The organism is Ureibacillus acetophenoni (assembly GCF_900220965.1).
Classification (GTDB): domain Bacteria; phylum Bacillota; class Bacilli; order Bacillales_A; family Planococcaceae; genus Ureibacillus; species Ureibacillus acetophenoni.
The window spans coordinates 115,344-209,274 of record NZ_OBQC01000005.1 but is presented as its reverse complement, the minus strand read 5'-3'; the positions used below and the strand labels follow the sequence as shown (position 1 = coordinate 209,274).

Here is a 93,931-nt window from a genome sequence, read left to right as displayed (position 1 = left end):
TAAATTGTATTATCCGGTATTAGCCCCGGTTTCCCGGAGTTATCCCAAACTATAGGGCAGGTTGCCCACGTGTTACTCACCCGTCCGCCGCTAACCTTTCAAAAGCAAGCTTTTAAAAGGTTCGCTCGACTTGCATGTATTAGGCACGCCGCCAGCGTTCGTCCTGAGCCAGGATCAAACTCTCCATAAAATGGTGAATTTGAGTTAAGCTCAAAATTCAAACTGGCATCATAATTGATGTCCAAATTTTTTGTTTCTATATTGTAGAAACGTTTAATTCATTAACGTTTTGTTGTTCAGTTTTCAAGGTTCATTTGGCGTCACCTCTTGGCGACTTAATTATCATATCAACTTTCATTTTATAAGTCAATACTTTTTAAATAAAATATTTTTTATTTATTCTAGCAAAGTTATGTGTTACTAGATATATATAATAATTAGCCCAACTTACCTGCTGGGCTTTAAATATTATAATAATATTATGAGTATGTCAACAAAATATATTAATTAGTTATTATTTTTATGATATATAGATTACGATCAGTTGAAAGATCTATAATTTCACCGGTTTTAAGTAGTTTTACTAAAGGACGTGTAGGAGAATATTTATTAATAAACATTACTTCCGCACGTTCAAGGTTAGATAATTCTACTTTCATACCTATTGGTAAATCTACAACAATACTCATTAATGCTTGTACTACTCTTATATCGAATTTACCAAACTCATTTTCCTTAATCAATTCAACTACTTTAAATGGTGACTCTTTTGCACGATAACTTCTTTCACTAGTCATAGCATGGAAAGTATCAGCTACAGCAATTATTTGAGAGAATGGTGAAATATTATCGATTTTTAATCCTCGAGGATACCCACTTCCATCTAAACGTTCATGATGTTCAATAATTGCCTTCTTCATATTATCTTTCAATGCTGGTAAATCTTTTACCATCTGATAACTATACACTGGGTGCTTTCTAATTTCAGTAAATTCACTTTGAATTAATGCACCTTTTTTCTCAATAATGCGAGGCGGGATTTTTGACATACCACTATCAGCTAGTGTCCCCGCGATTGCCATTTGTAATGTAGTCCCCTTATCATAGCCAAGCTTTTGTGCAAGAACTGCACTAATTAAACCTGTAGCAATGCTATGATGATATGTATATTCAATTGGGTTTGAATATTGATTTAAGTCGAAGAGTCGCGTTCGGTCACTTAAAATCTCTTCAACTAACGGTAGAATAATACCACGAATTTTTACAATATCTACTTTAGCTAATGACTGCCAACTAGTAAATTCCTTTTTAAATTGGCTTACAGCTTCCAGATAATGGGTTTTAAATGTATCTTCAATAATATTATATGTATCGTCTACTTTGTTTAAATTTTCTTGCGTTGTTTTTTCGTTTTCAATTCTATTCTCTTTTAAAATTAAAACCTTTTGAACTTGAAAAACTTTAAGTACATGTAATAATTCCGGAGTTATTATTGAATTTTTAGTTACTATTGGTCTTCTTGTATTAGCAAAAATATCTTCAGCTACTATTTTTCCTAAATAACTTTCATCAACTTGAACATAAGATGCATCCAACAGTTAACTACCTCCTTTTTACTAGAAAGAATAATTTATTTAATAATCAAATTATACTATATTTTTTAATTCAAAAATATGTATTATTTAGTTGCAAAAAGAAGGGCTATAGATATTGAAAATATCAATAATCTATAGCCCATTTGTAAAACTATTCTTCTACGTACGAATCATCTGTATTTTGTTCATTTTCTTCACTATTAACGTCATCTGATTCTTCATCGTTTTCATCTATTTCATCTTTTTTCACTCTAGCCACTGTTGCTACGAGTTCTTCATCACCTAAACGGATCAGACGAACACCTTGCGTAGAGCGTCCAATAACAGAAATGTCATTTACGTCCATACGGATAATAATACCGTTGATCGTAATAATCATTACATCTTCTGTCCCGTCTACTGTCTTCACAGCACACATTGGTCCATTTTTCTCTGTTATTTGAATCGTTTTTATACCAACACCACCGCGGTTTTGTAGTCGATATTCAGATTCTGGTGTACGTTTACCGTAACCTTTTTCAGTTACAACTAAAATTTCATGTCCAGGTTCGATAATTTCCATACCTACTACATAGTCACCTTCACGTAACTTAATGCCGCGCACTCCTGCTGCTGTACGTCCCATAGAACGAATATCCTCTTCTTTGAAGCGAATAAGCATTCCATCTCTTGTACCGATAATAATATCTTTCGTTCCATCAGTTAATCGAACAGAAATTAATTCATCATCTTCATGTAACCCTACTGCAATTAAACCGTTTTTACGGATGTTAGCGAATTGTGAAAGCGGAGTACGTTTAGTAACCCCCATTTTAGTCGTAAAGATAAAGTAAGCATCCTCTTGATAAGATTCTGAACGAATCATTGCTGTTACTTTTTCTTCTTTTTCTAAATTTAATAAGTTTACAATTGGTAATCCTTTTGCTGTACGACTGTATTCAGGAATTTCGTATCCTTTTGTTAAATACACTTTCCCTTTTGATGTAAAGAACAAAATAGCGTCATGCGTTGAAGTGAATAGTAAATGTTCAACAAAGTCATCCTCATTTGTTCCCATTCCTTGTACACCACGGCCGCCACGTTTTTGGCTTCTGTAGGTATTAGATGCTAGTCTCTTTATGTAACCATTATGCGTTAGTGTTACTACAGAATCCTCTCGAGGGATTAAATCCTCATCTTCTAGCATTTCAAGACCGCCTGCAGTTATTTGCGTACGGCGAGTATCGTTATACTTTTCTTTAATTTCAGTTATTTCATCACGAATAATTTGAACTAACTTTTCCTCGTCAGCTAAAATTTCTTTTAACTCTCGAATTAATACTTGAAGTTCATTATATTCATTTTCAATTTTTTCACGTTCTAATCCACTTAAACGAACAAGTCGCATATCTAAAATTGCTTGTGCTTGTCGTTCACTTAAATTAAAGCGCTCCATTAAAACTGGTTTAGCCTCATCCCCTGATCTAGATGAACGAATAATGTTGATAATTTCATCAATATGATCAAGAGCAATACGCAATCCTTCTAAAATATGTGCACGATCTTCAGCTTTTCTTAAATCGAATTGTGTACGACGTGTAATAACAACTTTTTGATGTTCTAAATAATGGTACAGTACTTCTTTCAAGCTAAGTACTTTAGGTTGGCCTTCTACTAAAGCAAGCATATTGACACCGAAGTTTGATTGCATCGCTGTATGTTTATATAAGTTATTTAAAATTACATTTGCATTTGCATCTCTACGAATTTCCATAACAATTCGCATACCACGTCGGTCAGATTCATCTCTCAATGCTGTAATTCCATCAATTCGTTTATCACGTACTAATTCAGCAATCTTTTCGATTAATCTTGCTTTGTTCACTTGGTATGGGAGTTCACTAACAATAATCGTTTCTTTCCCATTGGATTGGACTTCGATCTCAACTTTCGCGCGAACAGTAATCGAACCACGACCTGTTTCGTAAGCACGACGGATACCGCTGCGTCCCATAATCACTCCACCTGTTGGGAAGTCTGGGCCAGGGATAATTTCCATTAATTCTTCTGTTGTAATATCCGGGTTTTGGGATAATGCTATAACTGCATCAATTGTTTCTCCAAGTTGGTGAGGAGGAATATTTGTCGCCATCCCAACGGCAATACCAGAAGCCCCATTTAGCAATAAATTCGGAATACGAGAAGGTAATACAACTGGTTCCTTCTCGTTACCATCATAGTTATCTTGATAATCAATCGTATCTTTATTAATATCTCGTAACATTTCCATCGTAATTTTCGACATACGAGATTCCGTATAACGCATGGCAGCAGCACCATCACCATCTATAGAACCAAAGTTACCATGTCCATCAACTAACATATAACGATAACTAAAATCTTGTGCCATACGAACCATCGCATCATAAATAGAGGAGTCACCGTGTGGGTGGTATTTCCCCATAACGTCTCCTACAATACGTGCACTCTTTTTATATGGTTTATCTGAATAGTTTCCAAGTTCATGCATTCCGTATAAAATACGACGATGTACTGGTTTTAAACCATCTCGTACATCAGGTAAAGCACGAGAAACAATTACACTCATCGCATAACTTAGGAACGATTTTTCTACTTCCTCACTAATTTTAATACCTTTAACACCACTGCGTTCATTTTCAGCCAAAATGGTAACCTCCTTTCCTTAGGTGATTAAACATCTAATTCTGCATAGACTGCATTTTCTTCGATAAAGTTTCTACGAGGTTCTACCTCATCACCCATTAATTCTTGGAAAATTTTATCTGCTTTAATTGCATCGTCTAACTGTACTTGAAGAAGTGTACGATGTTCAGGATCCATTGTCGTTTCCCACAATTGTTCTGCGTTCATCTCTCCTAAACCTTTGTATCGTTGTACAACTGGTTTTGGATTTTGTGGTAAACGATTTAAAATTTCTTGAAGTTCTTCGTTTGAATAACAGTACTCAACATGTTTACCTTGTTTTACTTGATACAAAGGTGGTTGAGCTGCGTATACATAACCAGCCTCAATTAACGGACGCATGAAACGGAAGAAGAACGTTAGCAATAAAATACGAATATGCGCACCATCGACGTCGGCATCTGTCATAATAACGATTTTATGATAACGAGCTTTTTCTAAATCAAATTCCTCACCAATACCCGTACCAAATGCAGTAATCATTGCTCGAATTTCAGCATTGGATAAAATACGATTAAGATTTGCCTTTTCTACGTTTAGTATTTTACCGCGCAACGGTAAAATTGCTTGGAACCAACGGTCACGACCAGACTTAGCGGAACCACCCGCAGAGTCACCTTCTACAATATAGATTTCAGATTCTTCAGGATTTGTTGAAGTACAGTCAGCCAATTTACCAGGTAAACTTGATACTTCTAATGCGGATTTTTTCCGTGTAAATTCACGTGCTTTTTTTGCAGCTAAACGAGCACGAGAAGCCATCATACCTTTTTCAACAATTTTACGAGCAACTGTAGGATTTTCTAATAAGTAACGTTCAAATCCATCAGAGAATAGTGAGTTTGTAATTTGACTCACTTCTGAATTTCCTAATTTTGTTTTTGTTTGACCTTCGAATTGCGGATCTGGATGTTTTACAGAAATAATTGCTGTTAATCCTTCACGAACATCTTCACCCGTTAAATTCGTATCAGAATCCTTTAATAACCCATTTTTACGCGCATAATCATTAATCACACGAGTTAATGCAGTTTTAAAGCCTGACTCGTGTGTTCCACCCTCATACGTATTAATGTTATTTGCGAAGGAATAAATGTTTGATGAATATCCTTCGTTATACTGCATTGCAATCTCGACAGTAATACCGTCTTTTTCACCCATAATATCTATAGGATCATGAGAAGGCTCTTTTCCATCGTTTAAATGTTCTACATATTCACGAATTCCGCCTTCAAAGTGGAATGATTCAGATCGAACTTCTTCTCCACGTTCATCTGAAATTGTAATGCGAATTCCACGATTTAAATATGCTAACTCACGAACACGTGTAGCTAAAATGTCGTATTCAAACTCGGTAGTTTCTTTAAAAATTTCTGCATCTGGTTTAAAACGTGTTGTTGTCCCTGTCTCATCTGCATCACCAATCACTTGTAATTGCTGAACAGTTTTACCGCGCTCAAATTTAATTGAATGAACATGACCATCACGTTTTACATACACTTCAGTAATTTCAGATAAGGCATTTACTACAGATGCACCTACACCATGGAGTCCACCGGATACTTTATATCCTCCGCCACCAAATTTACCTCCTGCGTGTAATACAGTCATAATTACTTCAACTGCAGGCATTCCCATTTTTTCTTGAATACTTACCGGAATCCCTCGACCATTATCATCTACACGAATCCAATTGTCTTTTTCAATAGCGATTTTAATTTCCGTACAAAATCCAGCTAAAGCCTCATCTATACTGTTATCTACGATTTCCCAAACTAAATGGTGTAAACCTTTAGAGCTTGTTGATCCTATATACATTCCTGGGCGTTTACGTACAGCCTCAAGACCTTCTAATACCTGTATCTGTTCAGCATCATAAGCATGTTGAACTTTTTCTTCTTCTAAAGCCACCATATTCACCTGCTCTTTCAAACTTAGTATGCTACAAATTAACAAAACTTTTTCAAAATAACTAAAATTCCCTGAATAAACAAAATATTAGTACTCTATTGTACCTTGTTTCACATGAAACATTTTTGCATGTTGAATTGTTTCATGATGAATTCCATCAATACTTGTCGTCGTAACAAACGTTTGGACTTCACCTTGAATCGTATTTAGTAAATGAGATTGTCTATGGTCATCTAATTCAGACAAAACATCATCCAAAAGTAAAATTGGTGTTTCTTTTGTTTCTTGCTTTATTAACTCAATTTCAGCAAGTTTAAGTGATAATGCTGTTGTGCGTTGTTGTCCTTGTGACCCATATGTTTGAACATCATAATCATTAACAAAAAATTGCAAATCATCCCGATGTGGACCTATTAACGTTACGCCTCGATCGAGTTCTTTTTGCTTTATCTCAAATAATTTTTTTTCCAAATATGTAGCCATTTCTTCCGCATTCCATTCGGGATTCATACCTGTAATTGGACGATATTTAATCATTAAATGTTCAAGGCCACGAGAGATCCCCGAGTGGATTTTTTCTGCCCATTCTTGCAAAAGTTCAACGAATTGAAATCTTTTACGAATAATTTGGACTGCTGATTGAATATATTGCTCAGTATAAATATCAAAAAGCATATCATTTATCGTTGACTTACCTTGATTTAGTTTCAATAAATGGTTTCTTTGTTTTAATAACTTTTGAAATGTTAAAAGGTCATGTAAATAAACAGGAGAGATTTGACCGATTTCCATGTCGATAAACCGTCTTCTTACCTGTGGGCTTCCTTTTACTACGTTCAGGTCTTCAGGAGCAAACATGACGACATTCATTTGACCAATATAGTTACTTAATTTCGGTTGTTCGAGGTGGTTTACTTTACCTTTTTTCCCTTTTTTTGAAATAGTTAATTCCATTGGGAAATTACCGTAACGATTTTGCACGTCACCTTCTATTTTACCATAGTCTGATTCCCAACGTATCAATTCTTTATCATTACTTGTGCGGTGTGATTTTGCCATTGCTAAAACATAAATGGATTCCATTACGTTTGTTTTACCTTGGGCATTTTCACCGATAAAGACATTAATTTTGGGTGAAAGGTCTAACTTTAACGATTCATAATTACGGTAATTCGTAAGTTGTAAACGTTCAATGATCATTACTTATCTCCGTTCTTGTTTACAATCACGTATCGGCCATTACCGGGTATATTAATAACGTCACCAGCATATAATTTACGACCACGTCGTTGGTCAACTTCACCATTCACATAGACGTCATATTCATGTAAAAACCATTTAGCCATTCCACCTGAACTAATTGAGTCCGTCAGTTTTAAAGCTTGACCAAGGGTGATAAATTCAGTATCAATTACAATTTCATTCAAAGCTTGTTCATCCTCCGATTTACAATACATCTATCTCTATATCATACCTAATTTTTATGCTTTACGCCAAGATTAGATTAGAAAGACACACTTCATTCTTAATTTAATCGAATTGATGAATTACTTATACACAGGGTAAAAAATTAAAATTACCAAAAAATGTATTTTGTTATTTAGAAACAAAAAAGATAGCCGAAGAAATTCGACTACCTTCAAAAAAAATATGTTAATAAGTTCTTACAGGTAAGATCAATTGTAAAATTGCATCATCATGAACAGAACGTAAAATAAATGGACGCATTGCTCCAGTGAATTGAATTACAACATCTTGTCCATCAATCGCTTTTAGTGCTTCCATCATGTATTTTGCACTAAATGAGATTTTTAAATTTTCGCCTTCAAGGGATTGTACTTGAATTTGTTCTTCTACTTTACCGATTTCTGGTGAATTAGAAGAAATTTCAACAACATTACCTTCAAGAGTTTCGAAACGTACCACATTATTTCTATCTTCACGAGCAAGTAATGAAGCACGATCAATTGCTTGTAAAAGGGATTTTCCGTTAATAGTAATATTTGTTTTAAAATCTTCCGGAATTAAACGTGATGTATCTGGGTAATTCCCTTCTAACAAACGTGAGAAGAATAAAACATTCTCAGCTTTAAATAATACTTGCTGACTTGTAATTACAATTTGGACTGGCTCAGTTGATTCACCAAGGATTTTGTTTAATTCGTTTAAACTTTTACCTGGAATGACTACTGATTTTACATCACTTGGCAATTGTTCAAGTTTTGTTTTTCTACGAGCTAAACGGTGACTATCTGTAGCAACACAAATTAACTCTTCCCCAAGAATGTTCCAGTTAACTCCTGTTAATACAGGACGGCTTTCAGAAGTCGCAACAGCAAATACAGTTTCACGAATCACTGCTTTTAATAAATCAGCAGGGATTGAAAATTGTTGGTCTGTTTCAATTTCAGGTAATAATGGATACTCGGTTGGATCTAGACCAATTAAATGGAATTCAGATTTACCAGAACGAATATGTGTTTGGAAACCATTTGATACTTCAATTTCAACATCATTTGTTGGTAACTTACGTACAATCTCGTTGAACATTCTTGCTTGTAAAACAATTGAACCTGGTTCACTAATGTTAATTAGTTGATCTCCATTTTCCTCAATAGGAATAAACGTTTGAATGGTAATATCTGCATCACTACCAGTTAAACGTAATCCTTCTTCGGTTACATCAATTTTTATGCCGGTTAAAATGGGAATTGTCGTTTTGGAGCTAACTGCCTTCATGACATCATTTAACCCATCCAACAAACGGTCTCGCATAATATCAAATTTCATTAATTATACCTCTCTTATTAATTATATTATTTAAAAGATATTAATAGATATAGTAGTAGGCCCTGTGGATTTGTGGATAAACTAAAATTTCCTATAAAACACCTACTTATTCACATGTTAACAACTTGTTCATAAGCAAGTGTACATCTTATAGAATTATCCACAACCTTATTTTCCTAATACACTACGAATTTGTTTAATATCTTGTTGTAATTGCTGATCCTCTTTTAGCATTTTGGCGATTTTTTCATGAGCGTGAATTACAGTAGTGTGATCACGACCTCCAAACTCCTCCCCTATTTTTGGTAATGAGAAGTCTGTTAATTCACGAGATAAATACATAGCTACTTGTCTTGGAAATGCAATTTGTTTTGTACGACGTTTTGCCGCAAAATCTTCTAACTTAATTTGATAATGCTCCCCAACTACTTCCTTTATATCAAGGATTGTAATTATACGCGGTTTAGAGTTTGGAATAATATCTTTTAAAGCTTGCTGTGCTAATTCTGCAGAAATATCTTGATTTACTAGAGAGGAATAAGCAACAACTCTTATCAAAGCACCTTCTAGTTCACGAATATTTGTATCAATTTGATTGGCAATATAGTGCATTACTTCGTTTGGAATATCTAGGCCATCTGCTTTTGCTTTTTTACGCAAAATAGCTATTCTCGTTTCTAAATCTGGAGGAGTAATATCAGTTATTAATCCCCATTCAAATCGAGAACGTAAACGATCTTCTAATGTTGGAATTTCTTTAGGTGGTCTGTCACTAGAGATAACAATTTGTTTAGATTCAGTGTGTAATGTGTTAAAAGTATGGAAAAATTCCTCTTGAGTTGATTCTTTTCCAGCTAGGAACTGAATATCATCTATTAACAAGACATCTACATTTCTATATTTATTACGAAAATCTACTGCCTTGTTATCACGAATAGAGTTAATAAACTCATTTGTAAACTTCTCAGATGAGAGATAAACAACTTTAGCGTTCGGATTGTGTTCTAATACATAGTGTCCTATTGCATGCATCAGATGGGTTTTACCTAAACCAACCCCTCCATAGATAAAGAATGGGTTATAAGCATTTGCGGGTGCCTCAGCTACTGCTAGTGAAGCAGCATGAGCAAATCGGTTACCGGCACCAATTACGAATGTATCGAATGTATACTTCGGATTGAGCATTCCTGCAGAACTATCGTAATGCTCTGTATCTTTTGCTTGGATAATTGGAGCAGGTAATTCAAAGTCATCACTATCCTGATCTTTTTGAACAACAAATTTAATCAACAAATCTTCACCTGTTAATTCAGCTAAAATACCCGCGATTAGATGGACATAGTGATTCTCTAGCCAATCGCGAGCAAATGAATTCGGTGCAGCAATTATTACGTTCGTTCCTTTATATGAAAGCAACTTTGTTGATTTTAACCATGTTTCAAAGCTTGGTTTTGAAATTTTTTGTTCAACTTGAGCCAGGACATTGTTCCATAATTCTTCTAAATGTTCCAAGCCTTCGTCTCCTTTACATAAATTAAATTAAAAAATTTCATTTTATATTTTCAGTTATTACACAAAATCACATACTGTGGATAACTATTACCCATATCTAGTGCAAAACTTTGTCCACAAGTTATTAACAATTGTGGATAAATGAATTTCGAATAAAATATTCCACAAGGGAAAACACAATAATCGTAACAAAAAAATATAGTCATTTCAATAGCTGATGAAACTTATCCACACAATGTATATTTATGCACTCGACAGTTTTCCACAACAGCTTAGTATGTGTAGAAGGTGTTATTAAGTGTTGTGGATAAAAAAATCTATTAAAAATTAATACACAGTATGTGTTTATAAAAATCGGTTATAATTGTGGATAAATGAAAGGTAGTTCGTATATTATTTCAATGATTGACATTGACGATAGAATTTATATATAATATTGTGGTCTGTATGTTGAATAGAGATTTAACTTCATTCAGCACATGCTTTGTTTGCACTAAAGAAAATGACAGGTGCATCCTTTTGATCTTTTATTAAAAGCTTGCGATAGATACAGAAGTCTCACGCGAGATCCGTGGTGAGATGAATGAAGTTAAATACCTCTGGCGGATCAATAGATTGTTTTGAGTTATCTCAAAAAACTTAGTATCAAATATGCCAGACGAACTTAAATAAAAACTTTCATTTGGAGGTGTTCTATATATGAAACGCACATACCAACCAAAAACACGTAAACATAGTAAAGTACATGGTTTCCGTGCACGTATGAGTACGAAAAACGGTCGTAAAGTATTAGCTGCTCGCCGTCGTAAAGGAAGAAAAGTATTATCAGCATAAGTCCACTGAGCTTCATCAGTGGTCTTTTTTTCTTTATTGTGGTTTAAATAATAGAGAAAACGTTACCATTGTACTTTTGAGGCTAGGTTAGGTGAAGAAATGAAAAAACGTCAACGTGTTAAAAAGAATGAGGATTTCCAAAAGGTATTTAAAAAGGGAAAATCCTTTGCAAATCGTCAGTTTGTAGTTTATTGCTTACAAAAAGAAGGACAAGAAGAATTTCGAATTGGCTTATCCGTTAGTAAAAAGATTGGTAAAGCGGTCACACGTGTACAAGTTAAAAGGTACATCCGACAAGCATTTTTAGAATTAAAAGATCAATTAAGACAAGATATGGATTATGTTATTATCGCCAGGAATCCGGCGGCCAATTTAGATTTTCATGAGACGAAAAAAAGCCTAGAACATGTACTTAAAATAGCAAAAGTATTAAAAAAACAGTAATTTTCATTTGGAAAATTGAAACAATAGTAGAGTGATTTTTCATCACATGGTAAAATAGCTAAAATGCAGTGAAACTATCTATCAGTGAGGGTTTTTAATTATTACTGATTGTTAGTTGTACTACTAGTGTTAGCGTCCGTCAATTTTTTTGTATAAATCTAAAATTTTTATCATTTTAAGTTAAATTTATCGGACGATACACCGGATTAAACATAATTGTAAAAATTGAATAGTGCTTTAGGAGGAAGAAGGTTGAAGAAAAATTTTTGGGTAATTCTGTCGCTCCTATCGGTAGTATTGTTACTATCAGGCTGTACAGAATTTGATCAGCCAATATCGGCAGAAAGTAAAGGATTCTGGAATGAATTCATCGTCTGGCCATTAGTTTCATTCATCAAATTTTTTGCTGATTTACTAGGCTCTTACGGTTTAGGGATTATTGCTGTAACAATTATTATTCGTTTAGTAATTCTTCCATTAACAATTAAACAAGTTAAAAGTTCTAAAAAGATGCAAGAAATCCAACCAAAAATGAAGGAATTGCAACAAAAGTATGCTTCTAAAGATGCCATTACTCAACAAAAGTACCAACAAGAAATGATGGCTCTAATGCAAACTGCTGGTGTAAATCCTCTAGCTGGATGTTTGCCAATTTTAGTTCAAATGCCGATTTTAATTGGTTTCTACCATGCAATCAGCCGTATGAATGCAACACCTGATTTATTCCCACTAGGAACATTTTTAGTATTCCCACTTGGTGAACCAAGTATTGTACTAGCAGTCTTAGCAGGTCTAATTCAATATGTTGTACTTATGACAGGCCCTGCAATGGACAACCCTCAAATGAAAATAATGATGTACATTATGCCATTAATGATTGTAGGTTTCGGTATTGTTTTACCAGCTGCATTATCATTATATTGGGTTGTCGGAAATATGGTTTCAGTAATACAAAACCTTGTAATTTATAAACCTTGGAATAGAAATAAAGAAGCTGCTACAACAGGAGGAGCGAAAAAGTGAAACAAATTACGCAATTAGGTGCAAACGTTGAGGAAGCGCTTCACTTAGCGTTACAGAAACTTGGGGTAACACGTGAACAAGTAGATGTTGAAGTTTTACAAGAAGGTAAAAAAGGATTTTTAGGTTTTGGTGCAAAACCAGCTGAAGTACGAGTAACAGTAAAAGAAGAAGAACCGAAAGAAATTGAACAAAATGAAGTTGTTCAACCAGTACAAAATGAACCGGTTGAAACTACTGAATTAATCGAGAAAAAAACAGTTGAACTTGTTGAAAGTGAAGAAGAGCAAGAAAGTAAACAAGTTGAACCAGTTGAAACTCAAAACAATGTTTCTAAAATGCAAGAGGAAGATCCAGTTGAAAAAGCAAAGCAATATATATTTAATATTGCAAAGGAAATGGATATCCACGATTTAAAAATACATTCTGAATATGAAGGCAAACGTTTATTATTTAAACTAGAAAGTGAAAAAGCAGCTTTGTTAATCGGTAAACATGGTGCTACGCTTAATGCTTTACAACAGTTAACGCAATTAGTTATTAATAATGTTGCAAAAACATTTATTTCACTCACATTAGACGTTGAAAACTACCGGGAAAGACGCCAATCTACATTAGAAAGTTTAGCAGATCGTATGGCAGATAAAGCTGTAAGAACTGGTAGAAAAGTTGCATTCGAACCGATGCCATCTTATGAAAGAAAGATCATTCATAATGCATTAGCTAATCGAATTGATATCGAAACATACTCAGAAGGAACAGAACCAAATCGTTATTTAGTAATTGAACCATTAAAATAATTGGTAAAGTAAATATTAGAAGTTAGGCAAAACTATTTAAAAATAGTTTTGCCTTTTTTCTTTGCTTAAAAATAGAAAATCCTTTGTTTTATATATACTAACAACATCTTGATCTAATTTTAAAAAGTTTAATATGCACTAATTAACGAAATTGACATACGACATAACTAGAGTTAAGTGTAATTTACACATAACTTTGAATATGTCGTATGTGATTTCCTCCAGAAAGCCAAATTTTTTATTTAAATTTGTGTAAAAAGTTGTTTAGGGACAATAAAAAAACATACATATCCACATGTGGAAATTGCTTTACTTTCGTATTTCACTAAAATATGTTACTCTAAATTGTTAGTAAATGTTGTTCGCAAAAGTTATCCTCATGTGGATAACTTTTGCCGATTAAAAAACTAAAAATTTGTTTGCAAATAGATGTGAATAAGTTTCGAAAAATAGATGAAGTACATTTTAGAAGGAGCATATACAAATGGAATTTGATACGATTGCTGCAATATCCACACCAATGGGCGAAGGAGCCATTGCCATCGTTCGATTAAGTGGGGAAGAAGCGGTTAAGATTTCCGATAAAATATTCAGGTCGCCGAGTGGAAAAAAACTTGAGGAAGAAAAATCACATACAATCCATTACGGACATTTAATAGATCCAAGTACAAATGATGTAGTAGAAGAAGTGATGGTTTCGTTAATGCGCGGGCCTAAAACTTTCACTAGAGAAGATGTTGTTGAAATCAATTGTCACGGTGGAATTGTTTCAGTAAATCGAGTACTGCAACTTGTACTAAGAAATGGAGCAAGACTTGCAGAACCTGGTGAGTTTACAAAACGAGCATTCCTAAATGGCCGTATTGACTTATCTCAGGCTGAGGCAGTAATGGATTTAATTCGTGCGAAAACAGACCGTGCCATGAATGTTGCTTTAGGACAAATGGATGGGAAATTATCAAGATTAATTGGCGACTTGCGCCAAGCATTAATTGAAACGTTAGCACAAGTTGAAGTTAATATTGATTATCCTGAATATGATGATGTAGAAGAAATGACAATCCCAGTGTTGTTAGAAAAATGTTCTTGGGTTCAATCTGAGATACAAAAATTACTACAAACATCATCACAAGGGAAAATTTTGCGTGAAGGCTTATCTACTGTTATATTAGGAAGGCCAAATGTAGGAAAGTCATCCTTATTGAATAGTTTAGTACAAGAAAATAAAGCAATTGTAACAGATATTGCTGGTACAACTCGTGATATTATAGAGGAGTATGTCAATGTAAGAGGTGTTCCTTTAAGACTTGTAGACACTGCAGGTATCCGTGAGACTGAAGATATCGTTGAAAGAATAGGGGTAGAAAGATCTCGCCAAGTTCTTAAAGAAGCGGATTTAATACTACTTGTTCTAAATGCAGCTGAAGAATTATCAGTTGAAGATGAACGATTATTTGAAACGATTCAAAATATGGATTTTATCGTAGTGGTCAATAAAACCGATTTACCACGAAAAATTGATCTTGAAAAGGTAGAGCAATTAGCTAATGGTAGAAAAGTGGTAACGACTTCATTACTTAAAGAAGAAGGAGTAATCGAGCTAGAAGAAGCTATAGCAGCACTATTCTTTGAAGGTCAAATTGAAGCAGATGATCTAACATATGTTTCAAATACACGTCACATATCATTATTACATCAAGCCCTTGAAACGATTTCAGACGCCATTGAAGGTGCTGAAGGTGGAGTACCAGTAGACATCGTTCAAATTGATGTAACGAGAACTTGGGAAATCTTAGGTGAGATTGTAGGAGATACAGTGCAAGAAAGCTTAATTAATCAGTTATTCTCCCAATTCTGTTTAGGAAAATAATCAATTAAAAACGCCTTGGCACATTTGTGACTGTATGCAAACATTCAGTACATTAAAAACATTTGCTAAGTGAAATAAAAAAATTGATTGAAACAAGATAAGTGGGAAAATTATTATATAAGTAAACATTTAGAGAGGAAGATAAGCATGACAACGACAACTTATGAAGCTGGTACGTTTGATTGTATAGTAATCGGCGCTGGTCATGCTGGTGTAGAAGCAGCATATGCGGCTAGTAAAATGGGTATAAAAACACTCATGTTAACAATCAATATAGATATGATTGCCTTTATGCCATGTAACCCTTCAATTGGAGGACCTGCAAAAGGAATTGTAGTTCGTGAAATTGACGCATTAGGCGGACTAATGGGGAAAGTAATCGATAAAACGCATATACAAATGCGTATGTTAAACACAGGAAAAGGACCTGCAGTTCGTGCGTTACGTGCACAAGCAGACAAAGTTCTTTACCAACGTGAAATGAAACGTATTATTGAAGAACAAGAAAATTTAACTGTCTATCAAGCAATGGTGGATGAACTCATCGTTGAAGATGGTGAAGTTAAAGGTGTTATAACACAAACTGGTGGTATTTACAGAGCAAAGACTGTCATTGTTACTACAGGTACTTATTTGCGCGGAGAAATAATTTTAGGGGATTTGAAATACTCAAGTGGACCAAATAACATGCGACCATCCCTTAAACTTGCAGATAACTTACTTGATTTAGGCTTTGAGATGGTACGCTTTAAAACGGGAACACCACCACGTGTGAATGGTAAAACGATTGACTATAGTAAAACAGAAATTCAACCTGGCGATGATGTTCCACGTGCCTTTAGCTTTGAAACAACTGAATTTATATTAGATCAATTACCATGTTGGTTAACATATACAAGCTTAGAAACACATGAAATTATTAATAACAATTTAGATAAAGCACCAATGTTTACTGGTTTAGTTACAGGTCCTGGACCACGTTATTGCCCATCAATTGAAACTAAAGTGGTACGTTTTAACGATAAACCTCGTCATCAAATTTTCTTAGAACCTGAAGGTCGTGAAACAGATGAAGTATATGTTCAAGGGTTATCTACAAGTTTACCTGAAGATATTCAAGTTCAAATGCTTCGAACAGTTCCAGGATTAGAAAATGCACAAATGATGCGTGCTGGCTACGCAATTGAGTATGATGCAGTTGTTCCAACTCAATTATGGCCAACACTTGAAACTAAGGGAATTAAAAATCTTTATACTGCTGGTCAAATTAATGGAACAAGTGGTTATGAAGAAGCAGCAGGTCAAGGATTAATGGCAGGTATTAATGCTGCAAGAAGAGTATTAGGTAAAGATGAAGTAATTTTAAAACGTTCAGATGCTTACATTGGAGTATTAATTGATGATTTAGTGACAAAGGGAACAAATGAACCGTATCGTTTACTAACTTCACGTGCGGAATATCGCTTATTACTACGCCATGATAATGCAGACTTACGACTAACAGAGATAGCTTACGAATTAGGTATGATCTCAGAAGAACGTTATAATAAGTATTTAACGAAGAAAGAACAAATTGATACTGAAATTGCTCGTCTTCGAGAAACGATTATTAAACCAAACGAAACAACTCAGCAAGTAATACGATCTGTTGGCGGAACAGAACTAAAAGACGGGATTCGTGCAGCAGATTTAGTAAAACGAACTGAAATGACTTATAATTTAGTGGCATCACTTACACCACCAAATGTTGAATTTAGCGATGAAGTAAAAGAACAAATTGAAATTCAACTAAAATATGAAGGATATATTCAAAAAGCTCTATCTCAAGTAGAGAAACTTCACAAAATGGAAGAGAAGAAAATACCCGAAAATATTGATTACGATGATATTTCAAGCTTAGCAACAGAGGCTCGTGAAAAGTTAAAAGAAGTACGACCATTGTCAATTGCACAAGCATCTCGAATCTCAGGAGTGAATCCTGCAGATATTTCCATTCTTCTTGTTTATATTGAGCAAGGGAAAATTGCTCGAGTAAGTAGCAAATAGATTGTTGAGCGTTCGAGTGCGAATACTCGAACGCTCACTTTTTTAATAACTAAAAAGTTAGAACTTTTTATGCTAAAGGAGATTAAAATGAACGAACAACAATTTATCGAAGCATTAAAAGAAAAGGGAATAGAACTATCAGATGTGCAAATCGCTCAATTTAAAAAATATTATGAATTACTTGTTGAATGGAACGAAAAAATGAATTTAACGGCAATTACAGACTTAGAAGGCGTTTATTTAAAACATTTTTATGATTCAATTAGTGCCAGTTTTTATTTTGATTTTACAAAAGTTACATCTGTTTGTGATGTTGGTGCTGGAGCAGGCTTCCCAAGCTTACCCATAAAAATATGTTTCCCACATTTACATGTAACTATTGTCGATTCATTAAATAAACGAATTAACTTCCTAAACCATTTAAGTGAGCAATTAAATTTAGATCATGTTGAGTTTGTACATGCTCGTGCAGAGGAATTTGGGCAAAATTTAAAATATCGCGAAAAATTTGATGTTACAACGGCTCGTGCTGTTGCAAGGTTATCAGTTTTATCGGAATTTTGTATTCCTTTAGTCAAAAAGGGTGGAAATTTTGTTGCTTTAAAGGCAGCTGCTGGACCAGAAGAATTGAAGGATGCAAAAAAGGCAATCACAACATTAGGTGCATCTTTAAAAGAAGAGTTTGCTTATCAACTACCAGTTGAAGAAAGTGAGCGTACAATCTATATATTTGATAAAATAAAAGAAACTCCTAAAAAGTACCCTAGAAAACCTGGAGTACCAAATAAAACGCCTATTCAATAAATAAATTTAATTACCATGTTTCACGTGAAACAGTAAATAACCCCAATACACTTAAATTGTTCCACGTGAAACACATTACTGGGAAAATTACCTATATTAAAATAAATTTGCTTTTATCTTCATACATATTTTATAGTAAATACAGTTTAGTAGATTACTCATTACTCTCCCATAAATTTATATGGTAGGATAATCTATGGATGTAATAGTTTATAAATCTAGTATCAGGTATACTAGACGAATTTGATTAGAAGAATACTGTACAATTACATATATTTCGTTAATAATATAGTATAGGAGCAAGAAAGTTTCAAAAAGGTGGTGCCATTGGATGAAAAGTCCTTTTTCACGTTTTTTCGGAGGCGGGGATAAGCTAGCATCTGAGGTTAAGAGTGATGTGGAAGTAATAGAAAATAAGACTACTGAAGAAGTAGTTAAAATTACAATCGATAAAATTATTCCTAATCGTTATCAACCTCGAACAGTTTTTGATGAAGAAAAAATAGAAGAATTAGCAAGAACAATCCATACGCATGGTGTCATTCAACCGATCGTTGTTAGACGCTATAATGATGACCAATATGAGATTATTGCCGGTGAACGTCGATACCGAGCAATGAAAAAGCTTAATTGGACTGAAGTTCCTGCTATCATTCGTAATTTAAGTGATAAAGAGACAGCTTCAATTGCTCTGATTGAAAATCTTCAAAGGGAAGAATTAACAGCAATTGAAGAAGCAATGGCTTATCAACAACTGATTGAACTCCATTCATTGACACAAGAAGCACTTGCCCAACGTCTAGGAAAAGGTCAGTCAACAATTGCTAATAAATTACGCTTATTAAAATTACCTCAAAATGTGCAGGAAGCTATTTTGAAAAGGGAAATTTCTGAAAGACATGCGAGAGCGTTAATTTCTATTAAAGATGAAGAGGCTCAAAGCGAATTAGTAGAATTGATTAAAGAATATGATTGGAACGTACGTCAACTTGAAGATTATATTCAACAATTACTAGCGCCAAAAGAAGAAGAAGTTAAAAAAGAAAGACCAAAAAGAAAAGCAATTAGTAAAGATATTCGTATTGCAGTAAATACTATTAGACAATCTTTATCAATGGTTACTAAGAGCGGTATTAATGTAAAAACAGAAGAAGAAGAAACTGAAGATTTTTATACTATTACAGTAAAAATACCAAAGAAAAAGAATTAATATATACAGATGGTTCCTTTATTTTTATTTAGGAACCTTTTTTTCATCGTTTTTTTAACCTAAATACTATTTTTTTGATAGAATAATAGAAGTACTAAAAAACTTTAATTTTAAATGATAATTTTATAATTTTTTTAATAGAAATTGATAGTTGAAAGTAGGTGCAATCGTCTTGGGAAGAACCATTGCTGTAACAAATCAAAAGGGTGGAGTTGGTAAAACAACGACATCTGTTAATTTAAGTGCTTGCCTAGCTTACTTAGGGAAGAAAGTGTTACTAATTGACATTGATCCACAAGGCAATGCAACAAGTGGTGTAGGGGTTAATAAGGGTGAAACACAACATTGTATATATGATGTATTAATTGATGATGAGGATATAAAAGGTGTCATAAAAGAGACGAAGGTAGAAAATTTATCTTTAGTTCCTGCTACAATTCAACTTGCAGGTGCAGAAGTAGAATTAGTTTCTACCATATCACGTGAAGTTCGATTAAAACACGCTTTAGATGATGTGAAGGATAACTATGATTACGTTATTATAGACTGTCCACCATCCCTAGGGTTACTAACAATTAATGCATTAACTGCCGCAGATGCAGTAATTATCCCAGTTCAATGTGAATTTTATGCATTAGAAGGTTTGAGTCAATTATTATCAACAGTTCGCCTTGTACAAAAACATCTAAATCAAGAACTTTATATTGATGGCGTTGTTTTAACGATGTTAGATGCGCGGACGAATTTAGGTATTCAAGTAATTGAAGAAGTGAAAAAGTACTTCCAAGAAAAAGTTTATAAATCAATTATCCCAAGAAATGTTCGTTTAAGTGAAGCACCAAGTCATGGTGAACCGATTATTATCTATGATTCAAAATCACGAGGTGCAGAACTTTATCTAGAATTAGCAAGGGAAGTGATTAAAAATGGCTAGAGGACTAGGTAAAGGTTTAGAAGCTTTGTTACCTGCGATGGAAAATGAAAATGAAATTAAAAAACTTCCATTGCAAAAATTAGTTGCAAACCCATATCAACCTCGTAAAATTTTTGAAGACGAAGCCATAGAAGAATTAGCACAATCTATACGAGAACATGGAATTATACAACCTATCGTTGTACGGAAAAAAGGATCTAAATACGAAATTGTTGTTGGTGAAAGACGCTTTAGAGCTGCTAAACTAGCAAATCTGAATGAGATTCCTGCCATCGTGAAAGAAATGTCAGAAGAACAAATGATGGAAGTTGCTATTTTAGAGAACCTTCAACGTGAAGATCTGACACCAATTGAAGAGGCCGAAGCATATCAAAGCTTAATAGAAAAGTTAAATTTCACTCAAGAAGACCTTGCTAAACGTCTAGGAAAGTCCCGTCCGCATATTACAAACCACATTCGTTTACTCCAATTACCTGATGTAGTTAGACAAATGGTAAACGATGGCCAGCTATCAATGGGCCATGGACGAACATTACTTGGCTTAAAAAACAAGAAAAGAATCCCTGAAGTTGCAAACAAAGTAATAAAACATCACTTAAATGTCCGACAATTGGAAAATTTGATTAAAGAATATAATGAGAATGTTCCACGTGAAACACCTAAAACAAAAAAGGATATTTTTGTTCAGTCAAAAGAAACTCAATTAAGAGAGTATTTCGGAACAAATGTCCAAATTAAGAAAAATAAAAATAAAGGTAAAATTGAAATAGAGTTTTATTCAGAGGAAGATTTAGAGCGAATTTTAGAAATACTAGAGTTAGAGGAATTATGATCAAATCGAGCGCCAATCATTTGGCGCTCGATTTTCACTTCATTAAATTGTGAACTGCAATTTTCAAGGTAGATTTTCACTTATTATTAAGTTCCAATTACATAATATTCAACTACTTACAATTTAAAGGAATTTGAAGATTAACAAGTATTAACGATAAATAGAATAGGATTGTATTGATTGAAGAATAGAGGCTAATTATGATTTTATTAGGAACAATTATTAATTCGGTATTAATTATTATAGGTTCAATCATCGGAAGACTGTTTCAAAATATCCCTGAAAAGATGAAAGATACAGTTTTGCAAATTATTGGATTAGCTGTGGCCGTGCTTGGAATTCAAATGGGATTTGAAACGAGTAACGTCGTTATTGTTATTGTTAGCTTAGTTATTGGTGCAGTATTAGGAGAATGGCTTGACTTAGAGCACCAAATAAACAAATTAGGAAAATGGGTTGAATCTCTTTTTAAAAATAGGGATTCAAAGGTAAATTCAAATTCAAGTATTTCAGATGCATTCGTTACAGCAACGTTATTATTTGTTATTGGATCAATGGGAATAATAGGAGCGCTCGATAGTGGTTTAAGAAATAATCATGATGTTCTAATTACGAAGGGGATTATAGATGGTTTTATAGCTATTATATTATCCTCAACGTTAGGTCTAGGTGTGTTATTGTCGGCTGTTCCAATCCTTTTATATGAAGGAGCGATTGCTCTATTAGCTGGTTTAATTAGTATTTATATACCAGAAGCAGCCTTAAACTTATATATTCAAGAGATGACTGCAACAGGTGGTATTATGATCCTTGCTATCGGGCTAAATATGACTGGTTTAACTAAAATTCGAGTAGCCAATTTGCTCCCTGGGATCGTTGTAGTCGGTATAGTTGTTGCGATTATTTTTCCCTTTCAGTGAATAACGTTGCCAAGCTAATAGTAAAGCTCTAGCTATTTTATCACTCATAGAATATGTTGTTTTAAGTCTAGTATTTTGTAAAACGAGCATTTCCATAAATCCACCAACATTAACTATTCCCTTAATGGAGATATCACCAATTGCTGGTAATTCCTTTTTTACAGCTTTGCCTGGTAAAAGTGGCCCTTCATGTACAATAATTTGTCCAATTGATTGTTCTGATCCTAGGCATGCATCGATGGCAATTACAAATGGAGTTTTACTTAATTGTTGTAATTCTTCAACTGTTGAAGGTAGATTTACTGCATGTAATGGATCTTCTAAAGTTCCAATTACTTTAAAAGGAAAAGAGTGATAGCTTGTCAGGAAGCTTCCTGTTAGTGGCCCAAGTGAATCGCCGGTAGAACGATCTGTACCTATACAACAAAATATGATTTGCTCATGGTCAAAAGGGATATAATTTAAAAATAGATCACTTAAACGCCATACAGCACCAGCTTGTTCATGATGTACAAAAGTTCTAACTGTTTCGTTTATATTCTGCATAAATCTCTCTCTTTCTTTTAAATTATTAAAAAATGACTCTCTAAACTTACACTTATTGTTATGCAGTATATTCAAAAATTTAGGTAGTTATACAAGGAGTGGAAAAATGGCTGACGAAAATGTAATTCCGGACCCAGGTGCCTTTGTTAAAATGACAGAGAGAGTATGGGATTATTTAACGAGCGAAAAATTGTGGAATTTTATTATTGAAGCTTCAATTAAAATCCTTGCAATATTAATCGTTTCGTATCTAGTAATCTTTATAGGCAAACGAATTATTAAACGTGTGTTCTCATTAAAGGTGAAAACCATTCATCATTCTGAACGACGACAAACAACAATTGTAAAATTGTTACAAAGTGTTTTATCTTATGTTGTATACTTCACAGCAATAATTACAATTCTTTCAGCACTAGGAATAGAAATCATGGGGCTATTAGCAGGGGCTGGGATTGCCGGCTTGGCTATTGGTTTTGGTGCTCAAAGTTTAGTGAAAGACATCATTACGGGGTTTTTCATAATATTAGAGGACCAGTTTGGCGTTGGAGACTATGTTAGATTAAGTACAGCAAATATAGCAGAAGGAACAGTTGTAGAAATTGGACTTAGAACAACGAAAATTTTAGGAACGACGGGAGAGCAATTTATTATTCCGAATGGTCAAATTACAGATGTTATTAACTTTTCCGTTAACAATTCAAAAGCAATCATTGATATGCAAGTAGGATTAGAAGCAGATATTGAACAGGTAGAAAAATTAGTGAGTAATTACTTGAAAAAGTTGCCGGAACAATTTGAAGAGTTAGTAGGTGTTCCATCCTTCCTAGGAGTTCAGAATGTTGTAGGAACAGAAGTGACTATCCGTATTATTGCAGAAACAAAACCTTTACAACATTATGCAATAGCAAGGGTTATTCGACGAGATGTGAAGGATATTTTAGATAAAAATGGAATCCCTATGGCATATCCTAAAATGATGCTATATGATCGAGGGAGAGGAAATTCAGAGTCAGGAGGAGAAAATGCATAATGGAAGCAAAATCTTTTGATTTAAATGATGTTGTTGAAATGAAAAAGCAACATCCATGTGGTACAAATGCATGGAAGGTTATCCGTATGGGTGCAGATATCCGTATTAAGTGTGAAGGTTGTGGTCATAGTGTACTCATTCCTCGCCGAGAATTTGAGAAAAAAATGAAGAAAGTGATAGTAAAATCTAATTCAGAACAATAACCTAACAGTATTAAATATAAACGAATTAGACTTTTGCTCTACTTATCAATATAATAGACACTGGAAAAAACGAGTATATTAAGTTACGTAATTTAGAAAGGTCGTGTCAATGTAATGTCACTTACAGCAGGGATTGTAGGGCTACCGAACGTTGGGAAGTCTACATTATTTAATGCTATAACAAAAGCAGGTGCTTTAGCTGCAAACTATCCATTCGCAACAATTGATCCTAACGTAGGAGTAGTAGAAGTTCCCGATGCACGTTTAGATAAACTAACTGAATTAGTTATTCCAAAGAAGACTGTACCAACAGGATTTGAATTTACGGATATCGCGGGAATTGTAAAAGGTGCTTCAAAAGGTGAAGGATTAGGAAATAAATTCTTGTCTCACATTCGTGAAGTAGATGCAATTTGCCAAGTTGTACGTTGTTTTGAAGACGAAAATATTACACATGTTTCTGGATCAGTTAACCCAATTGATGACATCGAAGTAATCAATTTAGAACTAATCTTAGCGGATATGGAATCCGTTGAAAAACGTCTTCAACGTGTAAGCAAAATGGCAAAGCAAAAAGATAAAGAAGCATTAGTAGAAGAACCAATTCTTATTAAGATAAAAGAAGCGTTAGAAAATGAAAAGCCAGCACGCTCTGTTGAAGTATCAGAAGATGAACTAAAAGTAATCAAAGGGCTTCATTTATTAACAATTAAGCCAATGCTATATGTAGCGAACGTTTCTGAAGACGAAGTTGCTGATGCAGAGAATAATAAATATGTGCAACAAGTTAAAGAATACGCTCAAGCAGAAGGAGCACGTGTTATTACGATTTGTGCAAAAATTGAAGAAGAAATTTCTGAATTAGACAATGATGAAAAAGCAATGTTCCTACAAGAATTAGGAATTGAAGAATCAGGTTTAGACCAACTGATTCGTGCTTCTTATGATTTATTAGGACTAGCAACATACTTTACTGCAGGTGTACAAGAGGTTCGTGCATGGACATTCCGTAAAGGAATGAAAGCTCCACAATGTGCGGGTATTATTCACACTGATTTTGAGCGCGGATTTATTCGAGCAGAAACAGTTTCTTATGATGATTTAGTAGAAGCTGGGTCTATGCAAGCTGCAAAAGAAGCTGGAAAAGTAAGACTAGAGGGTAAAGAATACGTTGTACAAGACGGAGACATTATGTTATTCCGCTTTAATGTTTAGAATAAATAGAATTCAACTGCTATCATATTGGTAGCAGTTTTTTTAATTTAAACATAAAAGGGGAATGTAGAATGTTTACGGAAGAAGAGATTAGAAAGATTAAAGAACTATCTGAAAAGATGGAAATCGCAAAAACAATTTTACCAGAAGTGCTAGAGATTATTTATGAGAAAAAATTATTTAAAGTTTTTACACCAGATGCACTGGGAGGATTAGAGCTACCTTTAGTAGATGGGTTGAAACTTTTTCAGCAGGCAGGTGCAATCGATGGAAATGTTGGATGGGCAGTCACAATAGGCTCTGGTGGAAATATGTTCATACCACTTTTTGAAACGGAAGTTTGCAAGGATCGTTTTATACATAAAGAAGCTGTGATTGCTGGAAGCGGGAAGTTTGGAGTCGCAAGTAGAGTAGATGGTGGTTATGTAATATCAGGTGAATGGAAATATTGTAGTGGGGCTGACTACGCAACTTTATTTACAATGAATTGTAAAATAGAGGAAAGCGAGGAAATTGTAACTTGTAGCGTTCCACGTGAAACAGTTGAAATTATTCCAGACTGGAACGCAATGGGATTAAAAGCTACATCTAGCCATACGATGAAAGTAGATCAAATATTAGTGAAAGATATAGATACGTTCAAGTTTGATTTATTCCGCAATGAGTACGAATTACCTGTACATCGCTTTCCATTTAATTCATTTGCAGAAGCTTCATTTTTCTCTTTATGTTTAGGATTAATGGAACAATTTATAGATGAGGCAGATGTCTCTTTAAATCGAAAAAGTGATGTACTATCTACTGAACGCTACGAGTTGGTAAAACTTAATTTGAATGAAATTCAGTCAAAACTGCAACTTATTGAAGAAAGCTTCTACAAGTTAGTCGCTAAACTTTGGGAAAGCCACGTTTCGGGGGAAGTGTTACTTGAAGAAGAATTAAATGAATTAACTTCATATTGTAAGGATCAATCTAGCGAGTTATTGTTATATGCCCATAAACTAATTCGTTATTATGGTATGGGAGCAGTTATTGAAACAACTTCTTTAAACCGCGCGTGGCGTAATTTATGTACAGCTAGCCAACATGTATTTTTAACACCTTAACATAAATAAAACTACACACTCTACAGTAACTTTTAGTAGTCACATCCAGTGTGTAGTTTTTAATTATTTGGATATATATATAATTTGGGTAACTCAGGATCGTCTTTTACTAAACTATTGTTAGGGAACTTTTTTAACTCGTTATACATATAAAAGTCACCAACTGCTCCAGCTATTAAGAATGCTCCAAGGATTACGATTAAATACGAATCTACATAAAAACCGATTATAGTAGGTAAAACACCTGTCGTCCAAAAAGGAAGCATTAATGCTTTTCTCATGATGTGATTTTCTAATGGTTTAGTCGTTGTCGCATAAGCAACACCTAGTTTGAGATTTACTCCATAATCTAGCTCTTTAATCTTCACTTTACCGAACAAAACAAAACCAATTAAATGGAAAATTTCATGTAGGGCAATTAATAATACATAACCAATTACAAACACTATAAAAGTCCAAAAGGTAATAGATAGTGAGAACCTTTGATGGATAAGATTATTAATAATGATAAAAAGAATAGTTAACCATAAAGTAGCCCAAAGATTTGCTCTAGCCATTTTCTTCATATCTAATTCAATAATATGAGGATTTGATAGCTCATTCACAACTTCCACCTCCTATTGTTTTATTATAACTAAATTTAATAGTGAATGGGATTCGATATTCTCTCTTGCAAGAAAATATGTTCTATGTTACAATTCGTAGATGTGAGTAAATAAAATTATTCACTCCTTGCTCCCTAAAATTAGGTGAGCCAAAGTCCATAAGGAGGTGCAAAATAAAGATGAGAAAGTATGAATTAATGTACATCATTCGCCCAAACATTGAAGACGAAGCTAAAAAAGCTGTTGTAGATCGCTTAACTGACGCTTTAACTTCAAATGGTGCAGAAATCATCGAAGCAAAAGAGTGGGGTAAACGCCGCTTAGCTTACGAAATCAACGACTTACGCGAAGGTTACTACCAAATCGTGAAAGTAAACGCTGGTAACGAAGCTATCGATGAGTACACTCGTATTGCTAACATTACTGAAGACGTTATTCGTCACATCGCAGTTCGTTTAGACGCTTAATAATTATTGAAATATACAAAAATGCTGAAAAAAGGAGGTTGTATAAGATGATTAACCGTGTCGTTTTAGTTGGAAGACTAACGAAAGATCCAGAGTTACGCTATACACCAAGTGGCATTCCAATGACTCGTTTTACAGTTGCTGTAAACCGAACATTTTCTAGCCAATCAGGTGAACGTGAAGCGGATTTCATTGGCTGTATCGCTTGGAGAAAACAAGCTGAAAACTTAGCAAACTTTATGAGAAAAGGAAGTTTGATTGGAGTTGAAGGGCGTATTCAGACAGGCAGTTTTGAAGGCCAAGACGGAAAACGCGTTTATACAACAGATGTAGTTGCAGACTCAGTACAGTTCTTAGAACCTCGTAGTGGAGGTGCAGGTGCACCGCAACAACAGTATGGAGCGCAGCCATCATACGGCAATCAACCTGGATATGGTACAAGCCAACCGCAATTTGGTAACCAACCACAACAGGATCCGTTTGCTTCTTATCAACAACCTCAAAACCAGCAAAATTATACAAGAATGGATGAGGATCCATTTGCTTCAAGCAAAGGACCAATTGAAGTCTCTGAAGATGACTTACCATTCTAATTCAATCACTAGTGTAGGACGAAATACGCTAGTTAAAAACTTATAAAGGAGGAGAAAGTAAATGGCACAACGTCGCGGAGGCCGCAAACGCCGTAAAGTTTGTTACTTCACTTCAAACAACATTACTACAATCGATTATAAAGATGTTGATTTACTTAAAAAGTTCATCTCTGAACGTGGAAAAATTCTTCCTCGTCGCGTAACTGGTACAAGTGCAAAATACCAACGTAAATTAACTACAGCTATTAAACGTGCTCGTATTATGGCACTTCTTCCATTCGTAGCTGAAGATAAATAAGATGTAAACAAAGCACATCAAAGTGTAAAAACTTTGGTGTGTTTTTTTTGTTGCCAAAAAATTATAAAAACCCTTTAAGTAATATTTATAGTAAAGTAGACTAATTCAACATCAATTCAATCTATTTTTTTAGTCAAAAATACCTACGTAAGTAAAGTTTCATTACTAAAACGCTCTGACTTTATCAAATTAGTACCATTGATTTAGTAAAAATGATATGTAACAATTGTTAATATTAGATAATATTTGTATACAAATTTTAAAGAAACGGAGTAGGAGTAGTGAAGAAAGGTTTTTCATTTAAAAGTATAAGGATGAAAATTCTATTTGGGTTTTCATTAGTTATATTATTAATCGTATTATACGGTGTTTATAATTATTCAGTAATCGTTAAGAGTAATGAGGAAGCGCGTAATATCGTAGAAAAAGAGCTTCCAGTTATGATTGCAAACCAGGAAATGGCTACAACAATCGCGAATCGAATTTCAACAGCCCGTGGATATGTTCTATTTGGTGGTGACTATAAAGACCGATTCAATGAATATACAGAACAGGGAAAACAACTAGAAGCAACAATTCGAGAAATAGGTGCTTCTGAAGAATTTGATGAATTAATTAAAAAGACTGTAGATTGGCGTACGTACGTCGCAAGTGATGTCTTTGAGGAGTATGAAAAGGGGAATATTGATTTAGCTAGAGAAAACTTAGCTAGTAAAGATACGGTAGTACGGGAACTTTTAGCTGGGTATGATCAATTGGCCAAGGAAAGTAGAGATTCTATAATTGCAGCTGAGGCAGCAGTCATTGAGAATGGCGAACGTACATTGTTTATATCTACGATTGTTCCTATATTGGTAATTGTAGTTAGTTTAGCTGCAGCGTATATTACTTCCAACATCATTACAAGACCTATAATAAAAGTTATGGACCGTATGAAGTTAATAGCATCAGGTGATCTAAGTAATGAGCCGTTAGAAGTTAAATCACAAGACGAAGTAGGACAACTTGTTGATGCAACGAACGACATGAATAATAGTATTCGTGAATTATTAACAGAAATAAACGTTGTTTCAGGTTCAATAACAGGTCAAAGTGAAGAATTAAGTCAATCTGCAGATGAAGTAAATTCCGGTTCGGAACAAATCGCTGCTACTATGCAGGAATTAGCTGCTGGTACAGAATCAGAAGCAAGAACTGCCAGTGAATTAGCTACCCTTATGGGTTCATTTTCAACATCCATTCAAAATGCAAATACAATGGGGGAAGCTGTTCAGGATTCTTCAAATGAGGTTATTCGAATGACTGGTGAAGGTAGTCAATTAATGAAGTCTTCGAATGAGCAGATGAATAAGATTGACCAAATCGTTCAAGAGTCCGTTCAAAAGGTACAAGGCTTAGACGTTAAAGCGCAAGAAATCACGAAATTGATTTCTGTTATTCACGAAATTGCAGATCAAACGAATCTCTTAGCTCTAAATGCTGCAATTGAAGCAGCACGAGCGGGAGAACATGGTAAAAGCTTCGCGGTAGTAGCTGATGAAGTAAGAAAACTGGCAGAACAAGTATCTAGATCTATCACAGATATTACTGAAATAGTAACTGGTATTCAAAATGAAACAAGTTTAGTTACATCGGCTTTACAAGAAGGATATAAAGAAGTTTTACTAGGAACAACTCAAATAGAAACTACAGAGAAAACATTTGCTGGCATAAACTCAAGTATCTTAGAGATGGCTAATACTATTAATACTGTTTCAGAGAATTTAGCTAGCATTACAACAGACAGTGAAAAAATGAATAGTTATATTTCAGAAATTGCTGCTATATCAGAAGAATCAGCAGCGGGCGTAGAACAAACTTCTGCATCAACTCAACAAATTAGTAGCTCAATGGATGAAATATCTAACAGCGCAAATGATCTGTCACAGTTGGCTGAAAAACTTAATGAATTAGTTCATAAATTTAAGCTGTAGTTGAAGAAAAAAAGAGATATGTATTTGTAGCTACATAAGGTAAATAAATCTATTCCGAAAAAGAAGAGACCCCAATATAGTCGAATATGCGACTATTTGGAGTCTTTTTTCATTTTAAGGTGATGCTATATATAATATTTAACATAGGGATATATAATACTTTGGTACATTTTCTCACCAAAATCCTAATGCCCGCATTTTTGTCCAATAGTAGAAAAAGTGATACAATATACGAATGAATATATATCTGAACTTAATAAAAGGAAGGTTTTAAATGCCGAATAATAAAACTAAGGGGCTTGCTCAAGGTGCAATGATGGTTGCCCTATTTGTAGTATTAATCGCAGTTGCATTATACGTGCCTCTTGTAAGCATTATTGCTACATTATTTGCACCATTGCCACTCGCTTGGTATAGCGCAAATTATGACCGAAATCAATCAATATTTGTTGCTATTATTGCTTGCTTTCTAACTTTCTTTATAGGTGGATTGCTTATACTACCTTTCTCTTTGATCTTTGCATCAATAGGGGTTGTCATAGGGATTTCATTAAAACTGAAGAAAAGCAAATTATTTATTTTAATGTCAACAGGTCTGACGGTTTTAATTACTTTTGCAATTGATTATTTAATAACTTTAAAGTTGTTTGAATTCGACTTTATTGAACAGTCTATGCAAATGATGCGTACTAGTTATGAGCAATCTTTGAAACTTACGCAAAGTATGACAGGACAATCTGCATTGACAGAAGAAACTCTAGATTTATTTTTTGTTACATTGGAAACAACAATTCCTGCATCAGTTACATTAGCTGCATTTGCATTAGCGTTTATTATCATTTCGATTAACTTACCAATTTTAAGAAGACTAGGTGTAGTCGTACCAAAATTTAGTGCATTAAAGGATTTAAGACTTCCGCGCTCTATTCTTTGGTATTACTTAATTGTATTGTCTATTAGTTTATTTTTAAAACCTGAAATTGGTACAACACTATATGTTATTTGTTTAAACCTAAATATGATTTTATGGGTATTACTAACAATTCAAGGTCTTTCATTTATCCTGTATCTATTAGATAAAAAAATCAAAGTAACTAACTTTTTAAAAGTTCTTGTTATCCTATTGGCAATTCCTTTATATAACTTTGTTATCTTAGTTGGAATAGTGGATTTAGGTTTCGACATTCGCTCGCTAGTGAAAGATAAGATTCAGAAGTAAGGAGCTGATCACATGGATACTTATAAGAAAAGACCGATACGACATCCACTTCTGTATTTATCGATCATTGGATTACTAGCAGTAATTTTATTACTCACTTGGAATATTTGGATTGGAATTATCGTCGCAATAGTTATGGCGATTGGCATTGTCTATGCATGGACAGTTGAAAAGAAAACATTTGAAAACATAGAAAAATATATTGAATCCCTATCACATCGGTTGAAAAAAGTAGGCGAAGAAGCCCTATTAGAAATGCCGATAGGGATATTACTTATTAACGATAAATATCACATTGAATGGGCAAATCCATTTATGCTAAACATTCTTAATGTAGATAGCCTGTTAGGAGAAGAAGTTTTCTCACTGTCAGATGATTTACGTCAATTACTAAAGACAGATGAAAAACACGAATTCATTGTTTCAATTGGTGAGAGAAAATATCAAGTCATCTATAAACAAACAGAAAGACTGTTATATTTCTTTGATGTTACTGAACAATTACAAATTGAAAAAAAATATTATGCAGATCGTACAGTGATCGCAATATTATTTATCGATAACTATGATGAAATTACACAAGGAATGGATGACCAAACGAGAAGTTTAACGAATACATTAGTTACTTCGATTATTAATGAATGGGCAGCTACATATGGAATATATGTTAAACGAATCTCTTCAGATCGATTTTTAGCTATTCTAAATGAATCCATCTTAAGTGAAATTGAAAAAGGGAAATTTGCTATTTTAGATGACATACGTGAAAAAACGTCACAAAAAAATCTTTCATTAACATTAAGTATTGGTGTTGGAGCAGGTTCCTCATCACTTATTAAACTAGGCGAACTAGCACAGTCAAGCTTGGATTTAGTATTAGGCCGTGGAGGAGATCAAATTGCGATTAAGCAACCTAATGGTAAATTGAAGTTCTACGGTGGAAAGACAAATCCAGTTGAGAAGCGAACTCGTGTAAGAGCAAGAGTGATTTCCCATGCCTTGCAAGATCTTATTCAGGAAAGTGACCAAGTGTTTATTATGGGGCATAAAAATCCTGATATGGATTCCATTGGTGCGAGTATGGGAGTCCGTAAGATGGTTGAAAAAAACAAAGTCAAAGGCTACATTATTGTAAATTTTGATGAGTTAAATGGTAGTGTGAGTCGCTTATTTAATGAGATTGAAAAAAGCCCCGAAGTCTATGAGAATTTTATATCACCTGAAGAAGCAAGAGCAAAAATGACTGAAAAATCGTTATTAGTCGTGGTCGATACGCATAAACCAAGTCTAGTGATTGATGAAAACCTTGTTAAAGACTGTGAAAAAGTTGTAATTATCGACCATCATCGCAGAGGGGAAGATTTTATATCAAATCCAACCCTTGTCTATATGGAACCATATGCTTCCTCAACGTGTGAACTAGTAACAGAGCTATTAGAATACCAGCCAGAAAATAATAGAATATCGAAACTTGAGGCAACTGCGCTTCTTTCTGGTATTATTGTTGATACTAAAAGCTTTACTCTTCGAACTGGAGCAAGAACATTTGAAGCTGCATCCTATTTAAGAACATATGGTGCAGATACAGTTTTAGTTCAACGTTTACTAAAAGAGGATGTAAACACATATATCGAACGATCAAAAATAATTCAAACTGTTGAATTTGTGTACCCTGGAATGGCTATAGCTCACGGTGAAGAAAGTCGATTCTATGATACAGTACTCATTGCACAAACAGCAGATATCCTACTTGCCATGAAGGATGTATCTGCATCATTTGTTATTGCACATCGTCCTGATGGTTTAATAGGGATTAGTGCAAGATCACTTGGAGAAATTAACGTTCAGCTAATAATGGAGAAACTTGGAGGCGGCGGGCATTTAACGAATGCGGCTTGCCAGATTGAAGTTGAAACGATTACTGAAGCGATTCAGTTATTGAAAAAAGCAATTATTGAGTTATATGAAGGGAGTAATGAGGAATGAAAGTAGTTTTTTTGAAGGATGTTAAAGGAAAAGGGAAAAAAGGCGAAGTAAAAAACGTGGCAGATGGTTATGCACAAAACTTCTTAATTAAAAACGGCTATGCGGTAGAAGCTTCTAAACAAGCTTTAAGCCAATTAGAAGGTCAGAAGAAATTAGAGGAAAAAAATGCTGCAGCTGAATTACAAGCAGCAAAAGATTTAAAAGAAAAATTAGAGCAGCTGACAGTGGAAATTAAAGCGAAGTCTGGTGAAGGTGGAAAATTATTTGGTTCAGTATCAACGAAGCAAATTGCAGACGCACTTCAAAAAGCACATGGTATTAAAATTGATAAACGTAAAATGGAAGGCGAAGGAATTCGCTCATTAGGTTATTCAAATATCCCAGTTAAACTTCACCAAGAAGTAAAAGCAACTTTAAAAGTACACGTAACAGAAGAAGCGTAAGGAGAGAATGGTATGACTGATACCATGATGGATCGGATTCCGCCTCACAATCATGAAGCAGAGCAGTCTGTATTAGGTGCAATCTTTTTAGATCCAACTGCATTAATTACTGCCTCTGAGATATTAATTCCGCAAGATTTTTATCGGATTAGTCATCAAATGATTTTCCAAACGATGCTTGATTTAAGCGATCAAGGAAAACCAATTGATTTAGTTACGTTAACAGAAGAATTATCTAGTAAAAAAGAGCTTGAAGATGTTGGTGGACTTTCCTATTTAGCAGAACTTGCAAATGCTGTACCAACAGCTGCAAACGTTGGTCATTATGCAAAAATCGTAGAAGAAAAGTCCATTCTACGTCGTCTAATCCGTGTTGCTACAAGTATTGTTGAAGATGGCTACACGAGAGAAGATGAAGTAGAAGCACTGCTTTCTGAAGCTGAAAAAAAGGTCATGGAAGTTGCTTCTCGTAAAAACGCGGGAGACTTCAAACATATTAAAGATGTACTCGTAAATACGTACGATAATATTGAACAGCTTCAAAATAGAAAAGGTGATGTTACAGGAATTCCTACAGGGTTTAAAGATTTAGATAAAATGACTGCTGGGTTCCAACGTAACGATTTAATTATTGTTGCTGCCCGACCATCCGTAGGGAAAACGGCATTTGCCCTTAACATTGCGCAAAATGTTGCTATAAGAGCCGGTGAAAATGTAGCTATTTTCTCACTTGAAATGGGAGCCGAACAGTTAGTTATGCGTTTACTCTGCGCGGAAGGAAATATTGATGCCCAAGCTTTACGTACAGGTGCTTTAAGCACAGAAGACTGGGGTAAGTTAACAATGGCTATGGGTAGCTTATCGAATTCAGGGATTTTTATCGATGATACGCCAGGGGTACGAGTTAGTGAATTAAGAGCAAAATGTCGACGTCTCGCACAAGAGCACGGCCTTGGGATGATATTAATTGACTACCTACAGTTAATCCAAGGAAGTGGAAAACCAGGAGAAAACCGTCAACAAGAGGTATCCGAAATTTCACGATCACTAAAAGCATTAGCCCGTGAATTGAAAGTACCTGTTATTGCTTTATCTCAGTTATCACGTGGTGTTGAACAAAGGCAAGATAAACGTCCAATGATGAGTGATATTCGTGAATCGGGAAGTATTGAGCAAGATGCGGATATCGTTGCCTTCCTTTATCGTGATGACTACTATGATAAAGAAAGTGAAAACAAAAATATGATTGAAATCATCATTGCTAAGCAACGTAACGGTCCAACAGGTACTGTTACCCTTGCATTTAAAAAAGAGTTTAATAAATTTATTAATATTGATTGGTCGCAACATCCTGGTGGCGAGCCTATGAGAGAATAATAAACAAAGTTAATAGAAACACGAACATTTCTAATTTAGTATATTAGTATGTTCGTGTTTTTTTACGTTCTTCATTGACTACGATAGTAATCATTGTTACAATGTTTGTGTTTGATAAAAGTTAATAAATGGGTTGAATAAAACGAATTATGATATTTGATATTAGGTATATATAAAGGGCGCAAATTTGCGTCTACGGAGGTGCTCATATGACATCTGTAGTAGTTGTTGGAACACAATGGGGAGACGAGGGTAAAGGAAAAATAACAGACTTCCTATCTAAAAAAGCAGACGTAATTGCACGTTTCTCAGGTGGAGATAACGCTGGCCATACGATTAAAATAGGCGGAGAAACTTATAAACTGCACTTAATTCCGTCGGGTATTTTTTATAAAGAAAAAACGTCCGTAATGGGTAACGGAATGGTCATTAATCCTAAATCCCTTATGAATGAATTAAAAGGTTTACAAGACCGTGGCATTGATACATCCAATTTACGAATCTCAAATCGAGCGCAAGTTATACTTCCATATCATATCTATCAAGATAAAGTAGATGAAGAATCTCGTGGTGACCAAAAAATTGGTACAACCATTAAAGGTATTGGTCCATGTTATCAAGATAAAATTGCGCGTATCGGTATTCGAATAGCTGATCTTTTAGAGCGTGAAGTATTTGAACAAAAACTTCGTGAGAACTTAGAAAAGAAAAACCGTCTTTTTGAAAAGTATTATGAAGTGGAAGGATTAAAATTTGAAGATATCTTCGAAGAATACTATGGTTACGGACAAGAGCTAGCAAAATACGTGACTGATACTTCAAAAGTTTTAAATGACGTATTAGATGATGGTGGACGCGTTCTATTCGAAGGTGCGCAAGGCGTAATGTTAGATGTTGACCATGGAACTTATCCATTCGTTACTTCTTCAAATCCAGTTGCAGGTGGTGTAACAACTGGTACGGGTATTGGACCTTCTCACGTTTCTCGTGTTGTTGGGGTTTGTAAAGCATATACATCTCGCGTTGGAGATGGACCATTCCCAACAGAGTTATTTGATGAAATGGGTCATCACATTCGTGAAGTAGGTCGTGAATATGGTACAACTACTGGACGTCCTCGCCGTGTTGGATGGTTTGACTCAGTTGTAGTTCGCCATTCTCGCCGTGTGAGTGGTATCACAGATTTAGCACTAAACTCTATAGACGTATTATCAGGCTTAGATACAGTTAAAATCTGTACTGCCTATGAATATAATGGAGAAATTATTACTGAATATCCGGCTAGCTTACATGTACTTGAGGCATGTAAACCAGTGTATGAAGAACTACCTGGTTGGTCAGAAGATATAACAAGCGTTCGTACTTTAGAAGAACTACCAGAAAATGCACAAAAATATGTTGAACGCATCGTTGAACTAACAGGTATTAACTTAATGACCTTCTCAGTAGGACCTGCTCGTGAGCAAACCAACGTGGTAAGTCCTATTTGGGATTAAAAATTAACTGTTTATACTTAAATATTTATAAGCAGTCTACACCTTATTCGTTCTGCACCGAAAGCTTGCGACAGGTGCAAACTAACGTGGTAAGAGAAATTTGGATATAAGCAACTTTAACTCCTTAGGAAGACTTTCTTAAGGAGTTTTTATTTTAACCACGTTAGTTCTGTGCGAAAGAGAAGCGACAGCAACAAACCAATGTGGTAAGTCCTATATGGGATTAAAAATTAACTGTTTATACTTAAATTTTTATAAGCAGTCTACACCTTATTCGTTCTGCACCGAAAGCTTGCGACAGGTGCAAACTAACGTGGTAAGAGAAATTTGGAAATAAGCAACTTTAACTCCTTAGGAAGACTTTCTTAAGGAGTTTTTATTTTAACCACGTTAGTTCTGTGCGAAAGAGAAGCGACAGCAACAAACAAATGTAGTAAAAGAGATTTGGGAATAATAGAAACTAACTACTAATGGAATTTTCCATTAGTAGTTTTTTTTCCTATCCATCTCAAATGCTTCGAATTAACAAAACAAAAAATTAGTATATTGAAAGATTATTTATGACTAGTGCTATACAGGTTAACATTAAATTTGGTAAAATATATTTACTGAATATTCTAAATATATAAGACCCCTAGAGCATACATATAAGATACACTTCGATCTAAAGTAATGCCTACCAATAAGAGCTAACTACTTTGAGGCGAAAATTTTATGTATTTATTTAACAAAGTGCCGATTCATTTATCCTAAATCTTTCATATTCATAGATAAATAGAATGAGTATTTAAAGGAGTGTATCTATTTGAGACGAGCAATAACAATCATCATTTTAGCAGCCTTATTTATCCCTATATCCGCATCGGTTTTATCTTATGCTGAAGAATATGTACCAAAAGAAAGGAATGGGTATTTAACGAGTATCGCCCATCGCGGAGCTTCAGCTTATGCACCTGAAAATACGATGCCCGCCTTTACAAAAGGGGTCGAGATGGGAGCCGATTATATTGAAATTGATGTTCAAATGTCTAAAGACAGTATTCCAATCATTATACATGATCGCACTTTGAATCGGACAACAAATGGGAAAGGGAAAGTTTCCGACTATACATTAAAAGAGTTAAAATTATTAGATGCTGGAAGTTGGTTTGGGGAAGAATTTACAGGTGAAACAATTCCTACACTTAATGAGTTTTTGGGTGAATTCGGTGGCAAAATAAATATATTAATAGAGTTAAAGTATCCCGAGCTTTATCCAGGGATTGAAGAACAAGTTGCTAATGTGTTAAAGGAACATAAATTGGTGAAACCAGACAGTATCGAAATCATTATTCAGTCTTTTAATCATGAATCCATAAAAAGGTCTAAAGAATTACTACCTGAAATACCTCACGGAGTGTTAGTTGGGAAAGATTGGAGAAGGATTTCGAGCCAGCAACTAGAAGAATTCGCTACTTATGCAGACTATTTTAATCCTAGTTTTAATATAGTTACTGCGGAGCTAGTGGAACTAGTACATCTTACAAATATGACAATGTATGCCTACACGGTTAGAGATCAATCCGAAGCAGGAAGGCTTTATAGTCTTGGAGTGGACGGAATAATTACTGACTATCCTGACTATGTAAATTTAATTGTACAAAAGTAGAGAGGGAATAAAATGGATCTGTCTTTGATCAAAATATCTATTTATGTATAGAAGTGCAGACTAGTATACGATAGTGTACAAGGTCTTGCACTTTTTAATTTTGTCTTTTTGTTCATCTAGTAGGATTTTCCTTATCTTGAGATTTAAAAGCAGTCTAGCATACCATCAAATACGACTCCTCACTAAATTATTTGCCAACAATATTACCCCTTCTATTAAATAATCCTAAACAACACTCTTATAGTCTACTTATTAACAATAGAATGTGAAGTATAGAAAAATAATAGTTTCTAATATAAGATTTCAAACTAGTATAATCCTTTAATTTTGTAACAAAAAATAAGCAAATAATACATTTACGTTACAAAAGGCTCAAACTATACAACTCTTTTTGGGATTATGGTACAGTTTAGAAGTGAGAAAATATACATGGTAGATATAACCATTTTTATATTTAGCGGACTTTGGAAGGGGCTTTATTATGAGTTCGAAGTGGAACAAAAAAAGAGACTTTGCAAAGCAACAAACAACTAGTCTTTTACAAAATCATAAGGGTTTAATAAAAACCGCAACTATAAGTGCAATTCTATTATCAAGTGTGACATTCAATTTAGCTTTTGCTAAAGGTTCAGAAGATCATGGCTCACTAGATAAGGTATATCATATTTACTTAGCAGATAATTATGTTGGAGCAGTTTCAAATGCTGATACTGTTGAAGAGATTATCGAGGAAAAAGAAAAAGAAGCGAAATCAAAATATACTGAATTCTCTGTGGATGCAAAATCTAGTATTTCTATCATTCCAGAGCAAGTATTTTCATATAAGACGAACGATGAAGAAGTAATATCAGCTGTAAAAGAACATTTAGTAGCAAAAGCTGAAGCGTATGCTTTAAGTGTTGATGGTAAACCTGTTGTTTATTTAAAAGATAAAGAGGATTATGAAAAAACAATCCAGTTACTTAAACTTCAATTTGTTACAGAAGAACAACTGAAACAGTTAGAAGCTAACAAACAATCAGGTGAACAATTACCAGCTTTACAAGTTGGCCAAACTAGAGTACTAGATATTAAAATGGAAGCAGTTTCAGGAACTGAAGCAGAAGTAGTACCAAGCAAAATATTAACACCTGAAAAAGCTGTTCAATTTTTACAAACTGGTACATTAGAAAAAGAATTATATTCTGTTCAAGCAGGAGATGTTCTTGGTGGCATTGCGGTGAAGCATAATTTAAAAACTGCTGAATTGTTAGCGTTAAATCCCGGTTTGACGGAAGATTCACTTTTACAAATCGGTCAACAAATTAATGTGACGGTTGAAAAACCATTAGTTAATGTTCAAGTTGTTCAAGAAAAATTACTAAATGAAAAAATAGACTATGAGAAAATCATTGAAGAAGACAAGACAATGTATAAAGGTGAAAAAGTAGTTAAACAGGAAGGTGTTCCAGGTGAAAAACAATCTGCCTATTTAATTACTGAAGTAAACGGTAAAGTAACAGAAAAAACAGTGACAAATGAAGTCATTATTAAAGAACCTGTTAATAACATTGTTAAAGTCGGAACGAAGGTAATGTCATCTCGTGGAACAGGTGATTTTTCTTGGCCAGCTGCTGGAGGCTACGTTTCTAGTAATATGGGCTCTCGCTGGGGTGCATATCATAGAGGAATTGATATAGCTGGACCTTCAAACTACAACATAAAAGCATCTGATAATGGTGTTGTTACTGCTGCAGGTTGGGACGGTTCATACGGATATCGTATTATCATTAACCATAATAATGGCTATAAAACTTTATATGCACATCTATCAAGAATTGATGTAAAAGTAGGGCAAATTGTACCTAAAGGTTCTGTTATTGGAATTATGGGTTCAACTGGTAACTCAACAGGTACTCACTTACATTTTGAAGTTCATAAAAACGGATCAATTGTTAACCCACTATCATATTTTTAATAACTTTGAAGTTCATGGACAGTTCGTATTATTAGAACTGTCTTTTATTTATATAAGGGTCAATATTATTGAAATCACATGAGTTATTTCGTTTCGTGAAATGTTATTGTGACATATTTCATTGCGTTAGGGATAATATTTCCCAAATGTATTTTGCTGATGATAAGATATGGTTAAAGTATAAACTTACTATTTAGATGGATTATTTCCCAGAAAATAATTATATATTGTCTGATATAATAATATGAGAAGTTTTTTAACTTCATGCATCGTACATTTCTATATTTGCTAACTCATTGCAATAGAATGTAAAATTTAGTTTATTAAAAATGCTATAGTTTGATTGGGCAGGTAGAAGATCACAAGTCCACAATTTAACTAAGGCTAATTTATTAATGTTTTAATGAAAAATAAGGAATTTGAATATATAGATAAAAAGAATACAAAGGAGAATGAATATGACGAAAACAATTTTAGTTGTAGATGATGAAAAGCCGATTGCAGATATATTACAGTTTAATCTTATTAAAGAAGGTTATCAGGTAATATGTGCTTATGATGGCGATGAGGCGTTACAGAAAGTAGAAGAGTCTCAACCAGATTTAATGTTATTAGATATAATGCTTCCTAAAAGGGATGGAATGGAAGTATGTCGTGAAATTCGTAAAAAGTATAACTTTCCTATTATTATGCTGACGGCTAAGGGATCAGAGATAGATAAGGTTTTAGGTCTTGAAATGGGCGCAGATGATTATGTTACTAAGCCATTTAGTACTCGTGAATTAATTGCACGTGTGAAAGCGAATATGCGCCGTCTTCAAGTAAACACAACAGCACAAGATGTAAAAGAAGAGTCAAATGAAATTGAAGTAGGCTCATTAGTCATTCAACCGGATGCATATTTAGTATTAAAACGTGGGGAAGCAATTGAACTTACTCATCGTGAATTTGAACTGATTCACTATTTAGCAAAACATATCGGACAAGTAATGACGCGTGAACATTTACTACAAACAGTATGGGGCTATGATTATTTTGGTGATGTTCGAACTGTAGACGTTACTGTCCGCAGATTACGTGAAAAAATTGAGGATAATCCAAGTCATCCAAACTGGATTGTTACGCGTCGAGGTGTAGGTTATTATTTGCGAAATCCTGAGCAGGAGTAATATAAATGCAAAAAGTAAGCTTCTTTAAATCAATTCATGTAAAGCTCGTACTAATATATGTACTTTTAATTATTATCGCTTTACAAATCATTGGTCTTTATTTTTCGCAAAAATTGGAGGAAAACTTAAAAGATAATTTTCGTGACTCTATTATTCAACGAATCGATCTTGTTCAATATAGTATTCGCAAAGAAATGTTAAAAAAGGATAGGGATCCTGAAGTTTCTCCTACAATTCAGCAAAGTCTATATCCTATTATCCGTGAATTTGCAACAGGGGATATTAATGAGATCCGTGTCATCGATGATCGGAATAAAGTTTTAGCAACTTCTGATATTAGCAACCAGTCAATTGTAGGGCAACGGGGAAATCATGAAATTGTTAACCAATCCATAGCGGCAAAGACTGAAATTGATAAAATTGCACTCGATGCAGAAACAAAAAAGCGAGTATGGATATTAGCTACACCAATATTTGATTCGGTTGGGCCAAATGGTAAAATTATTGGAACAATTTATATTGAGTCAAATATAGAAAATGTCTTTGACCAAGTAAATGATATTAACCGTATTTTTGCAGTTGGGACAGCAATTTCTTTAGTCATAACAATCATTCTAGGAATTCTAATTGCTAGAACAATAACTGGACCAATTTCAGATATGAGAAAACAAGCTCAAGCAATGTCTAGAGGGAACTTTTCAAGAAAAGTTCGAGTATATGGTGATGATGAAATTGGCCAATTAGCTATTGCATTTAACCATTTAACAAACCGTCTTCAAGAAGCTCAATCTACTACGGAAGCTGAAAGAAGAAAACTTGCTTCTGTACTAACGAATATGACGGATGGGGTAATCGCTACCGATAGAAAAGGAAGAGTCATTTTAATTAATGATCCTGCTTTAAGTTTTTTAAAAATCTCCAGGGATACAACATTGAATCGCCCAATCGCTTCAGTCCTTGGTTTAGAAAAAGAATATAGCTTTGAAGATCTAATAAATACAAAGGAATCAGTCAATTTAGATATCAGTACGTTTGAGCATCGTCTAATTTTACGTGCAAACTTCTCTGTAATTCAAAAAGAAACAGGGTTTGTAAACGGACTGATTACCGTATTACATGATATAACAGAGCAAGAAAAGATCGAAATGGAAAGACGTGAGTTTGTATCAAATGTTTCTCACGAATTACGTACGCCACTTACTACTATGCGAAGTTATTTAGAAGCTTTAGCTGATGGTGCTTGGAAAGATGAACAAATTGCACCTACATTCTTAAATGTTACTCAAACAGAAACAGAACGAATGATCAGACTTGTAAATGATTTATTGCAATTATCGAAAATGGATAGCCGAGAATACACATTAAACAAGGAATTTGTTGAATTTAATAAATTCTTTAATCGTATAATTGACCGTTTTGAAATGTCTAAATCACAAAAGGTAGAATTTAAGAGGTACTTACCTGAAGAATCCTATTTTGTAGAAATAGATACAGATAAATTAACGCAAGTAATTGACAACATTATTTCGAATGCCATGAAGTATTCCCCAGATGGTGGAAATATTCGATTTGGTGTTACTGTACAAGAAAACCTATTAAAAGTAATGATCTCAGATGATGGAATGGGTATACCTAAAGAAAATGTGGGAAGAATTTTCGACCGATTCTATCGAGTTGATCGTGCAAGAGCTCGGTCAATGGGTGGAACAGGATTAGGATTAGCAATTGCGAAAGAAATGATCGAAGCTCACGGAGGAAACATTTGGGCAGAAAGTGAGGAAGGTGTTGGTACTACTATTTTCTTCACATTGCCGTATGAATTAGATGAGGCGGGTGAATGGGATTGAAACTTGTTGAACTAGTAAAATCAATTGTTTTAACATTCTTAGTCCTATTAAGCCTAGTTTTAACTTTTTCAATTTGGAATTACACTCCGAATTTACAAACAATCGATGAAACGAGTGTTAATCAGATAAGTATTGGATCAGAAAAGGCCATGTCCGATGTCATCAAACCATTTCGAATTCTATATAAAGATAATGGAGAGTTCCGAGGTACTATAAATTCTTTAAGAATTGAACAAGTTTTATCAAATCTAACGGGTTGGAAATTATCTGAAGTAAGATTTATACAAGGGAATTTAACTGAGCAAAAAGTGAATAGCTTAACGAATGAAGATCAACGAATTACTCTTTTTTATGATGCCGAGATTCCGATTAGGATTATGAATTCAGTTCTGTTCCATACACAGCATGAACTTCCTGAAGCTACTTTTAACCGCCTAATTATTGATTGGAGCTCGTTACAATTAGAAAACAAACTTACAATTGATTTTGTTAATAGCAAAAATGGAACTCATTATAGTACAACTATATCGGTAGATTCTAATCATTTCCTTGATACATTTATTAATCCAGCAACAAGTTTAGGAGTGTATCATGAAATTGGACGTGGAAATTCGCTATCCTTGTATGTACCGGAAGATCCTACTGAAATAAAAAACTTAACTTATACAATTGGTGAAGTTTCACCTAATACCTTTAAAGATATATTGTTTATTGAACCTAGTATTGTCCAAAGAAGCATAGACAGTACTTCGACTGAAAAGTATCTAGATGGTATGGCCTTCATGACGATTGATACGAATAGCAAAGTTTTAAACTATGTGAATCCATCTTCTGAAAGTGTTGGTGAAATACCTAACACTAAACTACTTCTAGATAGCTTTGAGTTTATTAATGACCATGGTGGATTTACAGGAAACTATCGATTTAAAAGTATGAATAATACAAGACATATTGCTGAGTACCAGCTTTACTTACAAGGTCTCCCGGTTTTTAGTAGTATTACTTCTACTAAAATCTCCACTACATGGGGGGATGACCAAATATTCCGATACCGAAGACCGTATTACTTTTTAGATACGAATATTCCTTCAGAGAAAAATATCGTTATACTTCCTTCAGGGCTTGAAATGATCGAAAAAATAAAGCGATCTAAAAATTTAAAGTTGGAAAGTATTGATGAGTTATATATAGGCTATTACTTCTCTCAACTAAATGAAAGTGGATATACCCTTGAACCAAGATGGTTTGCAATCATTAACGAAAACTGGATTGGTTTAACATCGGAAATATTAGGAGGGGATGAATATGGATTGGAGTAAATCAAAGTCAATATTCATCATAGTCTTCCTTATATTGGACATATTCCTATATTCACTTTACTTAAACCGATATACTGAAGCGCAAAAAGTAGAGGTATTAGGTGAAAAAACAATTGAAGCAAGATTAAAAGATGATAATATTACTTATGCAGAATTACCAAATATAGAAACAGCACCTTATTTGTATGGTAGTGTAAAGCACTTTACAGAAGAAGATTTGCAAATTCTTAATAATAATGAAGTAACGATTGAAAATGATACAAAAATTATTGTAAATTTAAAGGATCCTATAGCAATAGAAGATATTAATAATCCTTCAAACTATGTTGAATTTTTACAAACAAATATTATCGATAGTCCTTCTTATATGTTATGGGATGTAGATGAGGTAAATCAAACAGTTACATTTTTTCAACGGACCAATAATCGAACGATTTATTACAATAATCATGGTATGGTCAAACTCTATTTGAATACTGGCAATGAGATATTTAAATATGAACAAACCTTATTTATTGATTTAGTAGAGAATGAAGAGCTAGAGGAATTATGGTCACCAATTCAGGTAATCCAATTACTTTATTCTAAAAACTTGTTAAAACAAGATTCATCCATTACACAAGTAAAGCTAGGATATTCAACACTTGTACAATATACTCAAACTCAAGTTTTAGTACCAACTTGGGAAATCCGCGTAAAAACAAAAAATGACAAGGAAGAGGAGTATTTCGTCAATGCCGTTGAAGGAAAAGTAATTGAACTACAATTAGATCAAACAAAAGTAGAAGATGATGAAGAATAGGGAGTAATAGTATGCGTTTTAGTGTTTTAGCAAGTGGCAGTTCTGGAAATGCAATCTATGTAGAAAATGATGAACATGCATTTCTAGTAGATGTAGGCTTAAGCGGCAAAAAAATGGAGCAACTATTTGCTAAAATTGATCGAGATATGAAAAAATTGTCTGGAATCCTAGTTACTCATGAGCATAGTGATCACATTAAGGGGCTCGGCGTAGTTGCCCGTAAATATCAAGTTCCTATTTATGCAAATGAAAAAACATGGCTAGCAATGGAAGATCATATTGGCAAAATTCCTGACGATCAAAAATTCATATTTAATATGGAATCTGTGCAATCATTTGGTTCGTTAAGTATTGAATCATTTGCAGTTTCACACGATGCGATTGATCCAATGTTTTATGTATTTCATGAAAATGACCGTAAATTAGTGGTTATTACTGATACAGGTTATGTCAGTGATCGAATGAAAGGTATTATTCGTGGTGCTGATTCATTTGTGTTTGAAAGTAACCATGATATAGGAATGCTTCAAATGGGCCGTTATCCTTGGTCTATTAAACGTCGAATCTTAAGCGATGTTGGACATGTTTCCAACGAAGATGCAGCGATAGCGATGAGTGAAGTTGTATTTGAAAAGCCGACACAAATATATCTATCGCATTTAAGTAGAGATAATAATATGAAAGATTTAGCTCGAATGAGTGTTACGCAAACACTACAATCATGTGGCATTATCACAGGGGAATACGTACATTTACACGATACTGATGCTGAGGAACCTACATTGTTAGTAACTGTATAGTTGTATTACCTAGGGTTCTGAATACAGCCATTAAAGGTAATGATATATAGATAATTAAATTAATAAGCTAGTAAGAACTTTGTGGTCTGCAAAGTTCTTTTTATTTTGGCGGATAAGTTAATATAAGTTCTAAGGTAATCCGCATAAGAAAAGACATCACCTCAGGCCAACACGATGTTGGTCACAGCTCTTTTACTGCATCGAAAGAGAAGCGACAGATGCAAAGCCGTTGCCACAGGACGTGGCGCTCTTAGGCTTTGTTCATTAAATTTGGGTCGAGGTGTGTTTTTCTAAGTTTTATTTTATTTTCATGTAATTTTAATGTTCAATTTGTATCATAATGACAGAAGAAAGGAAAGGATGAATGGATATGAGTTATAACAACGAAAATGAAAATAAAAACAATAATGAACGAGATTTCTCAAATGATCAATTCAATCAAAATAATTCATTTAATTCGACGAACTCCTATAGCAGTAACATACAATATTCTTCAAGTCCAGAATTATCTCCCTTACAAGAACGGTTAAGAAGGGAAGAAGAAGAAAGTAAAAGAAGAGAGAATAGAAAAGGAACAAAAAAGGGTGGATATTTTATCAGTGGATTAGCAGGGGTTATCGTTGGCGCATTAATAATGTGGTTATTACTACCTTCCATGGTTGGCCAACTACCTAATGGATCGTCGAATGCTAATAACGAACCAATCACGCCTATTGAACAAACAGCAACTGAAGTAACAACGGATATTACATCTGCTGTTGAAAAGGTTTCGGATGCAGTCGTTGGAATTACTAATATTCAAGAAATTACAGACTTCTGGAATCAACGCTCTATGGAACGAGAAGCGGGAAGTGGTTCAGGAGTTATCTATAAAGTGGATGGAGATAAGGCTTTTATCATTACAAACTATCACGTTGTAGAAAAAGCAAAACAATTGGAAGTCACATTGGCTGATGGTATGAAAGAAGAGGCAACACTTGTTGGTAGCGACATTTGGACAGACTTAGCGGTTGTATCAATTAGTAGCGAAAATGTCGATACAGTTGCTGAGTTTGGTGACTCTGATGTATTAAAACAGGGTGAAACAGTCATTGCGATTGGAAATCCACTTGGATTAGATTTCTATGGTTCTGTAACAACAGGAGTAGTTTCTGGTAAAGATCGCGCGGTACCTGTGGATTTAAATGCAGATGGTGTGCAAGATTGGGAGACAGAAGTTTTACAAACAGATGCAGCGATCAATCCAGGGAATAGTGGAGGAGCATTGATTAATATTGCCGGTGATTTAATTGGTATTAACTCTATGAAAATTGCCGAATCTACAGTTGAAGGATTAGGTTTTGCTATTCCAATTAACTCAGTAATCCCTATTATCCAAGAGCTTGAGGTAAATGGTGAAGTTAGAAGACCAACAATGGGTATTGGACTTTTAGATTTAACAGAAGTACCAGCCTTTTATCAACAACAAACATTAAAACTACCAGAAGAAGTGACTACAGGTGTTGTTGTTTCTGAAGTTGTTAAAGGCTCACCTGCAGATAAAGCAGGAGTTCAACAATATGATGTTATTGTTGAAATGGATGGAGAAAAAATTGAGAACTCTATCGATTTAAGACAACACTTATATAACGAAACTGATATTGGTGATACATTAATGTTAAAGGTGTATCGTCAAGGGAAAATAGTAGAGTTAGAATTAAAACTAACTGAAGGTACAAGTGTATAAGTAATGTCTGTGGGATATCAACAATATGGTAACAACTTGTGAATAACTTATAAACATGTGAATAATTTTTTACACAACGGGTAGTGAAAGAAAAGCCTTCTCTTTCCTACTCGTTTTTTGTCTGTTACAATAGTTTGTGGATAATTTGATGCGAATGTGAATAACTCTGTGGAAATCCTATATGTGGAAGGAGGTTTTTCAACATGGAGAAGTATAGCTGCGAAAACCACATTAATCAGGCTTTAGACATGTTTGTTGCGGAAACAGGAGAGTTTCCTATAATGGATAAAGTGAATAATGAAGAAAACTTATCCCCAAAATGTTCATATTGTGAAGAACTAGCGATATATCTTGTATCAAGAAAATAACTTTACACAATATATAGAAACGAGTTGTGTATAGTGTGGATAACTTTGTGGATAAAATGTTTGTAAATAAATTGTAAATGTTAATAAACTGTGTACTGCTAAATTTGCAATTTTTAAACTCAATAAGAATACAGTAGTACTCTGGGTCCAAGTGTTTTGATAAATTGGACCCTTTTTATTATGATAGTGTGGCTAAGTTTAGAAGAACAAAAAAGGTGGATAAAGTGTGAATATCACAATTATTTCAGTTGGAAAGTTAAAAGAGAAATATTTAAAAATGGGCATCGATGAATACGTAAAGCGTCTTGGAGGCTATGCGAAAGTAGAATTAGTTGAGGTACCAGACGAAAAAGCACCTGAGCAGTTAAGCGAAGCGGAAATGGAAATTGTAAAGAAAAAAGAAGGCGAAAGAATCCTATCAAAAATCAGTGATGGTGTGCATGTCATAGCTCTTGCAATTGAAGGGAAAATGAAAACGTCTGAAGAGATGGCTGCTGATATCGAATCATTAATGACGTATGGTAAAAGTAAAATTGCCTTTGTTATTGGTGGGTCACTTGGCTTACATGAAGATGTTATGAAACGTGCGGATGAAAAGCTCAGCTTCGGAAAAATGACCCTTCCTCATCAGCTTATGAAACTAGTATTGGTAGAGCAGATTTATCGGAGCTTCAGGATTATTAAAGGGGAACCGTATCATAAATAAGTGTGGATTAAAACAAGCCATTCAGCTATAAGGCTGAACGGCTTGTTTAAACTAAGGGTAATTAACTTACCAGATTACTTGAAAGACCCATCAAATAAAAGCAGGAAATCCAAATGGATTCCCTGCTTTTTAATATGAAGTTCCTTGTGTCTAATGGTTGTGTTAAAAGAAAGAAACGCTAACAAAGATATTATTTATCTAATTCAATTCCAATAGCAGAGCCATTTCTGTTGTCATCCGCTACTCCTTTAAAAATACCTTTCTCATGATCGATGGAGATACTTTGAACATTACCAATGGATGTAGGAGCATCACCGAATGAATGACCCATCTCATTTAGTTTCTTAATTACATCTGCTGAAATACCCTCTTCATAACGATAAGAATTTATATTATTTGTATAGATGCGCGGCTCTAATACTGCATCTTCTAGGCTCATGTCGTACTCAATGTAATTAATAATTGTTTGTAATACAGATGTGATGATTGTTGGACCACCAGGTGATCCTACTGTTAGGACTGGCTTATCTTCGTCAAATACAATTGTAGGGGTCATACTACTTAATGGACGTTTATTTGGTTGTACCTCGTTAGCCCCACCAGGAATTGCATCAAAATCCGTTAATTCATTATTAAGCATTAATCCATAGCCAGGTACCATAATACCTGAACCAAAAACTTGCTCAATCGTTGTTGTATAAGAAACAACATTTCCGTATTTGTCTGCTACGGTAAAGTGTGTTGTTTGTCCAGGTTCTTTGTCGTCTGGTTGATCAGTAACTTCATAGTTTGCAGTGCTATTCTCATACTTCCATGGATCCCCAGCTACTGGGTTTTCATTCACTTTGTTTAGGTCAATTAATTTACTTCTTTCAGCAAGGTAATCTTCGTTTAGCAATCCGCTTACAGGTACTTTCACAAATTCTGGGTCTCCCGCGTAAGCTGCACGATCGGCATATGCTAGATGCATTGTTTCAGCTAGTAGATGATATTTTTCCCAAGAGCTTATGTCATATTGAGAAAGGTCGAAACTATCTAATATGCCTAGCATTTGTAATAGGAAAACACCACCTGAACTTGGAGGAGGCATACTCGCAATGTCATAGCCTTGGTATTTACCCCAAATAGGCTCATCAATCGTAGCATTATAGTTAGCTAAATCTTCTGATGTCATCGAGCCACCAAACTCTTGTACTGTTTTAGCCAAAGCCTCTCCAATTTCTCCGTAATAGAAGACATCAGCGCCTTTTTCACCAATTAATGTTAATGTTTTTGCTAAATCCTTTTGAACAAGAAGTTCACCTTCTTGAAGGGGGTTGCCATTTTGGAAAAATACATCCTTTGCAGCAGTACGCAACAGTTTGTCCTTGCTATTTGCAATCTGCGATGCTAGATAGTCATCTACAGGGAAGCCATCTTGTGCAAGGGTAATGGCAGGATTAATTAGCTCCTGCATTGATTTTGAGCCCCATAAATTATGAGCAAGATCTAAACCTTGTAGTGTACCAGGCACACCAACTGATGTTCCTTGCTGTACACGCTCAGCAAATGGAATTGGTTCACCATTCTCATCTAAAAACATATCAGGTGTTGCGCCAGCTGGAGCACGCTCACGACTATTAATGATGGTTGTGTCCTTTGTTTTACCATCATAAACCATCATGAAACCACCACCACCTATACCGGACATCATAGGCTCTACCACATTTAAGGCGAATTGTATAGCGATGGCAGCATCAATAGCATTTCCACCTTCTTCAAGTACATTTACTCCAATCTGTGTAGCTAATCCATGGGAGGTAGATACCATTCCACCATTTGCAGTTGCCACAAGATTATAATTGTCGTAATCAGTGTTGTAATTTGCTGCAAATCCTTTTACAGGTAAAAGTCCAACAACTAGAAATGTGGCTACGAGAACAACTGTAAAGTTCTTTAGTAACTTTTTAATTTTCCTCTCCTCCTTTTTTAACTTATGAGACGAATTTATTACGCCCATAATTTGACATTAGAATGTCTACTAAAATATATATTCTTTTAGTTCTTAAAAGATTCCATTTAAGTGGAAATAAGTATTTATTTGGGAGAGTGTTTGGTTTTGATGTAATAGGTTAAATAGATTTCTACAAAAAGTAATAGAAGATGTAAGGTTACATGAGAATCGAGACTAGCTAGAGTGAAATCGTAAAATTAAATATCTTGTTTAATAGTAAACATACTCTGTATTAAAAGCATTGCTGGACACAAATAACGAACAGAAAAAACCCACCTCAAAAAAGGTGGGTTACTAAAATCTTATTTCGTATAGTTATCGAAGTAGCCTTGGATATAGACCATTGGAGTACCTTTGTCTCCACTACCAGAAGTTAAATCGGATAATGATCCAATTAGGTCCGTAAGTCGACGAGGTGTAGTACCTTGTGATTCCATTGCACCTACTAGGTCTTCTTCTTTGTTTTGAATAAATTCAGAGATAGCTTGTTTTAACTCTTCTCCACGAAGATGAGAGAAGTTGTTATCTGCCAAATATTTCAATTTCACTTCGTTTGGAGTACCGTCAAGCCCTTTCGTATAACCAGGTGAGACAACAGGATCTGCAAGTTCCCAAATCTTACCGACTGGATCTTTAAATGCTCCATCTCCATAAACCATTACTTCAACAGTTTTACCTGTTGCTTCTTTTAGTTTTGTTTGAATGCCTTCAACGATTGGTTGACAGTTGTTTGGAAATAGTTTTACGCTGTCTTCTGTTGCTTTATTTGATCCAAGTAGACCGTAATCTTCATTAAATCCACTACCATTAATTGATTGGGATAAAATATTATCAAGGCCATAAACTTTTTCAGCACCGTTATTTGTTAAAATACGTTTTGTTCTAATACGTGAGTGAATGTCGCATGTTAAAACGCTCTTTGTATAGTCAAGAATCGTTTTAGGATTATTTGAGAAGATCACTTCACATGTTGCGCCTTCAGCTTCAACTAGAGATTTATAGTAGTCGATGTAATCAACACCAGTGAAAGTATGTTTGTTATAACCGAAATGTTCACGGAATTGAGTTTCAGTTAATACGTCTGTCCACGGGTTGACACCTTTAACATCTAGCTCATCTATATCTACTAAATGATTTCCTACTTCATCAGATGGGTAGCTTAACATTAAAACGATTTTTTTAGCACCTCTAGCAATCCCACGTAAGCAGTTAGCAAATCGGTTACGACTAAGAATTGGGAAAATAACACCTACAGTATCGTCACCAAATTTAGCTTTTACATCTGTTGCTATATCATCAATTGTTGCATAGTTTCCTTGTGCACGAGCGACAATAGATTCAGTGATTGTTACAATATCTCTATCTTCAATAGAAAATTCTTCAATTTTTGCTGCATTTAATACCGTATCAACTACGATTTGTTGGATATCATCACCATTATTGATGATAGGACCACGAAGCCCACGAACTACTGTACCAACTGCTCTTGTCAATTTAATCTCTCCTCTAAGTGAGTATAACTTATGTAGAATTTTTTACTCATGATTATCTATTATAAGTTTACCTTCAAGTAAGATATAAGTAAAATTAATATAAATAATATGTGGTATAAGGAGTACTTATATGATTGGAAACTTAGATTTATATAGAATATTTAACGTCGTAAGTAGAAATAAAAGCTTTTCCAAAGCAGCACAGGAATTATATATGACACAATCTGCAGTAAGTCAGGCTATTATGAAGCTTGAGAATGAGTTAAAAATTCAACTTTTCTATCGAACATCTAAGGGAATAGTGTTAACAAATGAAGGGAAATTATTATATGAATATATTAATTCGGCTTTAGGAATGATTAACGTTGCAGAAGAAAAGATATTAGAGATCAATAAATTAAATACTGGACAGTTACGTATCGCGGTTGGAGATACGATCTCTCGATACTTTTTATTACCTTATTTGGAGGATTTCCATGCAAGATACCCGGGAATTAAATTAAATATATTAAATGGAACTACATCAGAAATTTGTGATTTTATAAAATCCGGAAAGGCCGATGTGGGGATATGTAATTTACCAATCGATGACGAAAATATTCAAATCATCCCTTGTAAGGAGGTTCAAGATATTTTTGTGTGTGGGGAAAAATTTAAAAAAATCGCGGAAAAGCGAGTTAGTTTAGAATTTTTAATGAAGATGCCACTAATATTTTTAGAAAGAAAGTCGAACTCACGAATGTATGTAGAGAATTTCTTCAAAAAGAGAGGTTATCAAATTTCACCTGCATTTGAACTTGGCTCACATGATTTAGTTTTAGAATTTACACGGATAAATCTAGGTATTTCTTGTGTCGTAAAAGAGTTTTCAAGTGCTTATTTAGAAAGCGGAGAGTTACACGAAATAAAGCTAGAAGAGGAGATTCCAAGAAGAAGTATAGGAATTTGCTATTTAAAAAATGTTCCGTTATCCCGTGCTGCTGGAAAGTTTGTTGAAAGGATACATAAAGTCTAAGGGTATTAAATGTGCTAAGAAAATTAGGCAACTAGATAATAAAAGGGGCTATTCAAAAATGAACAGCCCCATAACACATTATTTAGGTTGTAATGTCACTTCAACAATATCTCCATAGTGAATAATGGTATAGTAATTTTCTTCTTTTGTTACCTTTAAATCTTCTCCAATAATGTCTAATTCAATAGGAGAATATATTTTTATCTCTTGCATACCTTTAGTTCCTAATGTTAGGTTAATTGAATTATCTTTAGTTTCAATAGAAACTGGACTATTAGTTTTTACGATATGAATCGTATCAAAAATTGTAGTTTCATCAACAAATTCAACATTAATCGGTTGTTCAACTCCAAGATAATAGCTTTCATTTCCTTCATAATAGAACATGCTTGATGTATTTATTTTTTGATCTTTAAATTTTTCACCGGGCTCAAGCTTTATTCCAAGAGTATGTTTATATTCGTTAACATGTTCAGGTACATTTGAGTAGTCAGGAACTACAGTAATCTGACTATCTGTGACTTGTACATCAACCTTTGTATAAAACGTATTTAACATTGCGCGGGCCATTTGTTCCTCAGTCATAAAGGTATATGAATATTGACCTCTAAAATTATTCATAAATGTAATCTCATCTAATACCTTTTGGTAAACTTCTGTCCCTGGATCCATACTATGCTCAACATGTTCAAAATACGTAAGTGGAACATCATATTTAGCCAACCCCTCCCAAGCTTGTGGGAAATTTAGGCCATTTGGTGCTGGTGAGAACAACATAAATTCCTGGAAAGCTTGATTATTGGTACTATCAGGGAGCATAAAAGGAATAACCATTAAAAATTCCTTTCCATCCCGTGGAGCAGTTTTTACGTTAGGTGGGTTAAAACCAAAGTTCCACCAAATTCCCATTTCTTTTTGATTATTGAATGATTGCAATGCATTTTTATTAATACGCCAAGTATGATGATTAACCCCTGTATCTGTATCCCAAGGAATTCCAAGATCATTAAATGCCTTCTTATGAAGTTCCATTTCACGTTTTTCTGCTTCATCCGACATATATTCATTTAAATACATATGTGGGATAAGTGGGATATGTTTGTTTTGTACATATTGAATATTTTTTTGGAACTCCTCTTTATAAGGGAATAGTGGGTCGTCAATTGCATATGGACTACCATATTCTAAATGCCCGGTAATTAAATCCTTCTTACCGTCATTATTCCAATCAATAACAGCTGGTACTGCAAAATGTCCAACCTTTACAGTATTAGTACCAAAGAAGTTTTTTGTATTTCCAGTAATCGGTCCCTCATTCACTAAATTACCTTGGCTATCGCGAAGGACAAGTGAAATTTCACCATTTCCATCTCCGACTAGTAAATCTTTCTTGCCATCTTCATTCCAATCAATAGCAAAAGGAGCAGCGTACTCATTAACTTGTAAAACACCATCTGTTGTTTTAATAGCAATTGGTGCTTCAAGTTCAGTGCTTCCTTCTTTTAAATTTTCATAGAAATAAAGTTGACCATTTGGAAGTCCGACTAATAAGTCAGCAATGCCATCCTCATTCCAATCTGTTACAAATGGTGATATTGCACCACCTAGGTTAAGTAGATTTCCATCTACTTGGAATGAAACAGCAGCCTCAAAAGTTTGGTTACCTTTATTTGCAAATAAGAACACGTTGCCATTTCCGTCACCTACGAGTAAATCATCATGTCCGTCATTATTCCAATCATATACATGTGGAGCTGCATTTTGATTTACATGTATACCTTCTAGCATTTGTGGTTCCTTAAATGTTAAATCCGTCGCTTTACCCGTATTCTCTAGGTAGTAAACATTTCCATTGTATGAACCAATGAATAGATCTTGCTTAGAATCTTGGTTCCAATCATTTATTGAAATATAAGCACGATATGGTTCTGTAATAGGTGATAAAAGAGAGTTGTAACCTGGGTAACTTTCAAATTTCAAAATATCGCTTTCCGTTTTTATAGCTTTTCCAGCAGAAAAGAATGAGTTTTCTTCAACATTTACAAACTTAGGATCTGAATTACTTCCTATATTTTCGATAAATCGAAGGGATTCATACCATCGTCCACCACGATAACTTCCTCTTACAACGGAAAATGTTGGAATTTGATTATGAACTTCAAGCAAATCAGTAAATCTAATCATATCTTCTAGAACAAAGGAATAGAGCGATTCATAATGGGCTTGCCATGCAAGTCCTGGTCTACCATATGGGCCGTAAGTTTTTTGAATTGCGAACCCATGTTTTTCCTTTGATACAAATTTTAATAATTCGTTTCTAAACAAGTAATTTGCACTGGCATATCCAAAGTGGAAATATTCCTGGTCATTTTCAGGCACTAGGTCAAAGCGTGTAATAAACTGTTCATTTGGTAAGAAATTGTTAGCCCAGATTACGTGACCATTTCCTGTATCATTTACAGTAAGTAACGATAAGTCACCTTTTTTCACCAGTGGTGTAGCTGTGTTTACAACTGCAGCCTCTTTAAAATTTATATGAAGTTCTGGGTCAAGTCCCTCGTACTGATCATAAACATCACTAAAGGACTTCCAAACAGTTTGTAGACCTTGTAAGTTTAAACGAACTTCTGGGTAAGTAAATGTTAATTGATTATCAGTTACTTCTTTGAGTTGTTCAATTCCGGTAAAATTTGAAGGAAACTCTTGTGCGTATTCATGAGATAAAAATAAAGTTCCTCCATTTTCTACGTATTCGATAAGTTGCTCTTTAATAGGAGAGCTCTCAAGATTTAAATTTCTATCTAAATAAACTAAATCGTATGAGTCACTTGTGGAAAATTCATCTAGTGATTTTACCTCAACATTGACATCTGCAACTAATGTTTGTTGGAAGTGATGTAAAATACTTTTAGAGTTAAATTCCTCTCCGTTAAACAAAATCAATAATTGAACTAAATTATTCGAAGGGTCAGAAGGGGTGTTTTTAATATTTTCTTCTGGATTTTTTACGAAGTTATTAATTTCTTCATTATTCTGTGTACAGCTAGCTAATATAGTAGCAAAGATTAACAAGATTATTGCTGCAAATTTTATTTTCATTTGTAGAACTCCTTTATAAATTAAAAAACAGATAAGAGGAAAGAGGATAATAATGAAATGTATGACATGACTTATATGTCTTTCCAAACTTTCGTTTTCCCATTCAATTGTAAAGTTAAGATACTAAAAAATCTAATTTATTATTTAGATTAGATTTATATATGGAAATGCCATTTTATAAATTTGCTCCTAAGGTGACACAAAATGGTTTTAAACTTAACCCACTTTAAGATCTTCTTCACTTGTTGTAATAAGAAAATGGAATTGACAAGTTGAGGAATTCTATTAAACTAAAAATAAGTTTTATCCTCAGTCTTTTTCTTATATGCTCCTTTGCAAATCTTCTTTTGCCTTTTAATATCTCCATATTAAATTAGATTAAACTCACTTTTATTACCCGAATTACTCATTAATATTTTTCTAGTGAAGAAATAAGTAATGGAGATGTGTTAAGTAACGATTAATATTTGTAATTTAGTAACGGTGTAAATTCCCGTAGTTATATATTAGCAAATGACCATTAGATAGGAGGATAGATACTATGGGGTTTGAAGAAGTATATCAAACTTTTATGAATGACCATTTACAGGCAAGAACTGGTGAACGACTGCGACGATTACAAGAAGGTCATAATCATGCTGAAATGTTGTTTTTAAAACAGGTGTGGTGGCCATTATTTAACCATTTCCGGTTTCTACATCCAGAATATGAAGTTAATGATTACAAAGATGGAAAAAGATATTTGGATTTTGCCTATATTCGTCCTGCCATCCGTATTTGCTTTGAAATAGATGGTTATGGTCCTCACTTAAGGAACATAAGCAGATGGCAATTTTCCGACAGCTTAGAACGGCAAAATCAATTGGTAATTGATGGATGGACGGTGATTCGCTTTTCTTACGACCAAGTAAAAGAGCAGCCTCGTCGATGCCAACAAATTGTACAGCAAGTGATTGGCAGATGGTTAGGGGATGAGATGGATCAGACCACACTGACCATAGTGGAGAAGGAAGTACTTCGGCTAGCGATCCGAAAAGGAGAAAACATAACACCTAAAGAAGTCGAGAAGTATTTGAACCTAAGTACGAAGACAGTAAGAAATATACTTTCTAATCTCGTAGATAAAAAGATGCTTGTTCCCGCATCGGGGACTGTGAGAATTCGTTCTTATCGTTTGGGTGATCAAATTAAAAGCCCAATCTAGTAAATAGGGGTAAAATTTACCCCTATTTAGTAAACAACCCTAAAAATAGTTAAAATAGGGGGAGAATTTACTCTTATTGACTTTAAAAAGGTGAAAAAGGGCGATATTTTAATACTTAACGGTAAAATTTCCCCTTATTCGCTCCGAAATAATCCACATTTTGAAAATAACGGTAGAATTTACGCTTATTCTAATATTAAAATGCAAATCTATGCTTGCCAAACAGATTATTTAGTGAAAATCCCTATATTTTTATGAACCGTAACACCCCCCACTCGTTAACTGAGTGGGGGGTGTTGATTTCATTACGTTCTTAATTTTCTTCCCTGAGGGCATCTAGGAATAGTTGTCCAAGATTACCTTTTCCTTCGAAACCTAAATCACGTAGGCCATTGTCAATCACCGTTAATACAGATAGAACCTTATCAGTGAAGGCATTTTCGCCCATATGGCCAATACGCAAAATCACATCTTCATATTGTGCTAAAGAAGTAGCGATGTATAAGTTGTAAGTTTCTTGGATGTGGTTTTGTAGTCGTAATGCGCCTATTTCTGATGGAATGATGACTGCCGTTACCGTATTAGAGGCTCCTGATTCTACAAATAAAGATAGTCCATAGTCTTGAACAGATTTTCGCACGGCTTGTGCAATTTTTGCATGTCGATCATAAACCGCTTTTTGCCCTTCATTTAAAATATTGTCTAATGCAACTTCTAATGCTTCAACAGTGCTTGCAGGCATTGTATAAGGTAATGTACCTTTTTCGATATATCCATTGAAAATTTGTAGGTTTGCATAATATGAAGCAATCGGTGTTTTACGGTTATTCATCGATTTTTTAGCGTCATCACTAATGGAAACAATCGCTAATCCTACAGGTGCTGAGATGGCTTTTTGAGTTCCACCGCAGCAAATATCGATTTGATTTTTGTCAACATCAATTGGTTCCCCAACCATTCCAGCAACAGAATCAACTACTGTTAGAATTCCATATTCTTTTAATAAGGGTGAGAGTTGACTAACATCATTTAAAATAGCCGTTGGTGTATCACAATGAACAAATGTTGCATATTTGAAGTCATGATCTTTTTCTAAAAAATCACGAACTTCTTCAACTGGAATGGATTTTTGATAGTCAAAGCTTAATACAACAGGCTCTCCACCATACATTCTGACAAAATCCTTAAACCCTTCTCCGTATATACCGTTATCAAGTACAAGGACACGGTCACCAGGCTCAGTTAAGCTTGCACAAGCAGCTTCTAAAGCGAGGATCCCTTCTCCAGCTAGTAACAGTACTTCATTTGTAGTGCCCATAACCTTGCCCATCTTTTGGCATACTTCATGATAATATTGTATAAATTCTTTATCAAAATCAGTGTTATTTGTCTTTTTAGCTAAAGCTAAGCGAACATTCTCTCGTACATCTGTTGGTCCTGGTGCATAGCTCGGTTTAAATCTCATTTATATCGACCCTTTTCAATCAGTATATTTATGGGATTAGGTTAACAAATTGTTGATATCTTTAAAAGTATCAGATTATTCGAAAGTTTAGGTGTCACATTATAAAAGTGTTATTTATTATTTGAAAAGTTAGGTGGATTATTCTCAATTGAAAACTACAGAATTTATTAAAACTTAGCCTTTGGAAACTGGTAATAGTGAACAAAGAAAAGCCACGGGTAGGTTACTTTACTCTTAAGTAAGGTATACCTGACCACGTGACCCTATAATGGTTAGACTTTATTAAAAATATTTTTCTTTATAACTAAGTAATTCTTAATGGCAAAATTTAAATAATATAGATTAGCTCTAATTTCAAACTCTTCCCTCGACTTAGGCAACTCTGTTTCACGTATGGATTCTTCATACTTATCTAAATGTTGTAATGCAATAGTTGTATCTCCCGAATCTACATGTTGACTAATGTTCAAAAAGATATTAGCAAGCATTCCTCTTTGTTTAACATTTAACTCTGATGTAGAAACAATGCTTATAATAGGAGCCATCTGATTTAGTATCTCCAATTGGTCTTCCCGCATTTCAAGATAGAAATAATCTTTATTTTCTTTTCTTAAAAGATGATTTTCTACATCTTGAATGACAATGTTTTTAGCTTGGTTAAGAATATTTTCTACTTCAAGTAATTCTTTTCCATCCCAGTTTCGTTCACTATTCTTTAAAAATGCTGAGAATTCGTAGAGTATAACACTAAACTTTTTTTCAATTTCAGTTTTATATTTTTCAATTTCTTTTTTAAAGCTTGGCATAATACTGTTTACAAGTAAGGCAATACCAATACCGATGAAAATAATATAGAGTTCATTTAATAAGTTTTCTAGGTTGGCTTCCTTTACTACATATATATGTAAAACAATTACGATACTCGTAATTAATCCTTCCTGAATACGGAGTTTTACAAGAATTGGAACAAAAAATAAAATAAATAAAGTTAAAACGATTGGATTGTATCCTAATAGTTCAAAAAATATAGAGCCAAGAAGTAAAGATAAAAGAGAAGCGAAAAACTTTTTCTGAATGGAATGTAATGTCTTTTTCTTTGTTGTTTCAATACACATAATAACGATGATCGCTGCGAATGATGCAAATTCCAATTCAAGCAATGTCGCAATCCAAATTGCCAATCCTGCTCCTATTGCAGTCTTAATCGTCCGATAACCCATTCCAACCATAAGCACCATCCTGTTGTTCTTTTGTATTTGTTAGACTTGAAGATATTAATTATAGAGAAATATTGGGACTTAAAAGTTTCAGGACAGTGAATATTAATGCAAAAGTATATGTATCCTTGTCCATTTTTCTGTATACATTTATTATACAATTTGTGATGGAGAGTTTGTAAAATTACCTCTTTTTAACGTGTTTCCCATAAGAAGATGGAGACGGTTCATATTATTATGAACGTCTCCTAAACTGATTATATGGACAAACTACTAAAGGACCCCCAATTTTCTTGAACAATAAACTGTGGGTAAGTGGATATGAAGTTAACGATAATCATAGCATTATCAAGGTTAGGGTATTTGCCAAATAATAAATTATCACCGTATCGAATTGCAGTTAGTGCAAGTGGTAACTCACGTCTAAAGATTTCTGTTCGTTTTGCAGAAGTTTTATAATCAAATTCTCCTTGGTCTATATATAAATAAACATAGAAATATAGAAAGCCTTCATAAAATAACCACTCACCTATGACTTCATCTCTCATTTTGCGATTTACTTCATCCCATGCATATTCGTTTCCTATCGTTAAAAATAAATTTCCGGTATTATCAGAGTGGGTAAGGGTGTAGCGTCTTGGAACGATAGGATGTGAGGCAGTTATGCCATCCTTAAATTTAACAGAGAGTTTTTCTGGATTGAACTTACTCGAAGTTAATCACTCCAATCTATTTTTGTAACAATATGCGGATGTATGCTAATTAAATAGTCAAAAGTCATGAGTGAAGGAAATTTGATTAATACTAATAAAGAATTCAACTATTTTTCTTTTAAAACACATCAATGTAATAATAGTAATGGGGATTTAACGTCTAATAAGAATAACTAAAGATGAATTTCTAGGAGCAACATGAGGAGGCAAATTGGTGAAAAAACTAGGATTATTATTACTGTTTATAGGTATCATATTAATTGCAATTTTTATGTTTACGGATATACAAATGTCTTTTAATTTCTGGCTAATTGGATTTTTGGTCGGTATGCTAGTTTCAGCTGCAGGTATGGTACTGTTAATTATTGATTTAGCAAAAGCTATTAAGGCAGAAAAATTAGCAAAGAAGAATAATTAAGTTTTAAATTTTTTTTCATAGAAAACAGTCTAATTCGTATCATTAGACTGTTTTTTATTTTGGATTAAATTGAAAGAAACCCCTTACAAAGATATGTGACACAATTATGACACAAAATGTATACTTTTTTAGAACTGAAATGATATATAATAGGGACATTAATTTTCGTAAATTGATATAAAAATACCTGAAATAAATATATATATCTTATATTTTTACTTTAAATACGAATTATAATTGAAAAAAATAATATATTGTTCGTTATTTAATGTTTTGGGTTAAAAGATTAGGAGTGTTTATTAAATGAGTAAATTTAACAATAAGTGGCTTCGTGCTGTAATTCCAGCATTGCTAATTCACTGTAGTATTGGCACAGTTTACTGTTGGTCTTTGTTCAAGGGGGATATTGCCTCTTACATGGGAAATACTGTCGGTGAAGTGGAATGGGCATTTAGTTTAGCAATTTTTGTCCTTGGTATGTCTGCAGCTTTTGGTGGAAAGTTCGTAGAAAAAGATATACATAAGTCATCATTATTAGCAGCACTATTTTTTGTAGTAGGGATGGCTGGAACAGGGTTCTTTATTTATCAAAAATCATTAATTGGTGTTTATATTTCATACGGAATTATTATGGGAATTGGGCTAGGAATTGGCTATTTAACTCCTGTAAAAACTTTAATGCTATGGTTTGAGAAGCAAAAAGGATTAGCGACAGGACTTGCTGTTGCAGGTTTTGGTTTAGCAAAGGTAATTGCAAGTCCATTAATGGAAGCATTACTTGGAGAAAGAAACAGCGATGGGATTTTAGTAAATCCTACAAATATTTATACGATGTTTTATATTTTAGCAGGGTTATATTTAGTGATGATGTTTATAGGACATTTACTTTTAAAGAAACCAGATGGATATGAGGAAGAAAGTATCCAAAGTACGAGATTTAGTTATAGAAAAGTATTGAAGAATAAAACATTTATCGGAATTTGGCTTATGTTTTACATTAATATTACTTGTGGATTAGCTTTAATTTCTCAAGAAAAAGGTATGTTAGTGTACATAGGATTTGGGGCAATTGGCTTAGTTAGTTCGTTAACAGCAGTTTTCAATGCGGGTGGACGAATTGCTTTCTCTTCATGGGGTGACCGTTTAAAAGATCGTAACTCAATCTATAAAGTTATTTTTATCTCTTCTATTATAACTATTCTACTAACGATTATGTTTAACGGTATTAACCCTACTATTTCGGCGTTCCTAGTTATTACTTTACTTTGTATCGTAAATGCAGGTTACGGAGGGGGATTCTCATCATTACCACCATTACTATCTGATCGTTTTGGTATTGATAGCATTTCAACTGTGCATGGATTAGCTTTATCTGCTTGGGCCTTTGCAGGGTTAAGTGGTAATCAGTTAAGTGCTTTTGTTCTAGAAAAAACACAATCCTATGACATATTGTTATTTGTTATTATGGCTCTTTTTGCTATCGCAACTTTAATTAGTATATTCGTTGTAAAACCTGAAAAAGTGTTTTTTGACAGTAAAGAACAATTAAATAGAAAAGAAGAAGTAGTAGCAAATTAATTAATGTAAAAAGGGATGTCTTGATATAAGGCATTCCTTTTTCATTTCTTACAAAAGTTTGTCCTTTAGGGAAATTGACCATTTCATAAATCATACATGTTATGATAGAAACATTATGCTTTTTAAGGAGAGACCAAAAACTATGAATATACCAATATTATTTGAGGATAATCATCTGCTTTTGGTGGAAAAACCAATTAATGTCCCAGTTCAGGAAGATCGTAGTGGAGATCCTGATTTGTTAACGATATTAAAAGATGACTTGAAAGTTCGATACCAAAAACCAGGCAATGTCTACTTGGGACTTGTCCATCGACTGGATCGCCCGGTGGGTGGTGTTATGGTGTTTGCGAAAACTTCAAAAGCAGCTTCAAGACTATCGGACCTGCTACGGAAAAATGTAATTGAACGAAATTATATAACAGTTGTTTATGGAACACCAAAGAAGAAAAGGGGTCAACTAGTACATTATCTTCTAAAAGATAGTCGGAAAAATAAAGTGTCTGTTGTTTCACCTAATCATCCAGAAGGGAAAAAAGCTGTGCTAGATTTTGAAGTTTTAGAATCAAAAAAAGGTTTCAGCTTACTTTCTGTTAATCTTCATACGGGGAGACCTCATCAAATTCGAGTTCAATTGTCTAGTATGGGCAACCCTATATACGGTGATCAAAAATATGGAGAACGTTTTAGTAAAGTTGGGCAACAACTTGCACTTTGGGCTCATAAAATTCAGTTTGAACACCCGGTAAAAAAGGAACCTATAAAAGTAGAATCAATACCACCTAGTAAGAATCCATGGAATTTATGGGAGAAAGTTAAAATTAGAAAGCCAGAGAAGGGTACCGAAGTTTCACATGAAACAGTTGATGAGAGGCAGTTAATCTTCAAGTAACTATCATTGGAAAAAGATGACGTACTAATGCAAAAAGAATGTGTTTTCCAAACTTGTCTGGAGCACATTCTTTTATTCATTCTATTAATGTTTAAAATGTATACCGAGAAACTTGTTCATCCCCAATAATAAGCCCTTCTACCTCACTAAATCCCATTTTTTCATAAACAAGTTTTGCATGAACATTCGTTGGCTCATAAGAAAGTGTAATTGTTTGATGACGATCTTCTTTCATATTCTTAATATCTTCTATTACTAATTTTACTGCTTCTTTTCCATATCCTTTCCCTTGATATTTCTCATCAATCATCATACGGTATATCCAGTATTCATGGTCATCTTCGTCAATACCATAAAGTGCGAAGCCCACCATTTCTTCGTCGTTATAGATTCCTTTTGCATGGAAATTTTCAAGAAAATTTAACTGTGCCAACGATACTGCATTTGTCGCAACAAAATTTCGTTGATCTTCTCTTACTTTTAGTGAAATAGCCTTAATCCAGTTATCCTGTGTGATCGGTTTTAAATGTAACATCCCTTTTCCCCTTTATTATTCAATTGTTTAATAATTAAAATTTCAAAATTTTTTAATTATAGAAAAGTTTTAACAGTTAGTAAACTATTAGTCAATAAGATTTTTACCTAATCCGAATTATTAAACAACGTCTACTGCGACTTATAAATTTATTGCTTTTATTTCCTACCAATCACTAACAAATAGTATACTTGTAGTAATAAATCTCCTAAAGGAGGGGCAGTATGAGACACTTCTACATAAAGCAAAAGGTGTTTAGTCTAAAAGGCAAATTTACCGTAAAAGACCAAGAAGAAAATGATGTCTATTATGTTGAGGGAAGTTTTATGCGAATTCCTAAAACTTACTCCATTATGAATACTAGACAAGAGGAAGTAGCCCTTATTACAAAAAAAACGTTTAGCTTTTTGCCAAAGTTTTATGTTGAGGTAAATGGTCGAGATATATTAACCATTAAGAAAGAGTTTTCGTTTTTAAAAGCACGTTATACGATTGATGCGGCGGGAATTGATGTGCAAGGTAACTGGTGGGACATGGAATTTGAGGTGTACCAACATGGTGAATTAGTTGCTCAAGTAAGTAAAGAATGGTTCACTTGGGGAGACAGTTATAAAGTTCAAGTAATAAATGAGGAAATGGAAACAATCATCATAGCGCTTGTTGTTGCAATTGATTGTGTAAAAGCTGATCAAGCAGCAGCATCATCATCAGCATCCTTTTAAAAATGAAGAGGGTTCGTATTAATTTATAAAACAGTGAAGAAATCATCATACTGTTTGAGGATGATTTAGAGAGTTTGAAGGAGCGATTAAAATGACACAATCATTAAATGGAAAAGTTGCATTTATAACGGGTGCAGCAAGAGGAATTGGTAAGGCAACTGCACTTCATTTAGCCAAAGAAGGCGTAAATATTGGTTTACTAGCAAGAACAGAGGCTACGTTAAAAGATGTGGCAACAGAGATCGAAGGCTTAGGAGTAAAAGTTGCTTATGCAGTAGCAGATGTTTCATCAAAGGACCAAGTAGAATCAGCGATTGCATCCTTAACAAATGATTTAGGTCCGGCTGATATTCTAATAAACAATGCAGGTATTGCGAAATTTGGTTCGGTGTTAGAAATGGATCCAGAAGAGTGGAAAAAAATGATTGATGTTAACATAATGGGTACGTATTATGTTACACATGCAGTATTACCTCAATTAATTGAAAAAAATGGTGGCGACATCATCAACATTTCATCAACGAGTGGACTAAATGGAGCAGCCACTTCAAGTGCCTACAGTGCCTCAAAATTTGGTGTAATTGGTTTTACTGAATCATTGGCGCAAGAAGTACGCCGAAACAATATTCGTGTTTCTGCTTTAACTCCGAGTACAGTGGCTACAGATTTAGCTAAGGATTTAAGTTTAATTAAAGAAAACGATGAATCAAAAATAATGCAACCAGAAGACATTGCAGAATTCATTGTTAACCAATTAAAACTTAATCCACGTATCTATGTAAAAACGGCAAGCTTCATCGCGACAAATCCATTTTAGCACTCAATTAAAATAAGAGCCCCTACTTATAAAGGTAGGGGTCATAATTATTTATACTTCAACTTCACTCATTAATGCATGTATATTGTCCTCGGTGTCTTTAAAAAATGCCATCCAAATCTCTGTATTTCCCATTTTCCCTACAACATGTGGTTCATCAATAAAAGTTACTTCTTTATTCAATAGTTGTTGAAACGATTCTTTAATATCACTAACTTGAAAATAGATGACGGAACTCGGATGATTGAACTCCTCAGTTTCCGGAAGAGATAACAATATCCTCAAACCATCGCAATTAAAGAATGCTAAACGGTCCGTGTTAAATAAAAGTGAAAGACCTAATTTGTCTTTATAAAATTCTAGTGCCCTATTTAAGTCTTTAACAGGTACTCCTATTTGTCCAACTTTTTGAATTAATTTAGCCTCCACACAAAGATCCCCTTTATTATCGTAATCAATATAAAACATTTTACCAAATAATAGAAGATGTATAAACAATAGAATCACTTAAAAAAATAGGGAAATACTACATACTTGCTTATTTAATTGTAGCAGTGATATTAATAGTAATAGTTAAAAGACCAACTTAAGCAACGAACAATTCTCGATGAAAATAAAGGAGGAGTTAAACAGTGTTTGTACGAAGAAAAACAGTATATTTTGCATTGACTTTAATGCTGTTCATATTGGTTTTAGCAGCATGTGGTACATCAAATGAAGAAACACAACCTGCAGAAACGAAGGAAAATAATTCAACAACTGAATCTGCTGACAAAGGAAATTATCCTTCAGAAGTAACAGAGAACCCTATTGTGACAATTACAATGGATAATGATGAAAAAATTGTCCTTGAATTAGAGCCGAAAGTAGCTCCAAATACAGTTGCTAATTTTATCTTCCTAGCTGAGGACGGCTATTATGATGGCCTTACTTTTCACCGAGTAATTCCAGGATTTATGATTCAAGGGGGAGATCCCTTAGGAAATGGAACAGGTGGACCTGATTACTCCATTGATGGAGAATTTTCTAGCAATGGCTTTGAAAATAACTTGAAGCATGAACGTGGAGTAATTTCCATGGCGCGGTCTCAAGACCCAAACTCTGCAGGTTCACAATTCTTCATAATGGTAGAAGCAGCACCGCATCTTGATGGTGACTACGCTGCGTTTGGGAAAGTGATTGAAGGTATGGAAGTTGCAGATAAAATCGTATCAGTAGAACGAGGTAAAGCAGATAAGCCACTAGAAGATCAAGTGATGAAAAAGGTGGAAGTTGATACAAAAGGCTATGATTATCCTGAGCCAACAACTCGACATTAGCAATTTCTCAGAAATACGAGGTAATAGAATTTTACGAGGGCCGCTTCAATTACAGGAGCGGCTTTTATTTTTTACAAATATTTTCATCGAGCTTTCTTATAACCTAATTAAATCAAGTTACTATCAATATGATACGATAGAATAAATAAAAGTGATTAAAACGAGGTGATATCCATGTTCATAGATAAGGTGAAGAACCAACTCATACAAAATCAGCCCTTATTTATAGGTGAAGAGTCCGCATTCCGATCAGCTATTTTAATACCCTTAGTGCAAGTTGATGGAAAATGGCATATTCTATTTGAGGTTCGTTCATTTACTATGAGAAAACAGCCAGGAGATATAAGCTTTCCAGGGGGACGAATCGATAAAGAAGATTTAACTCCTATGGACGCAGCCATTAGAGAAACAACAGAAGAACTAGGTGTTACGCCAGATACGATAAAAATTATTGGACAGCTAAGTCCCTATATTGCCTCATCTTCATTTGTTATTTATCCATTTGTTGGTACTGTTGATTACAATGAAATAATCCACTCATATAACAAAGCTGAAGTTGAAGAAGTATTTACAGTACCAATCGAATGGTTATTAGAAAATGAACCTTATATGCATAAAGTGGCAGTACAACCCATCCCTTCGGAGGATTTTCCATTTGATAAAATAATGAATGGTTCAAATTATCAATGGAGAACAAGGGCAATGGAAGAATGGTTTTATGATTATGGAACTTATACGATCTGGGGTTTAACAGCTCGAATTTTAAAGTACTTTATAGAAAAAATAAAATCAGCTAGCTGATGTAGTTTCTATTGAAATCATCAGCTTTAATCATTATTCGATTATAATGAATTTTAAACTCCAAGCTATAACCTTCAAGCAGTATCTTCCACCTATCATTCAAACCGTATTTTAAAAATAGAACCATATATTCATTTTTATATTGCATAATATTGGTTATATATGTAATTTTGTTTGATTTAAATCATAGATTGAAAGTGATATAATGAAGTGGCAAGACAAGTAGATAAAAAAAGAGTTCTTATTAGCGTATATTTTTTTCTTCATTTCTGAAGCGCTTTCATTATTATATAATAGTAGATTTAAAATTTTTATAAAGAATGTTATACTGTAATATGGTTTTAATAGATATACAGAAAAGGTGCTATCTTAGGTCGCACCCTGCTTATTACACCTAAGTGAAGGCCTACATCTTTTTTGCAAATATAGGGGAGATAAGGAAGGTTATTATGAGTAACAGAGTTGAAAAAACAGATGTTGTTTTAATTGGTGCGGGAATTATGAGTGCAACTTTAGGAACACTTCTAAAAGAATTAGCACCTGAATGGGATATTAAAGTCTATGAATCTCTTGATAAACCAGGTGAAGAAAGTTCAAATGAGTGGAACAATGCAGGAACAGGGCACTCTGCACTTTGCGAGCTAAACTATACACCTGAGCAAAAAGACGGCTCAATCGATATTAAAAAAGCGATTAATATTAACCAACAATTCCAAGTATCAAGACAGTTCTGGTCTTATCTAGTAAAAAATAACTTAATTACAAATCCAGAAGAATTCATCATGCCACTACCTCATATGAGCTATGTATATGGTGAAAAAGATGTAAACTTCTTGAAAAAACGTTTTGAGGCACTAACAAAAAGTCCATTGTTTGAAGGAATGGAATATACAGAAGATCCAAAAACATTACAAGAATGGCTTCCATTAATGATGGAAGACCGTAAGTTCAATGAACCAATTGCGGCGACAAAAATTGATTCAGGTACGGATGTGAACTTCGGTGCATTAACGCGTATGTTAATGGGTCATTTAAATAATCAAAACGTTGAGATTAATTATAAACATAGAGTTGAAGGTATCAAACGTACAAGTGACGGTCGTTGGGAAATTAAAGTACATGACCTTGACGGATGCAAAATGCATTATATCCATACTAAATTCGTATTCATTGGTGCAGGTGGCGCAAGCTTACACTTATTACAAGATACTGGTATCCCTGAATCTAAACACATTGGTGGGTTCCCAGTAAGCGGATTATTTATGGTTTGTAACAATCCAGAAATAGTAGAACAACACAATGCTAAAGTGTACGGTAAAGCAAAAGTTGGTGCTCCACCAATGTCGGTACCACACTTAGATACAAGATATATTGATGGTAAAAAATCATTATTATTCGGACCATTTGCAGGATTCTCGCCTAAGTTCTTAAAAACAGGTTCTTATATGGATTTATTTGCATCCATTCGTCCTAATAATATACTTACATTATTAGCAGCTGGTGCAAAAGAAATGCCATTAACAAAATACTTAATTCAACAAGTATTATTATCTAAAGAGCAACGTATGGAAGAGCTACGTGAATTTATTCCAAATGCGAAGAGCGATGATTGGGAAATTATCGTTGCGGGTCAACGTGTACAAGTAATTAAAGACACTGATAAAGGAAAAGGAACACTTCAATTCGGTACAGAAGTTATTACTGCTGAAGATGGTTCTGTAGCAGCGTTATTAGGTGCATCACCAGGTGCTTCTACCGCTGTACAAGTTATGCTTGAAGTAATTAAAAAATGTTTCCCACAAGAGCACAAATCTTGGGAACCAAAAATTAAAGAAATGATTCCTTCATATGGAATCTCTCTTGCAGAACAACCAGACTTATTCAGAAAATTACTTGCAGAAACTGCTGAAGTATTAGGTTTAAGTGAAGTTAAAGAAGAAACAAGAGAATTAGAAGAAGTGAAGTAATTTTCTTCTCGTAAGTGTAAAGAAAGTACAATCCAAGGAAATGGATTGTACTTTCTTTTGTTATTCAAATTAAGCTAAACTCTCCACACGCAATAACTCATTTGACCAGTTAAGAGCTTCTGTATAAAGGGAACAAACCACTTCCTCATCAATACCGAGCGAGTGGCTCAGGCTACTTGCTTTAGCCCACTCACCCTTTTCTATTGAAAGATTAAAGTCGAGTGCTCGTTTATAATCATTAGATATCCCTCTTAAGGCATTTGAAATTTGATCATCCAACGGTAATTTAGCTAAAATTTCATCTATCGGCACACCTAAAAGTGCATCAATTAACGAAAACATACCGGTCATAAAGAAACCAGACGGTGGTAGTGAAGGATTGATGTACACTCCCAATGATTCACACATTTTAGCCCGAACTAAACTAATTCGGATAATTTCATTTGAAAGTCCGCTTTTCTGATTTTGGTAATCTCGAACAGAAAGTACGTAGATCCATTTCTGAAATTCTTGCAGTCCAAGCAATACGATTGCTTGTTTAATGGATGAAATTTTAGCAGTTCTTCGAAAAACACTTGTATTTATTAACTTTAATAACTTATAAGATAACGATATATCCCTTTCAACGAATTGCGCAATGGTGTCTATTCTCGGTTCAGTTGAAGTTAATTGGTTCAATATCTCGATGTAAGAATAAAAATATAATGGAATATCATGAGTTGAAACGATAACAGGTTTAGAGAAAAAATAACCTTGAAAATAGGAATACCCTCTATTAGTGTAATCTTTAAAATCACGACTAGTCTCAACTTTTTCTGCTAACAGTTGAATGTTATAAAGATTAGCAATCTCTTCAATTTCACTAAACATCTTTAGAGGAGTATTTTGAATATCTACTTTAATAATATCTACATATTCTAGTACACGATAAAGGAATGGATTACTTTTATGAAAAATAAAATCATCTAACGCTATTTTGTAGCCGAGTTCTTTTAATTCTTTACAGATTTCTAATAACTTTTCATTAGGTACAACGGTTTCAAGTATTTCTACTACTATTACTTTGGGTGAGAAATAAGTGGGTAACCTCATTTCTAATAGATTTTCAGTAAAGTTGATAAAACAGGGCTTACCATCTGCAACTTCTTCGATTCCAATATTGATGAAGCTATTAATAATAACATCAGTGGTTGCCTGATCTCCGTCTATCATTGGAAACGAATTCATTTCACTATTGCGATACAATAGTTCGTAAGCGATTACATTTCCAGCAGCATTAAAAATTGGTTGCCTTGCTACAAAGACTCTCAAGTTGAATGATCCCCCAATATCTCTTATTCTTTGAACAGTTTCCCTATATATTCCTATAAATGTAAACACGTATAATAATTATAGAATAAAAGTAACTTTTGGTTAAGAGGAATTTTCTGAAAAATAGGATTCTTTACTTATATTTAAAGTAAAATATCTCATTTTTCACAATTCTCCTATGTAAATAGTCGCTATGAAACTGCGTCATTAAGTATTATTGACTCATTTTTAAAGGAGTATTTTGTATTTTGGTAAATTTATTTATATATGTTTTTATCTCAATAATCGGAGGGATTTTGGATGAGAAAGTTGTTTAAGTTATTAGTTGGACTAGCATTAGTTATAAGTTTTCTACCTTTTACATTAACAGCAGAAGCTAGTGAACAGGAAGGCTATTATTCAGTATTATTTAGTAAAAACAGTATACCTCAAAACTTTGAAACTGAAATAGAAAGCTTAGGCGGGGAAGTTGTTTATTCTGTACCTGAAATCGGTTTTGTACAAATCAAGGCACCAACAACTGCTTTTGGTACTGTAAAAAGTTTAAATGGAGTTAGTGCTGCTAACCCATCAATCTCTTGGGATTTACCACAAACTGAAAAAATTAGTGAAGATGTTGTTAATCCTGCAGATGCAGCACTTTGGGGTCTACAATGGGATATACAACGAATTACAAATAACGGTGAGAGTTATAAACTTGGGACTGGTTCCCATGATGTAGTAGTTGGTATTATTGATACAGGTATTGACCGTGATCACCCAGATTTAGTAGGAAACTTATTACCTGGTTCTAAAAATTTCGTACCAGCAGGTGGATTCCAAGGAACTGAACCTGAAGAAACTGGTAACCCAAATGCATTTGATGATGTTAATGGACACGGAAGTCATGTTGCAGGGTCAATTGCAGCAAACGGAGCAATGTTAGGTGTTGCACCTGATACTGGAATTAGAGCATATCGCGTTTTTGGGAAAAGTTCAGCAGAATCTGGTTGGATTTTTGCAGCAATGATTGCAGCTGCTAACGATGATGTAGATGTAATCTCAATGAGCCTGGGTGGATTTGATATTCTTGGTCAAGCGTTTTATGTTGACCCAGTTACAGGGGAAAAAATAAACCTTGGAAACGATGTAGCGGACTTTAAAGCCTACAAACGTGCAGTAGACTATGCATTAAGCAAAGGGTCACTAGTAGTAGCTGCATCTGGGAATGACGGAATTGATATTTCAAACAAGAGTGAAGTAATGGACTTCTTAAATGCCGAGTATGGAGGGAATGGACTTTCCTTCACTGGTGCTGGTTTTACAGTTCCAGCTACTTTACCAGGAGTTATCACTGTTTCAGCAACTGGACCAAATGATCAGTTTGCAAGTTATGCAAACTATGGTTCTGGTGTAATTGACATAACTACATCTGGTGGTGATTCACAGTTATATGTAGAATATCTGATTTCAGGTAAATTTGATGAATATTTGGAGCAACGTTTATTTGAAACAGAGTTTAACTTAAGTACAAGTAATGATGGTGGTTGGTATTGGTCTACAGGAACTTCAATGGCGACACCAAAAGTATCAGCGGTAGCTGCCTTATTAATTGATAAGTACGGTAAGATGTCACCAGCACAACTTGAACAACTTTTATACAGAGTAGCTGTCGATCCTGTTAAAGGAAATGATAAAGCCTATTTTGGTAATGGATTCTTAAATGCATATAAAGCATTGCAATAAATAAAGCAAAAAAGCACCAGTGATTTGGTGCTTTTTTACTTTTAGGTATTATGTTTTATTTAAAAATTGGCAATTTTCTAAGAACTATACAAACAGGTAAAGCTATAATAATGCCTAATGCATTTTGAGTAAGGTCACCAGGGATTGAAAGAAGTGGTTGAATCCAGTTTCCATAAAGAATCCCCTCACCAACGTAGTAAACGGCAATCATAAATGGGATAGAAATAATTGTTGCTAACAAATTAAAACCAATACTATTTCCATTACGTCCGTTCATCCAGGAAATTTTCCCTACGATATAGCCTTGTAATCCTCTTGCAACAATTGTGATGGGCGCCCAAATAGCCCAACCACCAAGAATATCAAATAACCCCATTCCAGCAGCACCTGCTATTGCCCCTTTTTTAGGACCAAAAAGAATAGAAGCAATAAAGAGCATTGCAGTACCTAAATGAACTAACCCTCCATGACCAAATGGAAGTTTAATGTTAATAAATACTGTTGAAACAAATACGAGCGCGATTAAAAATGCAGTAATAATTACATCTAATGTTTTTGCTCGTGTAGTTGAAATTGAATAACTTTCTGTTTTTTGCATGTTCAATTCTCCTTGCTAAAGTAATTTAAAATAACATTAGCAAAGGACTGATATTAATAAAAGTATCACTTTATTTAAATTATTTAAGGTCAGTTTGAAGATTTAAATATTTTAAGTACTTGGCACGAATATTATTTTCTTATATTTTATATTTCTCTGCCAATTTGGAAAAACTAATAGAAAGGAGGCTTTAAAATGAAAAAATACTTTTTATTGTTCTTTTTATCATTTTCCACCCTGCTAGTTGGATGCGGAGATGATGAAATGCCAGAAGAAGGCGAAAAAATAGAAGAAATTGAAGAAGAAGATGAAATTGGTGATGGTGAAATTGACGACGAATAAATTTAAGTTGTTAAATAGAGTATTTCGCAAAAAGATAAGTTTATGTAACTCAAATTAAACGAAAAAATTCTACTCATTTGGACAAACTATCCTTGAAGAGTATAGAGGTCTAGTATTAGGATTTCTATATTGTTCAACTAATCCAATGAGGAGGATGGCAATGTCAAATGTAAACATGAACAATACTGGAGTGAATTGTGAAAACACAGTAAATGGTAAGGCATGTAAATTAGATAATGCTCAAGTAAATCGCAATCTAAATGCTACTTCCAAATACAACAACGTTGAATTTGGTGCTGAATTTAACCCTAATCGACAAATTGGTAGCCAAAATCAATCTGCACCATTTTCCAGTAATGAGTTCGAACCTAATAGACAACAAAAACCTGTAAGTGAACGTACAGCGTGGAATTAGGTTCTGTTTGACTGCTATTTGAATCATTGTAAACTTTGGGCTAAAAGGGAATAATCCCTTTTAGTCCTTACAGTTGTCTAATTTTGCATCACATAAATACATTTTTTTTGAAAAAAATAAAGTAGTCACACAAAACGAAGTTACACTTGTGGGACAAAAATAAAAGGAGGTGGACAAATGAACACAATATATAGAATTGCATTATTTTTAGTTATTGTGGGTGCCATTAACTGGGGACTTATTGGATTATTTGACTTTAATCTAGTGGATGCCTTATTTGGTGTAGACACGTTTTTATCCAACTTAATTTACTCAATTGTTGGACTTGCAGGGCTTCTATCTTTACCAATTCTTGCGAAACGTTTCGCAGAAGAACGTATGGATGGACCAGCAGTCTTCACAGAGCCAAGACCCCAAATGGAGGCTGGCGATGAGTTCGAATTTCCTGAAACGGATCGAAGAAAAGCGAATCGAGCTAACGATGACGATACCATTGTTTAGTTAATAATAAATCCCTCCAAGTTGAAGTTTTTCAGCATGGAGGGATTTTCCTTTTTAGATAAAGAATGACCTTATGATAGCGTGTAAAATGCACACAATACATATGAAGATTAGATTTTGTCTATTCTTCATTAACTCTCAAGTGAGGAGGATATCTGAATGCCAAATGTAGAAGTGCGATGTTCTGTTTCGAACTGTGTTTTCCACAAAGAGGGTAATTTATGTGGAGCAGAAAAAATCGAAGTAGATATGGACTACCATTCGAATGATCGTATGCAAGAGTTTGCTTCTGATTTTGACTTCGACAATGTAAAAGAAGAAGCAAGTAGTTCTCGGGATACTTGTTGTAAAACATTTGAACCTAAGGATCACGAGAAATAAATTAAGCAACTTCTCTTAATGAAGTCAATAAGATTTTGGCAGTTGGGTAATACACTTTGAGACCAAGTAAGGGACAGAGGAATTTCCTCATCCCTTACTATACATACGTTAACCAGAAAATATGCATTATAGATATACCCGTATACATCACACTTATTATTACTAAGGAGAATAAGAAAGGTCTTTGAAACCGCTCATTACTTTTGTAGTATACGGCGAAAGAAATCAGTATGATGAAAATCGAAGTCAAAAATTTAAAACTCAAAAAGAGAGTTGGACTAATTGTTAATAAGTAATCCATTAACGGATTTAATTCGATAATTAGGTTATATACGTAACCATAGTTAGTGGCAAAGCCGTCAAATAAATTTAATAGTGAAACAAATATCCCTAAAGCCAAGATTAGGCCTTTATTTCTCAATATATCCGTCCTTTACTTTAAAGGTAGAGAGCTATATCCATTATTTACCCAATCCCATGTGAATATACAGAACTTGACCAATAACAATTTTAATCGACAATGTTAAAACAAATTAATGACTTATTAATAATTTCCATGTTCGATTTTTACAAAAATAAAACCCACGAGATAATATCCCGTGGGAAAACATTAATGGATTAAGTATTCCTCTTTCAATTCTGTAATATCGACTTCAGATCGTTCTTCTAACGATTTCCGTAAATGAACAGTTGCTGTTTTTTGGTCTTCATGAAGTTTATCAATCCAAACGGAGACTCCGTTGTAGGTTACTTCATATTCTTTTGGCGAAGCAACAATTTCTTGCGCTCGTTGATAGTCCATGAAGCTACCTCCTATTTATTATTTTTTGTATTGTTCTTTGCTTTTCTTACTAATTCACCAAGCTCATCTAACTCTTGGGAAAACTCCTCATTCACTTTGTTAGGTGAAATTTTTAAATTTTTTGGCGTTTGTGGCAAAGATCTTGTATTATTACTTTTACCTTGGCTATCATCTCTACCCATATTAAGTCTCCTTTCAAATATAAAATCACTCTTAATATGGCTTAAACGAGGTTTATTTAATCACGAGTTGAAAGTATTTAAACAACATGTAAAAGGCAGACCATCAAATAAAAGGTCTGCCAATAATTATTATTAAAAACTAACTCCGGTTTGAACGGAAAGAATCTGAACTTGCGCCTGCCATTCAGTAATTAAGCTACTAGCTTCAGACAATCCTTGGTTTGCCATTTCAACTAAATCCCTACTTTGTTCTTCTAACGCTGTGATCATCACTGTAAATGCACCTAATTGGATTGTTGCTGCTTCCACATAGATAGCGTGTAAGTCATTAATGATTTCATTGTCTGAACTAATTCCTTCCAGTGCTATTACAAATTCGTTATAGGATGGTACAACATTATAATATAGTTCATCATACATAATGGAGTCATTCACATAGTTATTACCTGATACACTGCCATATGCTTCAATAATACGAATCTCTTCTGGAGCGAGCAGCATAATTTCATCAATATAGGCTTGGAATGCTAAAGCTAAATCGTCATTTTCTGTAGTTGTATTGTCTTTGTTTTGGTTGTCTGTAGTATTATTAGTTGTATCTTTTTCATCTTCAACCTCTTCCTCTTCTACTACTACTTCTTCTTTGTCTATATTTGTTTCTTCATTCGTTTGGTCTTTACTTTTTTGAGTATCTTCCTGTTTTTCAGGCTCTTTTACTTGGGGCGTTGGTAAGCTATTACAAGCAGTTAAAGCACTAGCTAACGTCAGTACGAAAAGGTATATAAGTAATTTTTTCATATGTCTCCATTCCCCCGAAATTCTCGGGAAATTTTTATAAGTACATACGAATATAGTATTCAACGACCTGACGAAAGATGACATATATTGTCGAATAGCTCATAAAAAAACATCTCATATTGAAGTAGTCAAAATGAGATGAAAATAGAGTTGTATTTACATATACAGTGCTGCTAGGAAAATACCTAATGTTTCTTCATAAATTTCGTCAAACTGGCTTAATGGTAGTGGATTAACCCCTGTTCCTAATTCAACAGTAAAGCCAGGACGACGCCAATCTTGAATAAACCAATCTTTGTAACCTGCGTAGCTTTCGATTGATTTCACAGGAGTATACCCGCTTACTCTAGCAAACTCATTTACAAGTATTTCAGCTTCAGGTGGCTCCATGTTCTCATAGCCCCAGTAAATTACTTGACCTTGTGTATGGAACGCAAGCACTCTTGCAAAATCACGTCTTCTTGTTAACTCAGCCATAGCAATAGCTTCAGGTTCTGTTAGAGGAGCTTCACCACCATAATCTCTAGGACCAGGTGTTTTTGGATTGCGTTCTCTTTCAGCTTCCCAGTTTGCAGGGAACTGATCATTTAAATCTACCCCATTAAAGTTCGCTTTCCAACCAGAAAAATCCATACTTCCATTATTCCATTCAATAACTCTGCTTCGGTAAGGTTCAGCTTCCGATGGCCCGTTAATTACTAAATTTACACCGTCAGGGTTAACCATTGGTACAATTGATAGCGAAGATTGTTGGTAAAGTGGAAATGTATTTAAGCCACGGATAGGCGTTTGATTTGTTAGAGATATTAAATAATCATTTAAAAAAGTCATAATGACGGGTGTTGTAATCCATTCGTTCGCATGGAAAGAACCGTTGTAATGGACACGTTTTGGTCCATTCCCAACTAATACCTCAGGAATCGTTCGACCAAGTACACTGTTTCCAATAGAAGCTGATTGAATGAAAGGATAGATTGTTGCCAAATTTTGGAGATCATTAAGCATGATGTTATATTCATAATTTTGTCGCCCATTTACGACTCGCCATGTTACTCTTTGTGGTATTAAAATAATTTCGCCTATTTGTAATCGGTTCGGGTCAAACGTAGGGTTAACAAGAAATAAAGAATCAAGGGGAACATTTCGTCTTCTTGCAATGGACCATAAAGAATCACCTGGTTGTATTTGATAATTTACTGCAACATATCCTGGAATTCGAACTCTTTGACCAACTGTAAAAGTTTGTGGATTAACATCCCAGTTTGAATCAATGATTAATTGAAGAGGTAATTTGAAAAGCTGGCTATAATACCAAAATGTATCTCCTCTTCTCGCATAAACGTCCACCGTATACCTCCCTTAGTCGATTCATAATTTTCGTATGGTGAAATTATCATTAAGTAAAGCCCAATTTTGCGGATATGGATATCCTAACGCCCAATAACTAATTCCCCTTAGATTATATTGTTTTGCCATATCAAATTTTGCTTGCGCACTACGAGCATCTTCAAACCATACTTCATGACCTTGGCCACTTTCATCTGTATATCGGAAGAATGGTGACTGTGCAACTTCATCGTATTGAATTACAGCACTATATTGTGTTGCTCTTCGAACTGCTTCTTGTGCGCTAAAGGTTTCAGCTACATCTCCTTGTTTGTGAGGAATCTTCCAATCCCTAGCGTAAATTTGAAACCCTAAGAATATCTTATTGGCAGGCATGACGGATAGTGCATATTCAACAACTCTTCTCATTTGATTTATAGGCGAAATTGCTTGTGGTGAAGCACCTCTCCAACCCCATTCATAGGTCATTAATACAACAAAATCCGCAATTCGTCCGTGAGCTTCGTAATCATGCGCGGTATACAATAAACCTGTTTGTGTTCCACTCGTTTTAGGTGCTACTGCTGTTGAAACGAAGTATCCACGTTCATGTAAACGATCTACGGCTAACTGTAAAAATTGATTATAATTTTCACGGTCTTCTGGTGGCACATATTCAAAATCGATATTTACTCCTTTATACCCCTTTTCATCCATTATCCGAAGAATATTCGTTATGAGTGTTTCTCTTATTTGTGGATTAGATAAAACAGCGTGAGCTAGATTTGTACCTGTACTTGTTGCAGATAGATTTGTAATAGCTAACATGGGCACTGCATTTTTTGATATAGCAGCTTGTAGCATTAAATCATCATCAAATGGCTCTAAAGTACCATCTTCTTTAATCATATAAGCAAATGGGCTGAAATAAGTTAATAAGTGACCAATTTGTTGGAGGGTATTAGCGGCATCTTGATCTTTTTGGTATGAATAGGCATTAACTTCAATGACAGGTTTACTTCTTGGAATAACTAGTTGGCTTCCAACATAGATAAGATTGGGATTAGTAATTTGGTTTTCCCTTATAATTGCGTCTACAGTTGTACCGTATAGCCTAGCTATTTGGGATAAATTTTGTCCTGATTGAACGATGTGGATTAATGGTGGAATATAAAGAGTACTACCTGGTAAAAGAGAATTTGGATTAACTGTTTGATTAGCTTGTAGAATTGCATTCACTGAAATACCATACTGACTTGCAATTGACCAGAAAGTATCACCAGGTTTAATTGTGTGAAAGGTCCCGGCTACTGGTATGACAATTGATTGACCTAGTAATAAGCGATTGGGGTTTGGTAATTCGTTTATACGTTGAATGGAATCGATCGTTACATTGTAAAGTCTCGCAAGCTGCCAAAGCGTATCGCCCCTTTTCACGACGTGAATTAACAATACATAGCCTCCTCTAACCAATGATGAACAGTGTAATATATGTCTGTGAGCTTGAGAAAATTAAAGATGGAAAACGGGACTTTAGGAATATCCTAAAAATTTCCTATATAAACTTACCTAATAATATATTAAACTTTTACTTAAGTGTAAATTTTTGTTTACTATAGACTTATTACACTAATTTGGAAATACAGCTATGATTAAATAGGCAACTGTTTAATGGAGCAGTGAGGTAAAGAAATTAAGGAGGATTAAGATTGAACGAAGATAATCAGTTTCCAAACCAGGGTGGAAATCCAAATCAGGGGCAAAATCCAGGTCAAGATGGAAACGCAAACCAAAACTACGGTAATGCAAATCAGAACCAATTTGGACAGAATCCAAACCAACAAAATGTTGACCCAAATCAGAATCAATACATGAACCAAAACTCAGGTCAATATACAGAACAGGACAAATATTGGAATCCAAACCAAAATCAATACCAAGGTCAGAACCAACAATTTAACAATCAACAGCAATACCAAGGTCAAAACCAGTTTGGAAATCAAAATCAATACGGTAACCAACAAAACCAGCATGGATATCAAAACCAATATGGAAATCAAAATTCAAATCCGAAAAAACCAAAATCTAAAAAATTTGCAGTAACAATTATTAGTGCAATTTTTGCTTTATTATTAATTGGTGGCGGTGCATTTGCATTCTTCAATATGCAAAAGTCTACAAAAGACCAACTACTACTTGCTGAATTAAACTCATGGAAACAACTAAAGAGCGCATTCGAAAATCGTTACCAACCAGAAGTTGAATGGGCTAAAAAAGCAGAAACAACACCAGCAGAATATACATATACAATTGGAGCAGACATCAACGGCGATTTTTATAGTTATGAAGAAGAGATGGCTGTTGAAATAATAAATAACTCAACTCTTTCTTTAGAAGTTCAATTAGACCCGAACAAACAATTATTAAAAGCTGATTTGGGTGCAGATGTTAATGGAGTGAAGATTGAAGACATATCTGCTTATGTTACAACAAAAGAATTAATGTTCGGATTCCCATTCACTGATGATATTCTTCAAATTAAAGACGAAGATTTCGGTAATTTTATGAGAACATTAGATCCTTATTATGAAGGCACAGAGACATTAGGATTAAATGATTGGATGGGCAAAAATGTCTTTTCAAAAGAAAATCAGGAGTATTTAGTAAAAGAATATTTATTATTCTTCTATAACTCAATTCCAGAAGATGCGTTTAAAGAAGAAGCTGAAGATATTGATGTATTTGGCGATAACTTAAAAGCGAATAAGATTTCATTAGAATTAAGTGGCGACCAAATTAAAGACATTTTAGTAAAAGTACTTGAAAAGGCTAAAGATGACCCGAAATTTGAAGATATTATTCTTGAAACAGTGAAAAACGCTACAGGTACAGCAGGATCTTTTGATGATGAGTTTGATATTGATATTAACGAGGGATTAGACTCAGCTATTAAGGAGTTAAAAGACACTGATATCCCAACTGGCATTAGTTACACAGTTTGGATTAGTAATGATACAGTAGTTCAAAGTGATTTAGAAATTGGTGAGTTTAAAGCAGAAGGTACTCGTCTATTTACTAATGAAAAACAACAATGGGATTATACATTTGAAGTGGAGGGCGAAAAGCTATCCTTCGTTGGTGATTTAACTTATAAAAATGGCGAAATTGAAGATGAAGTTACATTGTTAGATGATTACGGTACTGGTTTTACTTATGAAGGTTCAGAAGAACTTAATGGTGGAGAACGTTCATTCTATCGTACATTGTATTTCCAAGATGACTATGATGAAATTGAACTGTTCTGGGAAGGTGACTCTTCTTACAAAGGCGACTCAATGGAAGGTGAACATCGATTCGGTATTGAATCGTACGAATTCGATATTGCTATATTAGTAGATGAAACTGGTTCATTTATTAAAAATGTAGATATTCCAACGGATAATCTAGTGAATCTTGGAGCAATGGATTCAGACGAAATTGAAACGTATATGATGGAAGACTTCCTTACAAAAGCACAAAGCTGGGCAATGGAGCTATACTTTGAGCTTGGACTTTTTTAATGAATGGGTGATTACCCCGTGAGAAATATTAAAAATATATTATTCTTCATTCATCAATATGTAAAACAGTTACAGAAGAAGTGGAAATCACTTCTTCTGCTTTTTGTATTTCCAATACTTATCATTTCAATCGTTTCTTTTATGGTAATATCGTTGATTGATTCACCATCCGATTCAAAAATTGCCATGGCATTAGTGGACGAGGATCAGACAGAAGAAACGAAAATGATTAGTAGCTTCTTGAAAACAAGCTTTAGTCAAGATGGATCGGTTGAATTAACAATAATGAGTGAAGAAGAAGCAATAATACAAATCGAAGAAAATGAAATTAGTGCATATATTGTTTTGCCTAAACAGTTTACTGAAAGTATGTATAATGGTAATTCATTAACTATTCCTATTGTTGGAAATGCGAATCAGAAGACAGATAGTTTTATAGTGAAAGAATTAGTTGAAAGTTTTACAAGATACATAGAAACTGCACAAGCAAATATTTTAACGGTTTATGATTATGCGAGAAAAACAGACATGTCTAACGATACATACCAAAACTATCGATACGAACTGTTTATAGAATTCACACTCTTTACGTTAGCTAAAGATCAATTAGTAAAAGAAAAAACCATTACCAATATTGCGACATCATCACCAACACATTTCTTTACCCTTTCTGGGTGGTTTCTAGCCTTCACTATATGGTTATTTGGTTTATATACAATATTGCGTAAAGATGAGTCTCCATCCTTAATAATCCGACTAAAATTATTAGGCTTAACAATTTGGCAAAATGTACTTTCTAGAATAATTGTTTCATTTGCATGTGGTCTATTTTTAGCTTGGGTTGGGTTTTTAGTTATAGCGAACTATTTTTCATTAAACTTATATGTGGTTGATTATTTAAGATTAATGCACTATACAACTTTATACGGGCTCCTAATACTATTGGGGATTTCAATCATTGATGTATGGATTAAATCGGTGAAAATGGCGATGCTCATCCAAATTTTATTTTTATTTTTTATCATCATTACAAGTGGTTCAATTATTCCTTCAATTTACTTGCCACTATCTTTACAGGATGTTTTACCTTACATCTTTTCGAATGAAATATTCAATTGGATAACTGATATTGCTCTTGAGGATAGAAATTATGCGGAATTTACTCGACTAACTATTACTACAATCACCGGCTTTGTGTTGCTATGGCTATCAACGACCGTTAAAGAGAGGTGGGGAAGTTGAAAGGAATTTTATATGCGAGAGTTTTAAGAGTAAGAAAAGATTGGAAAAGTCTCGTCTTCTGGATGCTTTTCCCCCTGCTCTTAACATTCTTAACGTCCAAAATAGTTGGTTTTTGGGGCGAGGATTCAAAAATCCCTATTGGTATCGTTGTTGAAGAAGAATCACTGTTATCCAACGGCTTAATTGAAAAATTAGAAGAGGTCTCATATATAGATGTAAAGTTACTAAATGAACGTGAAGCGATAAATCAATTAGAAAAACATGAGTTAGATAGTGTGTTTGTACTTCACAACCGATATGAGGAAATGATTCTGGATGGGAAAAGAAATCAATTAATTGATGCTTATTCATCTAATCGTTCCTACGCTTACTTTGCGGTAAAAGAGCTAATGACTTCATTTGTACAAGAAGATGTATCCCGAATGAGGGCTGCATATGAAGTAAAGGATTTGTTTAAGGAATACGGATCGGATGAAGAGTGGAATTGGGAGGAAATTGTACAGGTCAGTGTAGAAAAGCAAGAAACACAGCAGCTATTACAAACAAACTTTTCTTACCAAAATCAAACAATAGAGATAGAGGAAGATGAAGTATTACCAGTCTTTAATATCTGGGGGATCTGGGCATTCTTTAGTTTGATTTCGACCTTTTTTATTTTTGATTGGGTTATTAAAGAAAAACGAGATGAATTACATATAAGATGGCTATTTACATCTATAAGCTTTAAATACTACGCAATAATAAGTTTTGCCCTTTATACAGTTATTATTGTACTAGTAGATTTACTCTCTCTGTTTATATTAAACCAGGTTCTAATGCAGCCAAATTCAAGTGCATTTTGGATTTCGTTCTTATTCTATAAGTTTGTCATTAGTTTACTAGCCTTTTTAGTTGTGAATGTATTTAAACAATCATTAATGTACTATGTAAGTACATTTGGTTTTGCTTTAATTTTGACATTGTTGAGTGGAGCGATTATTCCAATTGATGGGCTAACAACTCAATGGAGTTGGATAAAATACTTGAGTCCAATAACGAGTTTAATAGCCGAGCAAATTCCATTTGTGTGGTTAGTCATTCTTTTAGGTTGGTTCTGTATTTGGTATATGAAGGGAGACAAGTTACATGCTTAAGGTAATAGATTTAGAGAAGAGCTATGGAAAGAAGAAAATTTTACACCAAGTCTCCTTTCAACTAAATAGAGGAGAAGTGGTTGGATTAGTTGGAGAAAATGGTGCTGGGAAATCCACCATGTTAAATATTCTAGCTACTATAACTAAAGCCTCTAAAGGCACAGTACAATTGGGCGATTTATTATATGGACGAAAAATTGAAGAAATTCGTAAAATTGTAGGTTATGTTCCACAAGAAATCTCCCTATGGGAAGAATTCACCGTTGAACAGAATATGTTATTTTTTTCGAAGCTTTCCTGGAAGAAGAGAACAAAAGAAGAATGTCGACAGCTCTGTCTTGATATGCAGCTAGAGCAGTGGAAAGAGCCTGTGAAATCTTTGTCAGGCGGCATGAAACGCAAGTTAAACATAGCCATTAGTTTGCTACACGATCCATTGTTAATCTTACTAGATGAACCAACAGTTGGTATCGATATGAAGTCAAAAAACGAAATTGGTAAGTACTTAGTTAAATTAGCGAAAGAGCAAGGTAAAATCATTTTATATACGTCTCATGATATGAATGAAATTACGACGTTTTGTGATCGAGTGTATGCGATTGGGAAGGATCCGTTTTATATAAATCTGTTAACGAACAATGGTGTTCAGGTTGAGAAGTTATAGAAATATGAGGGTTATAAAAATAGTTTTAAGGACATAACGTATTATTAGTCAAATATGTTATGTCCTTTACTTTGTTAATTTCTTTGCAGTCCCGAAATCGGTGTATTTAGTAGCTAATCTTATTGAAAGTTTTTCCACTCTGATAAAGTGTACCTGCTAATGCTATAATAAAGCATCTTCTAACGTATTTGCCTATTTTAATTAATCTCCTATTATTATTTAATAATTTGGACCTTTCTAATAGCGCTATTTTCAATTTGTAGAATTTTAAAGGTTAGATTGTTTAATTCTATTACTTCTCCCTCTTTTGGCAATTCTTTAAACTCATTTAAAAGGTATCCCGCAAGAGTATCCTCATCTTCTGGAATTTCAGTATTAAAAATAGAATTTAAGCGATAAAGAGTTATTTTACCATCACAAATAATTTCAGTTTCCAATAGCTTTTCAACAAGCGGCTCGCCTTCTAAATCTGATTCATCTTCAATTTCCAAACCAAGCATAGCCTCTATGATATCTTCATGGGTTAGAACACCTTCTATACCACCATACTCTTCCAATACAATTGCCATATGTTTTTTTTCTTTTGTCATTTTGTTTAAAACTGATTCAATTGAGTGGAATTCGAAGACAAATAGTGGATTAGTATCACTAAATGCTTCTAATGGTTTTTCGGGCTCTGCTGACCACGATATTAATTGTTTAGTATGAAAGATAGCAATAATATTATCGATATTCTCATTATAAACTGGATAACGGGTGAAAGGACTTTGTATTACGACGTCCCTTACTTCTTGAAAAGTAGCCGTACTTGGAAAGGCGATTATGTCTACTCTTGGTGTTTTTAATGCATCTTTTACATTTAGGTTATAAAAATCTAATACGTTCTTTATTCGATTAGATTCTGCTTGATTAAATGTTCCTTCTGAATCTGCTATATCAACCATTGTTCGTAATTCTTCTTTTGATATTGATACATCATTTGTCTGACCCTTTGAAAGTGCTTTTGTAATAAAACCTGTAAGCTGATTAAGTACGAATGTGATTGGTTTAAAAATAATTACAAAGAATCGAATGAATGGATACACAAGAAATGCAATACGATCTGGAAATGCAGCAGCAACTGATTTGGGAATGACTTCCGAAAAAACGATGATAACAACAGTTAAAATAGCCGAAGCTATTCCTACATTAAATCCATATTGTATAGCAAGCGTTGTGACTAAGGTTGGCAGCAATATATTCGCAATATTGTTGCCTATTAGAATCGTCGTTATAAATAAGCTCGGTTTAGATACTAAATCTAATAGCCTTTTAGCTTTTTTATCATTATTATTGGCCCTAGTCTGTAGTCTCATCTTATTGGTAGCTGTCAGTGCCGTTTCACTTCCTGAGAAGAAGAACGATACAAATAATAGGAATATAATTGCAATGATCAAAAAGGTTCCTCCCTTATAAATATACATTCTATTATACTTATTGAAATATGCGTTGCAAAATTAAATATCTTTTCAGTATAAAAAAGGGGATATCTTTTGAACATGATATCCCCTTACTAATTTCACTTTTTTATAGATACACCTTAATGTGCTTTCCTATTTTTTCATGATAAAACCTAAATGTCTTCCGCTTTTCTTATCTTGTCTGTAAGAGAAACCTTCATCACTGATAAATGTACAAGTAGTATCAATCGTTATATTTTCAGCAGGAACTCCTGCAAGTTCCAATTGTTTCATTACGGTTTTTTGATTATCAATGTGAAATTTATTAGTGTCTTCTTTGTAATACATAAATTCATCTGCATAGCCTAAATCTCTAAATCGTAAATAGACATCTTCATCCACTTCAAATTTCTCTTGGCTTAACGCAGGTCCTAAGATGACTTGGAATCCTTTAGGATCACAGCCTTCTTCTTGAACTAAATGGTTGAACAATTTTAATGTAATTTCTTTTACGGTCCCTTGCCAACCCGAGTGAATTACTCCAACAAGCCCATTATCTTCATGATGGAAAATAACAGGTACACAGTCTGCTGTGAAGGTACTTAAAAGAATGTTTGGCTCATACGTATAAAGTGCGTCTGTGTCGGGAATAGCAGTTGTTTGTTTTGTTGCACCACGGCCTTTATCATATAAAGTCACTTTATGAAAATTGGCACTATGTGTCTGGTTTGCACAAACAAAATCTTCAATATTACATTGAAGTAAATTCGCCAGTTGCATCCGATTATGAAGAATATCTTCCTCATTTTCACATACGTGTAGCGCCATATTATTAAATTCAAGTTCTACTGGATTCTTTAACGTAATCCCTGCGAGTAAATTCTCATTGTTAATATACATTTTTGTATTCATGGTCATCACCTAACTTTACTATATACAAGAACGTGGCAGATGTCCTTCATTTAGTAATAATAATCATTTAACACACTTTGAATTTGTTGGTTAAGCGCGTTTACGTCAACACTTTCTACTTGGTTGTCCTTCAATTGGTATTTTTCTTTTAGTTGAATAATTCTAATGACACTTTCATTAATTCGTTCTTCAGAAATTTCTCCATTAACAACAGCTGCGTGAATTGTATCAAAAACTTTAACGACCTTGTTGTAATCATGGGCGACCATTATAATATCACTGCCTGCTTTAACTGATTGAACAGAAGCAACACCAATATCGTAATGATCTGTAATAGCCTGCATGGTCATATCGTCTGTAATAACCACACCATCATAGTTTAATTGGTTACGTAATAGATCAGTAATGATAACCTCTGACATCGAAGACGGATTTACCGAATCCAATTGAGGAAGTAAAATGTGCGCGATCATCACAACATCTGCACCTTCTTGAATTGCTTGTTTGAATGGTAAAAGCTCCAGCTCTTCCAGTTCTTTAAGGGACTTGTTCACTCGAGGTAACTCAAGATGAGAGTCCGTAGATGTGTCTCCGTGGCCAGGGAAATGTTTGACGACTGCAATAACGTTTTCCGATTGAATCCCTTTCATTGTTTGGATTCCAAGACGGCTAACAATATCGGCGGAATTTCCAAAAGAGCGATCACCGATTACTGGATTATTAGGATTACTATTTATATCTAGAACAGGTGCAAAGTTCATATTAAATCCAAATGATCTAACTTCTGTTCCTAGTAGCTCTCCAATTGCATATGAAAAATCTGAACTACCAACATTTCCGATATTTAAACTCGTCGGAATAGGTGTTAGGTTGCCAGGGAGTTTTGCTACGCGACCTCCTTCTTGGTCAACTCCTAAGAAAATAGATAATGGATTTGCTGTATTTTCTAATTTGATTTTATTCACAAATTGAATTGTTTGGTCTGCTGAAAGGAAATTCTTCTTATTAAAAATAATTCCACCAACGTGGTACTGATGAATGAGATCTTCAGCTGTTTGATCGTAATTTGCTCCATCAACACCTGCAAAGATCATCTGACCAATTTTCTCTTCTAGAGACATGCTCTGGAGTATTGTCAGCACCCCCTCGGAAATTGGTGGATCAGTAAATACAGAAATATGGTGTACAACTGGGTCCGGTTCTTTTTCACTCGGGTTAGGTAGAATCCATTTTAACTGATAATCTGAGTTCACTTGATATACTAATATGATTTGATCAACATTTTCATCTTTGTTATATCTTGTTTCATCTGGTTCGCCTTGCACTTTCTTTACATCAGATAAGTGAATTTGTTGTAATGTTTCGTTATACGAGCGTAAGTCATAGGCAAGTGATTTTTGAAATCCGACAGTTACGCCATTTTTATATGTTGCGTATTCTCCAAGAGTTGTTTTTTCAAAAGTAGTAGGCTCTCCAAAGGCATCGTTGAATTCTTCAATTTGAGATGTACCTACTTGGAAAGGACCATCTTGGATTTTGCCTTCAGTGGCTAAAGTTACGATACGGGAAACAATACTATCTACTGAAGCAACATCTTCATCAATCGTATCATCTGGAACGGATGGATTGTTACTTGTTTGTTCATTTGTTGAGTTTATATTTATATTTATATATATATAGATACCTGCACTGATAATTACAAGAACAATCAGCAGATATACGGCTTTTTTCAAAATAACCAAGCCTCCTATGTCGTGTAGGATTAGACGAGTTGGGCCAGTAATTATTACAGAATATTTATTTAGTGCCTACTAAACCTTTGAATAGTTCAACTGCGATTTCGATATTTTCATCACGGAAGTCATATTCGTACGTATGAATAGGAGCATAATTTTCTCCATTTCCTATATAGCAAAAAGTGCCTTTTGTTTTCTTTAAATAATATCCATAGTCTTCAGATGCGCGGTACGCTTTTGGCAGCTCATAGATAGGTAGTCCGATATCTTGGCACACTTGGCGAACCTTATCAGAGCTTTCTTTATGGTTTGCAGTTTCAGGAAAAATATCATTATATTTAAAAGTTATTTCTATTCCTTGTTCAGTACATAGTTTTGTCGCAAGTTCTTCGATATTCTTTTGAAGTCGGTCTAACTCTGCTTCTTTTTCCGCACGGATTGTCATTCTTAGTGCTCCTGTATGAGCTTGAATCCCGTAATTCTCAGAACCAACATCAATTTGAATAATTGTACAGAGAACTAGCCCCTCATTATTTTCAGATGATGTAAACTGTGGAATGGCATCAATAATTTTAGCAATTGCAAATGATGGGTTTTTACCATTCTCTGGTTCACTAGCATGAGACGGTGAACCAACCATTTCAATGGACATTCCTCGAGAAGCGCAGTGGGCAGTGCCATCAATCACACCTACCATCCCTGCTGGGAATCCTGACATATTATGATATCCAAAAATTTCATCGATTTTTTCATCATCAATCATTTCTTGAGCTTCAATGGCACCTTGACCAGTTTCCTCCGCATGTTGGAATAAGAAAAACACATTATGCTTAGATCCCTTTTGGTCTACTTCTAAAGCGAATCCAGCTAGTGATGCGGAATGCCCGTCATGCCCACATTTATGGGAAACTCCGGGAATTTTTGATCCATATGGTAAATCGATTGTTTCAGGTATTGGAAGTGCATCAAAATCTGCACGGAAGGCTACATTTCGTTTTCCTTCACCAGCTCGGTAGACAGCATAAAAATATTTCCCTTTATCAACGATATCTAGGTTAGTCGTATGTTCTTTTAAGAAATTCATTAAATGTTGTTTTGTCCACACCTCTTGATAGGAAAGTTCAGGATGTGCATGTAGTTCATGACGTAATTTTATAGCTAATTCTAAATTTTTCTTTTCCATTGAAATCGCTCCTATACTTGTATTCTGAATCTTTCTGCAATTAGTATTGTATCACTATCAAATATAGGAGGGAGAACTAAATTCATAGAAATAAAAAAGCCTCCATTAGTTTGAAAACCAATGGAAGCTATATCGTAATTTAATTATTCATCGTACTGTGATTTTTACCATACATAAAGTAAAGTGCGAGACCGATTAAAAACCATATTCCACATGCAATCCAAGTACTAATCGCCAATTGTAAAATTAAGAAAACACATGCTCCAAACGATAGAATTGGAATGATAGGGAATAGAGGCACTTTAAAACCGCCAGATGGCATATTTTTATTTTTTCTTAAGAAAATTACACCAACCGATACGATGATAAATGCAATTAATGTCCCCATATTTACAAGTTCAGCTAAAGTACCTAATGGAATAAAACCTGCGCAGAATGCAATTAGTATTGCAAATATCCATGTATTCTTAACAGGTGTCTTATGTTTACGATCTAAATCAGACATTATTTTAGGTAAAAGTCCATCTCGGCCAAGGGCATAAAGAAGTCTTGTCCCACCGAAGATCATTACTAGTATAACAGTCATCATTCCAGTGACTGCACCAACAGAAATGATACCTGAAATCCAATCTTGGTTCACCATTTGTAAAGCAAAGCTTACTGAGTCTGTTACATTTAATTGTGTATAAGAAACAATACCTGTTAAAACAAGTGATACAGACACATAAAGGAGTGTACAAATAAATAATGAACCGATAATTCCTATAGGCATATTTCTTTGTGGATTTTTAACTTCTTCAGCGGCTGAAGATACTGCATCAAAACCAAGAAAAGCAAAGAATACTAAGGCGGCACCGCTCAGAATACCTTCAATACCAAACGGCATAAAAGGTTGCCAATTCTCAGGTTTTACGTAAAACATACCTACTAATACGAAAAGAAGGATTACCCCAACTTTTACGAAGACCATAATTTTATTGATTTTAGTAGACTCTTGGATACCACGGGTTAATAAAAAGGCAATGGCAAGCACTATAATTACTGCAGGTAGATTAATGTAAGTACCGTTTGCAGGATCAAAGGGGCCAGTAAACATTTCTGGAATGTGTATGTTCAATCCTTCGAGAATATTAACAAAATACGCTGACCAACCCGTTGCAACAGATGCAGAGGCAAGCCCATATTCGAGAACTAACGCCCAGCCAACTAGCCATGCAATGACTTCGCCAAAAATAATATAACCATATGTGTAAGCACTACCGGTTACAGGGATGGTAGATGAGAACTCTGAATAACACATCGCTGCAAGGGCACAAACAATAGCGGCAATGATAAATGAAATTACAATGGCAGGTCCTGAATGAGTAGCAGCAACTGTTCCAGGTAGAATGAAAATCCCTGTACCAACAATTGCACCTACACCTAGCATTACTAGATCAAATCCGCCTAAGGTTTGTGGCAGTCTTTCAGTATTGCCATTTAATAATTGTGAAACGTCCTTTTTTCTAAATATATTGCTCAATATAAAACACCTATTCTTTTTAAATATGTAACGAAACGATTTTATACTTTAAAGCACTGAAGGTCAAATATTTATTAGAATACTATTTTAATTTTCTATAATTTATTGGAAATTTAGCGAATTACTCAGTTCTTTTTATTCAAGATAAGATTGACAAATTGTAAAATTCTGATAATAAGAAAATTTAAAAAATATTTGTTAGTTCACTGTTATTAATGCCCTCATTTTTATCTTTTTACTCTGTACATATTTGAAGAAAACAAAAAAATAGCGCCGAGTGATCATTCACTCAAGCACTATTCATCATTAAGCTAAAGTTTTATCTTTCTTCGCTTGAACTAACAAGCCGCCGCCTTCTTTTAAGTATTTGATCATGCCTTCGGTAGCGCGGTATGTGAGGGCACCTGCTGTTGTCGTTGGATTTGAGACACCAAAATGAGGAAAGGCGCTTGCACCACAAACAAACAGATTATCCATATCCCACATTTGAAGATAACTGTTAACAGCACTAGTTTCAGGGTCTGCACCCATAATCGCTCCACCTCCATTATGTTGACCATTTAAAAAGCCACTGAAATGGTCTGGTAAAGGATGCGGTATAATATGGGATGCGCCCATTTCTTTTAAAATTTCAATATGTTTTTCTTGGATAAATTCAGTCAGAGCACGCTCGTTTTCTGAATAATCCCATGTGATACGAATTAATGGGTCGCCATTTACATCTTTATAATTTGGGTCTAAATCAATGTAGTAATCCTTATATGGTAAAGCAGCTTTTTGACTAAAAATTGATAAATCACGATTGGAATAAAACAGTGAATTCTTTTTAAATTCTCTTCCCCACATTTGAGTACCTGGTGGTGTCGGATTATTTCCAATTGGAGCACTACCAAAGTGACGAAATTCTATTTGTGCACCATGTAAGAAGTTTAAATTACTATGATCAAATAAATCACCTGTAAAATCTGTTATTGTCATTCCATGTGCACCGGTATATGCATAGTTATTAAATTTTTTATCATCAAATAAACCAATAGTAGTCGGATAACCATGGTGATCAGTAAAGTTTTTACCAATGACACCTGTGCCAGTTACCGGGTCGTATGGTTTTCCGATATTTGATAAAAGTAATAAACGAACATTATTAAATACATAACTTGATAATACGACAAGATCTGCTGGCTGCTCGAATTCTTCACCTGATCTTGTATCTTGATATAAAACCCCTGTTGCTTTTTTGCCATCATGTAAAACACGAATTACTTTTGCATGTGATCGAAGTTCAAATTTTCCAGTTTTTTGAGCAGTCGGGATCACAGTTACAAGAGGATCAGCTTTTGCACCATATTCACAATAATTACCGCTACAAAAACCACAGTATTGACAAGCATTTAATGTTTCACCATCAGGATTTGTATATGTTTGTGAAACAGTGGCAGCTGGCGTAACAAAAGGTTTATATCCTAATTGTTTGGCTACTTTTTCAAACATTTTCATTCCTTCACTCTTTTTAAGTGGAGGATTGGGATATGGATTTGAACGTTGTGGGTAATTAGGGTCAGGTTCTCCTGAAGCACCTACCATCTTTTCGAATTTATCATAATATGGATCCATTTCATCATAAGTAATTCCCCAATCTTGAATTGTCATGTTTTCAGGAATTTTACCTTCTCCGTATTTTTCAATTGTTTTTGTACGAATTTCGAAATCATATGGATAGTAACGGTGTGTTTGCGCTGCCCAATGGCTTCCACCACCACCAATACCATTTCCAATTACTATAGATG

83 protein-coding genes, 1 rRNA gene and 1 pseudogene (1 of these 85 running past the window's edge) are annotated in these 93,931 nt (G+C 34.3%); 53 read left to right on the top strand and 32 right to left on the bottom strand.

Annotated features, from left to right (window positions below):
- From CRO45_RS09385 to dnaA, 8 genes are all read right to left on the bottom strand, one after another.
- A 16S ribosomal RNA gene (locus CRO45_RS09385) occupies positions 1–190 on the bottom strand; the annotation flags it as partial.
- 313 nt (positions 191–503) lie between these two features.
- Positions 504–1,595 (bottom strand): HD-GYP domain-containing protein, encoded by a 1,092-nt coding sequence (locus tag CRO45_RS09380; RefSeq protein ID WP_097149398.1) that lies wholly within the window; start codon positions 1,593–1,595, stop codon positions 504–506.
- 151 nt (positions 1,596–1,746) lie between these two features.
- On the bottom strand, positions 1,747–4,260 hold the full coding sequence (gene gyrA / locus CRO45_RS09375) for a DNA gyrase subunit A (RefSeq protein ID WP_097149397.1): 2,514 nt from the start codon (positions 4,258–4,260) through the stop codon (positions 1,747–1,749).
- Positions 4,261–4,286: 26 nt separating this feature from the next.
- On the bottom strand, positions 4,287–6,212 hold the full coding sequence (gene gyrB, locus CRO45_RS09370; protein ID WP_097149396.1) for a DNA topoisomerase (ATP-hydrolyzing) subunit B: 1,926 nt from the start codon (positions 6,210–6,212) through the stop codon (positions 4,287–4,289).
- 84 nt (positions 6,213–6,296) lie between these two features.
- Positions 6,297–7,409 (bottom strand): DNA replication/repair protein RecF, encoded by a 1,113-nt coding sequence (gene recF / locus CRO45_RS09365; RefSeq protein ID WP_097149395.1) that lies wholly within the window; start codon positions 7,407–7,409, stop codon positions 6,297–6,299.
- A complete protein-coding gene (yaaA, locus tag CRO45_RS09360) occupies positions 7,409–7,636 on the bottom strand; it encodes a S4 domain-containing protein YaaA (protein WP_097149394.1) in 228 nt (75 codons plus the stop codon). The genes recF and yaaA overlap by 1 nt, the downstream gene beginning before the upstream one ends.
- Positions 7,637–7,862: 226 nt before the next feature.
- A complete protein-coding gene (gene dnaN, locus CRO45_RS09355) occupies positions 7,863–8,999 on the bottom strand; it encodes a DNA polymerase III subunit beta (protein WP_097149393.1) in 1,137 nt (378 codons plus the stop codon).
- A 168-nt stretch (positions 9,000–9,167) separates the two neighbouring features.
- The gene (gene dnaA, locus CRO45_RS09350; RefSeq protein WP_097149392.1) at positions 9,168–10,511 is read right to left on the bottom strand and encodes a chromosomal replication initiator protein DnaA; all 1,344 of its coding nucleotides are present in this window, start codon (positions 10,509–10,511) and stop codon (positions 9,168–9,170) included.
- A 699-nt stretch (positions 10,512–11,210) separates the two neighbouring features.
- Here dnaA and rpmH point away from each other — a divergent pair.
- The 11 genes from rpmH (at position 11,211) to CRO45_RS09295 (ending at position 22,225) form a co-directional block, all read left to right on the top strand.
- On the top strand, positions 11,211–11,345 hold the full coding sequence (rpmH, locus tag CRO45_RS09345) for a 50S ribosomal protein L34 (RefSeq protein WP_097149391.1): 135 nt from the start codon (positions 11,211–11,213) through the stop codon (positions 11,343–11,345).
- 99 nt (positions 11,346–11,444) lie between these two features.
- Positions 11,445–11,789, top strand: coding sequence for a ribonuclease P protein component (rnpA, locus tag CRO45_RS09340; protein ID WP_097149390.1), 345 nt, complete (start codon positions 11,445–11,447; stop codon positions 11,787–11,789).
- Positions 11,790–12,041: 252 nt separating this feature from the next.
- Complete coding sequence (yidC, locus tag CRO45_RS09335; RefSeq protein WP_097149389.1) at positions 12,042–12,812, top strand: membrane protein insertase YidC; 771 nt, start codon at positions 12,042–12,044, stop codon at positions 12,810–12,812.
- On the top strand, positions 12,809–13,609 hold the full coding sequence (gene jag, locus CRO45_RS09330; RefSeq protein ID WP_097149388.1) for an RNA-binding cell elongation regulator Jag/EloR: 801 nt from the start codon (positions 12,809–12,811) through the stop codon (positions 13,607–13,609). The genes yidC and jag overlap by 4 nt, the downstream gene beginning before the upstream one ends.
- 484 nt (positions 13,610–14,093) lie before the next feature.
- Positions 14,094–15,479, top strand: a complete 1,386-nt coding sequence (gene mnmE, locus CRO45_RS09325; RefSeq protein ID WP_097149387.1) for a tRNA uridine-5-carboxymethylaminomethyl(34) synthesis GTPase MnmE — start codon at positions 14,094–14,096, stop codon at positions 15,477–15,479.
- 147 nt (positions 15,480–15,626) lie between these two features.
- The gene (mnmG, locus tag CRO45_RS09320) at positions 15,627–17,525 is read left to right on the top strand and encodes a tRNA uridine-5-carboxymethylaminomethyl(34) synthesis enzyme MnmG (RefSeq protein WP_097149386.1); all 1,899 of its coding nucleotides are present in this window, start codon (positions 15,627–15,629) and stop codon (positions 17,523–17,525) included.
- Positions 17,526–17,612: 87 nt separating this feature from the next.
- Positions 17,613–18,329 carry a 16S rRNA (guanine(527)-N(7))-methyltransferase RsmG gene (gene rsmG, locus CRO45_RS09315; protein ID WP_097149385.1) on the top strand — a complete coding sequence of 239 codons (717 nt, stop codon included), beginning with the start codon at positions 17,613–17,615 and terminating at the stop codon, positions 18,327–18,329.
- A gap of 331 nt (positions 18,330–18,660) precedes the next feature.
- The gene (gene noc, locus CRO45_RS09310) at positions 18,661–19,539 is read left to right on the top strand and encodes a nucleoid occlusion protein (protein WP_097149384.1); all 879 of its coding nucleotides are present in this window, start codon (positions 18,661–18,663) and stop codon (positions 19,537–19,539) included.
- Between the two features lie 172 nt (positions 19,540–19,711).
- On the top strand, positions 19,712–20,473 hold the full coding sequence (locus tag CRO45_RS09305; protein WP_097149383.1) for a ParA family protein: 762 nt from the start codon (positions 19,712–19,714) through the stop codon (positions 20,471–20,473).
- On the top strand, positions 20,466–21,305 hold the full coding sequence (locus CRO45_RS09300; RefSeq protein ID WP_097149382.1) for a ParB/RepB/Spo0J family partition protein: 840 nt from the start codon (positions 20,466–20,468) through the stop codon (positions 21,303–21,305). The genes CRO45_RS09305 and CRO45_RS09300 overlap by 8 nt, the downstream gene beginning before the upstream one ends.
- A 200-nt stretch (positions 21,306–21,505) precedes the next feature.
- Positions 21,506–22,225 carry a DUF554 domain-containing protein gene (locus CRO45_RS09295; protein ID WP_097149381.1) on the top strand — a complete coding sequence of 240 codons (720 nt, stop codon included), beginning with the start codon at positions 21,506–21,508 and terminating at the stop codon, positions 22,223–22,225.
- Here the strand turns inward: CRO45_RS09295 and yyaC are convergent.
- The gene (gene yyaC, locus CRO45_RS09290) at positions 22,142–22,771 is read right to left on the bottom strand and encodes a spore protease YyaC (protein ID WP_097149380.1); all 630 of its coding nucleotides are present in this window, start codon (positions 22,769–22,771) and stop codon (positions 22,142–22,144) included. The genes CRO45_RS09295 and yyaC overlap by 84 nt on opposite strands.
- Before the next feature lie 106 nt (positions 22,772–22,877).
- Between yyaC and CRO45_RS09285 the strand changes: the two genes are divergently transcribed.
- The 4 genes from CRO45_RS09285 to CRO45_RS09270 all read left to right on the top strand — a co-directional run bounded on the left by CRO45_RS09285 (position 22,878) and on the right by CRO45_RS09270 (position 26,325).
- Positions 22,878–23,801: a mechanosensitive ion channel family protein gene (locus CRO45_RS09285; protein WP_097149379.1), complete on the top strand. Its 924-nt coding sequence runs from the start codon at positions 22,878–22,880 to the stop codon at positions 23,799–23,801.
- On the top strand, positions 23,801–24,004 hold the full coding sequence (locus CRO45_RS09280; protein WP_097149378.1) for a DUF951 domain-containing protein: 204 nt from the start codon (positions 23,801–23,803) through the stop codon (positions 24,002–24,004). Before CRO45_RS09285 ends, CRO45_RS09280 begins: the two co-directional genes overlap by 1 nt.
- 114 nt (positions 24,005–24,118) lie before the next feature.
- Positions 24,119–25,219 carry a redox-regulated ATPase YchF gene (gene ychF, locus CRO45_RS09275; RefSeq protein WP_097149377.1) on the top strand — a complete coding sequence of 367 codons (1,101 nt, stop codon included), beginning with the start codon at positions 24,119–24,121 and terminating at the stop codon, positions 25,217–25,219.
- A gap of 71 nt (positions 25,220–25,290) precedes the next feature.
- A complete protein-coding gene (locus tag CRO45_RS09270; protein WP_097149376.1) occupies positions 25,291–26,325 on the top strand; it encodes an acyl-CoA dehydrogenase family protein in 1,035 nt (344 codons plus the stop codon).
- A gap of 59 nt (positions 26,326–26,384) precedes the next feature.
- On the opposite strand, the gene CRO45_RS09265 is transcribed toward CRO45_RS09270, so the two are convergent.
- Positions 26,385–26,930, bottom strand: coding sequence for a DUF3267 domain-containing protein (locus tag CRO45_RS09265; RefSeq protein WP_235864562.1), 546 nt, complete (start codon positions 26,928–26,930; stop codon positions 26,385–26,387).
- A gap of 179 nt (positions 26,931–27,109) precedes the next feature.
- On the opposite strand from CRO45_RS09265, the gene rpsF reads away from it, so the two are divergent.
- From rpsF to rlmH, 19 genes are all read left to right on the top strand, one after another.
- Positions 27,110–27,397: a 30S ribosomal protein S6 gene (gene rpsF, locus CRO45_RS09260; RefSeq protein ID WP_097149375.1), complete on the top strand. Its 288-nt coding sequence runs from the start codon at positions 27,110–27,112 to the stop codon at positions 27,395–27,397.
- A gap of 47 nt (positions 27,398–27,444) precedes the next feature.
- The gene (gene ssb, locus CRO45_RS09255; RefSeq protein WP_097149374.1) at positions 27,445–27,990 is read left to right on the top strand and encodes a single-stranded DNA-binding protein; all 546 of its coding nucleotides are present in this window, start codon (positions 27,445–27,447) and stop codon (positions 27,988–27,990) included.
- A 61-nt stretch (positions 27,991–28,051) separates the two neighbouring features.
- Positions 28,052–28,288: a 30S ribosomal protein S18 gene (gene rpsR, locus CRO45_RS09250; RefSeq protein ID WP_097149373.1), complete on the top strand. Its 237-nt coding sequence runs from the start codon at positions 28,052–28,054 to the stop codon at positions 28,286–28,288.
- Positions 28,289–28,569: 281 nt separating this feature from the next.
- Positions 28,570–30,261 (top strand): methyl-accepting chemotaxis protein, encoded by a 1,692-nt coding sequence (locus CRO45_RS09245; RefSeq protein ID WP_235864561.1) that lies wholly within the window; start codon positions 28,570–28,572, stop codon positions 30,259–30,261.
- 274 nt (positions 30,262–30,535) lie between these two features.
- On the top strand, positions 30,536–31,480 hold the full coding sequence (locus tag CRO45_RS09240) for a YybS family protein (protein ID WP_097149372.1): 945 nt from the start codon (positions 30,536–30,538) through the stop codon (positions 31,478–31,480).
- Positions 31,481–31,492: 12 nt separating this feature from the next.
- On the top strand, positions 31,493–33,466 hold the full coding sequence (locus CRO45_RS09235) for a DHH family phosphoesterase (RefSeq protein ID WP_097149371.1): 1,974 nt from the start codon (positions 31,493–31,495) through the stop codon (positions 33,464–33,466).
- Positions 33,463–33,909 (top strand): 50S ribosomal protein L9, encoded by a 447-nt coding sequence (gene rplI / locus CRO45_RS09230; protein ID WP_097149370.1) that lies wholly within the window; start codon positions 33,463–33,465, stop codon positions 33,907–33,909. The genes CRO45_RS09235 and rplI overlap by 4 nt, the downstream gene beginning before the upstream one ends.
- 12 nt (positions 33,910–33,921) lie before the next feature.
- A complete protein-coding gene (dnaB, locus tag CRO45_RS09225) occupies positions 33,922–35,286 on the top strand; it encodes a replicative DNA helicase (RefSeq protein WP_097149369.1) in 1,365 nt (454 codons plus the stop codon).
- 209 nt (positions 35,287–35,495) lie between these two features.
- Complete coding sequence (locus CRO45_RS09220) at positions 35,496–36,782, top strand: adenylosuccinate synthase (protein ID WP_097149368.1); 1,287 nt, start codon at positions 35,496–35,498, stop codon at positions 36,780–36,782.
- 805 nt (positions 36,783–37,587) lie between these two features.
- Positions 37,588–38,430: a glycerophosphodiester phosphodiesterase gene (locus tag CRO45_RS09215; protein ID WP_097149367.1), complete on the top strand. Its 843-nt coding sequence runs from the start codon at positions 37,588–37,590 to the stop codon at positions 38,428–38,430.
- Positions 38,431–38,911: 481 nt separating this feature from the next.
- Complete coding sequence (locus CRO45_RS09210) at positions 38,912–40,387, top strand: M23 family metallopeptidase (protein WP_097149366.1); 1,476 nt, start codon at positions 38,912–38,914, stop codon at positions 40,385–40,387.
- A gap of 458 nt (positions 40,388–40,845) precedes the next feature.
- A complete protein-coding gene (gene yycF, locus CRO45_RS09205) occupies positions 40,846–41,556 on the top strand; it encodes a response regulator YycF (protein ID WP_097149365.1) in 711 nt (236 codons plus the stop codon).
- Between the two features lie 5 nt (positions 41,557–41,561).
- Positions 41,562–43,403: a cell wall metabolism sensor histidine kinase WalK gene (gene walK / locus CRO45_RS09200; protein WP_097149364.1), complete on the top strand. Its 1,842-nt coding sequence runs from the start codon at positions 41,562–41,564 to the stop codon at positions 43,401–43,403.
- A complete protein-coding gene (locus tag CRO45_RS09195) occupies positions 43,394–44,722 on the top strand; it encodes a YycH family regulatory protein (RefSeq protein ID WP_097149363.1) in 1,329 nt (442 codons plus the stop codon). Before walK ends, CRO45_RS09195 begins: the two co-directional genes overlap by 10 nt.
- On the top strand, positions 44,709–45,524 hold the full coding sequence (locus CRO45_RS09190; protein ID WP_097149362.1) for a two-component system regulatory protein YycI: 816 nt from the start codon (positions 44,709–44,711) through the stop codon (positions 45,522–45,524). Before CRO45_RS09195 ends, CRO45_RS09190 begins: the two co-directional genes overlap by 14 nt.
- 11 nt (positions 45,525–45,535) lie before the next feature.
- Complete coding sequence (locus CRO45_RS09185) at positions 45,536–46,324, top strand: MBL fold metallo-hydrolase (protein WP_097149361.1); 789 nt, start codon at positions 45,536–45,538, stop codon at positions 46,322–46,324.
- A gap of 370 nt (positions 46,325–46,694) precedes the next feature.
- Positions 46,695–48,050 (top strand): S1C family serine protease, encoded by a 1,356-nt coding sequence (locus CRO45_RS09180; RefSeq protein WP_097149360.1) that lies wholly within the window; start codon positions 46,695–46,697, stop codon positions 48,048–48,050.
- A gap of 203 nt (positions 48,051–48,253) precedes the next feature.
- Complete coding sequence (locus CRO45_RS09175; protein WP_097149359.1) at positions 48,254–48,418, top strand: CxxH/CxxC protein; 165 nt, start codon at positions 48,254–48,256, stop codon at positions 48,416–48,418.
- A gap of 226 nt (positions 48,419–48,644) precedes the next feature.
- Entirely contained in the window at positions 48,645–49,124 is a 480-nt protein-coding gene (gene rlmH / locus CRO45_RS09170; RefSeq protein WP_097149358.1) for a 23S rRNA (pseudouridine(1915)-N(3))-methyltransferase RlmH, read from the top strand.
- Positions 49,125–49,314: 190 nt separating this feature from the next.
- Here the strand turns inward: rlmH and ggt are convergent, their stop codons facing one another.
- Entirely contained in the window at positions 49,315–51,075 is a 1,761-nt protein-coding gene (ggt, locus tag CRO45_RS09165; RefSeq protein ID WP_408057126.1) for a gamma-glutamyltransferase, read from the bottom strand.
- A gap of 344 nt (positions 51,076–51,419) precedes the next feature.
- Entirely contained in the window at positions 51,420–52,610 is a 1,191-nt protein-coding gene (locus CRO45_RS09160) for a coenzyme F420-0:L-glutamate ligase (RefSeq protein WP_097149356.1), read from the bottom strand.
- Between the two features lie 130 nt (positions 52,611–52,740).
- Here CRO45_RS09160 and CRO45_RS09155 point away from each other — a divergent pair, with 130 nt between their 5' ends.
- Positions 52,741–53,625: a LysR family transcriptional regulator gene (locus CRO45_RS09155; protein ID WP_097149355.1), complete on the top strand. Its 885-nt coding sequence runs from the start codon at positions 52,741–52,743 to the stop codon at positions 53,623–53,625.
- Between the two features lie 78 nt (positions 53,626–53,703).
- Here the strand turns inward: CRO45_RS09155 and CRO45_RS09150 are convergent, their stop codons facing one another.
- On the bottom strand, positions 53,704–56,724 hold the full coding sequence (locus CRO45_RS09150; protein ID WP_097149354.1) for an FG-GAP repeat domain-containing protein: 3,021 nt from the start codon (positions 56,722–56,724) through the stop codon (positions 53,704–53,706).
- A gap of 541 nt (positions 56,725–57,265) precedes the next feature.
- On the opposite strand from CRO45_RS09150, the gene CRO45_RS09145 reads away from it, so the two are divergent.
- Entirely contained in the window at positions 57,266–57,928 is a 663-nt protein-coding gene (locus CRO45_RS09145; protein WP_097149353.1) for a helix-turn-helix domain-containing protein, read from the top strand.
- Positions 57,929–58,241: 313 nt separating this feature from the next.
- Here the strand turns inward: CRO45_RS09145 and CRO45_RS09140 are convergent, their stop codons facing one another.
- The 3 genes and pseudogenes from CRO45_RS09140 to CRO45_RS09130 form a co-directional block, all read right to left on the bottom strand.
- Positions 58,242–59,393: a pyridoxal-phosphate-dependent aminotransferase family protein gene (locus tag CRO45_RS09140; RefSeq protein WP_097149352.1), complete on the bottom strand. Its 1,152-nt coding sequence runs from the start codon at positions 59,391–59,393 to the stop codon at positions 58,242–58,244.
- Between the two features lie 272 nt (positions 59,394–59,665).
- Entirely contained in the window at positions 59,666–60,622 is a 957-nt protein-coding gene (locus CRO45_RS09135) for an aromatic acid exporter family protein (protein ID WP_170949446.1), read from the bottom strand.
- A gap of 245 nt (positions 60,623–60,867) precedes the next feature.
- A pseudogene (locus CRO45_RS09130) lies at positions 60,868–61,391 on the bottom strand (staygreen family protein).
- A gap of 143 nt (positions 61,392–61,534) precedes the next feature.
- Here CRO45_RS09130 and CRO45_RS09125 point away from each other — a divergent pair.
- From CRO45_RS09125 to CRO45_RS09115, 3 genes are all read left to right on the top strand, one after another.
- Positions 61,535–61,741, top strand: coding sequence for a hypothetical protein (locus CRO45_RS09125; protein WP_141400325.1), 207 nt, complete (start codon positions 61,535–61,537; stop codon positions 61,739–61,741).
- A gap of 303 nt (positions 61,742–62,044) precedes the next feature.
- On the top strand, positions 62,045–63,319 hold the full coding sequence (locus CRO45_RS09120; protein ID WP_097149348.1) for an OFA family MFS transporter: 1,275 nt from the start codon (positions 62,045–62,047) through the stop codon (positions 63,317–63,319).
- 142 nt (positions 63,320–63,461) lie between these two features.
- Entirely contained in the window at positions 63,462–64,211 is a 750-nt protein-coding gene (locus tag CRO45_RS09115) for an RluA family pseudouridine synthase (protein ID WP_097149347.1), read from the top strand.
- 91 nt (positions 64,212–64,302) lie between these two features.
- On the opposite strand, the gene CRO45_RS09110 is transcribed toward CRO45_RS09115, so the two are convergent.
- On the bottom strand, positions 64,303–64,746 hold the full coding sequence (locus CRO45_RS09110; RefSeq protein ID WP_097149346.1) for a GNAT family N-acetyltransferase: 444 nt from the start codon (positions 64,744–64,746) through the stop codon (positions 64,303–64,305).
- A 224-nt stretch (positions 64,747–64,970) separates the two neighbouring features.
- Between CRO45_RS09110 and CRO45_RS09105 the strand changes: the two genes are divergently transcribed.
- Positions 64,971–65,468 carry an LURP-one-related/scramblase family protein gene (locus CRO45_RS09105; RefSeq protein WP_097149345.1) on the top strand — a complete coding sequence of 166 codons (498 nt, stop codon included), beginning with the start codon at positions 64,971–64,973 and terminating at the stop codon, positions 65,466–65,468.
- A gap of 91 nt (positions 65,469–65,559) precedes the next feature.
- The gene (locus tag CRO45_RS09100; protein ID WP_097149344.1) at positions 65,560–66,285 is read left to right on the top strand and encodes a 3-ketoacyl-ACP reductase; all 726 of its coding nucleotides are present in this window, start codon (positions 65,560–65,562) and stop codon (positions 66,283–66,285) included.
- 51 nt (positions 66,286–66,336) lie between these two features.
- Here CRO45_RS09100 and CRO45_RS09095 read toward each other — a convergent pair whose 3' ends face one another.
- Positions 66,337–66,714, bottom strand: coding sequence for a VOC family protein (locus CRO45_RS09095; RefSeq protein WP_097149343.1), 378 nt, complete (start codon positions 66,712–66,714; stop codon positions 66,337–66,339).
- Positions 66,715–66,917: 203 nt separating this feature from the next.
- Between CRO45_RS09095 and CRO45_RS09090 the strand changes: the two genes are divergently transcribed.
- The 3 genes from CRO45_RS09090 to CRO45_RS09080 all read left to right on the top strand — a co-directional run bounded on the left by CRO45_RS09090 (position 66,918) and on the right by CRO45_RS09080 (position 70,372).
- A complete protein-coding gene (locus tag CRO45_RS09090; protein WP_235864560.1) occupies positions 66,918–67,604 on the top strand; it encodes a peptidylprolyl isomerase in 687 nt (228 codons plus the stop codon).
- Positions 67,605–67,778: 174 nt separating this feature from the next.
- Positions 67,779–68,405: an NUDIX hydrolase gene (locus CRO45_RS09085; protein WP_097149342.1), complete on the top strand. Its 627-nt coding sequence runs from the start codon at positions 67,779–67,781 to the stop codon at positions 68,403–68,405.
- Between the two features lie 449 nt (positions 68,406–68,854).
- Positions 68,855–70,372 (top strand): malate:quinone oxidoreductase, encoded by a 1,518-nt coding sequence (locus CRO45_RS09080; RefSeq protein ID WP_097149341.1) that lies wholly within the window; start codon positions 68,855–68,857, stop codon positions 70,370–70,372.
- Positions 70,373–70,441: 69 nt separating this feature from the next.
- On the opposite strand, the gene CRO45_RS09075 is transcribed toward CRO45_RS09080, so the two are convergent.
- Positions 70,442–71,683 (bottom strand): EAL and HDOD domain-containing protein, encoded by a 1,242-nt coding sequence (locus CRO45_RS09075; protein WP_097149340.1) that lies wholly within the window; start codon positions 71,681–71,683, stop codon positions 70,442–70,444.
- Positions 71,684–71,983: 300 nt separating this feature from the next.
- Between CRO45_RS09075 and CRO45_RS09070 the strand changes: the two genes are divergently transcribed.
- The gene (locus tag CRO45_RS09070; protein ID WP_097149339.1) at positions 71,984–73,408 is read left to right on the top strand and encodes a S8 family peptidase; all 1,425 of its coding nucleotides are present in this window, start codon (positions 71,984–71,986) and stop codon (positions 73,406–73,408) included.
- Between the two features lie 55 nt (positions 73,409–73,463).
- Here CRO45_RS09070 and CRO45_RS09065 read toward each other — a convergent pair whose 3' ends face one another.
- Complete coding sequence (locus CRO45_RS09065) at positions 73,464–74,006, bottom strand: ECF transporter S component (protein ID WP_097149338.1); 543 nt, start codon at positions 74,004–74,006, stop codon at positions 73,464–73,466.
- Positions 74,007–74,201: 195 nt separating this feature from the next.
- Here CRO45_RS09065 and CRO45_RS20035 point away from each other — a divergent pair, with 195 nt between their 5' ends.
- The 4 genes from CRO45_RS20035 (at position 74,202) to CRO45_RS09050 (ending at position 75,645) form a co-directional block, all read left to right on the top strand.
- A complete protein-coding gene (locus tag CRO45_RS20035; protein WP_170949445.1) occupies positions 74,202–74,348 on the top strand; it encodes a hypothetical protein in 147 nt (48 codons plus the stop codon).
- 160 nt (positions 74,349–74,508) lie between these two features.
- Entirely contained in the window at positions 74,509–74,763 is a 255-nt protein-coding gene (locus CRO45_RS09060; protein WP_097149337.1) for a hypothetical protein, read from the top strand.
- Positions 74,764–74,940: 177 nt separating this feature from the next.
- Positions 74,941–75,264 (top strand): DUF378 domain-containing protein, encoded by a 324-nt coding sequence (locus CRO45_RS09055; protein ID WP_097149336.1) that lies wholly within the window; start codon positions 74,941–74,943, stop codon positions 75,262–75,264.
- 159 nt (positions 75,265–75,423) lie between these two features.
- Complete coding sequence (locus CRO45_RS09050) at positions 75,424–75,645, top strand: DUF1540 domain-containing protein (protein ID WP_097149335.1); 222 nt, start codon at positions 75,424–75,426, stop codon at positions 75,643–75,645.
- Positions 75,646–75,742: 97 nt separating this feature from the next.
- On the opposite strand, the gene CRO45_RS20440 is transcribed toward CRO45_RS09050, so the two are convergent.
- The 6 genes from CRO45_RS20440 to CRO45_RS09030 all read right to left on the bottom strand — a co-directional run bounded on the left by CRO45_RS20440 (position 75,743) and on the right by CRO45_RS09030 (position 80,205).
- A complete protein-coding gene (locus CRO45_RS20440) occupies positions 75,743–76,045 on the bottom strand; it encodes a DUF5658 family protein (protein ID WP_408057125.1) in 303 nt (100 codons plus the stop codon).
- Between the two features lie 210 nt (positions 76,046–76,255).
- Positions 76,256–76,447: an H-type small acid-soluble spore protein gene (locus CRO45_RS09045; protein WP_097149334.1), complete on the bottom strand. Its 192-nt coding sequence runs from the start codon at positions 76,445–76,447 to the stop codon at positions 76,256–76,258.
- Between the two features lie 11 nt (positions 76,448–76,458).
- Positions 76,459–76,629, bottom strand: coding sequence for a YfhD family protein (locus CRO45_RS20030; protein ID WP_170949444.1), 171 nt, complete (start codon positions 76,627–76,629; stop codon positions 76,459–76,461).
- Between the two features lie 132 nt (positions 76,630–76,761).
- Positions 76,762–77,427: a hypothetical protein gene (locus CRO45_RS09040; protein ID WP_097149333.1), complete on the bottom strand. Its 666-nt coding sequence runs from the start codon at positions 77,425–77,427 to the stop codon at positions 76,762–76,764.
- Between the two features lie 156 nt (positions 77,428–77,583).
- Positions 77,584–78,774: a M14 family metallopeptidase gene (locus CRO45_RS09035; protein ID WP_097149332.1), complete on the bottom strand. Its 1,191-nt coding sequence runs from the start codon at positions 78,772–78,774 to the stop codon at positions 77,584–77,586.
- 21 nt (positions 78,775–78,795) lie between these two features.
- Positions 78,796–80,205: a LysM peptidoglycan-binding domain-containing protein gene (locus tag CRO45_RS09030; protein ID WP_097149331.1), complete on the bottom strand. Its 1,410-nt coding sequence runs from the start codon at positions 80,203–80,205 to the stop codon at positions 78,796–78,798.
- 257 nt (positions 80,206–80,462) lie between these two features.
- Between CRO45_RS09030 and CRO45_RS09025 the strand changes: the two genes are divergently transcribed.
- Genes CRO45_RS09025 through CRO45_RS09010 form a run of 4 tightly spaced genes read left to right on the top strand, consistent with a single transcriptional unit; the run spans position 80,463 to position 85,352 of the window.
- Positions 80,463–82,313: a DUF6583 family protein gene (locus tag CRO45_RS09025; RefSeq protein WP_097149330.1), complete on the top strand. Its 1,851-nt coding sequence runs from the start codon at positions 80,463–80,465 to the stop codon at positions 82,311–82,313.
- An 18-nt stretch (positions 82,314–82,331) separates the two neighbouring features.
- Complete coding sequence (locus CRO45_RS09020; protein WP_170949443.1) at positions 82,332–83,555, top strand: ABC transporter permease; 1,224 nt, start codon at positions 82,332–82,334, stop codon at positions 83,553–83,555.
- Entirely contained in the window at positions 83,552–84,688 is a 1,137-nt protein-coding gene (locus CRO45_RS09015) for an ABC transporter permease (RefSeq protein ID WP_097149328.1), read from the top strand. The genes CRO45_RS09020 and CRO45_RS09015 overlap by 4 nt, the downstream gene beginning before the upstream one ends.
- Positions 84,681–85,352 carry an ABC transporter ATP-binding protein gene (locus tag CRO45_RS09010; RefSeq protein ID WP_097149327.1) on the top strand — a complete coding sequence of 224 codons (672 nt, stop codon included), beginning with the start codon at positions 84,681–84,683 and terminating at the stop codon, positions 85,350–85,352. The genes CRO45_RS09015 and CRO45_RS09010 overlap by 8 nt, the downstream gene beginning before the upstream one ends.
- A 215-nt stretch (positions 85,353–85,567) precedes the next feature.
- Here the strand turns inward: CRO45_RS09010 and CRO45_RS09005 are convergent, their stop codons facing one another.
- The 6 genes from CRO45_RS09005 to CRO45_RS08980 all read right to left on the bottom strand — a co-directional run.
- Positions 85,568–86,788: a hemolysin family protein gene (locus tag CRO45_RS09005; protein ID WP_097149326.1), complete on the bottom strand. Its 1,221-nt coding sequence runs from the start codon at positions 86,786–86,788 to the stop codon at positions 85,568–85,570.
- Positions 86,789–86,944: 156 nt separating this feature from the next.
- Positions 86,945–87,703, bottom strand: coding sequence for a peptidoglycan editing factor PgeF (pgeF, locus tag CRO45_RS09000; RefSeq protein ID WP_097149325.1), 759 nt, complete (start codon positions 87,701–87,703; stop codon positions 86,945–86,947).
- A 50-nt stretch (positions 87,704–87,753) separates the two neighbouring features.
- On the bottom strand, positions 87,754–89,436 hold the full coding sequence (nagZ, locus tag CRO45_RS08995; RefSeq protein WP_235864559.1) for a beta-N-acetylhexosaminidase: 1,683 nt from the start codon (positions 89,434–89,436) through the stop codon (positions 87,754–87,756).
- A 64-nt stretch (positions 89,437–89,500) separates the two neighbouring features.
- Positions 89,501–90,622 (bottom strand): M20 metallopeptidase family protein, encoded by a 1,122-nt coding sequence (locus tag CRO45_RS08990; RefSeq protein ID WP_097149324.1) that lies wholly within the window; start codon positions 90,620–90,622, stop codon positions 89,501–89,503.
- A gap of 139 nt (positions 90,623–90,761) precedes the next feature.
- The gene (locus CRO45_RS08985; RefSeq protein WP_097149323.1) at positions 90,762–92,144 is read right to left on the bottom strand and encodes an amino acid permease; all 1,383 of its coding nucleotides are present in this window, start codon (positions 92,142–92,144) and stop codon (positions 90,762–90,764) included.
- A 306-nt stretch (positions 92,145–92,450) separates the two neighbouring features.
- A protein-coding gene (locus CRO45_RS08980; protein ID WP_097149322.1) for a GMC family oxidoreductase crosses the window boundary here: on the bottom strand, positions 92,451–93,931 show its 3' portion. It continues 262 nt past the right edge of the window; the window shows 1,481 of its 1,743 coding nt (coding positions 263–1,743); its start codon lies off the right edge, out of view; the stop codon is at positions 92,451–92,453.

Excerpts from the sequence above, each read along its gene's own strand:
- dnaN (WP_097149393.1), bottom strand. The coding sequence starts at position 8,999 with ATGAAATTTGATATTATGCGAGACCGTTTGTTGGATGGGTTAAATGAT.
- CRO45_RS09065 (WP_097149338.1), bottom strand. The coding sequence starts at position 74,006 with ATGCAAAAAACAGAAAGTTATTCAATTTCAACTACACGAGCAAAAACA.
- CRO45_RS09195 (WP_097149363.1), top strand. The coding sequence starts at position 43,394 with ATGGGATTGAAACTTGTTGAACTAGTAAAATCAATTGTTTTAACATTC.
- CRO45_RS09175 (WP_097149359.1), top strand. The coding sequence starts at position 48,254 with ATGGAGAAGTATAGCTGCGAAAACCACATTAATCAGGCTTTAGACATG.
- yyaC (WP_097149380.1), bottom strand. The coding sequence starts at position 22,771 with ATGCAGAATATAAACGAAACAGTTAGAACTTTTGTACATCATGAACAA.
- CRO45_RS20030 (WP_170949444.1), bottom strand. The coding sequence starts at position 76,629 with ATGGGTAGAGATGATAGCCAAGGTAAAAGTAATAATACAAGATCTTTG.
- yycF (WP_097149365.1), top strand. The coding sequence starts at position 40,846 with ATGACGAAAACAATTTTAGTTGTAGATGATGAAAAGCCGATTGCAGAT.
- CRO45_RS09145 (WP_097149353.1), top strand. The coding sequence starts at position 57,266 with ATGGGGTTTGAAGAAGTATATCAAACTTTTATGAATGACCATTTACAG.
- CRO45_RS09120 (WP_097149348.1), top strand. The coding sequence starts at position 62,045 with ATGAGTAAATTTAACAATAAGTGGCTTCGTGCTGTAATTCCAGCATTG.
- CRO45_RS09190 (WP_097149362.1), top strand. The coding sequence starts at position 44,709 with ATGGATTGGAGTAAATCAAAGTCAATATTCATCATAGTCTTCCTTATA.
- CRO45_RS09140 (WP_097149352.1), bottom strand. The coding sequence starts at position 59,393 with ATGAGATTTAAACCGAGCTATGCACCAGGACCAACAGATGTACGAGAG.
- CRO45_RS09280 (WP_097149378.1), top strand. The coding sequence starts at position 23,801 with ATGGAAGCAAAATCTTTTGATTTAAATGATGTTGTTGAAATGAAAAAG.
- dnaB (WP_097149369.1), top strand. The coding sequence starts at position 33,922 with ATGACTGATACCATGATGGATCGGATTCCGCCTCACAATCATGAAGCA.
- CRO45_RS09155 (WP_097149355.1), top strand. The coding sequence starts at position 52,741 with ATGATTGGAAACTTAGATTTATATAGAATATTTAACGTCGTAAGTAGA.
- CRO45_RS09295 (WP_097149381.1), top strand. The coding sequence starts at position 21,506 with ATGATTTTATTAGGAACAATTATTAATTCGGTATTAATTATTATAGGT.
- CRO45_RS09050 (WP_097149335.1), top strand. The coding sequence starts at position 75,424 with ATGCCAAATGTAGAAGTGCGATGTTCTGTTTCGAACTGTGTTTTCCAC.
- CRO45_RS08990 (WP_097149324.1), bottom strand. The coding sequence starts at position 90,622 with ATGGAAAAGAAAAATTTAGAATTAGCTATAAAATTACGTCATGAACTA.
- CRO45_RS09185 (WP_097149361.1), top strand. The coding sequence starts at position 45,536 with ATGCGTTTTAGTGTTTTAGCAAGTGGCAGTTCTGGAAATGCAATCTAT.
- ychF (WP_097149377.1), top strand. The coding sequence starts at position 24,119 with ATGTCACTTACAGCAGGGATTGTAGGGCTACCGAACGTTGGGAAGTCT.
- CRO45_RS09070 (WP_097149339.1), top strand. The coding sequence starts at position 71,984 with ATGAGAAAGTTGTTTAAGTTATTAGTTGGACTAGCATTAGTTATAAGT.
- rpsF (WP_097149375.1), top strand. The coding sequence starts at position 27,110 with ATGAGAAAGTATGAATTAATGTACATCATTCGCCCAAACATTGAAGAC.
- CRO45_RS09285 (WP_097149379.1), top strand. The coding sequence starts at position 22,878 with ATGGCTGACGAAAATGTAATTCCGGACCCAGGTGCCTTTGTTAAAATG.
- CRO45_RS09220 (WP_097149368.1), top strand. The coding sequence starts at position 35,496 with ATGACATCTGTAGTAGTTGTTGGAACACAATGGGGAGACGAGGGTAAA.
- rplI (WP_097149370.1), top strand. The coding sequence starts at position 33,463 with ATGAAAGTAGTTTTTTTGAAGGATGTTAAAGGAAAAGGGAAAAAAGGC.
- CRO45_RS09040 (WP_097149333.1), bottom strand. The coding sequence starts at position 77,427 with ATGAAAAAATTACTTATATACCTTTTCGTACTGACGTTAGCTAGTGCT.
- noc (WP_097149384.1), top strand. The coding sequence starts at position 18,661 with ATGAAAAGTCCTTTTTCACGTTTTTTCGGAGGCGGGGATAAGCTAGCA.
- rnpA (WP_097149390.1), top strand. The coding sequence starts at position 11,445 with ATGAAAAAACGTCAACGTGTTAAAAAGAATGAGGATTTCCAAAAGGTA.
- CRO45_RS09135 (WP_170949446.1), bottom strand. The coding sequence starts at position 60,622 with ATGGTTGGAATGGGTTATCGGACGATTAAGACTGCAATAGGAGCAGGA.
- CRO45_RS09270 (WP_097149376.1), top strand. The coding sequence starts at position 25,291 with ATGTTTACGGAAGAAGAGATTAGAAAGATTAAAGAACTATCTGAAAAG.
- CRO45_RS09180 (WP_097149360.1), top strand. The coding sequence starts at position 46,695 with ATGAGTTATAACAACGAAAATGAAAATAAAAACAATAATGAACGAGAT.
- CRO45_RS09055 (WP_097149336.1), top strand. The coding sequence starts at position 74,941 with ATGAACACAATATATAGAATTGCATTATTTTTAGTTATTGTGGGTGCC.
- rpmH (WP_097149391.1), top strand. The coding sequence starts at position 11,211 with ATGAAACGCACATACCAACCAAAAACACGTAAACATAGTAAAGTACAT.
- recF (WP_097149395.1), bottom strand. The coding sequence starts at position 7,409 with ATGATCATTGAACGTTTACAACTTACGAATTACCGTAATTATGAATCG.
- CRO45_RS09045 (WP_097149334.1), bottom strand. The coding sequence starts at position 76,447 with ATGGACTATCAACGAGCGCAAGAAATTGTTGCTTCGCCAAAAGAATAT.
- CRO45_RS09080 (WP_097149341.1), top strand. The coding sequence starts at position 68,855 with ATGAGTAACAGAGTTGAAAAAACAGATGTTGTTTTAATTGGTGCGGGA.
- rsmG (WP_097149385.1), top strand. The coding sequence starts at position 17,613 with ATGAACGAACAACAATTTATCGAAGCATTAAAAGAAAAGGGAATAGAA.
- CRO45_RS09110 (WP_097149346.1), bottom strand. The coding sequence starts at position 64,746 with ATGTTACATTTAAAACCGATCACACAGGATAACTGGATTAAGGCTATT.
- CRO45_RS20035 (WP_170949445.1), top strand. The coding sequence starts at position 74,202 with ATGAAAAAATACTTTTTATTGTTCTTTTTATCATTTTCCACCCTGCTA.
- CRO45_RS09060 (WP_097149337.1), top strand. The coding sequence starts at position 74,509 with ATGTCAAATGTAAACATGAACAATACTGGAGTGAATTGTGAAAACACA.
- walK (WP_097149364.1), top strand. The coding sequence starts at position 41,562 with ATGCAAAAAGTAAGCTTCTTTAAATCAATTCATGTAAAGCTCGTACTA.
- gyrB (WP_097149396.1), bottom strand. The coding sequence starts at position 6,212 with ATGGTGGCTTTAGAAGAAGAAAAAGTTCAACATGCTTATGATGCTGAA.
- CRO45_RS09115 (WP_097149347.1), top strand. The coding sequence starts at position 63,462 with ATGAATATACCAATATTATTTGAGGATAATCATCTGCTTTTGGTGGAA.
- mnmE (WP_097149387.1), top strand. The coding sequence starts at position 14,094 with ATGGAATTTGATACGATTGCTGCAATATCCACACCAATGGGCGAAGGA.
- CRO45_RS09105 (WP_097149345.1), top strand. The coding sequence starts at position 64,971 with ATGAGACACTTCTACATAAAGCAAAAGGTGTTTAGTCTAAAAGGCAAA.
- rpsR (WP_097149373.1), top strand. The coding sequence starts at position 28,052 with ATGGCACAACGTCGCGGAGGCCGCAAACGCCGTAAAGTTTGTTACTTC.
- CRO45_RS09010 (WP_097149327.1), top strand. The coding sequence starts at position 84,681 with ATGCTTAAGGTAATAGATTTAGAGAAGAGCTATGGAAAGAAGAAAATT.
- CRO45_RS09150 (WP_097149354.1), bottom strand. The coding sequence starts at position 56,724 with ATGAAAATAAAATTTGCAGCAATAATCTTGTTAATCTTTGCTACTATA.
- mnmG (WP_097149386.1), top strand. The coding sequence starts at position 15,627 with ATGACAACGACAACTTATGAAGCTGGTACGTTTGATTGTATAGTAATC.
- CRO45_RS09100 (WP_097149344.1), top strand. The coding sequence starts at position 65,560 with ATGACACAATCATTAAATGGAAAAGTTGCATTTATAACGGGTGCAGCA.
- CRO45_RS09210 (WP_097149366.1), top strand. The coding sequence starts at position 38,912 with ATGAGTTCGAAGTGGAACAAAAAAAGAGACTTTGCAAAGCAACAAACA.
- CRO45_RS09300 (WP_097149382.1), top strand. The coding sequence starts at position 20,466 with ATGGCTAGAGGACTAGGTAAAGGTTTAGAAGCTTTGTTACCTGCGATG.
- CRO45_RS09085 (WP_097149342.1), top strand. The coding sequence starts at position 67,779 with ATGTTCATAGATAAGGTGAAGAACCAACTCATACAAAATCAGCCCTTA.
- CRO45_RS09240 (WP_097149372.1), top strand. The coding sequence starts at position 30,536 with ATGCCGAATAATAAAACTAAGGGGCTTGCTCAAGGTGCAATGATGGTT.
- CRO45_RS09235 (WP_097149371.1), top strand. The coding sequence starts at position 31,493 with ATGGATACTTATAAGAAAAGACCGATACGACATCCACTTCTGTATTTA.
- pgeF (WP_097149325.1), bottom strand. The coding sequence starts at position 87,703 with ATGAATACAAAAATGTATATTAACAATGAGAATTTACTCGCAGGGATT.
- ssb (WP_097149374.1), top strand. The coding sequence starts at position 27,445 with ATGATTAACCGTGTCGTTTTAGTTGGAAGACTAACGAAAGATCCAGAG.